This window comes from Haloferax sp. ATCC BAA-644 (assembly GCF_000336975.1).
GTDB lineage: Archaea > Halobacteriota > Halobacteria > Halobacteriales > Haloferacaceae > Haloferax > Haloferax volcanii.
The window spans coordinates 1-113431 of sequence record NZ_AOLF01000001.1; the positions used below are offsets into that span (position 1 = coordinate 1).

A 113431-nucleotide genomic window follows, 5' to 3' on the forward strand; every position below is an offset into this window, starting at 1 on the left:
CTGCGAGCGCGCCCGAGGGCTCGTCGCCGCCTTCCGGCGACATGTTCTGCCAGAACAGGTCGTGCAGAATGTGTCCCGAGCCGTTGTGGGTGACGTTGCGGAGCGCGCCGGCGGACGAGCCGAACTCGCCTGCGTCGCGATTCTCTGCGAGGGTTTCTTCGGCCGCGTTCCAGCCGTTGACGTAGCCCTGGTGGTGGGTGTCGTGATGCCACGTCAGCACCTGCTCGGAGANCTGCGAGGGTTTCTTCGGCCGCGTTCCAGCCGTTGACGTAGCCCTGGTGGTGGGTGTCGTGATGCCACGTCAGCACCTGCTCGGAGATGTGGGGCTCAAGCGCGTCGTACTCGTACGGGAGGGGGTCAAGTTCGTAGTCTGACATTGGTGTTCGCAGTTAGACCGAGGGACTGAACACATATGTACGTTCGCTGAACGCGATTTACGTAGTAGATATGATATGTATGGGTGCAAACACTCTCGGGCGCTCACTCACGCCTCGGCACCAAGTCTGGCGTCGTCGAGTTCGGCCTGCACCGCGCCCCACGACACCGGAGGTTCGAACGCGGCCAGCGTCTCTTCGAACGACTCGATTCGCGCCCCGTACTCGTCGGTCCACGACGGTCGGGCGAGTCCGTCGAGGCGCTTGTGAAGTCGCTCGACGCGGGCGCCGTGTTCGTCGAGGTCGGCGGCGGCCTCGTCGAGACCGTCAGTCGCCGCGTCCGATTCGGGAGCCAACTCCCGCAGGTCCTCGAGTTCGGCCCGTACGTCCTCGACCAACAGGGCGGAGACACGGACGCGGAGCGCGGCGTTGCACCACCCGGTCGCGCGGTCGTCGTCAGCGCCCTCGGCGGCGTCGGCGCTGTCTTCGGAACCCTCCGCGTTGGCGACGGCCTCAACCCGGCCGTCGAGTCCGTCGAGCGACTGTTCGAGGGCCGCCAAATCGCCGTCGAGTCCGCGCACGCGAACGTCGTGGTTCGAGAGCCATCGTTCGAACTCCTCGACATCGAGTTGTATGTCGTCCGCGTGCGCGGTGAGCGCCTGCGCCTCGGACGCGACCTCGCGGAGTCCGAGCACGATGTCGTAGACGGACCGAGGGTCGTCGCGCCAGTCGGAGAGTCCCTGTAACTCCTCGCCGAGCGATTCGACCCGCTCGGTCGCGTTCGTAACCTTCGCCTCGAACACGTCGAGACGAGACCGGACGGCACCGACGGCCGCGTCGTCGCCGGCGGCCTCGCGGGCGTCGTCGAGGTCGATGGACGCGAGTTCGACGCGCGTCTCCGCGGTCGACAGAATCATCGACGTGTCCGTGACCGCCGAATCGACGCCGTCGGCCGTCACCGTGCCGTCTTCGGTCACATGACTGAGTACCGCGCGAACGGTGTCCGGGTCGCGGGCGTCGTCCGCGGCGACGACGCGCTCGACCGCCGCGGGTTTCGACAGACCGACGATACGTTCTGAGCCGGTGGTTCCGTCCTGCTGAGCCATCGTGCGTACGTCTCTCGGGACCCGTTATATTTTCTGTCGTCTCGATTACGTTCCGGTATATAGTTCTCCGTACAGATGTGTGCGCTAATATCGAACTATTTCATCTCTTAGTGTTACGGTGAACTCTGATAGAACTAAACCGGTATTATAAACGCATTTTATTTAAAACCGGGTCTGACCATGTGATGGCGCAAGATTCCAGGAAGTTGGCAGGCAGCGTATCACGTCGGCAGTTCCTCGTCGCTTCGAGCGCGGCGGGCGTCGCGGGGCTCGCCGGTTGTTCGGGGCAGTCGAGTTCCGAGACCGACGCGCCGGCGACCGAAGAAGCGGAGACGGACGCTCCCGAGACCACGACCTCGACCCCCGAGGAGACGAGCGAATCGAGCGAATCGAGCGCACCGCAGATGCTCACCGCCGAGGGTTCGTCGACGGTGTACCCCATCGCGAACAAGGGGAGCTCCTACTGGAACTCCAACGCGCCGCCGAGCGACGGCGAGTACTGGGGTTCGAGCGACGAATCTACCGTCCCCGGCTGGGACGAACTCGGCGCACCGGACATGCGTCTGGCCGACTACTTCGCGTCCCTCTACGGCTTCGAGCCGACCGAGACGCAGGCGAACCCCGCGTTCGCAACGTCCATCGGCCTGAGCCACTCCGGGACGGGTTGTAAGTCCGTCCGCGACGGTCTCGTCGACATCGGTAACTCGTCGGGTCCGATCACGGCCGAACTCGGCATCAGCGAAGAAGAGCGCGACGCGAACTACGTGGACCACGTTCTCGGCCGCGACGGCCAGCCCGTCGTCGTCTCGAAGGATGTCTACGACGCGGGCGTGACGGAACTCACCGGCGAAGAAGTCCGCCAAATCTACCAGGACGAAATCACCAACTGGAGCGAAGTCGGCGGCCACGACCAGGAAATCTACGTGGTCGGCCGCGCGGAAGGCTCCGGGACGGACACCTCCTTCCGCCTCAACATGCTCGGCAGTGCCGACGCCTCGATGGAGGGCGTCGACACCCGGAAGGGCCAGAACCAGCAGGTCGCGACCGTCGTCCAGCAGAACGACGGTGCCATCGCGTACATGGCCCTCGCGTTCACCGGCCCGGAGGTCCAGCCCATCGGCATCGAATTCGAGGGCACGCTCTACGCGCCGGACAAGAGTGCGGAGCACACCATCTTCGACAGCGACTACCCGCTGAACCGCGACCTCCACCAGTACACGACCATCACGGAGGACACCCCGAGCGGGACGGACATGCGCGAAGCCGCGTTCATGAACATGTTCCTGACCACGTTCGGTCAGAAGCTGTTCGTCGAGGACAACAACTACATCCCACTGCCTGACAAGGACCTTCAGGCCGAGAAAGACAAGCTTCCGAGCCAAGCGTAACGCGGCTCGGACGCGGTCGCGGTTCCTGAACCTCGTTCTTTCCATTCATCGACGCTCCAATCATGAACGTACTTCCAAACTCCGACGGTGCCGGCCTCCGAGCGGCGGCTCGGCGAGGGCTCCGGCGCGGTCGCGACTTCGTCGACGAGACGCCGCCGGACGCGCTCGTCACGGTCGCGGTCGCGGCGGTGTCGCTCCTCGCGGCGTTCGCGGGCTTTCTGGCCGTCTCGTCGCTGACGGCCGTCCCGTTCGCGGTGTTCCTCGTCGCGACGGGGTACGGCTGGCTCAGACACCAAGAATTGACAGCGCGCGTGCTCACACTGACGACGACGGTCTCGACCATCCTCGTCCTCGGGCTCATCCTCGTCTTCATCTTCGCGGAGGCGTGGCCGACCGTGCAGTACGCGACCGTGAACGTCCTCGGCGTACCGATTCCGGGCCTGCGACTCTTCATCGAGACGCGCTGGAGCCCGGTGACGCCGCCGATTCGGTACTCGCTCGTCCCGATGATTCACGGGACGGTGCTCGTCACCATCATCGCGACGGTGGTCGCCGCCCCGCTGGGCGTGGCCGCGGCGCTCTTCCTCAGCGAAATCGCGCCGCGGACCGTCCGCGAGGTCGTCAAGCCCGGCGTCGAGATTCTGGCGGGTATCCCCTCCATCGTCTACGGCTTCATCGGCTTCACCATCCTCAGCCCGTGGGCGGCCGACCAGTTCGACATCGTCGGACAGGGAACCTACCTCTTCGTCGGTATCGTCGTCGGACTGATGGCGCTGCCGACGGTCGTCTCGGTGGCCGAAGACGCGCTCAACAGCGTCCCCGAGTCGATGAAAAGCGGGTCGCTCGCCCTCGGCACGACCGACTGGCAGACGATGACCTCCATCACCTTGCCGGCGGCCTTTTCGGGCGTCTCGGCCGCGGTCCTCCTCGGCGTGGGCCGCGCCATCGGCGAGACGATGGCCGCGACCGTGATGCTCCGCGGCAGTCCGGGGCTCACGAAGCCGCTGTACAACGTCTTCTACGGTAACGATACGCTCACGTCGCTCATCGCGGCGAACTACGGCGACGCCGACGGCCTCCAGCTCTCGGCGCTGTTCGTCGCGGGCGTCATCCTGTTCGTCACGGTGCTGTTCCTCAGCATCGGCTCGCAGTACATCGAGGCGCGCATGCGCCGGAAGCTCGGAGGTGCCGACTGATGGCGAGTGCGACCGACACCGCGCTCGTCAGCGAGGACACCTCCGAGACCGAGGCGGTCGCCGCCGGCGCGGTGGGACTGGCGGCGGTGCTGTTCGCCCTCTCGCTCGCGTCGGCGTTCGAACTCGTGACCATCACCGACCCCGTCGCGGGCGTGCCCGTGGTCGCGCTCCTCGGCGGGCTGTTAGTCCTCCTCGGACTCGCCGTCATCGGCTTCGGCGTCGGCTCCCGACTCGGCTACGTCGCCACCGACCCCAGACCGACCGCCGGACTGGTCGCCTCGGCGGCGTTCGCGCTTACCTGGCTCGTCGTCGGCGGGCTCGTCGCCTCGCAGACGCTCGGGCTCGGGACGGCCGGGTGGGTCGTCGCGTCGCTCCTCAGCGGCGGGGTCGCGTTCGCGGCGAGCGCGCTCCCCCGCGAGGACATCGGCTCGACGCTCCCCGCCGGCGCGCTCGCCGTCTTCGCCGGCGTCGTCTTCCTCACCGGCGTCATCGGCCCGTCGTGGGTCTGGGACCTCGGGTGGGAACAGCAGGCGTCGTTCAACGCCGAGTTCACGATTCCGGTCCTGACGGCGTTCTGTTCCCTGCTCGTCGGCTGGGCCGCCGCGAAGGCCTACGGCGGGTTCGGCGCGCGCGGCCGCCACGTCGGCGCGTACGTCCTCGTCTACCTGAACGCCATCTCCATCATCGCGCTGCTGTTCCTCCTCGTCGCGTTCACCGTCCTGGAGGGCCTGCCGGGGCTGTTCAAGGGCCTCGCGTTCGGCGCGGGTGCGGGCCCCGAAGTGACGCTCGTCGGGGTGACGTTCTCGCTGCCCCTCTCGTGGCCGTTCGTGATGAACGGCGTCGCGCTTCTCAACGACGTGAACGGGGTCCTCCCGGCCATCGCGGGCACGATTTGGCTCGTCGTCGGGGCGGTGCTGTTCGCCGTCCCGCTGGGCGTCGGCGCGGCCGTCTTCATCACCGAGTACGCCGACCGCGGGCGATTCACGCAGATCGTCGAAATCGCGACCAACGGGCTGTGGAGCACGCCGAGCATCGTCTTCGGGCTGTTCGGGCTGGCGTTCCTCGTCCCCCGGCTCGGCAACCAGAAATCGCTGCTCGCGGGGATGCTCACGCTCGGCTTCATGCTCCTCCCGCTCGTCGTCATCACGAGTCGGGAGTCGATGCTGGCGGTCCCCGACGAGTACCGCGACGCGAGCGCGGCCCTCGGCGTCACGAAGTGGCAGACGGTTCGGAGCATCGTCCTTCCGGCGGCGCTTCCGGGCATCGTCACGGGTATCATCCTCGGGGTCGGTCGCATCGCCGGCGAGACCGCGCCGATTCTCCTGACGATGTCGGGGAGCGTCGCCCCGCCGGGGAGTCAGACGGTCGACGTGGTCGGCGGCTTCCAGTTCTCGCTTTCGCCGCCGTTCGTGACCAACCCCGAACTGATGCGGGCGACCTCGGCGCTGCCGTATCAGCTCTACTCGCTTATCACCGCGGGCGTCGGGGAGTCGTCGAACATCAGCGCCATCGACGAGTTCCGGTGGGCGACGGCGCTCATCCTGCTCGTGGTCGTCTTAGGCTTCTACGCGATCGGCATCGCGACGCGGTACTACTTCCGGAGTAAACTTCAGCACGAGTAACCATGAGTGAAACCAGACAGACGGCGGACGACGGACAGACGACGACCGACGGACAGACGACGACGGACAGCGAACTCGCCGGCGGCGCGAGCGCGAGCCCCGGCACCGACCAGCCGCTCGAAGTCACGAGCGGCGAGACGCGCGAGCGGACCCGCGAGGAGTGGGTCGAACACGAGTTCGAGGGCGACGCGAAGCTCTCGGTCTCCGACCTCGACGTCTACTACGGCGACGACCACGCGCTGAAGGGCGTCTCCATGGAGATTCCCGAAAACAGCGTCACGGCGCTCATCGGCCCCTCTGGCTGCGGGAAATCGACGTTCCTGCGGTGTCTCAACCGGATGAACGACCGCATCAAGGCCGCGCGCATCGACGGCTCGGTCCGGCTCGAAGGCGAGGAAATCTACCAGGAGGGCGTCAACCTCGTGGAACTGCGCAAGCGCGTCGGCATGGTGTTCCAGTCACCGAACCCGTTCCCGAAGAGCATCGCGGACAACATCTCCTACGGGCCGCGGAAGCACGGCGACCTCGACACCGGTCTGCTCGCCAACCTGCTCGGCCGGAGCGACGACGACGCGGTCGACGAACTCGTCGAACGCTCCCTGCGGCAGGCGGCGCTGTGGGACGAGGTGCAGGACCGCCTCGACGACAACGCGCTCGGGCTCTCCGGCGGCCAGCAACAGCGGCTCTGCATCGCCCGCGCGCTGGCGACCGACCCCGAGGTGCTTCTCATGGACGAGCCCGCGTCGGCGCTCGACCCCATCGCGACCTCGAAAATCGAGGACCTCGTCCACGACCTCGCGGAGGAGTACACGGTCGTCATCGTCACCCACAACATGCAGCAGGCGGCGCGCATCTCGGACCAGACCGCCGTCTTCCTCACCGGCGGCGAACTCGTCGAGTACGGCGACACCGACCAGGTGTTCGAGGACCCACAGAGCCAGCGCGTCGAGGACTACATCAGCGGCAAGTTCGGGTAACGGTCGGATTCGACCCCGACCCGACCCGACCCGACCCGACGCCGACCCATACCGAGCGTCCGCGCTGACGACGCCGACTTCGACTTCCCGACGTGACGGCGGTTCTCGACGACCTGCGGCCGTCGAAGCCGGACAGTCGGCGGCGACGCTCGCGTTTCGTCAGTCGAATCACCCGCCGAGGCGGGGGCGGCGTCACCGCGGAACTGGCACGCAGACAACACGATTTCAGACACGCCAACACAATGGAGACACGCAAGATACAGCAGGTCAGCAACGGGACGTTCACCGTCTCGCTCCCCCGAGAGTGGGCGGACGGCGAGGGCATCACCGCCGGCACCGTCGTCAACCTCCACACGCACCTCGACGGGATGCTCGTCATACAGGCTCCCGAGTGCGAGGACGACGCGTCGATGCAGTTCACGGTGACCGTCGGCGGCGGTGACGGGGACGGTGGGGACGGCGGAGACGATTCCGCCGGTGACGGCCTCGAACAGACGCTCCGGGCGGCCTACGCCGCCGGGTCGAAACAGGTCGTCGTCGAGGCGGACGGGACGTTCGACGCCGCGCAGCGACAGGCCGTCAGACGGGTCGCCCGCAACCTCGTCGGCGTGACCATCACGGAGGAGTCGGACACGTCCGTCACGGTGCGGAACGTCCTCGACGCGAACGAGGTCTCCATCCGCCAGTCGGTCCGACAACTCCAGTTCGTCGCCGTCTCGATGCACCGCGACGCGACCGCCGCGCTCACCGGTGCCGCCCCCCTCGACGGGTTCGCGGAGCGCGACGACCGCGCCGACCGCCTCTTTGCGATGGTCGACCGGCACTTCACCCGCGGGCTCGACCGCCTCGACGAGGTGGACGCCCTCGGCGAGACGCGCCCGGAGCTGTTCCGCCTCCACACCGCGGCCCGCGAGTTAGAGCGCGTGGCCGACCAGGCCGAGCGAATCGCCGCCGTCGCGTCGGCGGTCCCTGACCCGCTGCCCCCCGCGGTCGCCGACGAGGTGTCCGAACTCGCCGGGGTCGTCCCCGAGGCGCTCGACGACGCGGTGCAAGTCGCGCTCGACGGCGACGACCCCGACGCGGCGCGGGAAGCGCTGACCGCCCGGGACCGGGTCCGCGAGGGCGTCGGGAAGGTCGAGCGACGACTGTTCGAGGAGGCGGACCCGGACGTCGACGTTGACTACCGATTCGCCCACGCGCTCCACGCGCTCGAACGGACGGCCGAACACGTCGGCAACGTCGCTGAGGTCGGTCTCCGGACCGCGGTCCGTACGCACAACATGGACGAGCGACCGACCCGCGAGAACGGGAGCGAAAGCGAGTCCGCGGAACACTCCCAGAGCGCCTGACGGTTCAGTTTCCAATCCACGGACGGTTCGGGGCGGCCGCGGGAAAGAGTGCGCCTAATCCTCCCGCCGCGGGACGAGATTCGTCAGGACGCGGTCACCGAACAGGACGACGAGCGCCGCGCCGACGAGGTTACACAGGAGGTCGAGTGCGGTATCGGTTCGGCCGTAGGAGACGAGCACGGGGTCGATGCCGAGCGCGTCGGCTCCGCGGTGGATGGTGTACTCCGCGAGTTCCCAGAGCACGCCGGCGCAGACGACAACCGCGAGCACGCGGGTCGCGGGGTCGCGGCCGCGGCGACGCGACAGCACATGGACGACCCCGCCGAGAATCGTCGCGGAGTGGGTGTGAGTGAGATGGTCCCACCACCACACATCGTCGTAAGGACCGAGCATCCCGACCGAGTGGGTCAGCATGGCCGACTCGACGTAGACGCGCTGCCACGGGCGGAACTCGACGCCGACCAGTCGCTCGAAGGCGTCGGGGAGGTACGTGCCAGCGAGCGCGAACGCGGCGTTCACCATCGCCGCGGGGTTGCGGCGGCGGAGCCCGGTCAGAAACACGACGACGATTGCGTATCTGATTCCGTCGTCCGGTCGCCGCCGTCCCGTCGAATCGCTCGTTTCGGTCACGGTCGTTCTCATCGGGACTGTCGTCGGCATCGGGGAAAAACGTTGACAGCCGGACGGCGGTCGGGCGCAGGCAGGTCGCCGGTCGCTGACGGGTCGCCGGTTTCAGACGACGGACGAGAGCGCGTCCATCACGCGGTCGACTTTCTCAACGTCGGCGTTGTAGCCCATGTGACCGACCCGGAGGATATCGTCTGCGAGGCCGGCGAGCCCGGTCGCGAGGACGATGTCGTGTTCCGATTCGAGTTCGGCTTGGACGCGCTTCGCCTCGCCGGGGAGGTGGAACGCCGTCACCGTCGGAGAACTGCGCTCGGCGTCGGGATAGATATCGAGGCCGAGGTCGGCTCCGCGCTCGCGGCAGTGGGCGGCGGCCTCCTCGTGGCGCTCGTAGACGGCGTCGAGCCCCTCTTCGAGGAGCATCGACAGCGACTCGTCGAGGGCGGCGACGTTCGCGCCGAGGTGGGTGTACGGGAAGCCCTCGCTGGTGTCGCGCCACGGGAGGAGGTTCGTGTAGAGGGAGTCGGGGTCGCGCTCCTCGACGACCTCCCACGCGCGGTCGCTGACGGCGGCCGTCGTCAGCCCCGGCGGCGAACTGAACGCCTTCTGGGACGCGCCGAGGTTGATGTCGATGTGCTCGCTCGGGACGGGCGTCCCGCCGAGCGAGGAGACGGCGTCGACGATGGTTAACACGCCGCGGTCTGAGAGCAGTTCGAGCACCGGCGCGATGTCGTTGAGCGTGCCCGTCGGCGTCTCGCAGTGGACCATCGTGGCGACCTCGAACTCGCCGTCGTCGAGCGCGGCTTCGACGCCAGCGAGGTCGAGCGAGTCGGTGTAGTCGGCACCGACGAGCGTCGGGTCGCCGCCGTAGCTCTCGACGAAGTCAGCGAAGCCGTCGCCGTAGAGGCCGTTCGAAACGCAGAGCGCGTCGTCGCCGGGGGCGACCGTCGAGGCGATGGCGGCTTCGAGGCCGAGGATGCCCTCGCCGCCCATGACGACCACGTCGTCGTCGGTGTCGTAGACGCGCCCGAGCTTCTCGCAGACCTCGTCGTAGGTGTCGAAGAAGGACTGCTCGATGTCGGGGTTCGGCATCGGCTCGCTCAGCCGGTCGCGGACCCGCGGCGGGACGGCCGTGGGACCGGGTGTCATCAGCATGAATCCCCGTTACGGACAGAGCGTCTTAGCAGTACGGCATCCGTGGCGAGCGTCCGACCGCGTCGGCAGCGATAACCGACCGGCGGCCGGCGAACGCGACCGCCCGCGCCGGCGGCGGACGGGAAGGCACAAAAGCGCCCTCGCCGTCACCCTCGTGTATGGGCAAACTCTCACCTGCGGACCTCGACCGCTACGTCTTCTCGCGGACGGGGGCTCCCAACGACGACCTGCTCGTCGGGGCCGGCTACGGCGAGGACGCCGCCGCCGTCGCCACCGACGAGGGGACGATGGTCGTCAGCACCGACCCCATCTCGCTCGCCGCCGAGCGCATCGGCACGCTCGGCGTCGCCATCGCCAGCAACGACGTGGCCGCCTGCGGGGGCGTCCCCGAGTGGCTCGTGAGCACCGTCCTCCTGCCCGAACCGGACGTGGACCTCCTCGACGACATCACGGCCCAACTCGACGCGGAGGCCCGACGACTCGGCATCAGCATCGTCGGCGGCCACACCGAGACGGTTTCCGGCCTCTCGCGGCCGCTCCTCTCGCTCACCTGCATGGGGCCGACCGACCGCTACGTCCCGACGAGCGGCGCGGAGCCCGGCGACGCGGTGATTCTCACCAAGGGGGCCGGAATCGAGGGCACGGCCGTCCTCGCCACCGACTTCCGCGCCGACCTCGATGACGCCGGCGTCGATTCCGAGACGGTCGACCGCGCCGCGGGCTTCTTCAACGATATCAGCGTCCTCCCTGAATCGGCGGTGCTCGCGTCCGCCGCGACCGCGATGCACGACCCGACCGAGGGCGGCGTCCTCAACGGACTGGTCGAACTCGCCTGCGCCTCCGGCGTCCGAATCGAGGTCGAAGCCGACGACGTGCCCGTCCGCCCCGAGACGCGGGCGCTCTGCGACGCGATGGGCGTCGAGCCGATGCGGATTCTCGGCTCCGGCGCGCTCCTCGCGGCGGTCCCCGACGACGAGGCCGACGACGTGCTCGCCGCGCTCGAACGCGAGGGAATCGAGGCGACGGTCGTCGGAACCGTCGAAGCGGCGGGCGACGGCGCGGGTTCGAACGCGGGCGCGGACTCGACCGCGCCGGCCGCGGGGGTCGTCTACGACGGGACCCACTACGCCGACGGCGTCGAAGACGACATGTACGACCTCTGGAACTGAAGCGAACGCGAGCCGGCGACCCGCGCCGTCGGCGGCGACCCGACCCGGTTCGACCCAACACAACTTTGACTACTGAAATTCCAGTTGGAGATATGACTGCCGAACGTCCGTCTCGACTCGCGAGCGACCCGCCGGAAGTTCCGACCGCGCTCGGGCCCGCGGTGACCAGATGAGAGGCGTCGTCGTCGCCGGCACGGCCTCCGGCGTCGGGAAGACCGTCACGACGCTCGCGGTGTGCCGCGCGCTCGAACGCGAGGGCTACGCGGTCCAACCGGCCAAGGCCGGCCCCGACTTCATCGACCCCTCGCACCACGCCGCCGTCGTCGGCAAGCCCTCGCGGAGTCTCGACCCGTGGCTCGAAGGCGAAGCCGGCATGCTCCGGACCTACGCCCGCGGCGAGGGCGACATCTGCGTCGTCGAGGGGATGATGGGCCTGTACGACGGCGACACCTCGACCGCGCGCGTCGCCGCCCTCCTCGACCTCCCGGTCGTCCTCGTCGCGGACGCGAGGGCCGGGATGCAGAGCGTCGCGGCGACCGCCTACGGCTTCCGAACGTACGCGGACCGGATGGGCATCGACGCCGACGTGGCCGGCGTCATCGCCTCCCGCGCCCACGGCGGCCGCCACGCCGAGGGCATCCGCGACGCGCTCCCCGAGGAACTGCCGTATCTCGGTCGCATCCCGCCGAGCGACGACCTCGAAATCCCGGAGCGACACCTCGGCCTCCACCTCGGCGACGAGGCCCCGCTGTCCGACGCGGCGCTCGACGCCGCGGCCGACGGGATTCGCGCCGACGCGCTCGCGGAAGTGGCACGAGAACCCGACTGGGACACCGAGGCGTTCGAATCCGGTCGGGGCGAGGCGGCCCAAGCGACGGATTCCGACAGTCCGACGGTCGCCGTCGCCCGCGACGAGGCGTTCTGCTTCGTCTACCCCTCGACGCTGGAGCGGTTGGAGACGCTCGGCGCAGTCTCGTACTTCTCGCCGGTCGCCGGCGACGACCTCCCCGACTGCGACGGCGTCTACCTCCCCGGCGGCTACCCCGAGCGGTTCGCCGCGGAGCTCGCGTCGTCGCCGACGCTCCCCGCGCTTTCCGACCGCGCCGCCGACGGCCTCCCGGTGTTCGGCGAGTGCGGCGGCCTGATGGCGCTTTCCGAGTCGCTGACGACGACCGACGGCGACACCCACGAGATGGCCGGCATCCTCCCCGCCGACGTGACGATGCAAGACCGGTATCAGGCGCTCGACCACGTGGAACTCCGCGCGACCGACGGGACGCTGACCGCCGACGCGGGCGAGACGCTCCGCGGCCACGAGTTCCATTACTCCTCTGCGGACCCGGCGACGGACGCCCGGTTCGCCTTCGACGTGGAACGCGGGGACGGCATCGACGGCCGCGAGGGGCTCACCGAGTACCGAACCCTCGGCACCTACGCGCACGTCCACCCCGAAAGCGGGGCGTTCGACCGCTTCGTCTCCCGACTGGCGGACTGAGCGCGGCGAGAACGCGACACGCACCGACCGACGACCGACGACAGACTGCGACACCCGACTTCGAACCCATCACAATGACCGACGCACCCGACGGAACCACCGAGACAGACGATGAGACCACTCCCGACTCGGTTCGGGCGAACACCCCCGGCCGCGGCGTCCGCCCGGAATCGGCCGCCATCGAACCCGCCGCGCCCGACGACTTCGGCCTCGTGCAGGTGTGGTGGGGCGACGGCAAGGGCAAGACCACGGCCGCGATGGGCATGGGCTTTCGCGCCGCCGGCCACGGCTACCGCGTCCACATGCTCCAGTTCCTGAAGGGCGGCGCGGACTCCGTCGAGGCCGTTCGCGGGGAGTACAACGCCATCGCGGCGATGCCCGGCTTCTCCTTCGAGAACCTCGGCCACTACGGCTGGGCCGGTATGGCCGACGGGAGCGACGACGCCGACCACGAGGCGCAGGTCGCCGCGGGCCTCGACCGGGCGCGCGAACTCATCGACGCCGCGGCCGACGCCGACCTCTCGAACCCCCTCGACCTCGACGGCCCACCCGAGAACGGCGTCCACTTCCTCATCATCGACGAACTCCTCTATGCCGTGGCTATGGGACTGCTCGACGAGGCCGACGTGCTCGACCTCGTGGAGCGCAAGCCCGAGAACCTCGAACTCGTGTTGACCGGAAGCCACGAGGAGCCAACCTACCTCGAAGACGCCGCGGACCTCGTGACCAACGTCCGAAAGGAGAAACACCCCATCGACGCCGGCCAGCGGGCGAGAAAAGGGACCGAGTACTGAGAGCGTCGGCCACCCCGGCCTCGGGCCGACGACTCAGAGCCGCCGGGCGATGTCCAGCGCCTCGTCGGTCGGCACCGGTTCGTCCAGCGACCGCAGCGTCTCGACGAGCGCCGCGACCCGCGATTCGTCGGGGTCGTCGTCGCCGGCGCGCTCCAAGAGCCGCCGTGCCGCGCCGGTCCCGCTCTGCGGGCCGAAGTAGAGCGTCCGCGACCCGCCGAAGACGACCGGATCGAACGGCTCGAACGTCGCCGGGTCGTCGAGCATCGCCGCCGTGTGGAGGCCGGACTCGTGGGAGAACACGTCCGCGCCGAGCACCGATTTCTCCGCCGGCACCGACTCGTCGAGCGCCGTCAACACGTCGTTCGCCCGGGGAATGAGCGTCGAGGGGTCGAGCGCGGGGCGGTTCACGGCGCGGCTCGTCTCGGCCGCGACGACGAACTCCTCGACGGGGACGTTGCCGGCGCGCTCACCGATGCCGGCGACCGACACGTCCACCTTCTGCACGTCGTGGGCGACCGCGGTGAGCGCGTTGGCCGTGGCGACGCCGAGGTCGTCGTGGAAGTGGACGCCGAGGCGAGTCGGGTCGGCGTCGAGGTCGTGGAGGAACGACGACACCTCGAACGGCGTCTTCGAGCCCACGGTGTCCGCGATAGTGAGGTACGTCGCGTCTATCGAGTTGAACAGGCCGCTGAGGAACGCGGGGTCCGTCCGGAAGCCGTCCATCGCGGTGAAGTGGACCTCCAGCCCGGTCTCGGTCGCGGCGTCAATCGTCTCGCCGACGAGCGAGCGCAGTTCGTCTTCGCTCTTTCCGAGCAGTTCGGTCCGCTGTCGCTCGCTGGTCGGCGCGAACACGTCGATGACGTCGACGCCGGCGTCGACCGCGGCTTCGATGTCTTTCGGGACGGCCCGGGCGATGCCCGTCAGCTTCGTCTCCACGTCGACCGCGTCGCAGACCTCGCCGGTCTGCGCGCCCGCGATGGGGAAGCCGACCTGCACGTAGTCGACGCCGAGGTCGTCGAGGGCGCGCACGGCCGCGGCTTTCTGTCCCGTCGTGTAGGACGCGCCGGGGCGCTGTTCGCCCTCGCGGCAGGTCACGTCGAGGAGGACCGGCTCCGCGGCGGCCATTCAGACCCCTCCCGCGCGCCGGAGCGCGTCGATGTCGGCGTCGTCGTAGCCGAGCGACGAGAGGATGGCCTCGGTGTGCTCGCCGAGCTTCGGCGGGTCGGTCGAGTCGGGGCGGTCGAAGCCGCTTGCGACGACGGGGAACCGCGGGACGCTGACCGACCGCGACGTTCCCTCGGCGGTCTCGACCTCGGTGAAGAAGTCGGTCGCCCGCAGGTGTGGGTCGGCGGCGACCTCGTCCATCGAGTTCACCTTGGCGACGGGGACGCCGACCTCGCGCAGGCCGGCGACGAGGTCGGCGGCGGGGAGCGTCTCGCACTCGGCGCGGAGCAGGTCCATGAGTTCGTCGAGGTTCGCCCGGCGGTCCGGGAGCGTGGCGAACCGCTCGTCCTCGTGGAGGTCGAGGCCGAGCGCCTCGCAGAGCGCGGTCCACTGGCGCTCGCCGGAGGGGCCGATGAACACCCACTCGTCGTCGGCCGTCTCGAACACGTCGTAGGGTGCCCAGTTGGGGTGCGACGCGCCCATCGGCCCCGGCACGTCGTCGTACGCCTCGGTGTACGCGAGCCAGTAGCCCATCATCGAGACGGTGGACTCGAACAGCGGCGCGGTCACCTTCGACCCCTCGCCGGTCCGGTCGCGGCGGTAGAGCGCCCCGAGGACGGCTATCGCGCCGTAGAACGACGCGGCCATGTCTGCGATGCTCGTGCCCGACCGGACCGGGGGCATCCCCTCGTGGCCGGTGACGCTCATCAGCCCCGACAGCGCCTCGGCGATGGGGTCGAGCGCGGGGTACGACTCGTAGGGGCCGGGGTTGAACCCCTTGATGGAGCAGTAGACGAGGCCCGGATGCGTCTCTCGCAACTGCTCGTAGCCGATGCCGAGTCGCTCGGCGGTCCCCGGCGCGTAGTTCTCGACGACCACGTCGGTCTCGTCGAGCAGGTCGAAGAACGCGTCGAGCGCCGCGTCGGACTTGAGGTCGAGCGTGAGGCTCCGCTTGTCCCGGTTGACGTAGTTGAACGAGCTGTTTCCGACCGGTGACGACCCGCGGATGAGGTCGCCGCCCTCCGGGTGCTCGACCTTGATGACGTCCGCGCCGAGGTCGGCGAGGAGCATCGAGCAGAACGGCCCGGCGATGATGTGGCCGAGTTCGAGGACGCGCACGCCGTCGAGCGGGAGGCCGGACGACGCCGATGCGGTCGCAGAGCCGGTCGCGTCCGCGGCAGTTTCGGTGCTTTCGGCGCTATTGGCGCGCTCGGCGCTGTCGCCGCTCATGGAGTGACGCCCCCCGCGCCCGCCGGCGACGACGAGCTCTCACTGGCGCGTTCGGAGCCGAAGAGTACGGTCTCGCCGTCCTCACCGAAGACGAACGCGTCTTCGAGGTCGAACGACACGTCGAGTCGGTCGCCCGCCACCGCGTCGTCGACGGCGTCGCTCACCACGTCGAAGGGGGTGCCGTCTTCGAGGCGGCCGTGGACCACGGACTCGGTCCCGAGCGTCTCGACGACCTCCACGTCGACCGAGAGCCGACACGCCCCGGCGGAGCCCACGTCGAGGTACTGCGGCCTGATGCCGAGCCTGACGCGGCCGACGGTCGGGGCGTCGACGCCGACCGGAAGCGAAAGCTCGAACCCGGGGCCGACGAGCGCGGTTCCGCCGTCTCCCGACTCGACCGCGCAGTCGACGACGTTGGTCGAGGGCATGCCGATGAACTGCGCGACGTACTCCGAGTTCGGGTAGTCGAACAGCCGTTTCGGCGGGTCGACCTGCGCGAGTTCGCCGTCGCGCAGGAGGACCACCTGGTCGCTCATCGTCATCGCCTCGGTCTGGTCGTGAGTGACGTAGACGACGGTCGTGTCGAGCTCCTGGTGGAGTCGCTGAATCTCGACGCGGAGGTCGGATTTGAGCTTCGCGTCGAGGTCGGACATCGGCTCGTCCAGAAGCAGCACGTCGGGGTCCTGCACGAACGCGCCGCCGAGGGCGACGCGCTGTTGTTGGCCGCCGGAGAGTTCGGCGGGCATCTTCTCCAACTGCGCCTCGATTTGGAGGACTTCGGCGGCCTCGTCGATGCGCTCGTCGCGTTCGGCCTTCGGAACGCCGTGAATCTTCAGGCCGTAGCCGATGTTCTCGCGGACGGACATGTGCGGATAGAGCGCGATGGACTGGAACACCATCGAGACGTTGCGCTCCTGCGGCGGGAGGTCGGTCACGTCCTCGTCACCGAACGAGACGGTGCCCGAGGTGGGCGTCTCCAGCCCGGCCAACATGCGCAGGGTCGTCGTCTTCCCGCAGCCCGAGGGGCCGACGAAGGTCGTAAACGAGCCTTCGGGGATGTCGAGGCTGAGGTCGTCGACGGCGACGTGCGTGTTTCCGAGGGTGCGAAACTCCTTTCTGACGGTGTCGAGGTGGATGCTGGTTGCCATTATTCGAGGCCTCCAACGCTGAAGCCCTGGAGGAGGTATCGTTGCAGGAACAGTGCGATGAGGAACGGCGGAATGGAGATGAGAAGCGAGACGGCCATCGTCTCGCCCCAGCCGATGCTGACGCGGTCCAAGAACAGCGACGCGCCGACGGTGATGGTGTACATCTCGTCGCGGCTCATCACGACGCGCGCCATGGTGAAGTCGTTCCACGCGACGGCGAACGCGAAGATGGCCGCGGAGATGTAGCCGGGCCGGGCGACCGGCAGGACCACGTCTCTGACGGTGCGCCAGCGGCTCGCGCCGCGGACCCACGCGGACTCTTCGAGCGCGATGGGGACGGTCTGGAAGTACTGCCACATCAGCCAGATGCAGAACGGCGCGGAGATGGCCGTCAGCGCGAGGGTGAGCGCGAAGTGGCTGTTGAGCAGGCCGAGCGTCGAGAAGACGACGTACAGCGGGATGGCGAGGACGATGGGGCTGAACATGTACGAGAACAGCACCGCCCGCGCCGCCAGCGACTTCCCGGTGAAGTCGAAGCGCGTCAGGCCGTAGCCCGCCGCGACCGCGATGGTCGTCGAGAGGACGGTCGACCCGAGGGTGACCACGAGGCTGTTGACGAAGTACCGGACCGTGTCGGTCGACCCGAGGAGGACGAGGAAGTTCCGGAGCGACGGCTCCGTGGGAAGCAGGTTCACCCGCCCGCCGGCGAACGTCGTCGCCGGCGACTGGATGGCGATGACCACCATCACGTACACCGGGATGACGGTGAACACCGAGATGAGAAGCGCCGTCAGGTAGACGGCGATTCGCTGGAGGCGTTTCTGGGTGTCGTGGGAGACGAGGCCGCGACCGGAGGATGTCGCCATCTCACGCCACCTCCTGTTCGGGGGCGAACGCCCGGAAGTAGACCACTGCGACGCCGGCGAGGAGGAAGAACATGACGCCGGCGAGCGCCGTCGCCATGCCGAAGTTCACCTCGCTGAACGCGAGTTGGTAGACGCGAATCGGGAGCGTCGTCGTCTGCTGGAGCGGGCCACCGCGGGTCGAGAGGTAGATGATGTCGAACTTGTTGAACATCCAGATGCCCCTGACGAGGAGGATGATGAGAATCGCGCCGCGGAGGTGCGGGAAGGTGATGTCGCGGAACGCCTGCCACGTCGTCGCGCCCTCGACCCGCGCCCGCTCGTAGAGGTCGGGGTCGATGGCCTGCAGGCGCGCGAGCAGGATGAAGAAGGCGAAGCTGGCGAACTTCCAGACGCTCGTGACGACGACCGCCGGCATGGCGAACTCCAAGGTCGAAAAGAACGCGATGGGTTTGTCGATGAGCCCGGCGTCGACGAGGAACTGGTTCAGAATCCCGATGTTGGGGTCGAGGATGAACTTCCACATGAAGATGACAACGAGCGTCGGCAGGAGGTACGGGAAAATCATCAGCGTCCGCAGGGCGTCGCCGCCGCGGATGCGCTGATTGATGACGAGCGCGAGCCCCAACCCGATGACGAGGCTCAGCCCCGTCGTCGCCACCGCGTAGACGACGCTGTTCCAGAGGAAGAACGCGCCGTTACCGAGGAGTTCGGCGTAGTTGCCGAGGCCGACGAACTCGGGGCTCCGCACCGGCGACGCGAACAGGCTCATCCCGAGCGCGTAGACGATGGGGATGACCCAGACCACGACGAAGAACGCGAGCATCGGGACGAAACACGCCGCCAACAGGAGCGTCGTGCCGTCCACGTCGCGCTCTCGGAGGGCCGACCCGGCGGCTTCCAACCGCGATTTGAGGGCCGTACTCATTGCAACCCGCGGAGCTGGTCGGCCAGCCAGTCGACCGTCTCGTCGGGCGTGAGCCCGCCGACGAGAAGTTGGTCCGCGGCCTGCCCGAAGAGCTGTTCGCTGTACGCGTCGGCCGCGACGATGTTCGGCGCGCCGTCGTCACCCGTCGCGAGGACGCTCGTGAAGGCGTCCCAGTTGTCGCGGACGAGATTCATCACGTCGGGGTGCTGTTGGATGACCTCGTTTTCGGTCACCTCGGGCGCGTCGAGTTGCTCCCGCGTCGGCGGGAACTGGAACAGCGGCGCGGAGAGCACGAAGTCGAAGAAGCGCGACGAACTCGTGAAGAAGTCCACGAACGCCTGCGCGCCCTCGGTGTTCTGGCCGTCGTTGCGGACGAGGTGACCCTCCATGTACGCCCACCACTTGTCCTGCGCCGCCCCGCTCGGCACGGGGAAGGGCATCGGACTGAGGTTCCCGACGAGGTCGGGCCGGTTGGCCTGAATCGTGAGGATGGGGAGGCCGCCGACGCTGGCGATGGCCGCGGCGTTCTCCTGTTGGAGCGCGCCGATGGCGTCGCCCCACGCCCACCCCGAGCCGTTCGGCGAGTGTTCGGCCATCGACTGGACCCACTCGAACGTCTCGACGGCCGCCTGTCGGTTGTCGCCGTCGTCGAGTCTGACCTCGATGCCGTCGGAGGGACCGCCGTAAATCTCCACGTCGTTCTGCCAGAGGTACTGCGTCATCTGGGTGTCGGCGTTGTTCGTCTGACCCGACTGGATGACGTAGCCCTCCATCGACTCGTTGGCCGACACTTCGCCGGCCGCCTCGACCCACTCGCTCCACGACGCGGGCATCTCGGAGTACACGTCGTTTCGGTACCAGCCCATGAGCGGTTCGACCATCGCGGCCGCGAAGTACGACTCGCCACCGACGGTGACCGGGTCGGGGAGGTCGTTATCTTGGACGGCCCCCGTGACCGGCGCGAGGACGCCGTCGCGCTGGAGTCGATACGCGTCCGTCGAGGTGTCGAAAAGCAGGTCCGGCGGGTTGCCCGCGGCGACCATCTTCTGCATCTCGGCGTCCGAGGAGGTCCCCTTCGCCGTGTAAATCATCTCGACCGTGTGGTCGGTCTCCTCCTCGAACTCGGCGATGATTTCGTCCATCACGTCCTTCGAGTCGCCGCGGTCGGAGAGGTATCGAATCGGCTCGTTGGAACCGCCGCCACCGCCGCCCAGACAGCCCGCCGTCGTCACCGCCGCCGCGCTCCCGACCGCCGCGAGGAACGTCCGGCGCGACGACCCGCGCGTTTTCCGCCCGTCACCACCACGAGAGTGATTCCCATCTATCATGGTAATTGCAAACAATACGTACACCGGAAGAGGGCACGGGAGTAGTGCCTACCCCTGTTGGCTCTTTATATTGGTTTCCGAATATATGGTGACGTGTTTCAGGTGTACTAGGCGCTTAAAACTCGGAGCGCAGCGTGCGCCGGAGGCAGTCGGACTCGGCCGCGGTTAGGTGCTGTCGGGGTTCGCGGGCGTCGTCGCGTCGGCGAGCGCGTCGCTGAGGAGTTTCTTTTCGGCCCGGCGGAGGTGTTCCAACACGGTCGGCCTGCTCACCTCGAACGCCGCCGCGATTTCCTCGACTGTGACGCCCCGCGGCCAGTCGTAGTAGCCGCGTTCGAGCGCGTAGCCGACGACCTCGGCCTGCCGCTTCGAGAGCCGCGTGGAGGGGCCGACGAAGGGTTTCAGCCGGCGGAGCTCGACGGTCCCGAGCGACCGGAGTCCCGAGATGATGGCCTTGAGGTCGGCCCGCCGGAACACGACCACGTCGAAGACGCGCGAGCGACCGTAGAACTGGCTCATCCGCTGGAGCATCCCGTGGTTCTCGCGGATGACGGGGAGCGCGCCGGACGACCGCTTGGTGATGAGCAGTTGGTCGTCACCGACGAGTTCGAGGTCGCTGACGACCTCGCTGGCGGCGAGCCGGTCGGCCATCTCGTCGCGGTACTCCCCGGCGTCGACGACGAAGCGGATGTCCGTCTCGCCGAGCACCTCGCAGTTCGTCACGACGACCGGCCCGTCGACGAGGTCGCTCACGTGCGACAGCACGTAGTCCTCGTTCAGTTCGAGGAGGATGGTGGCGCGAAGCATCGCTATCGAGACCTCCGGCTGTCAGGGCTGGACGGGGGTCCGAGACGGTCCTGTTCGACCACGGCTACTACGCCGATACGTCGCCCGCGGATAATAGCTGTATCCCGAGGCGGACGACCCGGCGTCCGCGACCCGCGCGGGTCACTCCTCGTCGGGCGACACCGTGATGACGGGAACCGGGGCGCTCCGAACCGTCTGCTCGGCGACGCTCCCGAGGAGAATTCGGTCGACGCCGCTCCGCCCGGTCGTCCCCATGACGACGGCGTGGATGTCGTTACCTTCGACGTACTCCCGAATCGCCTCGCTCGGCGAGCCGTGTTCGATGGTTTCCGCGAGCTTCGTGACGCCGTGTTCGTTCGCCTCCTCGACGACCTTCGAGATCGCCTCGTTCGCGCCGCGCTCGCTCTCCTCGCCGGAGAGCATCGACCGCACGTCGAACCCGAGCGCGGAGTCGTCGACCACCGAGAGGACGTGGACCGCCGCGTCGAGTTCGGCGGCGAGCGCGAGACCGTGGCTCGTCGCCCGCTTCGTCGAGCGACTCCCGTCGGTCGGGATGAGGATGCGCTCGTAGGGGAACGTCAGCTCCTCGTCGGGCTTCATGCGGGCGGTGAGCACCGGCCGGTCCGACAGGCGGACGACCTTCTCCGTGACGCTCCCCCGAAGCTGTCGCGAGATACCCTCCCGCCCGTGGGTCGGCATCACGACGAGGTCGTAGTCGTACTCCTCGGCGTACTCGACGATGGTCGGTGCGGGGTTGCCCTGCACCACGTCCGTCGAGTAATCGACGCCGAGGTTCTGGAGCGTCTCCGCCGCCTCCTCGACGACGCTCTCGCCCTCGCGTTCGAGCGCGTCGACCACGTCGTTCTCGACGACGGTGACGCTGTCGCGGGTCGTGTCGGCGACGAAGAGTAACCGTATCTCCGCGTCGTCCCAGTGGGCGAGTTCGCTGGCGTGGTGGAGAACCGCGCTCGACGACGTGCTCTCGTCGACGGGCAGGAGGATGCGCTCGTACATGGCTTGTCATACACCCGGTCGCGGGTAAGTCCTTTCGCCGGACGGCGTTCGCGGACCGCCCGCCGCCGGCGTCTACTACGCCGTCTCGCTCCTCGCGGTCGCAACGTTCCCCGGCATGGCCGGCCTGTTCTCCCTGTCGCCGTCGGTCGCGCTCTGCGTGCTCGCAGTCGCGGTCGCCGCCGCGTTCGACGTGGCGACCGACCGGAAGCGCCGTTGACGGTCTGTCAACTCCGCGGCCGTCGCACCGCCGTCCTCGGTCATCAACTTTTCAACCTCGCGCACCGACTCGTCGGGCATGACACTGATTCCGCGACCGGGATACCCGCCCGAGGTGGCGCAGCGTGACTGACGCCGCGCTCGCCGACGACGCCGTGGCGGCGCTCCGAACGGCGGCCGACACCCTCCGCGGCCGACGCGAGGCGGTCGACGACATCGGCCGCGAGGAGCTTCGGACGCTCGCGTCCGCCGTCCGCGACGTGACGGGGATTCTCGACCGCTACGAGGAGCGGGCGACCGACGACCTCGAAGGCTACGTCGAGTTCCGCGAGGCGCTGTCGGACCGGCTGGAGGAGGTCCCCGCCGACGTGCGCCACAGCGATGCCTTCATCGACGCCAACGAGTCGCTCACGACCGGTATCACCTCGTCGCTGTCGGCGTCCGACTTCGAGCAGGCCAGACGCGAACTGGACCCAGCCCGCGAGGAGGCGGCGCTCCTCGACGAACTGGACGAGGCGAGAGACGACTATCGGAGCGCCCGCCGGCGACTGCGGGAGCGCGCGGACGAACTCGACGCGCGAATCGACCGCCTCGAACGCGTGCGGGAACTCGGTGAGGCCGACATCGACGCGCCGGTCGATGAACTCCGCGACCCCATCGGGCGGTACGACGACGCCGTGACCGAGGCGTTCGACCGATTCCGCGCCGAGTCATCGGCCCGCGAGGTGCTCGCGTGGCTGGCGGCCGCCGAGTCGTACCCGCTGGTCGGGACGCCCAGTCCCCCGGAACGACTGCGCGAGTACCTCGAAACCGCCGCCATCGGGGACGAGCCCATTTCCACGCTCGTCGAGTACGCCGGCTACTCGCGGTCGAAGCTCGACCACTACGTGGACGACCCGAAGCGGTTCGCCGCGGCCGTCGGGACGAACAAGCGGTTTCTGGAGACGCTCGACGCCGACCCGCTGACCGTGTCGTGGCCGCCGGACCCCGCCTCTGAACTCCGCTGGCGGACGAAAGAACTCGTCGCCGTCGTGAGTCGGTTCGCCGCCGACGAGACGGTCGCCCGCGCCCGGGAGGTCCACGAACTGACGTACGAGGAGTCGTACGACCGCCTCCGTGACGCCGCGGTCGCCCGCGCGGAACTCACCGAAGACCAGCGTGAGCGACTCCAGCGGGGCGTCGTCGAAGACGAGTTAGCCGACGCCCGCGAGGAGCGCGAGCGGGTCGCTGACTGCCTCGACGCGAATCCGCCGCTGGACAACTAGGACAGCCAAAGAGAACGACTGACGCCGGCAAAAAGCACTTACCGCACTCGGCGGAACTCCCGACGATGCGTCTCCGGGAACTCGCTCTCCTTCTCGCGGTCGTCGGTCTCGCCTGCCTCCCCGCGCCGGTGTACCTGCCCGCGCTCGCGGACGCGACATCCCCGCCGCCGAAAGTCTCGCAGTCGTACCGGGCCGAGACGGTGTCGCTCGCAAACGAGTCCGACACAGAGACCATTGTTGACCGGCACGGTCGGACCGTCTCGATTTCGGTGCATCAGGTCAGCCACCGGTACTCGGCCGGCGAGTACCGCGCGCCGAACGAGACCCGCGAGACGCTGGAGGCGGCGATGCGGAACGGGACCGCCCGGACGACGGCGGCCGGCGCGCGAGCCGACCTTCGCGCCATCGCGCGGAACAACACGTACGTCCACGACGCCTACGGCGAGCGCGACCAGTACTACCGGTTCAGCGTGCGCAAAAACGGCTCGGTCGTCACCGCGCGGAACGCCACGCTCCGGCGCGTCGCCGACGCCACCGTCGAGCGAGGCGCGTATCGCTACGAGAATCTCTCGCCGGAGGCGAGGGAGACGGTCGATAGAATCCTCCGGAACTCATCGGACGAGGACTTCGGCTACCGACCGCGGGTGAACGACGCCTTCGCGGACCGCCTCCCGGCGCTCGTCGAGAAGGACGGAACGCTCCACAGCATCACCGTCTACGGCCACGTCGACGACTTCGGCTTCGGGTCCGCGTTCGTCGTCGGCCTCGGCGTGGCCGGGGTCGGCGCAGTCCTGATTCTCGTCGGCGGTGTGATGTACGCCGTCGCGTGGTGGCGCGAATAGTGGGAGAAAAACGGGTCGAACCGCGAGACTGCGGCGCGGTTCAGGTCAGCAGTTCAGGTCAGTTCGCGTCGAGGATTTCGATGTCGAAGACGAGCGTCTCGCCCGCGAGTTCGTGGTTGAAGTCGATGCGGACCACGTCGTCGTCGGCGTGGACGATTTCGCCGAGGCCGCCCTGCTGGGTCTGGACGTACAGGCCCTCCTCGGGTTCGTCACCGAGCACTTCGCGGAGCTGTTCGGTCTCGTGCTCGCGGATGAGGTCCTCGTCGTACTCGCCGTAGGCCTTCTCCGGCGGGATTTCGATGCTCTCCTCGTCGCCGACGGACATGCCGACGAGCGCCTCGTCGAGTCCCTCGATGACGGTTCCCGCGCCGACCTCGACCGCGAGCGGCTCGTAGTCGCGGTCGGGCTGGGCCTCCGCGAGACCCTCTGCCTCGGCCACGTCCTGACGCGACGTGTCGAAAACCGTGCCGTCAGGGAGCGTTCCGACGTATTCGAGCGAAACGGAGTCGCCGGTTTCAATCGTCATACCCCGTACTCGCTGCCGGAGACGGATAAGTGACCGCACTGCCGACGAGTGTGTAAGGAAGTTGTCAGTACATCCACGACCCATCCGCCGGGAACGACGCCGTAGCTTGAACACGGCGGTCCGCGTAGCGCCCGTATGGAGTGGGACGAACGCTACCGGACCGGAACGTATCCGACCGACCCGGAGCCGTCGCCGGTGCTCCGGGCGTACCTCGACGAACTGCCCGACGGCCGCGCGCTCGACGTGGCGGCCGGCAGCGGCCGTAACGCGCTGTTTCTCGCCGCAAACGGCTACCGAGTCGACGCGCTCGACCAGTCGGGCGAGGGGCTCAGTATCATCGAAGAGCGCGCCCGGGCCCGCGGATTCACCGACCGCGTGGAGACGATTCGGGCCGACGCGACGACCTACGAGTTCCCCGAGTCGACGTACGACCTCGTCACCATCAGCTACTTCCGGACGCTGGACCGCCTCGCCGACATCAAGGCGGCGCTGAAGCCCGGCGGCGTCCTGTTCTACCAGCACCACCTGCGGGCCGACCCGCCGGCGACGGTGGGGCCGAGCACCGACAGATACCGCTTCGACTCGAACGAACTGCTCCGCGCCTGCCTCGACCTCACGGTACTGTACTACGACGAATCGACCGAACCGCGCGACGACCGACAGTCCTCGACGGCGACGATTATCGCGCGGAACACGCGGGGCGGGGCGCAGTCGTATCCGCGGAGAGGAGGCCACGAGTAACAATTCCGAGAGGAGTTAGTCAGAGCGATTCGCAGGTGAACTCGTTTTGTAATGGGGAGACTGAGAGAAACCCAATATTGTTTCTAAAATGAGTCTGGTATATGTGCCGCTCAATGTCGTCTAGAACCGCATTCGATGCGGCTTAAAAAGATATACTCTGGATAGGATTACAACTTTTGCTAGTTTTGAAATGTTATTGATATGAGTCGTCAAAACGAATCCGGGCTGTGACGCCGACACGATGAACGTCATGTGACGGTAAGCTTATATTAAATTCGTCTTCTCTCGCCGGCCTTGTCGGGACCACGCCGGGCCGGCATCACAGCCGGGTTCCCGCGAGGGGGAGGCTTCTTCGAGTCGGGGCGGGACTGAGCACCGACCCGAACGGGATTGGCCAGTGACTGGTTGGGTTGCGCGTCGAATCGCCACCCGTGGCGGGACATCAACGCCGCCGCGCCATCATTCGGTCGGCTCCGTCCGTTCGATTTTTATCGCTCGGTGACAGTCATACACGAATGACCGTGTTAGATTGGGTCGACGAGCCGCGCATCATCGACACGCACGCCCACCAACCGACCGCGGAGTTCCTCGAAGACGCCGGCGGGGAGATGATGCGGGACGCGGCGAACAGGTTCGGCGCGGAGATGGAGACGTGGAGCTACGAGGAGATGATAGCCGAGTACCGCGAGCACGACATCGGACGAGCGGTGCTTCTCGGGTGGGACGCCGAGACGAACACCGGAAACCCGCCGGTTCCGAACGACTACGTGGCCGAGGTCAGAGACACGCACCCCGATTTCTTCGTCGGGTTCGGGAGCGTGGACCCGCTGAAAGACGACTGCGTCGAGGAGGCGGTCCGATGCGTCGAAGACCTCGACCTCTCGGGGTTCAAGTTCCAGCAAATCGCACAGGGGTTCGACCCGAGCGACGACGAACACAGGGCGCTGTTCGACACCATTGAGGACCTCGGCGTGCCGGTCGTCTTCCACGGCGGGAACTCCACGCTCGGGGCGTGCTCGCCCGGCGGCCGCGGCCTGAAAATCAAGTACGGCGACCCGATGCTCATCGACGACGTGGCCGCCGAGCACCCGGACCTCCAGATTCTCATCGCCCACCCGGCGTACCCGTGGGAAAAAGAGCAACTCGCCATCTGCCAGCAGAAGGGCAACGTCTATATGGACCTCTCGGGGTGGCTCCCGAAGTACATCGACGAGCAGGTGCTTCACTACGCCAAGACCGTCTTGCAGGACAAGGTGATGTTCGGCACCGACTACCCGATGATTCGACCGGGGCGGTGGTTCGAGTCCTTCGAGGAGCACTTCGACGCCTCCGAGGAGGTGAAGCGAAAACTCCTCTGGGAGAACGCGGAACGGTTCCTCGATTTATAGATATATCGGATGCGCTAGTTCAGTAACATTCAATATGTGTTCTGAACGCGTTTTCGTATGGGGATTGGGATAGTTAACGTTCAGATACAGCATAGTTGGGGCGGGCGATGAAGTACGAGGATAGACAGCTTACTGCGAAGCAACAGGCGATTCTCTATAAAAAGAGAGACAACCCGGACTGGTCCAACACGCGCATAGCAACCGCCGTCGGTTGCTCTGATTCACACGTATCAGAGACGTTGCGTAATTACGACCCGGACAAGCTCAACGACGATGGAACAATTGCGGTACCTGTTGAATCAGAAAAAGAGTCTGCAGGAGGCAGATTGAAATGGGTGATTGCGAGTCTATGTGTCCAATTTTGGGGCATATTGTACGCGTTTGGCGGTCCAAATAGCGGCGCAATAAGTGGAGACCAAGCGTTACTCGTGTTCCTCTGCGCCTGGATAGTCACGCCTGCCTTAATATTCGCCGATGCCCAGTTACAGCATGCTGAGCAGGTGTCCACCCGGCCAAACAGAGTCGTGTGGCCGATAGCGTCATTTTTCATACCCATTGTTGCATCACTGTACTACGTTGTGAAGCGCGCCTAAGCTACTCGAACTCCGGCCGCCGTTTCTCCAAGAACGCGGAAACGCCCTCCTCGTGGGCGTCAGTGTCGTAGGCGAGCGTCTGGGCGTGCGCCTCGCGTTCGAGGCCGTCCGTCCACGACCGGCCGAGGTTCGCGTGTATCGCTTCCTTCGCCAGCGCGAGCGTCTCCGTCGGCTGTGCGGCGAGCGTCTCGACCGTCTCGTCCACGACGGCGTCGAGGTCATCGGGGTCGACCGCCTCGTTCACGAGGTCGAGTTCCGCGGCGCGCTCGGCCGAGATGAGTTTCCCGGTGAAGGCGAGTTCCTTCGCGGCGCGGAGGCCGACCAACCGGGGGAGCGTCACCGTCGCGCCCGCGTCGGGGACGAGACCGACGTTGACGAACGACGCGCCGAAGCGGGCGTCGCGGGCGGCGTAGGCGAAGTCGCAGGCCGCGACGACGGAGGCCCCCGCACCCACGGCGTCGCCGTTGACGCGGGCGACGACCGGCACCGGGGCGGTGAGAATCGCCTCGGCGACGCGGCCGAGGGTTCCGCGGACGCGCTCGTAGGCCTCCCGGGCGGTCTCGTCGCGCTCTGCCATCGCCCGAACGTCGCCGCCGGCGCTGAAGGCGTCGCCGTCGCCCGTTATCACCGCGGCGTCGAACGCCTCGGGCGTGAGTGCTTCGAGCGCCGCCGAGAGCTCTCGGGCCACGTCGGCGGTGAACGCGTTTTTCGCCTCGGGTCTGTCGAACGTCACGGTCCGGACGCCGTCGGCGTCGTCGACTCGCATACCCGCGCTACGGGGACGCGGGGTAAATAGCCTCGCCGCGGGGGCGGTACCCGAATCAGCCGGCGGCCCGGTGCCCGAGTCGGCCGCGGTGTCGGCTCACGCGAACAGCGCGCCGAACACCGACTGTTGCGCCCGACGGAGCCGTTCGAGGAACGCCGACTTGCTGATTCCGAGTTCGTCCGCCACGTCCCGAGCCGTGATGCTCCGGGGGAGGTCGAAGTACCCCATCTCGACGGCCGCCCGGAGGGCGGCCTCCTGCGCGGGCGTGAGGTCCCACGCTCGACCGACGGGCGATTCCTCGTCCGCCCGGAGGGGGTAGGCACGCTGGAGCTGGATACCGACGGTGCCGCCGGCCGTCTCCATCACGCCGCGGAGTACGTCGTAGCCGACGACCGCCCCGCGCATCGTCGCGCCGCCGTCGTCGTACCGCATCGACTCGACGAGGAAGCCGGCGTCGACGAGCTCGTGGACGACGCAGGGGTGTTTCGAGAGACAACGGAAGGTGTACGCGTCGTCGCCGCGGGTGACGTGGAGGTAGCGGATGGCGTCGTCGTCGTCGAGGGCCTCGGGGAGTCGGTCGTCCGCGGGAGCCGAAAAATGAAGCAGGACGTTGCCGTCGGCGCGGAGTTGCGGCGCGTTCGCGTCGACCGCGACGGGGACCGCGTCGGTCGCCCGCGCCAGCGGGCAGTCGTCGCCGTCGATTCGGAACTCGGCCACCAAACACTCCGCTATCATCGGCGTGTGTGTACGTGGCACGAATATAAAAAGGCAGGCCATGGACGGGTCAATCCGTAAGTGGTTATAGATGATAATTCCTGATAGACTAATGGACCTCGAAACCGTCAAAGAACGGGCGGGCCCGCGGCAGTTCGCTCCGAAAGACGACATGCCAGAGGAGTACCGCAAGGCCGCGACGCGGATGATTCAGTTCCACGCGAACAGCGAGGTGATGGGCGGGTACCTCGAAAAGCCGTTCATCCGGCAAGCGCCGAGCATCGACCGAAAGCTGGCGTTCTCTGCGAAGGTGCAGGACGAAATCGGCCACGCGCAACTGCTCTACCGCGCGGCCGAGTCCCTCGGCGTCAAGACGCGCGACGAGATGCTGGACGAACTCGCCCGCGGCGACGGCAAGTTCCTCAACTGCTTCCACTACCCGATGGAGTCGTGGCACGAGGTTCCGATGATAGCGTTCTTCGTCGACGGCGCGGCCATGCACCGGCAGGCGACGCTCAAGAACACGTCGTGGACGCCGTACGCCCACGCGATGGACAAGGTGTGCTTCGAGGAGGGTTTCCACGTCAAACACGGCGAGTCCATCCTCTCCGAGTTGATGAACGGGTCGAAGGCGACCCAAGAGAAGACGCAGGCCGCCTTCGAGACGTGGTGGCCGCGAATCATCCAGTTCTTCGGCCCGACCAACGACAAGTCCGTCCACAACGACTTCGCACAGGAGGTCGGCCTGAAGACGAAGTCCAACGACGAACTGCGCGACACCTTCCTCGACACCTACGTCCCGAAAGCGGAGAAGTACGGCCTCGTCGTCCCCGAGTACCCGCGCATCGACTACGACGAGGAGCTCGACACCTACCACGTCAACGAGGACGACCTGAACTGGGACGAGTTCTGGACCATCGCCAAGAACGCCTCCGAGGGGAGCCACGAGCAGATTACCTCCCGCGCGAAGGCGCAGGAGGCGGTCGAGTGGGTGCGCGAATCGATGCACGGCTGGGAGGGCGCGTCGGGGGCCGGAACCCCGCAGGCGGCGGACTGAGAACCATGATTTGGGAAGTGTTCAGACAGGACAAACCGGGAGCGTACCACAAACACTGCGGCAACGTCCACGCGCCGGACCGCGAGTTGGCGCTGCAGTTCGCGGCCGTCCAGCACGGCCGACGAATGAAGACCCACAGCCTGTGGGTCGTTCCGCACGACGAAATCGGTGAAATCGACGCCGACGAGACGAGCTTCGGCGGGACGACCGACAAGACCTACCGCTGGGCCACCTCGTACACGGACATCGAACCGGCCGCGCCGGAAGTCGCCGAAAGCGAGGCCGAGCAGGCCGACGTGGAGAAATCGCTCGAGGCGGACAGCTAACCATGCCCGACGCCCTCACCCCCGAAGACCTCGACGCCGAACAGCGCGCCGCACTCGAAGAGCTGCTGTTCCGCCTCGCGGACGACGAGTACGTCCACGGCGAGCGCCTCATCGAGTGGCAGATTTACGCGCCGACGCTGGAATCCGACCTCGCGTTGGCGAACGTCGCACAGGACGAGTTCGGCCACGCTCGGCTGTGGTACGACCTGCTCGAAGAACTCGGCCACACCGAGGCGGAACTCATCTGGGAGCGCCCCGCCGACGAGTTCAGACACGCCACGCTGGTCGAACTCCCGTTCGCGGAGGGCGACTGGGCCGACGCCGTCCTGCGGAGCTACCTCTACGACGCCGCCGAGCGCCTGCGCCTCGACGCGCTCGTCGGCACCAGCTACGCGCCGCTCTCCGACCGCGTCGGCAAGGTGCTGAGCGAGGAGCGCTACCACCTCGAAAACGCCCAGAGCTGGCTCGACCGCCTCGCCGAGGGCGACAGCCGCGACCGCATACAGGACGCGCTCGACCGGCTGTTCCCCCACGCGCTCTCGCTTTTCGTCGAGCCCGACCACGAGGACGCAATCGTCGACAACGGCTTCCGGACGATGTCCACCACCGACCTCCGCATCGAGTGGCTGGAGACGGTCATTCCGTACCTCGAGTCGCTCGGGCTCGACGTGCCCGAACCCGACGAGGTCGAGCGCCCGAGCGCCCGCGGCCGCGACGGCACCCACACCGACCACTGGGAGGAACTGGCCGCGGAGTTCCGGCGGACGTACGAGGAGCTCGAAGCGCCCGAGCCGGCGCGAATCGGCGGGGAGCGTGTCTGACGTGAGCGCCGACGACGCGCCCGACGCGACCGCCTGCGGCTACACGGAGTACGTCGGCGGCGAGGTGCCCGAGGGCTTCCCGAAGACGGGTGTCGGAGCCACGGGCGTCGAAGCCGACATCTGGGACACCCTCTACGAGATCGAGGACCCCGAGATGCCGGTGAGCATCGTCGACCTCGGCCTCATCTACGGCGTTCGCGTCGTCGAGCGGGAGGGCGAAGACGGCGAGGCGAAGACGCTCGGTATCGTCGAGATGACGCTGACCTACACCGGCTGTCCGGCGCGCGACTACCTCGAAAACGACGTGCGGTGTGCGATTCTGTCGGCCGGCGTCGACGAGGCGTCCGTGCGACTCCGGTTCACGCCGGAGTGGACCGTCGACATGGTGACCGAGGCGGGCCGCGAGGCCCTCCGCGAGTTCGGACTGGGGGTGTGAGCGATGCGCCGCTTCGACCCCAGCACCGAGACGACGGGCGAGACATCGGGCGCGGAGTGCCCGTACTGCGGTGGTACGAACACCGCCCGCGAGCACCCGAAAGGGCCGGGGCTGTGCCGGTCGATGCACTTCTGTAACGACTGTCAAGAGCCGTTCCAGCGGTTCGAATAGCGTCGGCGGAGAGACCGGAGAAGAGCGGTTTTTTGGAACGGCGTCCGCGGAGCGCCGAGGCGGTCGCTCCGGGGACGGCGGGTCGAGGGGCGGAGCGTTCAGCGGGAAGCGAGTTGAGGGCCGAAGCGGTCAGCGGGTTGCGGGCCGAATTCGCGGCCGAGTCAACCGAGGTTGAGGTTCACGTTCTTCGCCTGCGTGAACTCGCGGACGGCCTCCGCGCCCTGCTCGCGGCCGTGACCGCTCTGTTTCGTGCCGCCGAAGGGCGTCTGCGGGAACGTCACCGGGTACTCGTTGACGCTGACCATTCCGTAGTCGAGCGCGTCGGCGACGCCGTGGGCGCGAGAGAGCCCCTCGGTCCAGACGCCGGCGAGAAGCCCGTACGGCGAGTCGTTGGCGAGTTCGATCGCCTCCGTTCGGTCCGAGAACTCGGTGACGACGAGGACCGGGCCGAATATCTCCTCGCGGGCCACGGTCATGTCGTTCGTCACGTCGGTGAGAACCGTCGGCTCCACGAAGTAGCCGGTCTCCTTGTCCTCGGGAACGCCCCCGCCGCAGGCGACGGTCGCGCCCTCCTCGACGCCGAGGGAGATGTACTCCAACACGTCCTCGCGGTGGGACTCGCTGACGACCGGCCCCATCCGACCGTCGTCGTCGATGCCGGAACCGAGCGGGGTCGACTCGGCGCGCGCGACGATTCGCTCGACGAGGTCGTCGGCCACGTCCTCGTGGACGAGCAGGCGCGACCCGGCCCAGCACATCTGGCCGGCGTTCATGAAGATGCCGTAGTGGACGCCCTTGGCGGCGGCGTCGAGGTCGGCGTCGGGGAAGACGACGTTGGGGCCCTTCCCGCCGAGTTCGAGCGTGACGCCGGTCACGGTGGCCGCGGCGTCGGCCATGACGCCCGTACCGACTTCGGTGCTGCCGGTGAAGGTGACGTGCGCCACGTCGGGGTGCGAGGCGAGCGCCGACCCCGCCTCGGACCCGCTCCCGGGAACCACGTTCACCACGCCGTCGGGGAGGCCGGCTTCCTCGGCCGCGAGGCCGTAGTAGAGCGCCGAAAGCGGCGTCTGGCTGGAGGGCTTTACCACCGCCGTGTTGCCGCAGGCGAGCGCCGGCGCGAGGCTGCGCCCCGCGAGTTGGAAGGGGTAGTTCCACGGGACGATGTGTCCGGTGACGCCGAGCGGTTCGCGGGTCGTGTAGTTGACGCGCCGGCCGGGGACGGGGTTGTACTCGCCGGTCACCTTGTCGGTCCACCCGGCGTAGTAGCGGAAGGTGTCGACGACCATCTGGACCTCCATACCGGCCTCGAACGGCGTCTTGCCGTTATCGTGGGACTCGACGAGCGCTATCTCATCTTTCCGCGCCTCGATGAAGTCGGCCATCGCGCGCAGTGTCTCGCCGCGCTCGGCCGCGCTCGTGGTCTCCCACTCGCCGCCGCGAGCGCCCGCCGAGTTCGCCGCCCGCACCGCGGCGTCGACATCCGCCTCGCCCGCGCGGGCGACCTCGGCGTACGGCGCTTCGGTCGCCGGGTCGCGCGTCTCGATGGTCTCGTCCGATGCCGCGGCTACCCAGTCCCCGTCGATGTAGAGACCGGTCGGGCCACTGTATTCCATTACGAAATACCCTTTTCGCGCATAATATTAACTATTGTTGATTACTGACCCTGCGGCGGGCGGGGAACTCAACCGGTCTTGTAGACTCCCCTCGCGGTCGCCACGTGATTCCCGTCCGTCGCGTACACGTCCACGTCCACGGTTCCCACGTCGCCGCCGAGTCGAACCACGTCGGCCTCGGCGCGGAGGTCGCCGGTCCCCGCGTTGAGATAGTCGATTCGCATATCGATGGTCGGGACGGGCTGGTCGACCTCGCTGACGAGCGCCGCGCCGCCGACCGTGTCCGCGAGGGTGAACGTCACGCCGCCGTGGGCCATCACCCGGTCGGCGTTCCACGACAGTTCCTCGCGCATCTCGATGCGACCCTCCGCGTGCCCGTCCGCGACCTCGGTGACTTCGACGCCCAACAGCCGCGCGAACGGCATGCTCTCGAAGAACTCCTCGATGTCCATGCCATCAGTTCGCACAGGTGCGTTAAGTTCGTTTCGTCGGTCGGCCCCGGCCGGGCGGCCGACGAGACGCCGGACGCCGTCAGTCGGCCATCGAGACGCCGAGGTACCGGTCGAGCACCTCGTCGGCGGCGGCGACCTCGTCGGCGGGGCCCTCGTGGACGACCCGGCCCTTGTCGAGGATGTAGACGTAGTCCGCGGCGTCGAGGGCGACCTGCACGTTCTGTTCGACGAGGAGGATGGTCGCGCCGTCGTCGTTCAGTTCCTCGATTTTTCGCTGGACCTGTTTGACGATGGCGGGCGCGAGCCCTTCGGTCGGTTCGTCGAGCAACAGGAGGTCCGGCGCGGAGACGAGCGCGCGGGCGATGGCGAGCATCTGCTGTTCGCCGCCCGAGAGGTTCGCACCCCGGCTGTTCCGGTGGCGCGCGAGGTTCTCGAACTCGTCGACGACGGCGTCGACGCTCGGTTTTTCGGCGTCTCGACGACCGCCGATGCGGCCGATTTCGACGTTCTCGGAGACGGTCAGGCCGGGGAAGATGCGGCGCTCCTCGGGGACGAGCGCGATGCCCTCGCGGGCGGTCTTCTCCGGCGACAGCGTCGTGATATCCGCCCCGTCGAAGGTGATAGTCCCCTCTGACGGCGGGACGTTCCCGAGGATGCTCCGGAGCGTCGTCGTCTTGCCGACGCCGTTGCGCCCGATGAGCGTGACGACCGACCCGCGAGGCACGTCGAGGTCGATGCCCTGCAGGACGCGGGTCGACCCGTAGCCCGAGACGAGCCCGCGGACGGACAAGAGCGGTTCGTCGCTCACGTCTCGACACCCCCGAAGTAGGCCTCGCGGACCTCCGGGTCCTCCGAGACGGTCGCGGGCGTCCCCTCGGCCAGTACCTCGCCGCGGTGGAGGACCGTGATTCGGTCGGACACCCGCATCACGAGGTCGATGTCGTGTTCGATGAGCAGGAGCGTCTGGTCCGACAGCACCTCGTCGATGAGGTCCATCGTGGCCCGCGTCTCCTCGGCGCTCATGCCGGCGGTCGGCTCGTCCAGAAGCACCATGTCGGGGTCGGTGGCGAGCACGATGGCGATTTCGAGCCGGCGCTTGTCGCCGTAGGCGAGCACGTCCGCGGGTTCGTCGCCGCGGCCCGAGAGGCCGGAGCGGTCGAGCACGCGGTCGGTGTGCTCGTTCACGTCGTCGAAGGCGTCGCTTCGCCGGAGGTACGCTTCGACCGGCGTGAAGCCGCCCTCGCGGGCCGCCTGCGCGGCGAGGCGGACGTTCTCGCGGACCGTGAGCCCCGAGAAGACGTTCGTGATTTGGAACGACCGGCCGAGGCCGCGGCGCACGCGCTCGTGCGGCGGGAGCGCGGTCACGTTCTCGCCGTCGAACGTCACGGTGCCGCGGGTCGGCCGGAGCGCGCCGGTCAGGAGGTTGAACGTGGTCGTCTTGCCGGCCCCGTTCGGACCGATGAGGCTCCGGAACTCGCCGCGTTCCACGTCGAGGGTCACGTCGTCGACGGCGACGAGCTTGCCGAACTCTTTCGTCAGGTTCTCGGTCCGCAGTATCGGGTCACTCACGGCGGTCGACCTCCGGGTCGGTGACGCCGGCCTGTTCGCCGACGCGGTCGCGGAACCGGCCGCCGACGGCCGATTCGAAAAGCGGGTGGTCCGCCACCGTCCGCGGGAGCGACACGAGCCCCCGCGGCACGAAGATGACGAACAGGACGAACAGCACGCCGATGACGAGCTGCCACTGGTCGATGTACGACGAGAGCACGTCCTCCGCGGCGACGAAGACGCCCGCGCCGAGCATCGGCCCGTAGAGCGTTCCCATGCCGCCGAGGACGGTCATCACGATGACCTCGCCCGAGTTTATCCAGTGGAGGAACGACGGCGCGACGTAGCCGTTGTTGGCGGCGAACAGTCCGCCGGCGAGCCCCGCGAGACCGCCGGAGACGACGAAGGCGCGGCGCTTGTAGGCGGTTACGTCGTAGCCGATAAAGGAGGCGCGCTCTTCGCTCTCGCGGATGGACTGCAGCACCGAGCCGAACGGCGCGCGGATGAGGCGGCGTGCCAGCAGGTACGACCCGACCACGACGGCGAGGAGGAAGTAGTACTGGACGGCGCCGCCGTCGAGGACGACCGGTCCCAGCGGGACCGCGAACTCGCCGGGGTCGACGCCGAGGCCGGCGAGACCGTAGAACGCGTCGACGCCGAACAGGCCGTCGGAGCCGCCGGTGAAGTCGAACTTGAACACGGCGTTGTAAAACAGCTCCGCGAACCCGAGGGTTATCATGGCGAAGAACACCCCGGACACGCGTATCGAGAGGTAGCCGACGCCCCACGCGATGGCCGCGCAGACGGCGACGGCGACGGCGAGCGCGACGAACACCGACGGCGAGACGTGCATGAGCGTGAGGACCGAGGCGTACGCGCCGACCCCGTAAAACAGCGTGTGACCGAGCGAGACGAGGCCCGCGTAGCCGAGCACGAGGTCGAGGCTGAGCGCGAACAGCGCCCAGATGAGGATGTCTTCGAGGAGCGTCACGGAGTAGGTGACGCCGGTCACTTCCGCGAGAAGCGGGACGACGAGGAGCGCGCCGACGCCGGCGTAGCCGAGTTTCGCGCGGGTCTCCGCGGACAGCACGCCGCCGCCGGAGCCGTGGAGGAGCGCGCCGTCGTGGTGGTCGCCCGCGCCGACGCTCGTGCCGAACAGCCCCGTCGGCTTGACGACGAGCACGGCGATCATGAGCAGGAAGACGATGAGCCCCTCCAGGAACGGCGCGTACGTCCGGGCGAACGTCTGGACGAGGCCGACGAACAGCCCGCCGACCACGGCCCCGCGGAACGACCCGAGGCCGCCGAGAACGACGATGACGAACGCCGGGATGATGACCGAACTCCCCATCGTCGGGCTGACGTTCTGGTACGCGCCGAGGACGATGCCGGCGACGCCGGCGAGCGCCGCGCCGAACCCGAACGTCAGGGTGTAGTAGCGGTCGATGTCGATGCCGAGGGTGCGGACCATCTCGCGGTCCTCGGAGCCGGCGCGGATTATCATCCCGAAGCGGGTGCGGTTCAACAGGAGCCACGTACCGAGCGCCAGCGCCGACCCGAAGACGATGATGCCGTAGTTGTACAGCGAGTAGTTGAACCCGAACAGCGCGACCGGCTGGTCGAGAACCGAGGGAATCGGAAACGGCTGGGCGGACTTGCCCCACACCGACGTGATGAGGTCGTTGATGATGAGGACGAGCCCGAACGTCAGGAGGATGTGGTACAGCGGGTCGCGGCCGTACAGCCGCTTGACGGTGAGCCGCTCGATACCCATCCCGACGACGCCGACGAGGAGGGGCGCGACGACGAGCGCGACCCAGAAGCCCGCGCCGCCGAGGGGGCCGGCGATGGCGAACGCGAAGTACGCGCCGAGGGCGAACAGCTCGCCGTGGGCGAAGTTGATGACGTCCATGACGCCGAAGATGATGGAGAGTCCGGCCGCGAGCAGGACGTACACCATCCCGACGACGAGCCCGTTGAGGACCTGCTCGGCGACGGCACTAGCGACCGACATGCTAGAGCGAGCAGCCGAGTTCGCCGCAGTCGGGGAGCGCGTCCGCCCCGGCTATCATCTCGCCGAGTTCGACGGTCGCGGGACCGCTCCCGCCGTCCGGCGCGACGAGTTCGCCCGGCCACACCGGGTTCGTCGCCTGGTGGTCGCAGTCGCGGAACTGGTTCGGCCCGAGAATCGTGTCCATTTCGAGGCCCGGAAGCACCTCCTTGACCGCCGCGGGGTCGGTCGAGCCGGCCTCCGCGATGCCCCGCGCCGTCATCCGAATGGACATGTACGCGGCCCGCGCGAAGTTGTCCGGCAGGGAGTCGTACTCGCTTCGGTAGGCCTCGACGAACGACTGGTTGTCGCCCGTTTCGAGCGTCGGCAGGTAGCGGACCCCGCCGTAGGTTCCGTAGGCGGCCTCGCCGAGCGCGCCGCGGACGACCGAGAACGTCATCGTCGGCGACATGAGGTTCACGCTCTCTTTGAGCCCCTGACTCGCCGCCTGCTTGACGAAGTTGATGAGGTCGCCGCCGGTCATGCCGAGAACGGCCACCTCGGAGTCGGAGTTGGCGATTTGGCTGACGTAGGAGTTGTAGTTGGTCGAGCCGAGCTGCGAGCGGCTCCGGCCGACGACTTCGATGTCGTGGCCGTCGCGCATGCGGCGCTCGACGCGCTGCATCACCGACTCGCCGTAGGCGTAGTCTGCGATATGGAACCACACCTTAGTGCCGAGGTTCTCGGCGGTGTAGTCGGAGACGGCTTCGGCCATCTGCGCCGTGTTCGTCTCGGCGCGGAACACCCATTCGTTGCAGTTCGACCCCGTGATGGGAACCGCGGCCCCGCCGGGGTTGTAGATGAGCTCCTCTTCGGCCGCGAACTCGTTGAGCGCGAGCGCGACGCTGGACGATATCGCGCCCATGAGATACGACGCCCCGTCCTGTTCGACGACGGACTGCGCCTTCCGCCGGCCGGTCGAGGGGTCCGCCTCGGTGTCCTCGTAGACGCCCGTTATCTCCACGTCGATGTCCGCGTTCTCGTTGACGTGCCGTATCGCCAACTCGGCCCCGTTCCGCTGGCCGACCGCGAGACCGCCGTACGGGCCGGTCATCGGGCTAATCACCCCGTAGGTGATGGCGTTCGACCCGCCGGCCCCACCGCCGCCGAGACAGCCGGCGACGCCCGTCAGCCCGGTCACGCCCGCCAACCCAGCCGCCTGTACGAACCGTCGCCGCGACGGACGCGGCTGTGCGCCGCTGTCCGCTGAACAATCGTCTCTCATGGTGTGTATGTTCACATGTAACATGAAAAACTTCACGTTTAAATGTTTTCGTTATACCGGCGACGAGAACGTCGCGTTCGGCCCTGAGCCGCCGATTCGGCCCCCTCAGGCGAGTCGCGGTCGGACCTCGTCGCCGAGTCGGCGGACGGACTCGACCATCCGGTCGGTGCCGATGCCGGGGTGGTAGGTGCGGAAGATGAAGTGGATGTCGTCGCCGAGCGCGTCGCGGTAGCGGTCGAGCTCCGCGACCACGTCGTCGGGCGTGCCGAAGACGGCCTGTGCTTTGAGCTCCGTCCGGCGTTCGTCGGACAGTTCGGGGACCTCGTCGCCGGAGAATATCTCGGCGTACCGGCGCTGGAGGTAGAGGTAGCCGTCTCTCATCGCGTCCCACGCCTCGGCCTTCGAGTCGCCGACGAAACCGTGTTGGAGGACGTATATCGTGAACTCACCGTCGAGTCCCTCGGCCTCCCGGACGCTCCGAATGTCCTCGACGCGCTTGCGCACGCCGTCGAGGGAGAGCGACGACGGCGCGCACCACGCGTCCGCCGTCCGGGCCGCCCGGCGAACCGCGGGCTTGGCCGCGCCACCGAGCATGAGGGGCACGTCGTGTGCCGGTTTGGGCGTCACGTCGACACCTGTCGCACCCTCGTGAAACGGCGACTCGTGCGCTATCGGACCGTCCGACCACGCGTCGCGGAGGAGGGAGACGGCGTCGGCGAGGCGGTCGACGCGCTCGTCTCGCGGAACGCCGAAGGCGTCGAACTCGCGGGGGTTCGAGCCGATAGCGAGGCCGAGCGTCGTTCGCCCGCCGGAGATGAGGTCGACCGTCGCCGCGTCCTCCGCGAGCCGAATCGGGTCGTACAGCGGCGCGAGCGCGATACACGTCCCGAGTTCGACCGACTCGGTCGCCGCCGCGAGCGCCCCGAGCGCGGGCATCGTCCCCGAGAGGTAGCCGTCCGGCATGAAGTGGTGTTCGGACACCCACGCGCTGTCGAGGCCCGCGTCGTCTATCGCGCGCCCGAGCGTCAGCATCTCGTCGTACAGGTCGGCCATCGGCCGGTCGTCGTCCGGCCGCCGCTGGCAGGTGAACAGCCCCGTCCCGAGTTTCATGACTCTGAGTTCGTACCTTGGCTATTAATAGTTAGGAACACCGAGTTCGTCGGAGATGGTTCCCGACGACTCGGTACCCCCGGATTCGACGACTGCGACCGCGACCGCGACGGAGCCAGCGCCGCCGGCCGCGCGCGTCGACCACGTGGGCATCGCCGTCGAGGACGTCGAGACCGCCGAGCCGACGCTGCTCGCGCTCGGCTGCGAGCGCGTCCACCGCGAGACGGTCGCGGACGGCTCGTTCGAGTGGGCGACCTACGTCCTCGGCGACGCCTCCAGAATCGAACTCGTCGCGCCCGTCGACGGGGAGTCGTTTCTGACGACCTTCCTCGACGAGCACGGCCCCGGCCTCCACCACGTCACGCTGGAGGTGTCGGACGTCGACGCGATGGTCGCCGCCCTCGAAGCCGCGGGCGAGCGCGTCGTGGGGTACGCGGTGGAAGACGGCTGGACCGAGGCGTTCGTCTCGCCGCGAAACCCGACCGGCGCGCTCTTTCAGCTGATGGAGTACCACGACGACTACGGCGAGAAGGGGGCCGACGACGCGTTGTTCGTCCGCGGCGAACGGTTAGATTCGTGAGTCACCGGGTCGGGAAGCCGCCTTACTCCGCGGCCGACTTCGTCTTGATGAGGAACTTCATGTCGCCTTCGAGAACGACCGTGCCGTCCTGCTTCGTCATCTCGATTTCGAGGACGACCAAGCCGGCGTCGTCGCGGCTCCCGAGGTCCTTCCGCTCCGAGACGACCATCGTCTGCGAGAGCGTGTCACCGATGAACACCGGGTTCGGCAGGTCCATGTAGTTCATCCCGAGGAAGGCGATGGCGGTGCGCTCGACGATGCCCGACCGGTACACGAAGCCGGTCGACTGGACGAACGTCATCGGCCCGTGGGCGATTCGCTGGCCGAACTGGGTGTCCTCCGCGTACTCGCTGTTCGTGTGGAGTTCGGTCCAGTCGCCCGAGAGCGCGGAGTGCATCATGAAGTCCGCCTCGGTGACGGTGCGACCGACGCTCTGGAACTCCTTGCCCTCCTCGAAGTCCTCGAAGTAGTGCGGTTCGTAGCTGTATGCCATACCTCACCGTCACCGCCATCAGATAAAGTAGTTTACATACCTATCTTTCCTGACAGTCGGTGCCTACTTGGGGAGCGCAGGACGACGTGTGGTCGCATGTCGGAGCAAGACGACTACGCGGAGATACGGGAACGCGCCTCGAACGACCCCTACTGCGGGCGCGTCGGCATCGACCTCGCCGAGGTCGGTGACGGGTACGCGGAGACGACGCTGACCGTGGCCGAAGACCACCTGAACTTCCACGGGACGCCCCACGGGGGCGCGGTGTACAGCCTCGCGGACGCGGCCTTCGCGGCCGCCTCGAACAGCCACGGCGACGCCGCGTTCGCGCTGGAGACGAACATCTCGTACCTCGCGGCCGCCGAGGTGGGCGAGACGCTCCGCGCGGTCGCCCGGGAGACGCACCTCGGGGGACGGACCGCGGAGTACGAGGTCGTCGTCTCCGGCGGGGACGGCGAGCGAATCGCGACCTTTCGGGGGCGCGTCTACAAGCCCGGCGGTCGCTGACGGCGCGCGTTACTGGCCGCGGTGGTCGTAGACGCGCTGGACCTTTCCGACCTCGGTGCGCGCGATGTCGCCGTACTCGACGAGGTTCAGTTCGTCGGGCGTGAACGAGAGCACGTTCGAGAGCCGCTTTTGAATCCGCCCTTCGAGGTCCGACAGCGACCCGTCGAACTCCTCGACCAGTTCGACCGTGATTTCGACCCGGTCGAGGCTCCCCTCGCGGCGGAGGTCGATGCGGTAGTGCGGCGCGATTCGGTCGAACTCGAGGACGACCGACTCGACCTCGCTCGGGTAGAAGTTCACGCCGCGGACGATTATCAGGTCGTCCGACCGGCCCGTGATGTTGTCCATGCGGACGCAGGTTCGGCCGCACTCGCAGGTGCCGTAGTCCAGCGTGGTCAGGTCGCCCGTCCGATAGCGGAGAACCGGCAGCGCGTCCTTCGCGAGGGTCGTCAACACGAGTTCGCCCTCCTCGCCCTCCTCGACGGGGTCGCCCGTGTTCGGGTCGACCACCTCGGGGTAGAAGTAGTCCTCCCAGATGTGCAGGCCGTCCTGCGCCTCGCACTCGACGGAGACGCCGGGGCCGACGATTTCCGAGAGGCCGTAGATGTCGATGCCGGTCACGCCGAGTCGCGCTTCGATTTCGTTTCGCATCGGTTCGGTGCAGGGCTCCGCGCCGAAGATGACGGTCCGAAGCGGTAGGTCGCGGATGTCGATACCCATGTCGTCTGCGACCTCGGCGAGATAGAGCGCGTACGACGGGGTACACGCGATGACGTCGCTTCCGAGGTCGGAGAGCAGTTCCACCTGTCTTTGGGTGTTGCCGCCGCCGATGGGGATGACCGTCGCGCCGAGTTCCTCGACGCCCTGGTGGAGGCCGAGACCGCCGGTGAACAGGCCGTAGCCGTAGGCGTTCTGAACCACGTCGTCCGACCCGACGCCGGCCGCGACGAGACACCGCGCGACGGCCTTGCTCCACACGTCGAGGTCCTCGCGGGTGTAGCCGACGATTTTGGGCTTGCCGGTCGTGCCCGACGACGCGTGGACGCGAACCACGTCGTCCATGTCGGCCGCGAACATCCCCGTGGGGTAGTGGTCGCGGAAGTCCTCCTTCGTCGTGAACGGCAGTTTCGACAGGTCTTCGACGCTCTCGATGTCCGCGGGCGAGAGTCCGGCCTCGTCGAACGTCTCGCGGTAGAACTCGACGTTCTCGTACGCGTTCCGAACCGTCTCCCGCAGGCGACCGTCCTGCACCTCGCGAAGCTCCTCCCGCGAGGCGGTCTCCGTGCTATCGAATACCATATACGTTTGAAGTCGATGATAGAATATGATAAAAATGATGCGGTCGCCCGACCGCACTGCGGGGCGAACCTATTTCGCGAGGGATACGTAATCGACTCTCATGCGAGACGCATACATCGTCGGAGCGGGCCAATCGAACTACGGCGCGTTTCCGGACGAGAGCTATCGGTCGCTGTTCGCGACCGCGTTCGAGGAGGCGCTGGGGAGCGCCGGCGGCGTCGGGGCGGCCGATATCGACGAGGCCGTCGTCGGGTCGCTCGGCGTCGGCGGGCGGCAACTCGGCTTATCTGGGCCGGCCGTGACGGAGCACGTCGGCCTCCACGGCGTCCCTTGTTCCCGAATCGAAAACGCCTGCGCAGCGAGCGGTTACGCGGTCAGACAGGCGGTGCAGGCGGTCAAAAGCGGGATGGCGGACGTGGCCCTCGCGGGCGGCTACGAGGTCATGACCGACATGAGCGGCGACGTGGCGAAGTACTGGCTCGGCGTCAGCGGCGAGACGGAGTGGGAGCGGCTCACCGGGACGACGTTCGCGGGCGTCTACGCCCAGATGGCCTCGGCGTACCTCGACGCCTACGACGCCTCGCCGGACCACTTCTCGAAGGTCGCGGTGAAGAACCACGCGAACGGCGCGAAGAACCCGAAGGCGCACCTCGGCTTCGAGTGCTCGCTCGACGACGCGCGGAGCGCCCCCGTCGTGGCCGACCCGCTGAACCTCTATCACTGCTGTCCGACCTCCGACGGCGCGGCCGCGGTTCTCGTCGCCAGCGAGGACGTGGCGAGCGCGTGCGACGACGCGGTCCGCGTCGCGGGCGTGGGTGCCGCCTCCGAGCGCGTCGGCCTCTTCCAGCGCGACAGCTACACCGCCGTCGAATCGTCCGAGCGGGCCGCCGGGGCCGCCTACGAGATGGCCGGCCTCGACCCCGACGACGTGGACTTCGCGGAGGTCCACGACTGCTTCGCCATCGCCGAACTGCTGGCGTACGAGGACCTCGGCTTCTGCGAGCGCGGACACGCGCCCGAACTGGTCGACTCGGGGGCGACCGAACTCGGCGGCGACCTGCCCGTCAACCCCTCCGGCGGCCTGAAATCGAAGGGCCACCCCATCGGCGCGACGGGCGCGGGGCAGGTCGTCGAGGCGTTCAAACAGCTCACCGGGCGGGCCGGTGACCGGCAAGTCGCGGGCGCGAGCGTCGGCCTCACCCACAACGTCGGCGGGTCGGGCGGTGCCGCCGTCGTCCACGTCCTCGAAGGAGGGGCGCTATGAGCGCCGACGGCCCGGCCCGAGCGACCCTCGGAATCGCCGGCGTCGGCGCGTACGTCCCCAGATTCTATCTCCCCGCGTCGGCCTACCGCGAGGCGTGGGACAAAGGCGGCGCGCCGGGCGTCGACCGGGTCGCCGTCGCCGATGCGGACGAAGACACACTGACGATGGCGACCGAGGCGGGCCGGCGCGCACTCGCCGCGGCCGGGGTGGACGCCGGCGACATCGACCACCTCGCCCTTGCGACCACGACGCCGCCGAACGACGAGGAGGAAAGCGCGGTCCGGCTGGCCTCGCTCCTCGGCGTCGACCCGTCGGTTCCGACCCGGCAGTTCGGCGGGAGCACCCGCGCCGGCGCGGTGGCGCTGGCGGCGACAGTTGGGGAGACAGCGACAGTCGGCCCGAGGCTCGTCGTCGTCGCCGACGGCCCGCGAGGAGCGCCCGAAAGCGACGAGGCGGCCGGTGCCGGAGCGGGGGCGGCCGCGCTCGTCCTCGCCGAAGACGGACCGCTCGTCGTCGACGCCGTGGGCGAGTTCGGTGACCCCGCACCCGGTACGCGGTTCCGAGGGTTCGGGAGCGCCGAGACGGAGTCCATCGGCGTCACGCAGTACGAGCGCGACGCCTACACGCGGGCGGTCGTCGGGGCGGTCGAGGCCCTCGGCATCGACACGGCCGAACTGGACCCCGACGCCGTGGCGCTCACCGCGCCGGACGGGAAACTCCCGTACCGCGCGGCCGACACGCTCGGCGTCGAACCGGCGCGAATCGCGGCCGGGACCGTCGTCTCGCGAACCGGTGACGCCGGGGCCGCCGGGCCGGTTCTCGGACTCGCGTCGGCGCTCGACTCCGCGGGCGACGCGGGAGCCGACGAGTCGGACGGCCGGTCCCCCGCGACCTCGGTACTCCTCGTCGGCTACGGCGGCGGCGCGGGGGCGACCGCGCTCGCGCTCAGCACAGGGGCGACAGACACCAACGCCGCCGCCAGTTCCGTCGTCCCGGTCGAAGCGGCCCTCGACGGCGACGTGGAACTCTCGTACGCGGAGGCGCTCCGGCGGCGCGGGACCATCACCGGTGGGGAGCCGGCTGGCGGCGGTGCGTACGTCAGCGTGCCGACGTGGAAGCGGACGATTCCGCAGCGACACCGCCTCGTCGCCGGCGAGTGCGCCGAGTGCGGGGCGCTCTCGTTCCCGCCGGAAGGGGCGTGTGCCGACTGCGGGGCGCTCGCGGGCTACGACGACGTGACGCTGCCCGGAACGGGAGTCGTCGAGGCCGCGACCGCCATCGGACAGGGGGGCGCGCCGCCGGAGTTCGTCGAGCAACAGCAGCGGGCCGGGTCGTTCCCGGTCGCCGTCGTCGCCTTCGACGGGCCGGGCGGCGGGACCGACGACCGGACCGTGAGCGCGCCCGCGCAGGTCGTCCACTCGCCCGCCGGAACGCCCGCAATCAGCGACCGCGTCGAGGCCGTCCCGCGCCGCATCTACGAGCAGGAGGGCGTCGTCAGGTACGGCTTCAAGGTCGTCCCGACCGAGGCGCGGCGGGAGTAATCGGCCGGGGCCGCGGGAGCAGAACCGGGTCACCGACACCGAAACGAGGGCAAACGATTATGATGGTTCCCGAACCCCTTTCGGTGATGCAAGTGAGTGTACTCGGCGCGGGAACCATGGGTCACGGGATCGCGCAGGTGGCCGCGATGGCCGGTCACGAGGTGACGATGCGCGACATCGAAGCGGCGTACGTCGACGACGGACTGGTCGCCATCGAGTCGAACCTCCGGGGCGGGGTCGACCGCGGCAAGGTGACGCCCGACGAGATGGCGGCGACGCTCGACCGGCTCTCGGGGACGACCTCGCTGGAGGCGGCCGTCACCGACGCCGACCTCGTCGTCGAGGCGGTTCCCGAGGATATGGAACTCAAGCGCGAGACGGTCGCGGAGGTCGAATCCCTCGTCGACGACGACGCCGTCATCGCGTCGAACACGTCGTCGCTCTCCGTGACCGAGATACTGAGCGCCCTCGAACGTCCGGAGCGCGGCCTCGGACTCCACTTCTTCAACCCGGTCCACATCATGGGGCTCGTCGAGGTCGTCGTCGCGGAACAGACGAGCGAATCGACGCTGGCGTTCGCCACCGAGTTCGTCGAGGGCATCGACAAGACGGCCGTCGAGGTCGGTGACTCGCCCGGCTTCGCCTCCTCGCGGCTCGGCGTCGCCCTCGGCGTCGAAGCCATGCGCATGGTGCAGGAGGGCGTCGCGTCGCCCGCGGACATCGACACCGCGATGGAACTCGGGTACAACCACCCGATGGGCCCGCTCGAACTCGGAGACGCGGTCGGCCTCGACGTTCGCCTCGACATCCTCGAGTACCTGCGCGAGGAACTGGGCGAGCGCTTCCGCCCGCCGCAGATTCTCAAGCGAAAGGTCCGCGCCGGCAAGCTCGGCAAGAAGACCGGAGAGGGCTTCTACGTCTGGGAGGACGGCGAAATTGTCGGCGCGTCCGAGGACGTGATGGACCGATGAGCGGTGACGACCCGAGCGCCGACGACCAAGCGACGGGCGACCCCCGAGCGGACGGCGGAACGCCGACCGTCGAGTCGGCCGCCGCCGAGTGCGAGACGGTCGACGCCGTCGTCGACGACCGCGTCGAAGGCGTCGTCACCGTGACGCTGAACCGCCCCGACGCGCGGAACGCGCTCAACGCGACGCTCCGGGCTGAGCTCAAGCGCGTCCTCGACGCCATCGAAGAGAGCAGCGCCCGCGTCGTCGTCCTCACCGGCTCCGACGAGGCGAAGGCGTTCGTCGCCGGTGCGGACGTGAGAGAGCTCCGCGAGCGCGATATGCTCGAACAGCGCGAGGCGAGCAAGCGACCGCGAGTGTACGAACGCGTCGACGACCTCCGACAGCCGGTCATCGCCCGCGTGAACGGCCACGCCCTCGGCGGCGGTTGCGAACTGATGCAGGCCTGCGACGTTCGCATCGCCCACGAGCGGTCGAAACTCGGTCAACCCGAAATCAATCTCGGCATCATGCCCGGCGGGGGCGGCACCCAGCGACTCGCGCGTCTCGTCGGCGAGGGACACGCCATGCGACTCATCCTGACGGGCGAGCTCATCTCCGCCGAGGAGGCCGCGGACATCGGCCTCGTGGAGGAGGTCCACGGCGACGAAACCTTCGACGAGCGGGTGTACGAACTCGCAGAGCTGATGGCGACGAAGAGCCCCGTGGCCCTGGAGTTCGCCAAGAAAGCAGTCAAGGCCGCGTCGCGGACGGACCTCGAACAGGGCATCGAGTACGAGGCGGAGCTGTTCGCCCAACTGTTCGGGTCGCCAGACAAGGACGAGGGTATCGACGCGTTCTTCGAGGACCGCGAACCTGACTGGCACGAGCGCGAGCGATAGGCGTCCCCGCCCGCACGTTCGAGCTGCTCGAACGGCTTCGAAACCGCCGCGACCGCCCGGCGAGAACTCGCATCACAGCCGCGGGCGCTAGTTTCACGCCGTGAACACGACACCGGGAGCGGCCCGCCTGCGAGCGAGTCCGAAATCGGGGGCGCAGCAGCGAAGGAGCGGCCGTTCCGCCCTTTCGAACGCGAGACCGTAACCGAGTGATGCCGCCGCGTCGGCAGTCGCTATCGAGACCGCCTCGCGCCCGAACCGAACACCGAATCTCGGGTTACGAATAAACGACGGATTCGGGGCGAACGAAGCCCAGAAACGACGTGTCCGGTCCACAGGGCAGCAGACTGACGGTTCGTCTCCCACGCCACAATCCGTGACAGGTGTAATTCTGTAATTGCTCGCGCCCCCGCCGCGTTAATCTACAATAGTATAATAAGAATATAACCACATTATGTTCGAGTAGTTCGAACAGTAATCGTCGCAGCCGAATCGTCGTCTTAACTCCTCGAAAGCGTGAATCTCCGGCTTCAGACGGGAAAGTACTCCTTGAATGAGTTCGAACAGTTCGAACAACCGTTCCGCATCTTCGGCTCGCCGGCGGGACGAGACACCGGATCAGGAGAAGTTGAGGTTGATTTCGACCTCGTTGGCCGCGCCGAGGAGGAGGTCGGCGAGGTCGCCGGTCAGTCGGTCGCCCCGAAGCCGATTCGAGGGACCCGAGATGCTTATCGCTCCGACGGGGTGGCCCTCGTTGTCGGTGACGGCGACGCCGACGGCGTGGAGTTTCGGGACGATTTCCTCGCGGTTGAGCGCGAACCCGCGCTCGCGAATCGTCGCCAGCTCCTCGAAGAGCGCGTCGGGGTCGGTTATCGTCTGCGGCGTCTTCGCCGGGAGGCCGTGTCGGTCGACGACGTCGCGGACGCGCTCGTCCGGGAACGCCGACAGGATGGCCTTGCCGGCGGCGAGTTGGTGGAGGTACGAGCGCGTCCCCTCCCGGGCCGGCGTCCGAACCGAGTGCGCGCCGGCCGCGCCATAGAGGTGGAACCCGCGACCCTGCTCTTCCGTGACGCACCACACTTTCTCGCCGGTCTGCTCGGCGAGTTCGTCCAGTTTCGGCTTGGCCACCTCGTACAGCTGGTGCTGGTCGCGCGCGTAGATGCCGAAGTCGAGGAGCCGGAGGCCGACCCGGTAGCCGTCGTCATCGGGAACGACGAACCCCTCGCGTTCGAGCGTCTTCAGGTGCCGGTGGACCGTGCTCTTGGCCAATCCGAGCTCCGAGGCGAGCCCCGTCGGCCCCATCGGTCCCCCCGATTTGAGCTGTTCGAGGATACCAAGCGACGTGGCGGCCGTCGTCACCGGTCGGCGCTGTTCGTCGTCTGTCATCACCTATCTTTGGTGTTCATTCGTGATAAATCTGTTCGAACAGTTCGAACGTTAGTTCCACCCACTCGAACAGCCTCGACGGCCGCTCGAACCGCGAGTCAGCGATAGAGCAAAGTAACGTCCGATTGGATAGCAGACGTGCATGATTAAATTGGTAAATATGCTCGTCCGTGACGACGACTACACGCACGAGGAGTTCGTCGAGCGGTGGCGGGGGAGCCACGCGGAACTCGCGAGAGAACTTCCGGGGCTCGTGAAGTACGCGACGAGCGTCCCGACCGACCCCGAACGGGCCGAGTACGACGGTATCGTCGAACTCTCCTTCGAGGACATGGCCGCGCTGAAGGCGGCGTTCGACTCCGAGGTCGGTCAGCGCGTGAACGCCGACGCGGCGGCGTTCACCGACATGGAACGGGGACCGACGCTCTACGTCGAGGAGACGGTTCATCTCGACAGGTCCTGAATCTATGAACACGAGCGAACGACTCGTCGAGAGCCTCGAACGGCTCGGCGTCGAGCGAATCTTCGGCTACCCCGGCGGCCGCGTCATCGAACTGTTCGACCTGCTGCCCGAGTCGGACATCGACCTCGTGCGCCCCCGCGACGAGCGCGAGGCGAGCGTCATGGCCGAGATGCACGGCCGGCTGACGGGCGAACCGGGCGTCCTCGCCGGACAGGGACCGTGGATAGGAAGCCTCGGCCTCATCGGACAGATGGAGGCGCGCCTCGCCTCGTCGCCGGTGGTCACCATCACCGAGGCCTCCGAGCGCGGGGCCTACTCGACGCTCGCGCCCTACCAGCAGTCCCGCGGCGACTACGGCGGCCTCGAACTTCAGAAGCTTCTCGACGCCGTGACGAAGGAACACTGGTTCCCGCGGACCCCGACCGAGACGGTTCGGAGCCTCCAACTCGCGTTCAAACACGCCGTCGCGGGTCGCCCCGGCCCGACGGCGGTCATCCTCGACGGCGACGCCGTCACCGAACCGTTCCCGAACGAGTCCGTACCGCCGGTCTGGGACGACGAGACGCAGACCAGAACGTGGACCGCCGCGCCGACGGCGCGCGACATCGCCGCCGCCGCCGAGGCGCTCGACGCGGCCGAGCGACCGGTCATCGTCTCGGGCAACGGCGTCCACGCGTCGGGCGCGTACGACGAACTCGCGGCGGTCGCCGAGGCCTACGAAGCCGCGGTCGTCACCTCCTACCTCGGGAAATCGACGTTCCCCGAGACGCACCGCCTCGCCGGCGGCGTCATCGGCTCGTTCGGTCACGAGGGCGCGAACCGACTCGTCAGCGAGGCCGACGCGCTCCTCGTCGTCGGCTGTCGCATGAACCCGATGGACACCAACTGGCAGGCCCCCGACTTCATCCGCCCCGACGAGCAGACGATTATCCACGCCGACATCGACCCGCGGAACGCCGGGTGGGTCTACCCCGCCGACGTGGGGCTCATCGGCGACGCGGCCGAATCGCTGCGCGAACTCGCAGCCGCCGGCGGCACCGACAACGACTGGGCCGAGGACCGAGCGCGGGAGGCCCGCGAGTCGTTCCACGCGCCCGAGTGCGACTCCGACGCCGCACCAATCCTCCCCCAGCGGGCCGTCAAGGAAATCGAGCGCGTCGTCGACGAGGACACCGTCGTCACCGCCGACTCCGGCAACAACCGCTTTTGGTTGCTCAACTACCTCCAGACGCCGGCGGTTCGGACCTACTTCGGTTCCGGCGGCGTCGGCGGCATGGGGTGGGCGACGCCCGCCGCGGTGTCGGCCGCGCTGGCCACCGACAAGCGCGTCGTCGGCGTCGCGGGCGACGGCGGCTTCGCCATGACGATGACGAGCGTCGAGACGGCGGTCGAACACGGCGTCGCGCCGACGTTCGTCGTCCTCAACGACACCAGCCTCGGGATGGTCAGACAGATGCAGCACGCGCCCGACGACATCGCGGGCGTCGAGTTCCACGACACGGACTTCGCGCGGGTCGCGGAGGCGTTCGGCGCGACGGGCGTCCGCGTCGAGACGCCGGACGAACTCGGTGACGCACTGGCCGACGCGAAGACACACGGCCTCCCGACGGTCATCGACGCCCGCATCGACCGCAGTCAGGACATGGCCGCGACGCTCCAGTCGTCGTTCTACGCGTCGGTCGGGGGGCTCCACGAATAGCGCGCGGTGACGAGTCGACCGTCTCGGCCGCGCTCGGTGGTCCGCGTTCGGGAAACACTTTTCTCGCGCGCAGGGAGAACTACGATAGTATGTCATCATCGACCGTGATGGTTACGGGCGGGACCGGTTTCATCGGCTCGTACGTCGCGTCGGACCTCGTCGCGGCCGGCCACGACGTGGTCGCCTACGACCGCTCGACCGACCCGCGCATCCTCGACAGACTCGGCGTCGCTGACGACGTGACGATACGCCGCGGCGACGTGACCGACCCGACCGACGTGTTCCGGGCGGTCCGAGAGACCGGCGCGACGCGCATCGTCCACCTCGCGGCGCTCCTGACGACGACGGCGCGGGAGAACCCCCGGGCCGCGCTCGACGTGAACGTCCAAGGGACGAACAACGTCTTCGAGGCGGCGCGCGCCCTCCCCGAGCAGGTCGAGCGCGTCGCGTGGGCGTCGTCGGCGGCGGTGTACGCCCCGCCCGCGAACTACGGCGGCGGCTTCGTGACCGAGTCCGACCTCGTCTACCCCGACACGCTCTACGGGGCGACCAAGGAGTACAACGAGCATCAGGCCCGAGTGTATTACGAGGATTTCGGCGTCTCGCACGTCGCGCTCCGACCGACGGTCGCCTACGGCCCGTACCGCGAGACCGGCGGGTCCGCGTTCCTCGCGAACATCGTCGAAAAACCGGCGCTCGGCGAGCCCTTCAGCGTCGACTACGGCGACCAAGTCATCGACTGGCAACACGTCCGCGACATCGCGCAGGCGTTCCGCAAGGCGACGTTCGCGCCCGAAGACGACCTCACCCAACGCGTCTACAACGTCCGCGGGGAGTTGGCGACGATTCGCGAGGCCGCGGAGACGGTCCGGCGACTCCTCCCCGACGCCGACCTCACGGTCTCCGACGAGGGCGAACTCCCGTGGACCCAAGAACTCGACATGACGCAGGCGCAAGCCGACCTCGGCTACGACCCGGAGTACGACCTCGAAGCCGGGTTCCGCGACTACCTCAACGTGCTTCGGAAGGAAAACGGGTTGGAGCCGGTCTGAGCCGAGACCCGACGGACCACGGTCCGACCGGCCGAAACGCCGCCGCGGAGCCGGTCACGGCCGCCGAGCGTCGTCGGCACTCTCGGTCTCGGGGCCGTCCAGCAGGTCGCGGATATCGTCGGGCGACAGCAGGTCGATGAGGCTCTCGCCCGAGTCGTAGCGCTCGCGCTCGGCGGGCGTGAGATAGTCGGCGAGGTCGCGTTCTGTGAGCAGTTCCTCGAGTCTGTCGTCGAGGTCGTCCGGGTCGTAACCGGGAATGACCATATCACCGAATTGTCGCGAGCGCCCTTATAACACGGCACGCGTCGCGTTTCCGACGAGTTCGGAGGGCGAGCCGCCCGCTCACCCCACGACGACGCCGTCGTCCTTCGCGTTCGGCGCGCCGACGACGAACACCTCGCCCGCCTCGACGCAGCGCAGTTGCCGAACCTCGTCGGGCGAGACGACCACGAAGTCGCCCGGTTCGAGGGCGAGGGCGTCGGTCTCCTCGCCGTCGTCGCCGGCGAAGGCGAGTTCGAACGCGCCGGAGAGGACGTGATACAGCTCTTCCTGTTCGCGCTGGTAGTGCATCGGTCCCGACCCGCCCGCGTCGAACGACCAGACCGACGGGCGCATCTTCCGCGGGCGAAGCTCGTAGCCGACGGCCTTGACTCGGGCGTCGGCGCTCTCCACGTCGTGCGGTTCGAGGTCAGCGAGGTTGACGTGTTCGTACATCGGCGCGAGCTACGAGGGGCGGGATAATAGCTGTGGTGACGATTGCCGTGTGAACTGCTGTCGCGCTACTGCGTCTGGGAGTACGCTTCGACCCACTCCTGTAAGCTGATTCCCATCGCGGCCTGCGTGATGGCGTTCGAGGACGCCGAGTTCGCGCTCTTGACGAGTTCGGCTTCGAGCGTCCGGGTCGGAATCTCACCGATGAAATGGGGGATGGCGCGCTGGACCGCGAGCGGGCAGCCGACCTCGTGGGCGAGGGCGTAGCCCGAAAGCGAGTGCGGAATCTCCCCGCTGGCGTACTCCGGGTCGGGGTCGTCGAGCGCGTCGTCGTCCACGAAGTCGACGTACTCGTAGCACTTGCCCACGTCGTGGAGGAGGCAGGCCGCGCGGACCACGTCGAGGTCCGGGTCCGCGCCGTGGAAGTCCCGCTGTTCCTCGGCGGCGCGGACGGCGATGCGGGTCACGCCGCGGACGTGCTCGACGTTCGTCACCTCGTGGATGTTCCACGCGTAGGGGATGTCGTCGATGTCGCGCCAACCGCCGCGGGCGAGACCGAGACACCACGCCTCGACGACTCGCTCGCGGAGGTCGGCGTCCTCGATGTCGTCGAGTTCGGGGAAGACGGCCTCGACCTGCGCGCGGTGGTCGCGCGACATCGCTCAGCGGCCCCCGCTCGTGTCTTTCTGGACCGTCTCGCGGCCGACGAACCGCGGACGGTCACCGATGGAGAGGAAGTTGTCAACGTCTTCGCGGGGCGCGTTCGCCTTCGGGTGGTCGGGGTCGTAGTCGCGCGAGGACTCGTGGCCGAGGCCCGCCCGGAGCGCGTCGAGGCTCTCGAAGTAGAGTTCTGCGACGCCGTCGAACTCGGCGCGTTCGGGGTCGGTCGGGACGACGCGGGCGTACCGGACCACGCCGGGAATCCCGCGGGCGAGGGGGACGTGCGTGTTCGCCCAGTGGTCGAGGAACTCGTCGTGGCTCATCCCGTCTTTGCGGACGAGAAACGCCGAGTGCTTGTAGCACCCCGTCGTGTCGCCGCCGGTCTCGTCTTTCTCGACGACCTCCTCGCCGATGATTCGGGGGCGTCGCTCGACGTCGAGGAAGTTGTCCACGTCGGCTCTCGCTTCTCTCGCCGTCTCCTTCGCCGGGTCGTAGTCGCGCGAGCCCTCGCCGCCGAGCGCGTCGTGGAGCGCGCCGAGGTCGTCGAAGTAGAGTTCCGCGAGACCGTCGAACTCGGAGGCCTCGGGGTCGACGGGGAGGACCGTCTGGTAGCGGACGACGCCCTCGATGTCGCGGGCGATGGGCGTGTGGTTGTCCTGCCAGTACGTGACGAACTCGTCGTGACTCATCCCCGCCTTGCGGACAAGCAGGGCTACGTGCTTGTACATGCGTACACCTGCCGATTCACGTATGAGACAATAAATCATGAGGTGTGTTCGCAACGACCATCTACAACAAATTAATGTGATAGTCACGAGTGGTGGGCGTATGCCTTTCCACGAGCGGGGGTTCATGAGCGGGACCCGCGGGACGATGGCCGTCGACTGGGAACAGCGCATCGACGTAAAACGGATGCGCGAGGAGCGGAAGGACCGCGCCCTCTCGCGGATGCGCGAGGCGGGCCTCGGGAGTATGCTCCTCATCGACGACCCGAACATCCGGTACGTGACCGGGTTGGCGATGACCGGCGGGTCGGGCGCGGACCACTACTCGCTGCTTCTGGAAGACGGCACGGTCGTCCACTGGGACACCGCCGACCACGCGAGCAATCAGCGGTACAACTGCCCGTGGCTGACCGACGTTCGCTACGCCTGTCCCGGACTGGGGAACGTCCCGCGGGCGTCCGGCCGCGACTCGGCCCGGTCGTTCCTCCTCGACAAGATGGCCCAGACCGTCGTCGACGCCCTCGACGAGTACGGCCTCGCGAACGAGGCGATGGGCATCGACGCCGGCCACGCGGGGCTGCTCGACGCCTTCGAATCGAAGGGCATCGACGCCCGACCGGCCGAGTGCGCGGCGGTGATGGAGGACGCCCGAAAGACCAAGACCGAAGACGAAATCGAGTGTCTGCGGCAGGTCGCGGCCATCTGCGAGGCGGGCTTTCAGGCCATCGCGGAGAACGCGAAACCGGGCGCGCGGGAGTCGGAGGTGTGGGGCGACGCCGTCCGCGAACTCTGGCGGCACGGCGCGATGGCGCAGGGCGGCTACCTCACGTCGGGGCCGAATACGTGGCCGAAGCACCAAGCGAACACGACGGACCGGCTGATTCGCCCCGGCGACCTCGTCTACGCCGACTTCTACAACGTCGGCTACCTCGGCTACCGGTCGTGTTACTACCGGACCTTCTCGATGGGCGAACCGACCGACGAGCAGCGCGACGCCTACGAGACGGCCCGCGACAACCTCTACGCCGTCCTCGACGAAATCGAGCCGGGGAAGACCACCGACGAAATCGCGGCGGCGTTCCCGGACATGGCGGGCGAACACGCCGACTGGTACGGCGCGGACGACCACTGGCAGCTGACGACCAACCACTGGGCCCACGGCCTCGGCCTCCAACTGTACGAGGTGCCGCTCGTCTGGCGCGGCCTCTCGCCGGACCACCCCATCGAAATCGAGGCGGGGATGACGATGGCCGTCGAGACCCAGGAACCGGCGGGGAAACAGGGCGTCCGCGTCGAGGAGATGGTCGTCGTCCGCGACGACGGCGTCGAACTCCTCAGCCAGTGGCCCGTCGAGGAGATAACGACTATCGAGTACTGATTTCTGACACCACAGATGAGTTACTCACAAATTTTGAAAATTGTGGAATTTGTTTCACACATTCGTCTGAACACAGTTTCAACAGACTTCAGCTCGTCAGGAGAGATTACGGCTCGGAATATCGAACGAATAGTCAGTAGTGTGAAATACCTATAACGGCTGGTTACGACGGGGCGAGGACTCCCCGTGTCCCCGAACCAGCGCCAGCAGACCGACCGACGCTACTCCGCCTTGCCGTCGTCGCGGTCCCGGCAGCGTGCGTCGGCGTCGCGCTCGGCGGGGTCGCCGTAGCCGCCGCCGCCCGGCGTCCGAACCGTGACGGTCGTGCCGGCGGGCACGTCGCGGGTCGTCTTCGACGGGACCGCCTCGCCGTCGACGAGGTTCTGTCCGGTCGCTCCGTCCTCGCCGCCGGCGATGCCGCGGGGGGCGACCCGCCGGCGCTCGGTGAGAAGCGAGACGGTCGCGTCCGCCTCGACCGTGACCGACCGGACGATACCGAGGCCGCCGCGGAACTCGCCGCGACCGCCGCTTCCCTCGCGGAGGCCGTACGCCTCGACGAAAAGCGGGTACTCGGCTTCCAGCGCCTCGACCGGCGTGTTGAGCGTGTTCGTCATCCCGACCTGCACGCCGTCCATGCCGTCGCCGCCGGCGCGGCCGCCGAAGCCGCCGCCGATGGTCTCGTAGTAGGTGAAGCCGTCCGACCCGCCGGCGCGACTGCCGATGGTCAGGTTGTTCATCGTCCCCTGACCCTGCGCGGGGACGCGTTCGGGGGCCGCGTCGCCGAGCGCCGAGAAGACCACGTCGGTCACGCGCTGGCTCGTCTCGACGTTGCCGCCGACGACCGCCGCGGGGGCGTCGGGGTTGAGAAGCGACCCCTCGGGGACCTCGACCGAGATGGGGTCGTAACAGCCCTGATTCGGCGGTATTTCGGGGTCGGTGACGCAGCGAACGACGAAGTACACCGCGCTCTTGGCGACCGCGAGCGGGGCGTTGACGTTGCCGGCGACCTGGTCGGCCGTCCCTGCGAAGTCGAACGCGACGGCGTCGCCCTCGACCGTCGCGGTCACCTCGATGGGGATGCTCTCGTCGGTTACGCCGTCGCCTTCGAGCACGTCGCGGGCGCGGTACTCGCCGTCGGGCAGGTCGCGCAGTTCCGCGGTGACGCGGTTCCGGGAGTAGTCCATCACGGCGTCGAACGCCGCGAGAACGCGGGACCGGCCGTGTTCCGCGACGAGGTCGGCCAGTCGCTCCTCGGCGCGCTCGTTCGCCGCTATTTGTGCGCGGATGTCGGCGCGCCGCTCGCCGGGGTTGCGGACGTTGGCCAAGAGGAGCGACAGCACGTCGTCGTTGGTCTCGCCGCCGGCGACGAGTCTGACCGGGGGGAGTCTGAGCCCCTCCTGATAGATTTCGCGCGCGCCGGCGGGCATGCTGCCGGGCGTCATTCCGCCCACGTCGGCGTGGTGCGCCCGCGAGACGGCGTAGCCGAGCACCTCGCCGTCGACCGAAAGCGGCGACACCATCGTCACATCGGGGAGGTGCGTCCCGCCCTCGAAGGGGTCGTTGAGGACGAACACGTCGCCCGGTTCCGGGTCGTAGTCGAGGACCGTGTCCACGGCCTCGGGCATCGCGCCGAGGTGAACCGGGATGTGTTCGGCCTGCGCGACGAGGCGGCCGTCGGCGTCGAACAGCGCCGTCGAGCAGTCGCGGCGCTCCTTGATGTTCGGTGAGTACGACGAGGTGATGAGCACCTGTCCCATCTCCTCGGCGACGCTCTCGAACTGGTTGCGCATGATTTCGAGCGTCACGGGGTCGACCTCGCGGTCGCTCATTCGCCGTCACCCCCGCTGGTGAGGACGAGCGTCCCGTCGGCCCCGACCGTCCCGCCCCACGCCGGCGGCACGACGACGGTGCTCTCGTGCTGTTCGAGGATGGCCGGCCCCTCGACGGTCGCCCCCGCGCCGAGGCCGTCGCGGTCGTAGACGGGCGTCTCGCGGAACGCCCCGTCGAAGAAGGCCTCGCGGGTGTCCTTGCGAGCGTCGCCGCCGCCGCGGTAGGTCACGTCGAGGGAGTCGCGTTCGACCACGGCGGTCGCCCGGACGTTGACGAGTTCGACCGGGTCGTCGAGGCGGTAGCCGTAGGCGCTCTCGTGAGCCTCGTGGAACCGCGCTTCGACCGCCGCGGCGTCGAACGTCTCGCCGACGGGGACGGTCAGTTCGAAGCTCTGGCCGACGTACCGGAGGTCGGCGGCGCGCCGGACCGCCGCGTCGTCGGGGTCGGTCACGTCGTCGAGCGTGTCGGCTTCGAGGTCGGCATAAGCGGCGTCGACCGCCTCCGCGTCGAGGCCGGACAGGGGTCGGCGGAGCGTCCGCACCGAGTCGTGTTGCTGGTCGGCCGCGAGCAGGCCGTACGCGGAGAGGACGCCGCAGGCCCGCGGAACCACCACGGTCTCGATGTCGAGGCTCTCGGCGAGCGCGGCGGCGTGCATCGGGCCGGCACCGCCGAAGGCGACGAGGCCGAACTGCCGCGGGTCGCGGCCGCGCTCGACGGTCACGGCGCGAATCGCCCGCGTCATGTTGGCGTTGGCGACGCGGTAGACGCCGCGGGCGGCCGCGAGCGCGTCGTCCAGTCCGGCGTCGGCGGCGAGGCCGGAGAGCGCGTCGCGGGCGGCGTCCACGTCCAAGGAGAGTTCGCCGCCGAGGGCGGAACTGCCGCCGATGTAGCCGAGGACGACGTTTGCGTCCGTCACGGTCGGTTCGGTGCCGCCGCGTCCGTAGCAGGCCGGGCCGGGGTTCGCGCCCGACGAGCGCGGGCCGACCCGAAGCGCGTCGCCCGAGTCGACCCACGCGATAGAGCCGCCGCCCGCGCCGACGGTGTTCACGTCCACCATCGGCGTCTTGATTGGCCGGCCGTTGATTTCGGCGTCGGTGGTCCGCTCGACCTCGCCGTCGCGGACGAGGCTCACGTCGCTGGAGGTGCCGCCCATGTCGAAGGTGACGAGGCCGGCGAGGTCGTCGCCGGCGCCGGTCGCGGTCGCCGCCGCGCCGACGACGCCCGCGGCCGGCCCGGACATCGTGGTCGTCACGGCGTGCTCGCGCACGGTCGACGCCGGGGCGATGCCGCCGTTGGCCTGCATGATTTCCGGGGCTGGAACGCCGAGGTCCGCGGCCCGCGATTCGAGGCGGCCGAGGTAGCTGTCGATGGCCGGCGTCACGTAGGCGTCGACCGCGGTGGTCGAGGTGCGCTCGAACTCGCGGAACTCGGCGAGCACCTCGTGGGACGCCGAGACGGGCGCGTCGAGTTCCTCGCGGAGCACGTCGGCGACGACGCGCTCGTTTTCGGGGTGCTGGTAGGCGTGCAAGAGCGAGACGGCGACGCTCTCAGCGCCGCAGTCGCGGATGTCGTCGGCGAGTTCGCGGACCTCGCGCTCGTCGACTTCGGTCTGGATGCCCTCGACCGTCGCGCGCTCCGCCACCTCGAACCGGCGGCGTCGCGGGACGAGCGGGTCGGACTTGTCGGCGGTCACGTCGTAGAGGTCGGGGCGGGCCTGGCGGCCGATTTCGAGCACGTCGCGGAAGCCCTCGGTGGTGACGAGCGCGGTCGTCGAGCCGTCGTCTTCGAGGAGTGCGTTCACGGAGACGGTCATCGCGTGGGTGAACGCGTCGACCTCGGCCGGGTCCACGCCGGCGTCGTCGCAGGCCTTCTCGATGCCGCGGACGACGCCGACGCTCTGGTCGTCCGTGCTCGGGACTTTCGCGGTGACGAGGCGGCCTTCGGGAGTCAACAGCGCCACGTCGGTGAAGGTGCCGCCGACGTCGACGCCGATGCGGGTTGCTGCGTCCATCAGAACACCCCCATATCGGTCGCGACCGTATAGAGCGTTCGGAGGCCGAGCCAGACGACGACGAGCGTCACCAGCCCGCCGACGACGTTCTGGAGCGTGGAGTTGGCGTACGACCCGAGGATGTCGCGGTCGTTCATCACGTAGATGAGGAAGACGGCGACGATGGGCAGGAGGACGCCGTTGGCGACCTGCGCGAAGACGATGGCCTGCACGGGGCTGTATCCGACCGCGGAGAAGACGATGCCGACGAGCAGAATCGAGCCCCAGACGGCGCGGAACTTCGTGGACTGGAGGTCGGTGTCCCAGCCGAGCGCCCCCGCCGTCGCGTACGCGCCGGCCAGCGGGGCGGTCGTCGCGCTGGTGAAGCCCGCGGCGAACAGCCCGATGCCGAAGAACACCTTCGCCTGCGTGCCGACGAGGGGTTCGAGCTGTTCGGCCATCGTGCTCACGTTCTGGATGTTCGTCCCGACGGGGAACGCCGCCGCGGCGGTGACGAGAATCGAGATGGTGATGAAGCCGCCGAGGACGATAGACAGAATCGTGTCGGCCCGCGACTCGTTCAACTCCTCGGGGCCGGCCCACCGCTCTTGGACGCTCCCGGCGTGGAGAAAGAGGTTGTAGCCGACGACGGTCGTTCCGATGAGGCCGGTGATGAGGAACGCCGAACCCTCCGGGACGCTCGGGACGAACCCGCGGGCGAGCGCGCCGAGGTCGGGGCCGATGAGGATGGCGTCGATGAGGAAGGAGACGGCCATGATGGAGACGAGGCCGACCAGCGCTTTCTCGATGAGTTTGTACTTGCCGGACCACAGGAGGACGCCGGCGACGAGACCCATCGCGGGCCCCCAGAGGTTGGCGCTGATGCCGGTCAGCCCCTCCAGTCCGGCCGCGCCGCCGAGGATGTTTCCGGTCTCGTAGGCGGCCGTGCCGACGCCGATGGCGCTCACGACGAGGGCGATGCTCAGTCCCGACAGCGCGGGGCTGTCGAACTGCCCCCGGAGCGCCTCCCCGAGGCCCTCGCGGGAGACGAGGCCGAGTCGGGCGCTCATCTCCTGCAGCACGATGGTGGCGACTATCGAGAAGGCAATCGTCCAGACGAGCGCGTAGCCGAATCGCGCGCCCGTCACGCTCGCGGTCGTGACCGTTCCGGGACCGATGAACGCGGCGGCGACCATCGCGCCCGGACCGATAGATTTCAGACGTTCGATGAAGTTCATGGTTCTACCTGTGAGGTGGATTGACGTATCAAACTCTGATTGATAAATCCCGGTTGAGAACGCCGAGTACGGCGCGAAGAGCGCGTATGAAGGAGTATGAACGAGTATGAAGCTAGCGGCGGGCGTGGACCGATAACCGAGTCCGGAAACCAGCGTCCGAGTCGGGCCGGGTCCGCGCCGGACGCGCCCCTCACCGGACCTCGGTGAGAAGCACCTTCGAGACGCCCTCTTCGACCTCGATATCGAACGGGGACTGCTCGGTACTGAGCGCGATGAACCGCGACATAAACCACTTGACGGACTCGGTGGGAAAGACGACGTGGAAGGTGTCGCCCTCGGAGGCGCGGACCGTGAGAAAGCCGCAGAACGACAGCCAGTCGAGGAGTTCAGCCAGCGACTCGAATCGGTCGCGATACTCGTGGGCGTGGAACGCCGCGACCCGGTCGACGGCGTCGAGAAACTCGGGGGCCGGCTCGCCGTCGTCGCCCTCCACGTAGTCGAGAAACGTGTGCAGGAAGTCCACGTCGAGAAGGACGTGCTCGCCGCTCGACAGCATCCGGTGGTAGGCTTCGAGGTTCGGCCCGGCGTCGGTCGTCGCCGCCTCGAAGTTGGCCGCGTAGAAGACGAGCGCCTCGCGGACGAGTCCGCTTTGGGCCTTGTCGGTCCGACCGGCGAGTCCGTCGAGCGCCGACTGAGCGTCCTCGTCGAGCGACACCGTGATGCGATTCGTAACCATGAGTGTCTAACTCTCGGAGGCGTTCTTAAGCGATGTGCAGACGGTCGCCGCGAACCCCGAACGGGTTACGAACCGGGAACGGTCGTCCACAAAGTGTGAAATGTGTAGAAATTGTAAGCGGTGCGGGCGTCAGTCGTCGCTTCGCTGTCGCCGGGCGGACGGGCCCGTAGCCGTCGCTCGGCCGACGGTCAGAACTCGCCGGCGACGATGTCGGCGACGCGCTCGCGGTCGAACAGCCGTTCAGCCTCGGGAATCTCGGGGTACGACTCGCCGTCGCCGTAGCCGGGCCACGCGCCGAACCGCTCGGGGAAGAGCTGTTTGGCGGTCATCTCCAACTGGAACAGGTTCATAATCGGGCCCTGCATCCCGTTTCCGGACGGGTAGTACCGGCCGTCGCGGAACGCGGGCACCTCGTCCGCGAGGGGGTTCGAAAGCACCTCTTCGCGGTTCGAGCGGAAGGAGTCTCCGAGCGCGGTCCCCCAGTACCGGAGGACCACGTCGGGCGCGGTCTCGACCATCGCCTCGTAATCGTACGAACCGTCCGACCCGGTCTGGGCGTCCGTCGCCGCAAACGCGTTCTGCATCCCGAACGGGCGGAGGTGCGCCCAGAGGTAGCCGTCCCCCGTGAAGTCGTACGGCCAGAACGTCCCGCCGGTGTCAGCGACGACCGCGAGCGACGGGCGCTCGGACGCCGGTGGGAGGTCGGCCCGTATCCGGGCGACGAGGTCGTCCCGGAGGGACTTGAACGCCCGGTAGCGCTCTTCCGCTCGGAACACCGCCGCGATGTGGCCGAGGTACTCCCAGAGCGTGTAGTGCTCGTAGCGGTCGCGGCAGGGTTCCGGCGGGTCGGCGTTCGTCCGGCTGTAATAGTTGCCGAACCACGGACCCACGTCGGCCGCGATTGACGCCACCTCGTCTTCGGTCCAGTCGAACGAGGGACCCCGGAGCAGACACGGGTCGAGGAAGTGCACGTCGCTGTCCAGTTCGTAAAACAGCTCTCTGTCGAGGGCGTTCGGGTTCGACGCCGGCGTAACGCGGCCGAGTTCCTCCCACTCGAACTCCACGCCGTCGAGCGCGTCGTAGTAGTAGTCGACCGTGTTGCCGAACAGTTCCTTGTCGTAACCGATGCCGGTGATGGCGTCGCCGTGGCCGAAGGCGACCGCCGCGTCGGCCGAGACCGGGTAGTAGGTCAGAGCGCGTTCCGGCACGGCGTCGAACTCGACCTCACCGACCGGGGCCATCGACACCGAGTACGACCCGTCGCTCGTCTCAGTGTCCGGCGTCTCAGTCGCTTCTTCGGTATCCGTCTCAGTCGTCGAGACGGCGTCAGAAGTGGTGGTCGTCGCGTCGGAACCCCCGCCCGCACAACCCGCGAGGAGTCCCCCGCCGAGGACCGTCCCGCCGAATTTCACGTAGTCCCGGCGAGTCGGTCCGGACCGACAGTCATCGTTGTCTGCCATATTTTTAGGCCAGCCTAAAGAGATAAAACTGCTTCGTTTTAGGTGCACCTAAATACTTCGCTTGCGAGCGAGGAGTCGTGGATATTTTAACAATGAGTTGAGACGTATTGAGCGTGTTCCCCGTTACGGATTCCCTCCCCTGCGTCTCGACGAACAGTATCGAGCGGTTCCTCGCGGCCTTCCCCGTCGGACGCGTCGCGAGGCGGTGACAACCGGACGCGTCTGCACACCATGCGAACCTCACACGTCTTCGCCCTCGCTGTCACCGTGTTCGCGCTCGCCACGCTCGGACTCGCTGCCGGGTCGCTCGACGCCGCGCAGCCGGACGAACCGACCGCCTCGGATTCGGCCGACGAGTCGATACCGCTTCGCGAGCAGTCGGGGGCGAGCGAGCAATCCGGCCGTCCGGACCGACCCGCAGTCGGCCGGCTGGTGCTCCCGGAAGACGGCGTACTCGACAGTTTCAGAGCGCAGTCGTCGCCGGACGGCGGACTGCGCTCGCGCCTCGCCGTCGGGGTCGCAGTCGTCGTCGGTGTGGTGATGCTCGTCTTCCGCCGACTCACCGACGACGACTCACGAGCCCCCGAGACGACGAAAGAGCGGGGCGGCGCTGACCGCAAACCGTCGGACCGGCGCGCGCCGGACCCGTCCGGATGGGGCGGCCCGCCGGCGAACGGCGTCTCCCACGCGTGGTTTACGATGGTGTCCGCGCTCGGCTCGGCGGCCACCCCGCGACAGACGCCGGCCGAACTCGCCCGGACAGCGGTCGATGCCGGCCTGCCCGCGGGCACGGTCGAATCGCTCACCGAGCTGTTCCGCGCAGTTCGGTACGGCGGAAAGCGGCCGACCGACGAGCGCGAGCGACGGGCCGAGGACGCGCTCGACGCGCTGCGGCGAGACGAGAACTGGCCGAGCGGGCGCGAGCCGTGAGCCGCACTCGCCGCGGACTGTTGGTCGTCGGTCTCGTGTCGGGCCTCGGCGGTGTACTGTTCGTCGCCTCCCCGGGCATCGTCCGTGGCGTCTCACTCACGGGAGCCGCCCGAACCGCGCCCGTCGCCGTCGTCGGCGTCGCCACCGCCGTCCTCGCCGCCCGCTCGCTGGTGAACGGTCTCGGAGACGACGCCCCGGACGACGGCGAGGGAAGGACAGCCACCGCAGGTGCGTTCCCCTCGCCGGAGCGTCGTCCGCGCTACGACCCGCCGGGGACGGAGTTCGCCCGGCGAGTGGACGCAATCGGGTGGACCGACCGGCGCGACGCGGAGCCGGCGAACCGCCGGGAACTCCGCGACGACCTCCGCGACGTGGCGACGAGCGCGCTCTCGCGGGCTGACGGGGCGAGCCCGAGCGAGGTCGAAACGCGACTAGACGACGGGAGTTGGACGGACGACCCCGTCGCGTCGGCGTTCTTCGCCGGCGACCTCGTCCCGTCGCTGTCGCCCTCGGGATACGTCCGCGCGCTGGTCCGCGGCGAGCCGCCGTTCGCGCGCCGGGCGCGTCGCGCCGTCGCCGCGCTGTCGAAGCGGTCCGGAGCGGACGACGTGACGCCGACCCCGTCGGCCGACCTTCGGACGGCGTTCGAAGACGAACCCGCCGTGCGAACGAGTCGATACCTCCCGAGCCGCGAGGAGAGCCGCGAACGCGAGTCAGCGACTGACCGGGTCCGCGGAGTGACCGCCGCAGCGCTCGCGGTCGGCGGGCTCGGAATCGTCACGTTGCGACCGGGACTGCTCCTCCTCGCACTGTTCGGAATCACCGTCTCGGGATACGCCCGCGCGGTCTCGGCCCCATCGCGGGCGGTAACGGTCGAGAGAGCCGTCAGCGACTCCGGGCCCGCGGTCGGTGACGAGGTCGAGGTGACCCTCTCGGTTCGGAACGTCGGCGACGCGACGCTCGCGGACCTCCGGTTCGTCGACGGGGTTCCGCCGGGCCTCGCCGTCGTCGACGGGTCACCGGCGTTCGCGACCGCACTCCGGCCGGGGAAGCGTGCGAGCGTCACGTACACGGTCGAAGCCGTCCGCGGCGACCACGCGTTCGACCCGGCGCTCGTCGTCACGCGCGACGCCCTCGGGGTACGCAAGCGGGAGACGCTCGTCGACGCCGAGACGACGGTCTCGTGTCGTCCGCCGGCGAAACCGCGTTCCGGTCGTGCCACCGCGAGAACGACGACGCGAGCGGGCCGGTCACGGTCGGACGCCCCGGGGCCGGGCGTCGAGTTCCACTCGGTCAGAGAGTACCGGCCGGGCGACCCCCCGTCCCGAATCGACTGGCGGCGGAAGGCCAAGACGGGGGAGTTCTCGACGGTGGCGTTTCACGAACACCGACGCCAGCGAGTGCTGGTCGTCGTCGACGCGCGGACGGAGGCCTACGTCGCATGGGGTGACGAAGCCGATGGGGGCGGCGGAAGCGATGGGGGTGGCGACGGTGAGCCGGTCGTCCAACGGGGCGTCGCCGCGGCCGACGCCCTCGTCTCTCGCTTCCGCGCTGCGGGCGTTCCGGTGGGTCTCGCGGCGCTCTCACCGCGGTCCTGTCGGCTCCCACCCGGTCGCGGCGGCGACCACCACCGCCGAATTCGCGAGACGCTGGCGAGCCATCCCGCGTTCGGGTGGGAGGCGCCGGACGGCGAGGTGGACGCGTCCGCGGCAGTGCACGAGATTCACCGACGAGTGCGGGCGGACACGCGAGTCATCTTCGTCTCGCCGCTCTCAGACGACGCGAGCGTAGTCGCCGCGCGGCGGTTCGACGCGCACGGGCACCCAGTTTCGGTGCTCAGTCCGGACCCGACGGCCCGGACGCGCAGTCGTGGCTACGAGTCCGGATACGCGTCACTCACGAGGGAACGCCGGCTTCGGCGGCTTCGAGCGGCCGGTATCCCGGCGAGCGATTGGAACCCGTCCGAACCGCTACGGGAGGTGATGCGAGATGGCCGAAGCCGTGCCACAACGTCCGGATAGCGCCCCGCCGCTCCGGAGTAGCTGGGGTGCGCTCGCGGCAGCGACGGGTGCGGCCGTCGTGACCGCGGTCTCGGTGCCCGCGCTCGCGATGGGCGCGCTGGGGCTGCTCTCGCTCGCCGGTGCCCTCACGTTCGGCGTCGAATCGGCCTACACGCCGGGCATCGGGCTCCTCGCGGGGTCAGTCGTGCTCGCGGGCGTTCTGGGTCTGACACCGCCGTTTCTACTCGCGGCCGCGTTCCTCGTACTCCTCGCGTGGGACGTGGGGAAACACGGGTTCGGCATCGCGCGAGAGGTCGGGCGAGAGCCCTCGACGCTCCGAATCGAGGCCGTCCACGGACTGAGCAGCGCGCTCGTGTATGCGGCCGGTGCGACCCTCGGCTACGCGATATACGCCGGCGTCACCGGCGGACGGTCGGTCGTCGCGCTTCTCGCACTCCTCGTCGGGGCCGTGGCGCTCCTGTTCGCGTTACGGACGTGAGAGAAAGGCGGGGTCGAGGGCGGAGCCCAGTCACGCCGTCCGACCGACGGACGCGCGTAACACGGACCGGTCGACAGACCCGGGAAGCGCCCGCAGAGCCGCGAGCGCGTCCTCCCGCCGCCGCGCTGCCCGCTCCCGGAGACGCGATTCGTCGCACTCGGGCGGGGAAATCGCGGTCGCGGCGGGGTCGGACTCGCAGATGCGACGGAGTTGACGCGCGACGCTAGCCTCGCGACCGACGCGGCCGAGCAGTCGGCGCTGAGCCTCGTCTGCGTCGGCGAGCAGTGAGCCGAGAACGGACGCGGTCTCGCCGAGCCGACCGGCCGTGTCCTCGCAGTACGAGACCACCTCCGCCTCGGTCCGAGGCGAGGCCCGCTCCGCAGAGCGGAACGTGCCGACGAGTCCCCGAGCCGACTCGTTGAGCCGTTCGACACACGCGCCGAGGTGCGACGAGGGGACCGAGCTAATCGAGGAGTAGGCGGCCGCGTGGAGATAGTCGCCGGCGAGGAGCGCCGTCGTCGAGTCCATCGTGAGCGAGTGGGCGCGAGCGTCCGAGAGTCGGACGAGCAGCCGGTCCCGAAGACGGTAGTACCCCCACAGGAGCTCGACCGCCGACCCCGCGGCGTGCACGGAGCGAGCGTCGACGGCGTCGTCGGTCTCGGCGACGGCGTCAACCGTGTCGGAGAGGAGGTCGGCGTACCAGCGCGTCTCAGACGCTTCGACGACCTCGCGAGCGGTCGCCGCCGCCGACTCGTCCAAACCGGCGAAGAGCGACCGGAGCCGGGATTCGACGGCGGAATCGAGGTCAGACGAGCGACCCGCCGCGTCGATCGCGTCGGTCGTGTCAGTCACGTTCGAGTCCCCCCTTCGGCGGCGTCAGCGTCGACCTCGGCCTCGGAACCGGGGACCGAACCGAGTTCGGTCGCACACCACTGACAGAACTCAAGCGACGGGTCGGCGGCGCGGCGACAGTTCGGACAGACCCGGCCGTCGCGGCTCTCGGACCGCTTCGACGCGCGGTTCTGGACGCGCGCGACCACGTACGCGTCGAGAGTGGCGAGGAGGGTAACGACGAACAGCGGCGCGGCGCTCCAGAAGTCGCCCGCGCCCTGCAAGTACATCGCAACCGCGTCGGGACCGCTCAGAGAGCCGACGCCGAGGAAGACGGCGGCCCACGCGAACGCGCGCTTCCAACGGCGGAGATACAACTGTCCGAGCCCCGCGACGAGCGACGAGAGGAGCGCGGCGAGAAGCGGGCGTTTGACTGTACGTTGATTCATATATTGAATCTCTGTTCAACTACGTATAGCGGTTCGGGTCACCGAACCGCGGTACCGCTACCGGTAGTTTAAATATTGAATTAATATTCAACAGCATCGTGGGCACACGATGAACGACACAACGACGCGGAGATATCTCGCGATTGGCGGACTGACCGCGGTGCTCTCGCTTTTCGTCCTCCCTATCGCGGGGTTCGTCTCGGTCTACACCGGCTACAAAGTACACGGACACACGAAGAACATCTACAGCTATCTGCTAGCCGGGGTGGGGTCGCTCTCGGTGCTGTTCTGGGTGGCCTACCTGGTTCGGCTCTGACCGCGGTCGGCGGCGAGTCATCCCGCCGTCCGCGACGACCCGAAAGCGACACTTCCGTCGAACGCGAACCGCCGGATATGACGCAGGACGGCCGCGCCGAGGAGTTGGAGCCGGCGAAGCGACGCATCATGGAGGCGACGTACAGGGCGCTACAGAAACACGGCTACGGCAACCTGACGATACAACACATCGCCGACGAGTTCGAGAACAGCAAGACGCTCCTGTACTACCATTACGACGGGAAGGGCGAGCTGCTGGTCGACTTCCTCGACTACGTCCTCGCGCAGTTTCTGAACAGCCTCCCGCGAGGAGACCGCACGCCCAAAGAGGAACTCGAAACGCTCGTCGACACGCTCCTCCCCGAGACGCTCTCAGAGGAGGCCTACCGGCTCCAACTGTCCATGTTCGAACTCCGGGTGAACGCCCCGCACGACGAGGGCTGTCGCGAGGAGTACCGCCACGTCGACGCCGAGCTCACGGAGCTGCTGCGGGACATCCTCGTCCGCGGCGTCGAGGCGGGCGAGTTCGACGTCGACGACCCAGAGGCCGAGGCCGAACTGTTTCTCTCGATTCTAACTGGGACGCGCGCCCGCCGGCTGACGGTGTTCAAACCCGACGAGTCAATCGAGCCGCTCCGAGCGGCCATCCAGTCGCACATCGACCGCATCTCGGCGTAGTCGCCGCCGAGTCGGCCGCCCCGGTCGCGGGCGCGCCGGTTCAGGCCAGTTTACCGCCGTCGACGGGGAGCGCGTGGCCGTTGATGAACGACGCGTCTTCGGAGGCCAACCACGCGACGGCGCTCGCAATCTCCTCCGGTTCCGCCATCCGTCCGAGCGGCTGTTCCGCGGTGATGGCCTCGACCGCGCCGGGGTTCGCTTCGAGCGACCGCTCGACCATCGGGGTTCGGACGACGCCCGGACACACCGCGTTGACGCGGACGCCCTCCTCGGCGTACCGCACGGCCGCAGACTTCGTCAATCCGACCACGCCGTGTTTGCTCGCGACGTAGGGTTCGCTCCCGTCGGCGGCGAGTCCGGCGATTGACGAGGTGTTGATAATCGCGCCGCCGTCGCCCTCCATCAGCGCCGGAAGCTCGTGTTTCATGGCGAGCCAGACGCCGGTGAGATTGATTCCGAGCACTCGGTCCCAGTTCTCCCGCGACTGCTCCGGAAGCGGGTCGTTGTCGCCCTCGATGCCCGCGTTGTTGTGCGCGATATCGAGGCCGCCGTACGTCTCGCGGGCCGTCTCCACCATCGACCGCACGTCGTCGGCGTCGGTGACGTCGACCGCGACGAACGTCGCGTCGCCGCCGTCGGCCTCGATTTCGGAGACGACCTCGCGCCCGCGCTCGGCGTCGATGTCACCGAGCACCACGTTCGCACCCTCGGCGGCGAGTCGCGTAGCGCTCGCCCGCCCGATACCGCTGCTCGCGCCGGTCACGACCGCAGTCTTGCCGTCTAATCGGTCTGCCATACGCTGTTGAATATTTTGTCAATATATAAGCTATGGGGTTCGAGAACGGCGTTCGAGAATCGCTCGTCGCCGTCCGTTCCGCCGAGAGGTGAACCCTTATTCGCCCGGCGTCCGTCGGTCCCGACCATGACACCGCGACCGTCGACCTTCTCAATCGTCGCCCGCGACCCCGAACAGGACGCCGTCGGCGTGGCCGTCCAGTCGAAGTTCGTGAGCGTCGGCTCCGTCGTCCCGTTCGTCAGCGCGGACGCCGGCGCAGTCGCCACCCAGAGCTTCGCGAACGTCGCCTACGGCCCCGACGGATTGGACCTCCTGCGCGAGGGACACTCGGCCGAGGAAGTCGTTTCCGAACTGACCGACGCCGACGACGAGGCCCCGAGCAGGCAGGTCGGCGTCGTCGGAGTCGACGGGAGCATTGCGGCGTTCACCGGCGACGAGTGTTTCGACGTGGCCGGCGACATCCAGGGCGACTACTACACCGTTCAGGGGAACATCCTCGAAAACGAGGCGACGCTCGACGCGATGGCCGAGGCGTTCGAGACGACCGACGGCGGCCTCCCGGAACGCCTGCTCGCGGCGCTTCACGCCGGCAACGACGCCGGCGGCGACAAGCGCGGCGAGCAGTCCGCGGCGATGTATATCGCCAAGCCCGAGGGCGGTTACGACGGCGGCAACGACCGCTGGGTCGACGTGCGCGTCGACGACCACGACCACCCGATAGCCGAACTCGAACGCGCGTTCAAACTGTACGACATCACGCTCTTGGAGCGCGAAGCGCCCGCGGAGACCGTGTCGCTGTCGGGCGAGACTGCCGAGGCGGTCCTCGAAACGCTCTCCGAACTTGGCTTCTACGACGGGACGCCGAGCGGCGAGTTCGACGACGAGGCCGTCGAGGCGCTCGAATCGTTCCGGGGCATGAACAACTTCGAGAACCACTCGCTTTCGGTCCTCGAAGACGCCATCGCCCGCGGCTGGGATGAGGTCGAAACCGAGGACGAGACGGCGGCTGGCGACGGCGCGACACACGAGGACAAACTCGACGGGGAAGCGCGGCTCATCGAGGCGATTTGGCAGGGCCTCAGCAGGCTCGACAGGAAGTAGTCGATTCCGAGACGCGGAGAGAAACCGACGCCTATCGGCCCGTCGCGATACGGAGCGAGTAGGCGATACAGCCCAGTCCGGCGAGCTGCGTCAGTCTGACGAGCAGTCGGAACACCCCTTGGAAGTGGATGGGAACGAGGCGGAACGCGACGAGGCCCTGCCCCGCGACCGCGAGCGTGTAGGCGACGCCGAACAGGAGAATCATGCCGACCGAGAGCCACCGCATCGACCGCTCGTCGTTTCGCCGGAGGCCGCGGTAGGCCTGATAGCCGATGTAGAGGCCGACGAGTGCGGAGAGCGTCGCCGCGCCGCCGGCGAGCAGCCCGAGGGGAGTGCCGAAGCCGGGAAGCGCCATCAGAACTTCCCCCACAGGCGCGTCAGTTGGTCGGCCACGTCGTCGCTCCGGCGGTCGAGTTCCCACGAGAGGTCGCCGTCGCGGACCGTCACCTCGAACCGGCCCAGTTGGGAGACGTACGCCGTCTCGTGATGACCGTCGGCCCGAGGTCGCGTCCGCTCGGCGACGAGGTCCGCGTCGACGAGTCGGTCGAGACGACGGTAGATAGATGAGGTCGAAAGCCCGCAGCGCTCGCTGAGTTCCTTCGCCGACCGCGGCGACTCGCTCGTCGCGACCAGAATCGACCGCACATGCTCGTCGTCGAGGAGTTCGACGACGGTCGCCAGGTCGACATCCGACATCTCGTCTCTACGGGTCATCCGACTCGTCCATAGGTGCTGTGTCTCATCGTCGGTGTGGAAATCGAAGCTAGTCGTACCGCCGCACGGGGAACACGCCGGGCGCGGCGGGAGGCGAGGCCGGTGGGGGGGAACGGAAGGCTGGCACGGGGAGGGGTATGGGCGTCGAAAACGGCCGACCCGGGCGCACGAGACAGCGTCACGCATCGGTCTCACCGCCGAGTTCGCGGCCGAAGAGGACGGTGAAGTGCGTGCCTCCTATCGAGTACACGACGCTCACATGGTCGACACCGGGAGAGTCACCGAGGTCGATGGTCGCCTCCGCACCGGGCGCGACCGTCTCGGCTCCCGGCCAGAGCGGCTTTTTCTCGACGCGCCCGGGGGCTTCGGGAAGAGAGAGGTCGTAGAAGAGTCGGTCAGCGGGGACGGTCTCGCCTGCCTCGTGGCGCACCGTAACGCGGTCGGCCGCCTCGTCGTAGGCCACCCCCCACGTCACCTGCGGAAGCCGGTACCGCGGGTCGATTTCGCCGTCGGGACGGAGCGGCACGCGCGTCTCGACCGTGGCGAGTCGGCCGTCGACGTACACGTCGAAGGTGTCGGCGGCCTCGGCGAAGCGATAGGAATCGTCCCTGAGCGCCGATTCGAGTGCCTCTTTCGTCGGAACGCGGTCGGTCGTGTACCGGTAGTGGACGATTTGATAGGCGTTGTCGCGGTCGAACCGGAAGCCGTCGGCGAGCATCGCCGGGTGGTCCGTGGGGTCGCGGAGGCTCGTGTTGATGCCGACGTGGGACGGCTCGCCGGCCGCCGCGGTCAACTGCTCGAAGTCGGAATCGACCTCGTGGTACCGGGGGCGCTCGCCCGCGCCGGTGTCGACGAGCGCCTCCAGATTCGGTTCGCCGTGGAGGTTCGCGCTCGTGAACACGATGGTGTCGTCGCCGACCGCGACCCGGCGGGGCCCGTCGTCGCGGGCGAACACGTCGTAGCCGCGATACGTGCCGGCCCGCTCGTACCCGCTTTCGGTGAGCGTCCGACCGACGGACGAACGCTGGAAAGACGCCTCGATTACGCTTCCGAAGACCGAGTCCACGAGGTGGTCGTAGCGGTCGAAGCCGATGCCGAAGTAGTCCAGTTCTGCCCTGGAGTACGCCTGTCGGGCAACGAACAGCCGCGGCGCGTCGGACCGAATCCCCGGCTTCCGAGACGAGCTGAAGTAGTACCGGTCTGGCGGTCGCTCGACGCTCGACGGGGCGGGGAGCCAGCGCCGATACGCCGGGGCGGACGTCGGGGGGACCTCAAGGCGGCCGTAGCGCTGAGCACCGCCGAGCGGGGGGAGGTCCGAGAGGCAACCGGCGGTCAGCGCGGAGAGCGACGCGGCCGCGGCGGCGGTTCCCGTGGCGAGGAACCGTCGTCGCGTCGAGCCCGTGGAGGGCCGAGAGTCGTCGGGGGACATGGGGCAATATGACCGGCGGACGACAGGAGCATATAACCGAGCCATCGAGTGCGGACGGGCGCAACTCGACGACAGCTATAAGTGGACGTTCGGGCGTTCGAACGCTCGTTCCGGTACCGTCGTCGGCGCAGAGGAAGTAGTAACACCGCGAAAATCAGTCTCGTCGGTCGGAGTGTATTTCATCCGTCGAAGCGCGCCGGGTGCGGTAGAGTTGGCGGGTCACCGCGGCGCACCGACACGGCCGCGCGGGGGAAGGATGTCCCGCTCAGCCGAGGAGGTACTTGAGTGCGGGGCGCTGGCGGACGAACTCCATCTTCTCGATGATGGCGTCGAGACCGAGGATGCGGCCCGCCGCGAGCGTCCCGACGATGACGAACATCATGAGGCCGAACAGGTCGCCGTTGACCAGGCCGTGTCCCCAATCGGCGTTCCCGAGGTAGAAAAACACCATCAGGACGCCGCCGAAGAAGGCGGCGAGCCGGACGAGTGCACCCACGATGAGTCCGAGACCGATGAGAGCCTCACCCCACGGAATCATGACGTTCGTGAGGTCGAGAAGCCACGGGGTCGCGGCGGCCCACGCGAAGAAGCCCTGGAGCGGCGAGGCTGCGGGGGCGTTCGCGAGGTAGCCCGCGGCGCTGAACGGCTCGCCGACGATTTTCGTCACACCGGCGTGGAGGAACCAGTAGCCGGTGATGAGGCGGGTCAACACGAGCACGTAGCCCGTGACGCCCTGCGAGTAGTCGAAGTCCATCCTGTTCCCCAGCATCTCGATTTGTGAGTTAGCGGCCATTGTCTTTCACCTAACAGATGAACGAACGGCCGTCGAGAGCATATAAAGGGGTCGTGATTTTCGAATCTAAGGAATCGAGAACGACCGAAAGAGAGCGCCTAACACTCAGCGCCGGGCGATGAGGTCGCGCGAGATGTCGGCGCGCTCGTAGACGGCTCCGTCGTGCGCGTCGGCGAACGCCTCGGCGTCGCCGTCGTCGGAAAAGGGGACGAAGTCGGGGCCCATCGACCCGTTGACATCGGTTCCGACGACGTAGACGAGGTCGTCCATCGGCGCGAACGCGTCGGCGTCGAGGTGCGCGGAGATGAGCGTCCGGCCGCCGTCGTCGAACAGGTCGTACTCGACAGCGCTGTAATCCGTGAGGTAGCCGCCGGCGCGATTCCACCCGTCGTCCTCGCGGTCGAGCGCGTAGGAGAACGTCTCCCAGGCGCTGCAAAACCGCGCCGGGTTGTCGTGACCCTCGGGGCTGTGGTCGGCGTAGAACAGTTGCCCGGCGGGGCCGGGGTGTTGGTCGATGACCATCCCGCAGGCGTCGCACTGTTCGCCGCCGGTCAGTGCGACTGCCTCGGGAGCGTCGCCACCGCCGTCGGTTCCGAGACCGCCCAGACACCCTGCGGTGGCGGCGACGCCCGCGACACCGACGGCAGACAACACGGTCCGACGAGCGAGTTCCCGGTCGCAGTGGTTGCACATACGCGACGCTAGCCGATGGGCGCTCAAAGGGCAATTGGTGCGGGAACCGAACCAAGCGCCGGGCGTGTGGTCAGCCCGCCACGTTCCGGCCGAGCCGAGAGCGCCGTGACTCGGCACAGTCGCCACGGGGTCCGCGGTCCGCGCCCCCGGCGACGAGTCGCGCGTACGTCAGTCGGAGCCCGCCGAATCGGTCGTCGTTCGGTCCGCCGACCGCGTCACGAACTCGAACCGCGCGCCGCCCTCGGCCGACTCGGTGAGCGAGACGGACCAGCCGTGGGCGTCGGCGATGTCGCGGACGATTGCGAGACCGTAGCCGGTGCCCTGCGGCATCGTGGTGTAGCCGTGGTCGAAGACCTGCTCGCGGCGCGTCTCGGGGACGCCGACGCCGTTGTCCGCGACGTAGAAGCCGGCGCGGTCGTCGAGCGCGCCGACGCGGACGGCGAGCGGGTCGTCGGGCTGCTCGGGGTGTTCCACGGCGTGGTCGGGAGACTCCCGACTGCCTGTGGAACCGTGTGCCACAGCGTCGTCGGATGAGGACCGACCGCCCGTCGAGCCGTGCTCGACCGAGTTTCGAAACAGGTTCTCGAAGAGCCTGAGCAGGCGGCCGTCGTCGCCCTCGACGACGAACAGTTCCTCGCGGACAAGCGTCGCGTCACCGGTGTCGACGAAGCGCCACGCGTGGTCGACAACGCGCGCGAGGTCGACGGGTTTGGCGTCGACGACGGGCGTCCGCTGGCGGGCGAGGTCGAGCACCTCCTCGACGAGTTCGGACATCCGGTCGACCGCGTTGGCGGCGCGTTCGAGGTGCGCCCGCTCGCCCGACTCCATCCCGAGGTCGAGGTAGCCGGTGGCGACCGCGAGCGGGTTACGGAGGTCGTGGGCGACGATGGAGACGAAGTCGTCGAGCCGCTCGTTGGCCGCCGCGAGGTCGGCCTCGCGGTTCCGAAGCTCCTGTTCGCGGACGGTCCCCGAGAGCGCGGAGGTGACCGTCGAACCGAGGAGTTCGAGCAGGTCCTCGTCGACGGCGAGAAACGGGCCGTCGTCGTCGGTCGAAACGACGAGCAGGCCGTGGCCCCCGAGCGGGACGCGCAGGACCGACTTCCCGTCCGACTCGGGGGGGAGAAGCCGGTCGTCGACGTCGGCCGCGTCGACCCGGCTAACGGCGTCGGACTCGAAGCCGCCGGGGTCGGTCTCGATTGGCGTCTCCGGGTCGAACTGCTCCGCGGTCGAGGCGGCCGGCGACAGGGCACCGCGGTCGTCGGCGAGCCAGACGGCGGCCGCGGCGTCGGGCACGAGTTCGGGGACGATATCGACCGCGAGCGCCGCGACCTCCTCGACGCTCTCGGTGAGGATGAGGTCCTGCGTGACCGCCTGCAGGGTCCGGAGGCCGTCTTCGAGTCGCGCGCGGTTTGTGACGTCGATGGCGACGCCGAGGAGCCTCGACACCTCGCCGTCGTCGTCGAAGACGGGGCGGTACCACGCGTCGTACACCGCGCCGCGGTACTCGATTCGGGTGTCGACCGCCTCGCCCGACAGGCCGCGGGCGATGGCGTCGGTGGCCGCGGGTGTGTCGTCGTAGAGGTCGAACGCGGAGCGACCGACGACCTCGCCGGGTTCGCGGCCGAGCGACTCCAGTCCGGCCCCTTCGGACATGGTGAACACGCCCTCGGCGTCGAACGCCGAGAGGATGACCGGGAGGTTCTGCAACACCGTTTCGAGGCGCTGGTTGGTCGATTCGAGGGCCTGCAAGTAGCGCTTCCGCGTCGTCACGTCGCGGAAGTAGACCGACAGCCCCGACGGCGAGGGGTACGCGCGGACCTCGAACCAGCCGTCGTACGGCTCGGAGTACGTCTCGAACGTCACCGACTCCTGGGTCCGCATCGCCTCGTGGTACTTCTCGTACAGTTCGGCGCTGTCGGGCGACGGAACGAGGTCCCAGATTCGCTCGCCGAGTTCGGGCTCTCTGACCTCGTTGAAGACGTCTCGCGCGCGGTCGTTGAGGTAGACGAAACGCCAGTCGGTGTCGAGCGCGAAGAAGGCGTCAGTCATGCGTTCGAGCAGTTCGCCGCGCTGGGTGGTGGCGACCTCGCGGTCGGTCACGTCCCGCGGGATGCCGACGACGCCGGTCACCGCCTCGCCGTCGCCCGCCGGCGAAAGGGAGAGTTCGAACAGCCGCGAGACGCCGTCGGCGTCGACGAATCGAATGTCGAGGCGTTCGGTGACGCCCTCCGAGAGGACTCGCGAGACGGCGTCGCGGTAGCGCTCGTACTCGTCGGCGGGGAACAGTCCGGCGTCGACGAGCGACTCGAACCGCTCGCCTCGGAGCGTCTCGGACGAGCGCCCCGTGATCGCCTCGATTCGAGGGTTCACGTACTCGACGCGGCAGTCCTCGTCGAGGACGAACGCGCCGTCTTCCATCGCCTCGACGATGACGCGGTAGCTCCGCGTCTCGATGGGGCGGTCGTCGGCGTCCCGGTCTAAGACCCCCCGGACCGACTCGACGAGAGCCGCGTGGGAGTCGTCGGTCTCGTCGCGGACCAGGTAGTCGTCGACACCGAGCGAGACGGCGCGGGCGGCGAGCGCCTCGTCGCCGGCGGCGGCGTAGACGACCACCGGAGGCCCGACGCGAGCGTCGCCGGCGGCGGTGACGAGCGCGTCGAGGTCGAGACCGTCGGGGAGGTCGGCGGCGGCGACGAGACAGGAGACGGTGCGCTCAGCGAGTGCCGAGCGCGCGGCCGCGGCGCTCTCGGCGCGCTCGACCGGGCGCTCGAAGGCGTCCCGGAGCGTCGAGACGACCGGACCGGAGACAACGCCGTCGGCCGCGACGTAGAGAATCGCACCGACGGAGGTGCCCCCGGAACTCGGGGGAAACATGTTAGAGACGAGATATGCAGAGAGCCAATAATCTTGCGGGCGAACGGTCGGACCGCCGGAGGAGACGGCGGTGGGACGAGACGGGCGTCGGGTCGTCGAATCGCAGAGTCGCCGTCAGCAGTTATCCCTGCCCGACCATCCGCTCTTCGTCGTCCCACTCGCGCTTGCGGAGTTCGTACTTCTGAATCTTGCCGGTCGCGGTCTTGGGAATCTCCTCGACGAACTCGAACTCGCGGATGGCCTTGTAGCCCGCGAGGCGGTCGCGGGTGTACTCGGTCAGTTCCTCGGCGGTGACGCCGGGGTTCTCCACGTCGCCGTTCGCGGGGACGACGAACGCCTTGGGCGTCTCGCCCCACTTCTCGGACGGCGCGGGGATGACCGCCACGTCCCCGACGGCGTCGTGGTCGAACAGCGCGTCCTCCAGTTCGACCGAGGAGATGTTCTCGCCGCCGGAGATGATGATGTCCTTCTTGCGGTCCTGAATCGCTATCATGCCGTCCTCGTTGACGACCGCGAGGTCGCCGGTGTGGTACCAGCCTTCGAGGCGGTCGTTGAAGGCGTCGTGGGTCTCGTCGGGCTTGTTCCAGTACTTCTCCATCACCTGATTGCCGCGGACGACCACCTCGCCGATGGTGGCGTCGTCGCGCGGGACCTGTTCGCCGTCGTCGTCGACGACGCGCAGGTCGGTCCCGAGCGGGGCGACGCCCTGCCGCTGTTTGAGCGAGAAGCGCAGGCCGCCCTCGTCGGGGATGAGGCGGTTGGCGTCCGAGGTGGCGATGAGCGGACCGGTCTCGGTCGCGCCGTACAGTTGGGTGAACTCCCAGCCGAACTCGGATTCGGTGTGGCGAATCGTCGCGCTCGGCGCGGCGCTGCCGGCGGCGGTCACGCGAACCGGGTTGTCGCCGGCGTACGCCGGGTCGTGTTCCTCGGCGTACTCGCGCAGAATCGACAGCACGGTCGGCGCGCAGCAGAAAAAGGACACGTCTTCCTCGGTGATGGCGTCGAACACCTGCTCGGCATCGACCCCGCGGGTGCAGACGTGTTTCGCGCCGCGGCCGGTGACGGCGTAGATGTGGCCCCAGCCGTTGACGTGGAACATCGGGAGCGTCCACAGATACACGTCGTCGTCCGCGATGTGGTGGTGAATCGTCACCAGTTGGGCGTGGAGCGACTCGGTGCGGTGAGTGCGGCAGACGCCCTTCGGGTCGCCGGTCGTCCCCGAGGTGTAGTTGATGGTGATGAGTTCGTCCTCGGACATCTCGGGGCGCTCGTAGTCGTCGGCGTCGGCCTCGTCGAGGAACGCCTCGAAGTCGAGCCAGTCGCCGTCGACCGCGGCGGGGTCGTTCGTCACGAACACCTCGGCGGGCACGTCGTCGCGGACGGCCTCGATTTTCCCCGCGTACTGGTAGTCGGCGTAGACCACGGTCGCGCCGGAATCCGACAGCAGGTACTCGTAATCCTCGGTCGTGAGGCGGTAGTTCAGCGGGACGTGGAGCGCGCCGCACTGCATCGCGCCGAAGGCCGCTTCGAGATGGTAGTGCGTATTGGGGTCGAGCACCGCGACCCGGTCGCCTTTCTCGACGCCGCGGGATTGCAGCGCAGCCGAAAATCTGTCCACCCGCTCACCGAACTCCGCGTAGGTAAAGCGCTCGCCGTCGACGCCGACGACCGCCTCGTAATCGCCGTAGTACGTCCGGGCCCGGTCGAGGAAGTCCGTCACGAGTAACTGTTTCTTCATTCATGATAGATCGAGCGGGCGAGCGAACTAAACGCACCACTTCCGGCAACATTTCACAGGGCCGACGTGACCACCACAGTATGACGGGGAACATCGTTGAGGGGGTCGAACACGCCGCCCGGACGCGGTGGGGGCGCGTCCAGCCGACGGCGAAACGAACACCTTTGAACCGCGCGGCCCTGACTCCCGGCAGATGACGACGCCGACCCTCCTCGTCGCGGGGACCGCGAGCCACGTGGGCAAAAGCACCGTCGCCGCCGGGCTCTGTCGCCTGTTCGACGACCGCGGCCTGTCGGTCGCGCCGTTCAAGGCGCAGAACATGAGCAACAACGCCCGAGCGGTGGCGACCGCCGACGGCGACGGTTTCGGGGAAATCGGCGTCTCGCAGTACGTGCAGGCCCGTGCCGCGCGGGTCGCGCCGACGACCGACCACAACCCCGTCTTGCTCAAGCCCCACGGAGACGGGGCGTCGCAACTGGTCGTCCACGGCCGGGCGGCCGGCCTCAACACCGCGAGCGACTACTACGCGACCCACTGGGAGGACGCCCGCAAGGCGGCGGTCGAATCGCACCGCCGACTGGCGAGCGAGGCGGACGTGGTCGTCGCCGAGGGAGCCGGCTCCATCGCCGAGATAAACCTCCACGACCGCGATTTGGCGAACGTCGAGACCGCCCGCTTCGCCGACGCGGACATCCTCCTCGCGGCCGACATCGAGCGCGGCGGCGTCTTCGCCAGCCTGCTGGGGACGCTCGAACTCCTCCCCGAGGACGTGCGCGACCGCGTCGTCGGCGCGGTCATCACGAAGTTCCGCGGCGACCCGAGCCTCCTCGAACCGGGACTCGACGAAATCGAGGAGCGGACCGGCGTGCCCGTCCTCGGCGTCCTCCCCTACGACGACCCCGGCCTCCCGGAGGAAGACAGCCTCGCGCTCCCCGCGGCAGGCGAGCGCGCCACCGTCGGCGACGACGACGGCATCGCGGCCGAGCACGCGGTCACCATCGGCGTGCCGCGACTCCCGCGCATCTCGAACGCGACGGACTTCGGCCCGCTGTCCGAGACGCCGGGCGTCCGGGTCGCGTACCTCCCGCTCGACGCGACGCTCGACGGGGTCGACGGGGTGGTCCTCCCCGGAAGCAAGAACACGGTCGACGACCTGCTCGCGCTCCGCGACGCCGGCTTCGACGACGAACTCGCCGGCTTCGACGGCCCGGTCGTCGGCATCTGCGGCGGCTACCAACTGCTCGGCGAGCGTATCGAAAACGCCGACATCGAGGGGTCGGGAGACGACGAGACGGTCCCGGGACTCGGTCTCCTACCGATAGTCACGCGCTTTTCCCGCGACAAGCGGGTCGAACCCGTCGCCGTCGAGTTCGACGGGGCGGGGCCGTTGGCCGGCGCGACGGGGACCGTCGACGGCTACGAGATACACATGGGCGACAGCCGCATCATCGGCGGCGCGACCCCCGTTTCGGGCGACGGCGCGGCGCTCGGGAGCGTTGCGGGGACGTACATCCACGACCTGTTCGCCAACGACGCGCCGCGGAACGCGTTCGTGGACGCCATCTACGAGTCGGCCGGGCGCGACCGACCGGCGACGAGGACGGGGACGGCGGGAGCCGACGCGGACGCCGACGAACCGGGTTCCGGCGACCCCTACGACCGCGCCGCCGCGCTCGTCGCCGATAACCTCGACGTGGCGGCGCTCTGTGACTCGCTCGGACTAGAAGAGTAGGGGAGCGTCGAGACGACGAGCCAGCCGATTAGTGACCGGCCGCCGACCCGGCGTCGGCGAGCCTGAACTGCCCGAACCGACCCACGAGGACGACCGCTCCGGCGATGACGGTAAGCGCGCCGAGCAGGAACGGCACCGTCGCGCCGTACTGCGGGCCGAGGTAGCCCGCGGTGATGGGCGCGAACGCGCCGCCGACGAATCGGAGGCTGTTGAACGCGCCCGAGGCGACCGACCGCCCGTGCGAGGAGATGCCCATCGCCAGCGTCGTCAGGTTCGCGTTCAGGACGCCGCAGAAGAGTCCGCCGACGACGACGAGCGCGGCGAGCGCTGCGGTGTCGCCGTTCGAGAGCCACATCAGACACAGCGTCGCCGCGAAGGCGACGAGCGCGCCGACGGTGACTTCGGGCGTCCCGAACAGCCCGTTCAGCCGCGAGGAGAGGACGGCGGAGCCGACGACGACAAACAGGCCCCAGCCGAAGAACACGAGGCCGATTTGGAACGCGCCGAGGCCGAGGACGAGCGGCGTGTACGCGAGGAGCGTGAAGAAGCCGAAGGTGTAGAGCAGTCCGACGGCGGCGTTCGTGAGTACGCCCGGGTGTCGGTACGTTCCGAGCACATCGCGGAGTCCCTGTCTATGCTCTGCTTCCGGTTCGTCGACCGTGAGGACGACGAGGGCGAACGCGACGACCATCAGGGCGCTCGCGCCCGCGAAGGGCATCCGCCACGACTGCGCTCCCAGCACGCCGCCGAGGAGCGGGCCGCAGGCGATACCGAAGCCGAGGGCGGCCTCGTAGAGCGTAATCGCGCCTCTGGTGTTCGCGGCCACGCCGACGATGATGGCGAGCGCAGTCGTGGTGAAAAGCGCGTTCCCCAGCCCCCAGAAGCCGCGGAGCACCGCGAGCGATTCGATGGTGGAGACGAGGGCGCACGCCCCCGCGAAGACGGCGACGGTGGCGAGACCCAAGAGGAGCGTCCGCTTGCTCCCGATTCGCGTGGCGAGCGCGCCCGCAATCAGGTTCGCAAGACCCATGACGAGCAGATAGCTCGTGAACAGGAGTTCGACCATGAAGTGCGAGGCCCCCAGTTCGCGGGCGATGCCCGGAAGAATCGGGTCGACGACGCCGATGCCGAGAAAGGAGACGAACGTTGCGAGTGCCGTTGCGAGAACGGCCGGGTGGAAATCACGAAGACCCATGTCGTGTCGGAACGCCAGCCGACGGATTAATCTATCGACTATATTATACGTGTGTGTCTCTCGTACCGTGGTACGCTAGTCACAAACGCTGCGGCAACACTCTCCGGGAGGAGAACCACAGCAGTCGATAGAAACGATTTCTGATACGTATGCGCTCTCGGTCGAATCGAAAAAAAAAGCGACGACCACACCAGCACCGACCGCACCAGCACCGACGCGTCCGGGAGCGGCGCAGGTAATCGTCGTTTCGGACGGTCGCCAAGAGCCACGGGCGAACACCTTCGAAACCGGGACGCCACCGCCGTCAGTCCCAGCCGGTGACACGCGCGTAACCACCTGACATCGCCGTCAGCGAGCGTTTAACATCCGATAGGCGCTACACGTTGTCGTCGGAGCACCCATCGACTCCACCACCACACTCACACATGTCTCAACAGAAATCCGACTACGTAGACGACGCCGACATCGACGCCGACCTCGACCAGCTTCCCGACGACGAGACCGTCGAAGCGACCGTCGAGAACCTCGAAGCGAGCGGGTTCGACGTCGTCGTCGTCGACACGGCCGACGAGGCGCTCGAAGCCGTGCAGTCGCACATCCCCGCCGGCGTCTCCGTGATGAACGGCCACTCGACCACCCTCGAAGAAATCGGGTTCGACGACTACCTCAGCGAGGGCGACCACGAGTGGGAGAGCCTGCCGGACCAGATTTGGGGCATCGACGACGACGCGGAGCGACAGGCCGCCCGCCGCGACTCCCAGACCGCCGACTACTTCCTCGGCGGCATCAACGCCATCGCCCAAACCGGCGAACTCGTCGCCGCGGACCTCTCGGGGAGCCGCATCGGTGCGTACCCCTTCGCCGCCAGCAACGTCGTCATCGTCAGCGGTATCAACAAAATCGTCCCGACGCTCGACGACGCGCTCGACCGCCTCGAATCCGTCGCGTACCCGCTCGAAAACGAGCGCGCGAAGGAAGCCTACGGCGTCGAATCGATGATTGCGAAACAGCTCATCTTCCGGCAGGAAGTCGAGGAGGGCCGCACCACCGTCGTCCTCATCCGCGAGCAACTGGGCTACTAACGTCGGACGCCCCCGTCCCCCTCGACGCGTCCCCGCGCTCCTCCGGGGCGGCTTCGCCGCCGCCTCCGGACGACCCATCACCACCGCTTCACCGGGTCCCCCACCACCGCTTCCCCGGTTCCACCGTTTTGCGCGTTCTGCGTCCCACACACGAGTGGCGACTGTCGTCAACGAGAGTCGACCAGAGGCGACGAAAGGCATCTAGAGACGACGAGAGACGACGGAACAACCCGAGCCGCGGAGGTCTCGGGAGTGTCACGGACCGCGATATATCGAACCGTAGAAATGTTCTTGGGACTGGAGCCGCATCGTCGTGTATGGCCGAATCCGCACACCTGCTCGGTACGTTCGACGAAGAGGACTGCACCTACTGCGACGGCGACCTCGTGACGGGAAGCTACAAAGACAACGAGGCCATCGTCTGCGACGACTGCGGGACGCCCGCCGTCCAGCTCTGGTAAGGGGCCGCCGAAACGCCGGTCGCCTCACTCACCGGTGACGATGTCGGCGACGCGCTGCCTATCGAATAGCCGCTCTTCTTCGGGAATCTCGGGATACGCACCACCGGTGTACTCCGGCCACGCGCCGAACTGGTCGGGGTAGAGCTGTTTCGCGGTCATCTCCAACTGGAACAGGTTCATAATCGGCCCCTGCACCGGGGTTCCCGAGGGGTAGACGCGGTCGTTCTGGACCGCGCTGAGTTCGCTCCCGATGGGGTGGTCTTCGAGGGTCTCGCGAATCGACGCCACGTCGTAGTACGAGTCGATACCGTAGCTGTGGAGCAGCACGTCGGGGTCGATTTCCAGCATCGCCTCGAAGTCGTAGGAAGTCTCGAACGTCACGTCGCCGGCCGCGAACGCGTCGGTGACGCCGAGCGGGCGGATGTGCGAGGTCGCGAAGCCGGGTGCGTCGATTTTCGTCGGGTAGAACGTCTCGTCCATGTAGATGACGACGCCGACGGTCGGGCGCTCCGATTCGGGCGGGAGGTCCGACCGAATCGTGTCGAGGAGGTCGCTGTGGACCGATTCGAGCGCCGCGTAGCGGTCTTCCTCCCGGAACACCTGCCCGACGTTCTCGACGATTTCCCAGAGCGTGTAGTACTCGTAGTTGTCGGCGTACGGCTCGGGCGGTTGGGCGTGCGTGCGACTGTAAGCGTTACCGAACCACGGCGCGACCTGCTCGCGAATCTCCTCGACGTCCGACTGGTCCCAGCCGTCGAAGCTGGCCACGAGCGCCGGGTCGACGAGGTGCAGGTCGGAGTCGAGTTCGTAGACGAGTTCCTTGTCGATGTTGACGCTCCCCGACCCCGAGTTGAGCTGCGCGAGGTCGCTCCGGTCGAACGAGACGCCGTCGAGGCGCTCGTAGTAGGCGTCGAGGGTCCGGCCGCCGGCGTCGCTGTCGAAGCCGAGGGAGTTCACCGCGTCGCCGTGGCCGAAGGCGACCGCCGCGTCGGCGTAGACGAGGTTGTACACCATCACGCTCTCGGGAACCGACTCGAACGTCACGTCGCCGGCCGGCGACATCGACACCGTGTATTCGGTCGATTCGCTCCCAGACACGGTCTCCGACGCGGGGGACGCGTCGGTCGTGGTCGTCGCCGCGGCCGTCTCGGTCGCGTCCGTCGACGACTCCGCGTCGTTCTGTCCGGCACAGCCGGCCAGCAAGCCGCCCGTGAGAAGCGCGCCGCCGCCCTTGAGGCACGCGCGACGCGTGGGCGTCGCCCGGTCGGTGAGGTCTTCGTCCATGGTTTTAGGCACCCCTAAACAGATAAATTCGTTTCGGAATTTCGGCGTGCCTAAATCGGTACGTCTATATGTATTAGGTCGCCCTAAAAGCACGATGACAGACAGCGACGGACCAACGCGCAGGAAGTTCTTGACCTACGGCGGTTCGGTCGCCGCCGGCGGACTGCTCGCCGGCTGTACCGGTTCGTCCGAGTCGGACGCGACGGCGACGGGCGCGGCCGCGACGGACACAACCGCGACCGCCGACGCGACGGCGACGAGCGAATCGACCGCGGAGTCGACGGCCGACGGCAGTTCGTACACGGTGTCGATGGCACCGATGGGCGACGTGACGTTCGAGGGCGTCCCCGAGAGCATCTTCACGCGGCTGACCCACCACGCGGGAATGGCGTTCGCACTCGGCCACGGCGACGCCGTCAACGCGATGCACGCACCCGACTACTACGACGCGCTGTGGAACCAGTTCACGCCGCGTCTCCCCGGCGTCGAACTCGACTGGACCGGCCTGTACTCGTCGTGGGAGCCGTCGAAAGAGCGGCTCTACGAACTCGACAGCGACGTGCATCTGGCCGACCCCGCCAGCGTCTCCGCGCTCGGCAGTTGGAGTCAGGCCGACCTCGACGAAATCGAGGAGAACATCAGTCCGTGGTTCGGCAACAGCTTCAGCGCGCGGCATCAAGCGCCGCCGACCGAGTGGGCCGACGCCTACGAATACTACGGCCTCTGGGAGATATTCGCCAAGGTCGCACAGGTGCTCCAAGCGGAGGCGAAGTACGAGGCGCTCGCGGCGGTCCGCGAGGAGTTGCTCGCGACGATTGCGGCGGACCTCCCCGCGGAAGAAGACCGGCCGACCGCCGTGCTTCTCGGCCCGAGCGACCTGGAATCCATCTACGCCTACAACCTGAGCACGCCCGGATTCCTGACCGCCCACACCCGCCCGCTGAAGCCGGTCAGCGCGTTCGACGACGACGTCGAGTCCGGGTCGACCGTTGACTTCGAAACGCTCCTCGAAGCCGACCCCGACGTGATTCTCACGCTCGGCGGGATGCACCCGGACACGAGTATGCCCGACATCCGCTCGGGCCTCCGCGACGACCCCATCGGAGCCGAGATTTCCGCCGTGAAGAACGAGCGCGTCTACGCGCAGGCCGGCCGGTATCAAGGGCCGATTCTCAATCTGTTCCAGTTGGAGATGACCGCCAAGCAGCTCTATCCCGACCGCTTCGGCGCGTGGCCCCAGTACAGCGAGGGACCGTACCCCGAAATTCCCGAAGACGAGCGGTTGTTCGACCGACAGCGCGTCGCCGACGTCATCAACGGTGACCTCTGAGGCGGCGAAAGCGAGAGGGGAAGGGAAGGGAAAGCAGCCGGCAGCGGGGGAACTGCCGGCGCGCTCGCTCAGCCGGCGAGGTCGGCGTCCGCGAGAGCCGCGCGAATCGCGCCGAACCGGACGAGGTCGGCCGCGGTCTCCAGTTCGCCGTCGAGGCGGCGGTCCTCGTCGAGCGGCGGAACCACGGACCGAATCGCGTCGCGGACGGCCCCCGTACCGGTCCCGAGTTCGAGGCCCTCGTCGAGGAACTCCGCGGCTTGCGACCCACAGAGGAGTTCGACGCCGACGATGGTCGCGGCGTTCTCAGCCACCGTGCGGGCGTTAAGGGCGCTCTGCCCGCTCATGCTCACGTGGTCTTCCTGCCCGCCGCTGACGGGCGTCGAGTCGATGGAGGGGCGACCGAGCGACCGACACTCGTTGAGGAGCGCCGCGGCGGTGTACTGCGCAATCATGTAGCCCGAGCGGAGCCCGCTGTGTTCGGTCAGGAACGGCGGGAGGTACGACTCCTGTACGTCCGGGCTGAGCATCCGGTCGGTCCGGCGCTCGGAGATGGCCGCGAGCTCGGTCAGCGCGCCGGCGGCGTAGTCGAGACGGAGCGCCAGCGGTTCGCCGTGGAAGTTGCCGGCGGAGACGACGGCGGCCGCGTCGGTGCCGGGCGCGCGCTCGTCAACCGCGCCCGCCGGGAAGACGAGCGGGTTGTCGGTGACGCTGTTGAGTTCGACCTCGACGGCCTCGCGGAGGTGCGAGACGGCGTCCCTGACCGCGCCGTGGACCTGCGGGAGACAGCGAATCGAGTAGGCGTCCTGCACGCGCTCGCAGTCCTTGTGCGATTCGAGGACGGTCGAGCCGGCGGTGAGGCGGCGAATCGTGGCCGCACTCTCTTGCTGGCCGGGGTGGGGACGAACCTCGTGGATGGCGGGGTCGCAGTTCGCCGTGGTGCCCATCGTCACCTCGGTCGTGAGCGCGCCCGCGGCGTCGGCGGCCTCGACGGTTCGCTCGGCGTCGACGACGAACAGCGCGGCGAGACCGACCGTCAGCTGCGTCCCGTTGATGAGCGCGAGGCCCTCCTTGGAGGCGAGCGTCACCGGCTCCAAGCCGGCGGCGCGCAGGGCTTCGTCGCCCGGGAGTCGGTCGCCGTCGACGCGGGCCTCGCCCTCGCCGATGAGGACGAGCGCCATGTGCGCGAGGGGCGCGAGGTCGCCGCTCGCGCCGAGGCTCCCGCGGGAGCGGACGACCGGCTGGACGCCCTCGTTGAGCATCGAGACGAGCAGGTCCACCACCGACGGTCGGATGCCCGAAAAGCCCTTGGCGAGCGTGTTGGCCCGGCTGACCATCATCGACCGGACCTCCTCGCGGGTGAGTTCGCGGCCCGCGCCGGCGGCGTGGCTTCGGACGAGGTTCGTCTGGAGGCGCTCGATGTCCTCGCGGTCGATGTGGGTCTCGACGAGGTGACCGAAGCCGGTGTTGACGCCGTACACCGGTTCGCCGGAGTCGAGGACGGATTCGACGCGCTCGCGCGACTCGCGCATCCGCTCGCGCGACTCGGCGGCGAGTTCGACCGGGGCGTCGTGGCGGGAAACGGCCGCCACGTCTTCCGGCGTCAGCGACGCGCCGTCAAGCGTGACCGAATCGGGGAGTCGTGGGCGGTCACTCACGGGCGACCACCCCCGATTTCAGCACGGTCGAAACGGGGTTCGTGTCGAACCGATACGAGAGGTGCGTCGCGGTCGGCACGTCGAGCACGACGGCGTCGGCGGGAGCGCCGGCGCGGAGCGTGCCCGTGCCGTCGTCGAGGTCGAGCGCGCCCGCGGCGGCGCTCGTGATTCCGCGAATCGCTTCGTGCGGCGTCATTCGCATTCCGACGCTGGCGAGCGTGGCGACGAAACTCATGCTTCGAGCGAAGCAGTTCGGGTTGAAATCGGTGGCGAGCGCGACCTCGTGGCCCGCGTCGAGGAAGGCGCGGGCGTCGGCGTAGTCGGCTCCGAGACCGAACGCCGTGCCCGGGAGCAGCACGGGCGTGACGCCGGCGTCGACGAGCGCGTCTCGGCCCTCGTCGTCGGTGTGGAGCAGGTGGTCCGCGCTGGCCGCGCCGACCGCGGCCGCAACGTCGGTGCCGCCGATGGCGGCGAACTCGTCGGCGTGAATCTTCGGCGTGAGGCCGTGGTCGCGGCCCGCCTCCAGAATCCGCCGGGACTGCTCGGCGGTGAACACGCCGCGCTCGCAGAACACGTCGCAGAACTCGGCGGTACCCTGCGCTGCGACCGCCGGGAGTTGGTCGGAGACGACCGACTCGGTGTACTCCTCGGCGTCCGCGCCGCGCGGGACGGCGTGCGCGCCCATAAACGTCGGAATCACGTCCACCGGGTGGTCCGAGCCTGTCTCTTATACACATCTNTGCCAGCCCGCTCAGAGATGTGTATAAGAGACAGTCGTCGTCCCGTGGGCGAGCATCGCGTCGAGGTGCTCGGTGAGGTTCGCCGCCAACTCCTCGTCGGAGGCTTCTCGGACCGCGTCAACGGTGTGGAGGATGCCGCCGCCGTCGGCGAGAATCTCCTCGTAGGTCGCACCCTGCAACTTCGCCACGAACTCGTCGGAGCGGTCGCCCGCAAAGAGCGCGTGGGTGTGCGGGTCGACGAAGCCCGGGAGAACCGTCTTGCCGGTCGCGTCGATGGCCGTCTCGGCGTCCGCGACGGGGTAGTCCGCGAGCACTTCGGCCGTGGGTCCGACGGCGACGACCTCGCCGTCGAGCGCGGCGAACGCGGCGTCTTCGAGGACGACGACGCCGGTCTCCTCGTCGGGGCCGACGACCAGTTCGGCCGCGCCGTGGACGACCGTGAGGCCGGCCGCGGAACCCGCGTCAGTCACGGGACACCACCCCCGCGAGGAAGTGGGCGACCGCGCGGGCGGCCGCGCTGACGGTTCGGCCGTCCTCGTCGTCCAGCGTCGGCGCGCACTCCACGACCTCGAAGCCGACGACGCGGGGGTCGGCCGCGACGCGGCGGAGCATGGAGAACAGTTCGCGGGTGGTGACGCCGCCGGGGGTCGGCGCGCTCGCGCCCGGCGCGGCCGTCTGGTCCAGCACGTCCACGTCGAGGCTGACGAAGACGCGGTCGCAGGCGGCCAGCGCATCGAGGGCGAAGTCGGCCGTCTCGACGGGGCCGCGGCCGACCTCGTCGGCGGTGAGGATGGTCCCGCCCGAGTCGCGCAGGAAGTCGGCGTAGGCGGTCGAGGTCTCGAAGTGGCGCGCGCCGACCACGGCGAGGCGGCCGAGGCCGGCGTCGAACAGCTGTCGGTAGGGCGTCCCGCTCGTCGGGCCGTCGGCGGGGTCTCGGCAGTCGAGGTGGGCGTCGAAGCTCACGACCCCGACCGAGTCGTCGCCGCCGAGAAGCGGCGTAACGTTGCCGACCGTCAGGGAGTTGTCGCCGCCGAGGAACACCGGGAGCGCGCCGCGCTCGTAGACGGCCGCGGCCTCGTCGGCGACGACGGCCTGTACGTCCGCGACGCGGTTCTCGGGGTCGTCCGCGTCGCTCGTGCCGACCGCGTTGTACGCCTCGACCGGGAGGTCGCCGAGGTCGCCGACGCCGGCGACCGGTCCCTCGTCGAAGTGGTGGGTCTTGACGCCGGCGAGGGCGCGCCGAATCGCGGCGGGGCCCTCGCGGGCACCGCGCCGACCGATGACGGCTCCGTCGTACGGTTCGCCCACGAGGACGGCGCGGAAGTCGCCCGCGTCCTCGATGTCGGTCGGGGAGACGACGTGGCCGAACTGCTCGTCGTTCGGGTCCGACGAGGGGCCCTCCCACGCGGGTGCGTCAGTGAGAGTCATTCGTCACCTCGGCCGGCGGATTCGACAGCTTCAGCTGCGCGGTCGGCGCGCTCGGAACGCTCGGCACGTTCGGCGGCGTCGTGGTCGCGCATCGGAATTCGGACGTTCGACCGGGTCGCCTCGTCGAGCGCGTCCTCGTAGCCGGCGTCGGCGTGGCGGACGACGCCCATACCGGGGTCAGTCGTGAAGACGGCGCGGGCCTTCTTCGCCGCGAGGTCGGAGCCGTCGAGGACGACGTGGTTGTTCGTGTGCAGCGAGTTGCCGATGCCGACGCCGCCGCCGTCGTGGACGCTCACGATGTCCGCGCCCGCGGCGGTGTTGAGAAGCGCGTTCAGGATGGGCCAGTCGGCGACCGCGTCGGTGCCGTCGCGCATCGCCTCGGTCTCGCGGTACGGACTGGCGACCGACCCGGCGTCGAGGTGGTCGCGGGTGACGACGACCGGCGCGGAGACCTCGCCCGACGCGACGAGGTCGTTGATTTTCAACGCGAAGCGGGCGCGCTCCGTGAGCCCCTCGTCGTCGGTGGCGTAGCCGAGCCAACACACCCGCGAGGGGAGCCCCTGGAACGACACCTGCTCCTGTGCGAGGTCTATCCAGCGCATGAGCGACTCGTGGTCGGGGAACAGTTCCCGAATCGCCTCGTCGGTGCGGTGGATGTCGGCGGGGTCGCCGGAGAGCGCGGCCCACCGGAACGGCCCGCGCCCGCGGCAGAACATCGGACGGATGTACGCCGGGACGAAGCCGGGGAAGTCGAAGGCGGTCGTCATCCCGCGGTGGTCTTGGACCTGCCCGCGGATGTTGTTGCCGTACTCGAAGGCGATTGCGCCCGCGTCCTGCAAGTCGAGGATGGCCTGCACATGGCGCTCCATCGTGTCGAGGCTGGCGTCGACGTAGGCTTCGGGGTCGTCCTCGCGGAGCCGGTCGGCTTCCTCGACGGTGTAGCCGCTCGGATAGTAGCCTTCGAGTTCGTCGTGGGCGCTGGTCTGGTCGGTGACCACATCGGGAATCTCGTCGCGCGCGAGCAGTGCTTCGAGCATGTCGGCGGCGTTCATCTGGACGCCCACGCTGTAAGGTTCACCTGCGTCGATGGCCGCCTTCGCGTTTTCGAGCGCCTCATCCAGCGAGTCAGCGAACTCCATCAGGTAGTCCGTCTCGACCCGGCGCTCGATGCGGTCGGCCTGCACCTCGGCGGCGATGCAGACCCCGCGGTTCATCGTCACCGCGAGGGGCTGTGCGCCGCTCATGCCGCCGAGACCGCCGGTGACGACGAGCTTCCCCCGGAGGTCGGCGTCGTAGTGCTGGCGGGCGAGTTCGGCCAGCGTCTCGTAGGTGCCTTGGATGATGCCCTGCGTGCCGATGTACGCCCACGACCCGGCGGTCATCTGGCCGTACATGATTTTCCCCTCGGCCTCCAGTTCGTGGAAGTGCTCCCAGTCGTCCCAGCGGCCGACGAGGTTGGAGTTGGCGATGAGGACGCGCGGGGCGCGCTCGTGGGTGGGGAACGTCCCGACCGGCTTGCCCGACTGGACGAGGAGCGTCTCGTCGTCGTCGAGGTCGCGGAGTTCGGTGAGAATCGCGTCGTAGGCGTCCCACGAGCGGGCGGCGCGGCCGGTCCCGCCGTAAACGACGAGGTCTTCGGGGCGCTCGGCCACCTCGGGGTCGAGGTTGTTGTTGAGCATCCGGAGCGCCGCCTCCTGTCGCCACCCCTTGCACTCGATGTCCGTCCCGGTGGGCGCGCCCTGATACGCGCGCCACTCGTCGCTCGGGTCACCGAGTCGGTCCCGGGTTGCCGACGATTGCTGGTCGTGCATACCACAGAGTTCGGGCGCGACACGGGTAGCAATTCACCCACCGTGCGGTGTGGTATTTATATATTATCGCCGGACCAACGGTCCGCGTATGTACGAGGCGAGCCTCCGAATCAGGGACGACAGCGCCTACGCGGCGGCGACGGCGGGCAACGCCGCGAGCGTCGAACTGTGGTGCAACGAGCACTGCGATATGCTCCACGTCAGCGGCGAGGTCGGAAGCGACGTGCTCGACCGCGTCCGCGACACCGTCGGCGTGGCGGCGTCGGTCGAGCGCGGCGACGAGTTGGTCGTCGTCACCGCCGACTGCCTCCGGCACCACGAGATAGACCACATCGAGGGCTACGTGCGGAACCACGGCCTGCTGCTCGTGCCGCCGCTTCGCTACCGCGGCGGCGCGAAGGTCTGTCGCCTGCTCGCCGTCTCGGCCGACGACCTGACGGCGTGCTTCCGCGACCTCGTGGACAGCGGCTTCGACGTGAGCGTCGAGTCCAAGCGCGCGGTGTCGTTCGCCAGCGGGAGCGGCCCGCTTTTGGCCCCCGCCGACGCGATGCCCGAACTCACCGGCCGCCAGCGCGAGGCGCTCCGATTGGCCCACGCCGGGGGCTACTACGACCTCCCGCGCGGCATCAAGACCGCGACCATCGCCGACGAGATGGGCGTCTCGCGGCGCACCGCCGAGGAACACCTGCGCCGGGCGGAGCGGAAAGTGATGGACTCGGTCGCGCAGTACGTGCTGTAGAGTCGGCGGTCCTCGGGCGTCGGCGGCTCAGTCGTCGTCGGCCGCGGCTTTCAACTCCAGCGTGTAGCCGAACGGGTCGGTGACGTACACCGCTGGCGCGACGCCCGTCGCCCCGAGGGGTTCGAGCTGGCGGTCGATTTCGACGCCCGCGGCATCGAGCCGGTCGCGGAGTTCGTCGATGTCGTGGGCGAATTCGATGGCGACGTGGTCGAAGGCGGTTTCGGCCGGCGGTTCGAAGTTCTCGGCCGGCCGGAGGTGGATGACGCTCGCAGGGGTGAGTCGCACGGAGAAGAAGGGCTTGTCGCCCGATTCGTACAGGTCGCGGTTCTCGACGTCGAAGCCGAGCGCGTCGCGGTAGAACCCGACAGCGGCGTCGAGGCCGTCGGCGGGGATGCGGAGATTCACGTGGTCGATTGCCGTCGCGTCCATGCCCGCACCGTCGCGGCCGCGGGTGGTAAAAATTTGTGCGGCGGCCATCGGGGACGGAGAGCCAGAACCGAGAGAATAAATCTAGTTGAGTTTAAAACTGTAAAGTTTTTAGAAATTGTAGAATTTGTAGAAATTGTGCCGTTTAGAGCGGTTTAGAGAGATATCCACGAACCAATTACCCGATGACGGGTTTTTGAATAAACCGTATATTGTTTATAAGACAATCAGTCTCTCGGGGGAACCGCGACGCCGACAACCGGAACCGGCGTTCCGCAATCGTAACCCATTGGTAGCAGGTCGGTGTACCGTGGGTGTGAACCAACAGCCGACATCCGACGAGCGCTTGCTTGCGGGCTACCCGGGTCGGATGTTAGTCACCGTGTCGCTGTCGTGGGCGGTCCTCCAGACGGGTCGGTTTCTCTTGTCGCCGCTGCTGCCGACGATTATCGAGGAGTTACAGATAACGGAGGCGACCGCCGGCATCGCGCTGGCGCTGTTTCAGGGCGTCTACGCCGTCACCCAGTATCCCGGCGGCGAGTACTCCGACCGGTGGACGCGGGCGACGCTCATCGTCCCCGGACTGGGTATCCTCATCCTCGGCTTCCTCACGTTCGGTCTCGCCGGCGGCCTCGCGGGCTTCGTCGCCGCCGCGGTCGTCACGGGACTCGGGAAGGGGCTGTTCGCCATCCCCTCGCGGGCGCTCCTCTCTGACCTGTTCGTCGAACGGCGCGGCCGGGCGCTCGGTCTCTACGCCGCCGGCACCGACCTCGGCGGCCTCGTCTCGTCGGGGCTCGCCATCCTCGCGCTGACCTACGCGACGTGGCGGACGCCGTTCCTGCCGGTCGCCGTCGTCCTCGCGGGACTCACCGTCCTCTACGCGCTCTGGTCGAGAGACGGCTACGCCGTGGGCTCGCCCGAGCTCCACGTCTCGGGCACGCTCCGACGCCTCTTCGCCAGCGCGGAACAGCGCCGGACGCTCCTCGCGTTCGGGCTGTTTTACTTCATGGTCGGCGGCTTCATCAACTTCTTTCCGACCTACCTCATCGAGGCGAAGGGGTTCGACCAGCAGTTGGCGAGCGCGACGTTCGCCATCGTCTTCGCCGTCGGCATCACCATCAAACCCGTCGCCGGCGGCCTGAGCGACCGGTTCCGACGCGAGTCAATCGCCGTCGTCGGGATGCTCGCGGCCGCGGGGGCGCTCACCGTCCTCTCGGCCGTGGCGGCGCGCCCCCTCATCTACGTCTCCGTCGTCGCGCTGGCAGCCGGCTACAAGACGGAGTTCCCGCTCGCGGACGCCATCATCATGGACAACGCGCCCGACGCCGACCGCGGGGCCGACCTCGGGGCCGCGCGGGCGCTGTTCCTCGGCGCGAACGCGGTCGGCCCGGCCTACGTCGGCATCGTCGCCACCTACGCGAGCTACGTCGCCGCGTTCGCGGGACTCGCGGTCTGTCTCGTCGTCGCCGCCGGGCTGCTCTACTGGGACGCGCGGAAGCGATAACCGATCTCGGAGCGTGAAATCGGGGAAAACAGCCGTCGGAACGGCGTTCGCGGGTGCCGCTGTGCGGTCGTCGTTCGGTGCGTCGAGTGCTTCGGGTGCGCCGGAAGCCGTACAACGTGAGCCGAGTGCCCGCTCAGCCGTCGAGTTTCGCCTTCGTGTAGGGTTTCAATCCCCCTCGTTCGACGAGCGACTGGAGGAACTCGGGGAGCGCCTCCGCCTCGTAGGTCTCGTCTCGCGTGTGGTTCGTCACGGCGCCCGCGTCGAGGTCGACGTGAATCTCGTCGCCGTCCTCGATGGCGTCCGCGCCGGGGCAGATGAGCACCGGCAGGCCGAGGTTGATGGCGTTGCGGAAGAAGATGCGCGCGAAGGACTGCGCGACCACGGCCGAAACGCCCGCGCCGACGAGCGACAGCGGCGAGTGCTCCCGCGACGACCCGCTTCCGAAGTTCTCGCCGGCGACGACGAAATCGCCGGTCTCGACCGACTCCGAGAACTCGGGTCTGAGGTCCTCGAAGGCGTGGGTGGCGAGTTCGTCGGGGTCCGACGAGACGATGAAACGCGACGGGGTTATCTGGTCGGTGTCGATGTTGTCGCCGAAGACCCACGCGCGGCCGGGTTCGGCCGGGTCGGGACGGCCGCCGTCCGCGCCGTCGTCGGCTCCCGTCATGAGAGCACCTCCGCGAACACCGTGTCGTCGTAGCGGTTCGTCTCGACCTCGCGAGGGTCGGTGATTTCGCCGTACAGCGCGCTCGCGCCGACGGTCGCCGGACTCGACAGGTAGACCGACGACTCCATCGACCCCTCGCGGCCGGGGAAGTTCCGGTTCGCCGTGGCGAGACAGACGTCGCCGTCGCCGAGGACGCCCTGATGGTAGCCCGCACAGGGGCCGCAGCCGGCGCTCTGGATGACCGCGCCGGCGTCGGTGAGCGTCTGGAAGACGCCCGTCCCCAGCATGTGCTGGTAGACGGACTTCGAGGCGGGGACGACGACCATCCGAACGTTCGGGGCGATGGTCTCGCCCGCGAGGATGTCCGCGACGATTTTGATGTCCTCGTACCGGCCGTTCGTACAGGTTCCGACGAACAGCTGGTCGAGTTCGGTGCCCGCGACCTCGGTCACGTCAACCGCGTTCTCGGGGTTCGACGGCTTCGAGACCTGCGGGGCGAGGTCGGCCGCGTCGTACGTGTGGACCGCCTCGTAGTCGGCGTCGTCGTCGGAGACGAACGCGTCGCCGAGGTCGATTTCGTTCCCGGTCTGGCGTTCGAGGTACGACTCGGTCCGCTCGTCGGGCGCGACGAGGCCGGCCTTGCCGCCCATCTCGATGGCCATGTTCGAGAGGACGAGGCGCTCGTGAATCGGGAGCGACTCGATAGTGCTGCCGGCGTATTCGGCGGCCATGTAGGTACAGCCGTCGAAGCCCACGTCACCGATGAACCGAAGGATGAGGTCCTTCGCGTAGACGCCGTCTCCGAGGTCGCCGTCGACCTCGAAGCGGAGCGTCTTCGGGACGCGGAACCAGAGTTCGCCCGTCGCGAGCGCGGTCCCGAGGTCGGTCGAGCCGACGCCGGTCCCGAACGCGCCGATGCCGCCGTAGGTCGTCGAGTGGGAGTCCGCGCCGATGACGAGGTCGCCGGGACCGACGAAGCCCTCCTCGACGAGGACGGCGTGGCAGATGCCGTCGCCCACGTCGAACTGGTGTGCGCCGTGCTCCGCCGCGAACTCGCGGACCGCGTTGTGGTTGTTCGCGGCCTGCACCCCGTCGGCGGGGGCGTGGTGGTCGATGGTGAAGACGGTCCGGTCGGGCGCGAACAGCTCGCCGTCGTCGCCCGTCACCTCGTCGAACGTCCGGAACGCGAGCGGCCCGGTGATGTCGTGGGCCATCGCCACGTCAACGTCGGCTTCGACGTAGTCGCCGGCGCGGGCGTCGGTGCCCGATTTTTCTGACAGCAGCTTCTCCGCGAGGGTCTTGCCGGACATCTCAGTCCTCCTCCCCGCCGGCCGCGACGGTGTCGAGGACGCCCTCGACGGTGCCGCCCGCGAGGACGTGACTCGTCAGGCCGAGGCCCAGTCGGTCGGACACATCGTGGGCGGCCGCCTCGATGCGGCCGAAGTCGACGCCGTGGCCGACGCCCATGCGGTCGAGCATCTGGACGAGGTCCTCGGTCGGCGTGTTGCCGACGCCGGACATGTCGCCGGGGAGGACGACGCCGCCGCCGAGGCCGCAGACAGAGGCGTCGAAGCGGTCGACGCCGACGGCCATCGCGGCCAGCGTGTTGGCGAGGCTCATCCCGTTCGTGTCGTGGAGGTGCAGGCCCATGTTGAGGCCGGGGTGCGCCTCGAACGCGGCGGTGAAGCGCTCCGTGATTTCGACCGGGTTGGCGAGGCCCATCGTCGTCGCCAGCGTCACCTCGTCGACGCCGGAATCGACGACGCTGTCGACGACCGCGAGCGTCTCCGCCGGGTCGATTGCGCCCTCGTAGGGGCAGTAGAAACTCGTTCCCATCCCGGCTTCGACCTCGATGCCGTGGTCGTGAGCGAGGTCGACGATGTCGTCCATCTCCGCGAGTACCTCCTCGCGGGTGCGGTTCTGGTTCTTTTTCGTGTACGTCTCGCTCACCGTGACGAGCGCGTTCACCTTGTCCACCTCGGCCTCGACGGCGCGCTCCATGCCCCGGAGGTTGGGGACGAGCGCCCGGTAGGTCACGCCGTCGCGGCGGGTGATTCGCGTCGCCACCTCGTCGGCGTCCCGCAGGGTCGGGACGGCCTTCGGGTGGGTGAACGACGAAATCTCGATTTCGTCCACCCCGGTGTCCGAGAGGGTGTCGATTATCTCGACTTTCTCGTCGGTCGGGACGAACTCGTCGAGGCGCTGGAACCCGTCGCGGGGCAGCATCTCGACGACGTGGACGCGCTCGGGAAGCGAGTCGAGGAGGCTCATATCACGTCCTCCGCTTCGAGGTCCGAAAGCACCGACTCGTCGTAGCCGAGTCGGTCGCGGTAGACCGCGTCGTTGTGTTCACCGAGCGACGGCCCGAGGTGGTCGACCCGCCCCGGCGTCTCCGAGAACTTCGGGAAGGCGTTCTGGACGACCGCCTCGCCGAGGTCCGGGTCGTCGACCGTCAGGAACGCCTCGCGCGCCGCGTAGTGTTCGTCGTTGAGGATGTCTTCGACGTTGTAGACGGGCGCGAGCGTCGCGTCGGCCTCCTCGAACGCCGAAAGCACCTCCTCGCGGCTGTGGTCGTCCATCCAGTCTTGGATGATGGCGTCGAGTTCGTCGACGTGTTCCAGTCGGTCCTCGTTGGTCTCGAACCGCGGGTCGTCCTTCAGGTCGGGGCGGCCGATGGCGTCGAAGGTCCGCTCCGCGAGGGGTTGCGCGCTCGCGGAGATGGCGACCCAGCGGTCGTCGCCCGTCCGGTAGACGTTCCGCGGAGCCGACGAGGTCGAGCGGTTGCCCGACCGCGACTCGATTTCACCGAGTTGGTCGTAGCGGAGCGGTTGCGGGCCGAGCAGGCCGAAGATGGGTTCGATGAGGCTCGTGTCGATGTACTGGCCGCCGCCGCCGTGAACGTCGCGGTGGTAGAGCGCGAACATCACCGCGAACGTCGAAAACAGCGCCGCGATGTTGTCCGCGAGGCCGGTCGGCGGGAGCAACGGGGGCGAGTCGGGGAAGCCGTTGAGGTAAGCGAAGCCGGACATGGCCTCCGCGAGCGTCCCGAATCCGGGGCGCTCGGAGTACGGGCCGGTCTGACCGAAGCCGGACATCCGAAGCATCACGAGGTCGTCGTTGACCTCGGAGAGTCGCTCCCAGCCGACGTTCCAGCGTTCGAGCGTGCCGGGCCGGAAGTTCTCGATGAGGAGGTCGGCCTCGCCCACGAGGTCCTCGAACACCGCCGCGCCCTCGTTGGTGGAGATGTTCAGGGTGATAGACTGCTTGTTCCGCGAGAGGTACTTGTGCCAGAGGCCGACGCCGTCTTTCTGTGGACCGAAGCGGCGGATGTGGTCACCGAACGCCGGATGTTCGATTTTGATGACCGTCGCCCCGAAGTCGGCCAGGAAGCGGCCGACGGTCGGGCCGGATATCATCGACCCGGCTTCGAGGACGACGAGGCCGTCGAGTGGTCCGTTCGTGTCGTTCGTCATGTCGTGTGTGTCTTCTCGTTCTGTGTCGCGTGTGGTGGTCGTCTGGTGGTGCGTGTGGGTGGCCGTGTGCCCGGTCGGCTGTGGCCGGTCAGTCCGCGTCGTCGGTGGGGCGGATCGGTCGAGTCGGTCGGGTGGTGGCTCCGGCCGTCCGACGGGGTCACACCGGCCGGTCGATGTGGGTTCCGTGCCCTTTCGTGCCGACGATGTCGCCGTCGTCGTAGGCGAGTTCGCCCTTCACGACGGTCTGAGTCGGCCAGCCAGTGACCTCCCGGCCCTCGTAGGGGGAGTAGCCGCTGACGCTGTGTAACAGTTCCGGCGTGACCGTCTTCGTCTCGTCGAGGTCGACGACGGCGAGGTCGGCGTCGCTGCCGACTCTGACCGTCCCCTTCTTGGGGTAGAGATTGAACGCCCTCGCCGCGTTGGTGCTCGTCACCTCGACGGCGCGTTCGAGCGAGATGCGACCCTCGTTGACGCCCTCCGAGAGGACGAGCGGGAGCATCACCGGCGTCGAGGGGAACCCGAGCAGGCTGTCGCGGATGCCCTCACCGAACTTGTTCTCCGCGAGGTTGGCGCAGTGGTCGGTCCCGATAGTGGAGATGGTGCCGTCGGCGAGGCGCTCCCAGAGCGTCTCCTGGTCCGCTTTCGACCGAACCGGGGGGTTGACTTTCATGCGCTCGTCGCACTCCTCGGTGGTGAGCGCGAGGTAGTGAATACACGTCTCGCCCCACGCCCGGTAGCCCGCGTCGTGGAGCGCGGCGAGTTCGTCGGCCGTCCCCCCAGCCGAGATGTGGACCGCGTAGAAGCGGTCGTCGTAGCCGTGGACCTTGGCGAGCGCGGCCCCGGCGACCATGCTCTGGGTCTCGGCGTAGCCGGGGAACTCCTCGACCATCACCTCGTAGCCCTCGCCTTCGTCGGCGTCGGTGTCGTCGGACTCGGAGGTGACGTAGACGTTGCCGCCGGCGAGCGCGTTCGTGATTTCGACGTTCTCGGAGTGGTAGCCGAGCGTCGTCGGCACGTCCTGTTCGGCGAGTTTCCGGATGAACGCGTCGCCGAAGTCGTCGTGCATGTCGCAGTCGACGCCGAACTTCTCGCGGGCGGCATCCTTGTAGTTCATGTACCACTTGAACGTCGTGATGCCGAACTCCTCGATGATGGTCGGAATCTCCGCTACGTGCTCCATCGAGAGCAGGCCGAGCGAGAAGAAGTAATCGTGGTAGTAGTTCGGTTCGGCCTCCTCGAAGTAGCCCGGCATGATGTCCTCGTAGGCCCCGGCCCGGCGGAAGTAGTTCCCGATGGTGGTCACGCCGCCGACGAGGTCGGACTTGGACTCGGACTCGGCGTCCGCCTCCAGCCCGCGGTAGATGCCGTGGTGGGTGTGCGGGTCGATTGCGCCCGGGAGGACGTGCTTACCCGTCGCGTCGATTTCCGTCTCGCCCGAGAGCGTGCCGGGCGCGGCGATGGCCGAGATGGTCTCGCCGTCGGCCGCCACGTCGGCCTCGAAGGTGCCGTGTTCGGGGGTGACGACGGTGCCGTTCGAGATGACGAGGTCGTGTTCGTGGGTCATAGCGTCTCGACCCACTCCTCGACCGCCTCGGTCTCCAGTACCTCGGCGTACTTCATCCACAGGTCGAGGAGGCCGATTTTGTGCGACGCCTCGATGCGGTCGAAGATGCACTCCTGCGGCAGAATGACGCTGAAGCCGTTCTGCTTTGCGTCCACCGCGGTGGCCCGGACGCACCCGCTCGTGGAGTTGCCGACGATGATGACCGAGTCGTGGTCGCCGCGGACGAGCCGCGAGAGCAGGTCGGTCCCGTAGAACGCCGACGCGTAGGACTTGTCGACGACGGCGTCGCCCGCCTCGGGCGCGACCGGGTCGACGATGTCGAGGTCGGGGGGTTCGGGGTCGTCGTAGCTCGACGGGACGACCCGCGTGTACGTCACCGGAAGCCCCTGCTCCCGCGCGAAGTCGAGGAACGGGTCGATGTGCTCGATGGCGTCCCACGCGATGTCGCCCATCGCGGTGCGGTACTCCTCGATAGCGTCGAGGATGGGGACGTTCTCGCCGACGATGAGTCGCTGCATGTCGATGACGAGAACCATCGGGTTCTCGCCCATGCCGCGGGACTCCCACGACGAGGCGCCCTCCTTGTCGTAACCAGCCTTCGTGATGACCTGTTTATCCTGTTCGGATAGCAGGTCCTCCCAGATACGGTCTGTCATGACTCGCTTCGCTTGAGATGCGGTGGCATCCGGCATAAAAGTACGGCACGGTCCGGCGAGGTCATGTTACGGGGCGAACACCTCCAGCGTTCGGGCGACCCACTCGCGGTCGACGCCGGCGGGCGCGCGGACGACCGGGAGGTCGACGCCCATCTCGCGGAGTTCGACGAGTCGCCCGCGCACGTCGTCGGGCGTACCGACCAGCGCCACGAGGTCGAGGAACTCCGCCGAGAGTTCGCGCGCCCCCGCCTCGGTCGTCGGCGCGGCGCGGACCGCCTCGACCTCGTCGGCGAAGCCGGCCTGCTCGGCCGCGCGGTCGTAGTAGCCCGGCACGTCCCGCAGGTAGTACGCGACGTGTTCGGCCGCCGCCCGCCGCGCCTCGTCGGGGTCGTCGTGGACGGCCGTGAGGACGTACATCGCCACGTCCACGTCGCTCGCGTCGCGCCCGGCGCGGGACGCCCCGGTGTCGAGCCACGCCAGCGCCTCCTCGAACTGCGGGCGGGGGTAGAGGTTCGGGAGCCAGCCGTCGGCCACCTGCCCGGTGAGTCGGACGTTCGCGGGGCCGAGCGCGCCGTTGTAGATTGGTATCTCCTCGCGGACGGGGTCGAAGGCGTCCCAGAAGCTCGTGCGCTCGGGCGAGAAGAACTCCCCGTCGAAGGAGTCGGCGTCGCCGCGGAGGTAGCGCCGGACGAGGTCGACGTACTCGTGGAGCCGCGAGAGCGGGCGGTCGAACTCGACGCCGTGGAACGTCTCGACGACGCCGGGGTGGGCCACGCCGAGGCCGAGAATCGCGCGCCCGTCGGAGTGGTCGTCGAGGGTCGCCGCGGCCGCCGCGAGCGCCGCCGGCGTCCGCGAAAAGACGTTGACGATGCCGGTCGCGAGGCCGATTTCCCCGGTGTGGACGGCCCAGCGCTCGAGCTTTCCGAAGGCGGTCTTGCCCTGTCCCTCGGCGGCCCACGCCGACTCGTAGCCGAGTTCCTCGGCGCGGACGACGAGCGATGGGTCGTCGCGGAGCGCGAACAGGACCGCGGTTCGGTCGCTCATTCCTCCGCCGGGGTCGCGGGCGCGTCCTCGACCGGAACGACGCCGTCGACCGCGAGGTCGTTCCAGATGTCGAGGCGCTCGATGAGCCCCCGGCGGACGACGTAGATATCGACGTAGCGAACGTCAGAGAACTCCGCGCCGTCGTTGTCGACGCCGTAGAGCGACCCGGTGCTCACGACGGTGTCGCCCGCCTCTATCCAGCGGTCGAACTCCTTTGCCGCCCACTCATACCGCGGTTCGAGATGGGCGAGGAAGTCGTAGGCCGCGGTCGGTCCCTCGAAGGTCGCACCCGGCAGGGAGATGACGGCGTCCTCGGCGAACAGGTCACCGACGGTGTTCCGGCGGTCGTCTTCCATGCGGTCGAAGAACTCCTCGACGATGTCTCGTGGCGAGTCCATGCGGTATGGGTGTTCTCGACACACATAGTTTTTCACTCCGAATTTCACGACTGTCTGGTATTCCTGAACGTTCGAATCGAAGACCGGAGGTGTTTCTCACGCGCGCCCCGAAAACCGCAGGCGAAACCAATGGACGTGACGGTGACGCGAGGAGTCGGGGGCGACGACACCGCCGCCGAAGGCGGTAGTTTTACGATAGAGTCTGCCTAGCAGAGTGCATGGACGAACTAGCCCGGCGGACGCCGAGCGACGGCGTCGCCGAAGTCGTCTCGGTCGACGACATCGAGTGGGACATCGACACGGACGTGCTCGTCGCGGGGGGCGGTGGCACCGGCCTCGTCGCCGCGCTCGCGGCCAGCGAGAACCCCGACGTTCGCGTGACGGTGCTGGAGAAAGCGCCCGAGTGCGGCGGCAACACCTCGCTTTCGACGGGGATGGTCCCCGCGGCGGGGACGCGCCTCCAGCGCGAGGCCGGCATCGAGGAGACGCCCGCGGACATGGCCCGCGACATCTTGGAGAAAAACGACTACGAGGCCGACGAGGAGCGCGTCCGGTACCTCTGCGAGGAGAGCGCGAACCTCATCCACTGGCTCGTCGACGACTGGGACATCACGCTCCACATCGTGGACGACTTCAAGTACCCCAAACACTCCGAGTACCGGATGCACGCCCCGAAGGGCCGAAACGGCGAGAACCTCGTCGCCGAACTGGTCGACCGCGTCGAATCGACGCCGAACATCGAACTCCTGACGAACGCGCCCGTGAAGCGACTGGTCGCGGAGGACGGCGCGGTTCGGGGCGTCGTCGCCGGCCTCGGCCACGACGAGGCCATCGAGGCCGAGCGGGTCATCCTCGCGACCGACGGCTTCGCCGGCAACCGCGAGATGGTCACCGACTACTGCGAGGCGGATGTCGAGCGGGCGCTGTACTTCGGTGCTGACGGCAACACCGGCGACGGCGTCCGCTTCGGCGCGGAACTCGGCGGCGAACTCGCCTGCATGGACGCCTATCAGGGCCACGCGACGGTAGCGAGCCAGACGGGCGTGCTGTCGACCTACGCGGTCACGATGAACGGGGGCATCCTCGTGAACCGAGACGGCGAGCGCTTCGGCGACGAGTCCGCGGGGTACAGCGAGTTCGCCATCTCGGTGCTCAAACAGCCCGGCGAGCAGGCGATTCAGCTGTTCGACGAACGCATCTTCGAGAAGCTCCGCGGGCAGTTCGAGGACTTCGACGACGCCATCGAGCAGGGAACCTACCACACCGCCGACTCGGTCGCGGCCCTCGCGGAGCGACTCGGTGCCGACGGCGAGACCGCCGCGGAGACGGTCGCCGCCTACAACGAGGCGGCCGCGGCGGGTGAGTCGGACGAAGTCGGTCGCGTCGACGGCGCGAACCCGCTGGAAGCGCCCTTCTACGGGGCCAAAGTTACCGGCGCGCTCTTCCACACGCAGGGCGGCCTCGTCGTCGACGAACACGGACGCGTCCTCCGAACCGACGGGAGCACGGTGGAGAACCTCTACGCCGGGGGCGGCACCGCCTGCGGCATCAGCGGTCACGGCGCGGGCGGCTATCTCTCCGGCAACGGGCTGACGACCGCGCTCGGCTACGGCCGCCTCGCCGGCATCCACGCCCGCGAATCGCTCGACTGACGCGGGGGCGCGGCTGGCGCGGCTGGCGCGGCTGAGACAGCAGGGAGACCGAACGAAACGCACGGCAGAAACGACTCGTTTTCGACTCAATTTCCCGACCCGTACTCGATTCGTTGCAGGAATATCCGCAGAACGTGACAACACGAGTACGGGAGGATTTATTACAGTAGGCACTAACCTCGATACCGATTGCCATGGGTAAGACTCTCAAGTCTTCGACGAGCAACAGGCGACGCTTCCTCAAAGCAACGGGCGCGAGCGTCGCGGCACTGACACTGGCCGGCTGTGCGAGCGACGACGCCGGAAACGGCGGCGACTCGGGTGGGTCGGGCGACTCCGGCGGTGACTCGGGCGGGTCCGGCGGCGACACGGGCACCACGACGGGAACGCCCGAGCAGTCCGTCGACGAGGTCGTCATCGGGTCGAACCACCCGCTTTCGGGCAGTCTCGCCGCGACGGGCGTCGGGATGAGCAACGCCATCAAACTCGCCGCGATGCGGAAGAACGAGGAGGGCGGCATCGAATCGCTCGACGGCGCGGAAGTGACCGTCATCGAGGGCGACAACCAGGGCGCACAGGAGCTCGGCGGACAGGTCAGCGAGGAACTGCTCAGCGAGGGCGCGGACGTCCTCACCGGCTGTTACTCCTCACCGGTGACGACGGCGGCGACGCAGGTCGCGGAGCGACAGGGCGTCCCGTTCGTCATCTCAATCGCGGCGGCGGACAACATCCTGCAAGGCCGCGACTTCAACTACGTCTACCGACCCCAGCCCCCGGCGCGCCGGCTGGCGAGCGACTACGCGGACCTCGTGCCCTCGGTCATCCGCGACGGCGGCGGCACCATCGACACGGCGGGGCTGTTCTACATCAACAACAGCTACGGGCAGGCGATTCGCGACAGCCTCCGCGAGTTCCTCCCCGAGCAGAACGTCGAAATCATCGAGGAGACGGCCATCGAGTTCGGCGCGTCGAACGCCAACACGCAGGTGTCGCGGCTCCGGAGCGCCGACCCCGACACCATCATCGCCACGACCTACGTCGCCGGCGGCGTCCTGCTCGCCCAGGCGTTGCAGGACCAGGACTACCGGCCGCCGTACCTGACCGCCTCGGCGTCCGCGACGTTCACCGACGACGACGCCGTCAGCGACATCGGCGAGTTCGCGAACGGCGTGCTGGACAACAACTACGCGCTGAACCCGACGGTCGACAAGACCGCCGAGGTCCGCTCGCAGTTCCTCGACAACTACGACCAGGAGTTCTCGGCGTCGGTCGGGATGGCCTACACCGCGGCCGAGGTCATCATCCAGGCGGTCGAGGAGGCCGGCAGCGTCGACCCCGACGACATCAACGAGGCGCTCAAGGGCCTCAGCTACGAGGACCACATCTCCGCGATGGGCGCAATCGAATTCGACGACCAAGGCGAGAACGTCAACGCGCTCGGGCCGGTGAACCAGGTCCAGGACCTCTCGGTCAAGGTCGTCTACCCCGAGGAGTACGCGGAGGCCGACCCGCAGGTCTAACCGCTACCCGCGACCGCCGTCACGTCAACGAACCGTCTCGAAAGATAGCCACCTTTTATGGGGGTTGCCAACAATTCCCGAGCGTAGAAACCGCATGGGACACCTAGTCACATCGGTCGCGCCCCTGCCGCTCCAGGGCGGTGGCCTCGGCCGATTCATCGACCCGTTCGCACAGTTCCTGACCGACATCACCAATCTGGAGCCCGTCCTCCTGCAGCTGCTCGCGTTCGGCCTCCTGCTCGGGGGCGTCTACGCGCTGACGGCGCTGGGGCTGACGATGATATTCGGCGTGATGGACGTCATCAACTTCGCCCACGGCATCTTCCTCGTCGTCGGGATGTACTCGGTGTGGTTGGTCTCCGAGACGGCCGGCATCAGCCCGTTTCTCGGGATACCTATCGCCGCCGCGGTGCTGTTCGCCCTCGGGGTGGTCGTCCACGTACTCACGGTCGAACCCATCATCGAGGCCCCCCAGCAGAACCAGCTCATCGCCACGCTGGGCGTCCTCTTCATCATCCAGTCGGCCATCGAAATCGTGTTCACGCCCGACCCCCAGCAGGTCGAACTGTCGCTCGGGTCGGTGCAGGTCGGCGACGTGTTCATCCCGCTCGGACAGTTCTACGCGCTCGTCATCGCGCTCGGGACGATGCTCGCCGTGCGGGCGTTCTTGAACCGGACCGACCTCGGCCGGAAAATCCGCGGCACGGCCGACAACCGCGACGGCGCGCGCTACGTCGGCATCAACGTCCGCCGCATCAACTACCTCACCTTCGGTATCGGCGCGGCGCTGGCCGGCGTCGCCGGCGGCTCCATCGCGCTGTTCCAGCGGTTCGACCCCTTCACGGGCGAGACGTACCTCATCAACGCCTTCGTCATCGTCATCCTCGGCGGCCTCGGCTCGTTCCCCGGCGCGTTCGTCGGCGGCCTCATCGTCGGGCTGATTCAGGTGTTCGGCGGCTACTACCTCCCCGGGACCACCGCGCAGGTGCTCATCTTCCTGCTTTTCATCGGGACGCTCCTCGTCAAGCCCGAGGGACTCTTCGGAGGTGCTGAGGCGTGAGCGCAATCGAGTCCGTCCGCGACCGCTACCGGACGTTCGACGACCAACGGTACGCCCCGCTCGTGAAGGGCGTCGCGCTGTTCGGCCTGCTCGCGGCGCTCCCGACGCTCATCGAAATCGACGTCGCCGGGATGGAAATCGCGGCGCTGTTGAGCCTGAAAGTGCTCATCCTCACGGTCATCTACGCCTACACGGCGCAGGCGTGGAACATCATGTCCGGCTACACCGGGCAGTTCTCGTTCGGGCACGCGGCGTTCTTCGGCGTCGGCGCGTACGCCACGCAGGCGCTCGTCGTCGATTTCGCGGTGAACCCGTGGGTCGGCATGCTCGTCGGCGGCGTGCTCGCGGCGGGGTACGGCCTCGTCATCGGCGCGCTGTCGTTCCGCTTCAACCTCCAGGGCCACTACTTCGCGCTGGCGACGCTGGCGTTCGCGGAACTGCTCCGCTTCGTCGTCACCAACATGTCGGAGCTCCGCGGGGCCAACGGCTACTTCAAGCCGTTCCCGCGCGACTACGGCGCGGAGTACGGCCTCGTCGCCTTCCAGTTCCAGAACGACCTGCCGTACTACTACCTCATCGTCGGCTTCCTGCTCGTCGTGACGCTCGTCTCGTGGCTCATCAAGAACTCGTGGGTCGGGCTGTACTTCTTCGCCATCCGCGAGGACGAGCGGGCCGCCGCCAGCGTCGGCGTGCCGAGCTTCCGGTACAAGCTCATCGGCGTCGCCGTCAGCGCCTTCTTCACCGCCCTCGGCGGTGCCTACTGGTCGATGTACTTCAACACCATCCGCCCCGACACCGTGTTCGCGCTGTTCAAGAACGTCGAACTGCTCCTGCCCGCCGTCGTCGGCGGGCCGGGGACGCTTCTGGGGCCCATCGTCGGCTCGTTCATCGTCACGCCGGTCAGCGAAATCGCGCGGACGACGTTCTCCGACATCAACGGCCTCGACCGCATCATCTACGGCGCGTTCCTCGTGGCTATCGTCATCTACTCGCCGCGCGGCGTCGTGAGCTGGCCGAGTCAGGCGCGCGCCCTCTGGAACCGCGTCCGCGGCGACGAGGAGGTGAGCGAGTGATGTCGGCGGACGAGACGAACGCGCAGAGCGTCGACGACCCGGACGCCGACATCGACCGCGACGGCGAGCGGATTCTGTCGGTCGAAGGCGTCGGCAAGCGCTTTTCGGGCTTGCAGGCGCTCGACGACGTGGACATGACCGTCAACCGCGGCGAGATTATCGGCCTCATCGGGCCGAACGGCGCGGGCAAGACAACGCTGTTCAACTGCATCAGCGGGGCGTTCCCGCCGACGAGCGGGACCGTCCGACTCGACGGCGAGGTCATCTCCGGACTCCCGGCGCACAAAGTCGCGCGGGCGGGGCTGGCGCGGACGTTCCAAATCACGCGCCCGCTGGAGGAGCTGACCGTCGTCGAGAACGCGATGGTCGGCGCGCACATCCACACGCGCCGCCGGAGCGAGGCGCGCGAAATCGCCATGGAGAACCTCGAATTCGTCGGGCTCGCGGACAAGGCCGACGAGGAGGCGGGCGAACTCACCGTGGGCGCACAGAAGCGCCTCGAACTCGCCCGCGCGGTCTCGACGCGGCCGGAGATTCTGCTCCTCGACGAGATTATGGCGGGGCTCACCCCGTCGGAGTCGAACCAGATGCTCGACCTGTTCCGCCAACTCCGCGAGCGCGGGACGAGCCTGCTCGTCATCGAACACGACATGAAAGCCATCATGAACATCTCGGACTACGTGAAAGTGCTGGACCAGGGGAAGGGCATCGCCTTCGGCGCGCCGGAGACGGTGGTCGAAGACGACCGCGTCATCGAGGCCTACATCGGGGGGTTCGACGTCGATGCTTGAACTGAACGGCGTCCGCGCCGGCTACGACGACATCGAGGTGCTCCACGGCGTCGATATGCGCGTCGACGAGGGCGAAATCGTCGCGCTCATCGGCTCGAACGGCGCGGGCAAGACCACGACGATGCGCACCATCTGCGGCATCCTCTCGCCGAGCCGCGGCGAGATAACCTACCGCGACGAGCCGATTCACTCGAAAGCGTCCCACGAAATCGTCGAGCGCGGCATCGTGCAGGTCCCGGAGAACCGCGACCTGTTCACCAACATGACCGTCATCGACAACCTGCTTCTCGGCGCGCAGACCGGGGAGGCGAAGGCGAACCGCGAGGAGAACCTCGACGAGATGCTGGAGCTGTTCCCCCGGCTCGCGGAGCGCAAAAACCAGCGCGCCGGCACGATGTCCGGCGGAGAACAGCAGATGCTGACCCTCGCTCGCGCGCTCATGGGCGAGCCGGACCTGCTCATCCTCGACGAGCCCTCCATCGGCCTCGCGCCGCACCTCGTCCAAGAGGTGTTCGACGTCATCGAGGACATCCACGCGCAGGGCATGACCGTCCTCATGGTCGAACAGAACGTCCAGCAGACGCTCAAGCTGGCCGACCGGGGCTACGTCATGGAGAACGGCCGCATCAGCATGACCGCCGACGGCGACGAACTCCTCGAAGACGAGGGCGTCGTCGAGGCGTACCTCGGGGTCTGAGATGACCGACGAAGCGCTCGCGTCGTTCGTCTCCGACCTCGACCGGACCGACCTCCCCGCGTCGGTCGTCGAGCGCGCGTCCCTCGTCGTCGCTGACACCATCGGCGCGGTGCTGGGCGGCGCGTCGGACCCCGCGGTCGCCGCGTTGGCGCGCCGCTGGGGCGACGAGAACGGCGGCGAATCGACCATCATGGGGACCGCGGGCGAGCGGACCACCGCGTACCGCGCCGCGTTCGTCAACGCGGCCGCCGGGAGCGTTCTCGAACTCGACGAGGGCCACCGCTTCGCGGCCGGCCACCCGGCGATTCACGTCCTGCCCGCGCTCCTCGCGGACGGCGAGTCGGCCTACCGGAGCGGCGACGAGTTCCTGACGGCGTTCGTCGCCGGCTACGAGGCGGCGGTCCGCGCCGCCGGGGCGGTCGTCCCGCTCGCCGACGGCCTCCACCCCCACGGCGTGTGGGGCGGCGTCGGGACCGCCGCGGCCGTCTCCCGACTCCGCGGCCTCGACGCAGAGACGACGCTCGACGCGATGCGCATCGCGGCGAACTACGCCCAGCACACCCGGTTCGAGGCGGCGACCGAGGGCGCGACCGTCAGGAACGGCTACGTCGGGATGAGCAACCTCTCGGGGCTGCTCGCGGTCGACCAATCCGAATCGGGGTTCACCGGCCTCGACGACGGCGTGGTCCGCCACCTCGAACCCGTCGCCGCGGACGGCCCCGACCGGAGCGCCCTCGCCGACGAACTCGGCGAGCGCTGGGAGATCGAGCGCGGCTACTTCAAGGTCCACGCGGCCTGCCGCTACACCCACGCCGCCCTCGACGCCGTGGCGCTCCTCGTCGAGGAGACGGGCGTCGGCGCGGCCGACATCGACGCCGTCACCGTCGAGACGTACCCCGCCGCGGCCGCGTTATCGGAGCCGGCACCCCAGAACGCCCTGCAAGCGAAGTTCTCGGTTCCCTTCGCCGTCGCCTCGGCGCTGACGGCCGGCGAGACCGGCAAGGAGGCGTTCACCGACGAGGCGCTGACGAAGACCGCCCTCGGATTCGCCCGGCGCGTGGACGTGGTCGCCACCGAGGAGTTCGCGGCCCGCGCACCAGACGAGCGCGGCGCGCGCGTCACCGTCGAGACGACCGACGGCGAGCGGTACGCCCGCGAGGTGCGCGCGGCCCGCGGCGGCGAACGCGACCCGTTCACCGAATCGGAACTCCGAGCGAAGTTCGACCGACTCGTCGCGCCCGTCATCGGTGACGGCGGCGTCGACGGCCTCTGGACCGCGGCGACCGAGCCCGCCGCACCCCGCGTGCTCTGCGCCCTCACTCGGGCCTGAGCACCCCGACACTCACTGAGACCACTGAGACCATGATTTCACACGAGCCAGTCAGAGACTGGGAACGACAGCTGTACGGCTTTCTGACCGACGAACTCCCCGACGACGTGCGCGCAGACGGCGAGCGAATCGTCGCGGACGTACTCGCGGCGACCGTCGCGGGAGCGGCCGCGCCCCAACACGCGGGCGTCTTCCGCGACGCGAAACTGGCCGACGGCCCGGCGTCCGTCCTCGGGACCGACCGCCGCGTCGATCCGTCGCAGGCGGCGCTGTTGAACGCGACGGCGGCGATAACACAGGAGATAGAGGAGGGCCACAACCGCGGCGGCCACGTGGGCGCGAGCGTCGTCGCGGGCGCGGTCGGCGTCGCCGAAGCCAACGACGTCGACGGCGAGGCGTTCGTGGAGGCCTGCGTCCGCTCGTACGAACTGTGCGCGCGCTTCGAGTACGCCATCTTCGCGATGAAGGCCCGGATGAACGAGGCGATACCGTGGCTCGTCCGCGACCCGCACTCGACGTGGACGACGCTCGGGCCGGCGCTGACCGCCGCCGTCTGCGCGGGGCAGTCGCCCGACGAGGTGCGCGAGACGGTCCGCACCGCGCTGAATCTCGCGGTCGTCTCCATGCACGACCCCTTCGCGGAGGGCGCGCCGTCGCGGAACGTCACCGCCGGGTTCTCCGCGCAGGCCGGCGTGAGCGCCGCGACGCTGACCGCCGCCGGCCTCCGCGGGTCGCCCGCGGCGATGGAGGCCGTCTACGACCCGTTCGCAACGCTCCTCGCGGACGGCGAGTTCGCCGCGCTGTTCGACTCGCTCGGCTGCGACTGGTGGCTCACCGAGGCCTACCAGAAGCCGTACCCGTCGTGTCGCTACACCCACGCCCCGCTCGACGCGCTTCGGGACGCCGGCGCGGCCGACCTCGCACCCGACGACGTGGACCGAATCGACGTGTTCACCTACCGCAACGGCGTCGATATGAGTCACGCGCGACCTGAGACGCTCACCGCGGCGAAGTTCTCGACGCCGTACGTCCTCGCCCGCTGGGTCGCGGACGGGGCCGTCGAACTCGACGACTTCCTCGACGACGCGCTCGACGACGAGGCCGTGCAGGCGCTCTCGGAGCGCGTCCACCTCCACGCCGACGAGGCGTTCGAGCGGGCCTTCCCCGACGACTGGGGTGCGCGCGTCGAAGTGACCGCCCGCGACGGGAGCCGCTACGTCGGCGAGCGCGAGTACCCCCGCGGCGACTCCCGCGACCCGCTGTCGGAAGCCGACCTCGGCGCGCGCAACCGCGCTTTGCTCGCGTTCGGCCTCGGCGAGGACGCCGCGGACGCGGCGCTCGACGCGCTCTCGTCGGTCGGGGCGAACCCGGTCCGCGAGACCGTCGCCGCGCTGACGCGGCGATAAACCGAACACTCGTTCGTCCAGTCCGAACGAGACGGTAACAATTATTACCGCACTCGATTAGTGATAACTATGAACACGGACGGAAACGACGCGGCGGGAACAATCGGCGCTACGAAAACCTCGTTCGGCATCGTCGAACACATCAGAGACCACGACGCGAGCGGGGTGTCGGAGATTGCGAACGGCCTCGGCATCTCGAAGAGCACGGCTCACAACCACCTCAAGACGCTCGCGGAACTCGGCTACGTCGTCAGGCAGGGCGACGAGTACGCGCTGGGCCTGAAGTTCCTCGACCTCGGCGACCACGCCCGGACGCGACACGCGCTGTACCACGCCTCTATCGGCGAGATGGACGACCTCGTCGAGGCCGTCGGCGAGCGCGGACAGGTGATGGTCGAGGAGAACGGCCGCGGCGTCTACATCTACCAGGTGAAGTCCGAACAGGGCCTCCAGACCGACTCGCACATCGGCACGACCGTCGACCTCCACACCACGTCGGTCGGCAAGTCCTACCTCGCGTTCTGCGACGAGGAGCGTCGAAACGAGATACTCGACGGCGAACTGACGCGCCTGACGACGAAGACGATAGACGACCGCGACGCCCTCGAAGCCGAGTTGGCGACGATTCGCGAGCGCGGCTACGCCTTCAACGACGAAGAGCGCATCACCGGCATGCGGGCGGTCGGCGCGCCGATTCTCTCCGACGACGAAACCATCCTCGGCGCGATTAGCGTCTCCGGCCCGACCACCCGGATGAAAGGCGAGTGGTACCACACGGAGGTCCCGGAGATGGTGACGCAGGCCGCCCGCGTCATCGGCATCCGCGCGACGTACTCGTAGCGTCTTGTTGTGAGGAACAGTTGTTCGGCAGTGCCGTATTCCGAGCGATAGTTGACGACGGACGCGTCGGTCTCAGCGTCGCTCGGACGAACCGACGAAGTCCGATTAAATTACAAAGTTAGCTCTGTAATGGTAATCGAATCGACTCGGCACGGCCCGTGACACGGATACGGGCGTCACGCGCCACGGCCGGCGTCGAGCGAGCACGTCGGCGGACATATCACTAAGGTTGGAACACATGTGAGTATGATATGTTTTCGTCACCGACTCTCACGAGGAGAGGACACTCGATTTGGGGTCAGCGTTTCGACGGCCGGGGGCGAGTTCCACTCGGGGCGACGCAAACAGGACGAACGATGTGTTTTGATGCTACACGCGGTGTATTCGAGCGAAAAGTCGGTTGTCGTCGTGACGAGTGATTCGGTGGGGGCGGCCCGTTTTCGGTTCGGGTGTCGAGCGTTTCGAGTCGGTTCGGGAGTATATATCGACTCGACGTACGTGGCAGTTTTCAAAAATGAATGTAGGAACAGCGGTTAATCTGACAATCGGGCGAGCGCGACGTTACCGACGTGTCGAGGCGAGCGCCGTCGCTCTGCGAGGGCGCGGTCGCCGGCGTGGCGGTTTCACCCTCGCTCTATCGCGTCGTATCGCGTCGTATCGCGTCGCGGGTCGGCCGCGACGACGCCGGAGTCAGTCGGCCATCGGGGCCTGCAACTCGCGTTCGGCCTCCTCGTCGACCTCGACGGGACCCTCGGCGAAGACGACGCCGTGTGCGCCCTCGCGCTCCTTCGCGCTCGCCGCGACGCGGACGAAGGAGGCCTTCTCGCGGGCGTCCGCGAGCGTGTGGCCGCCGCAGTAGCTCACGCCGGAGCGAATCCCGCCGAGGAACTCCTCGACGAGCGGTTCGACCGGTCCCTTGTAGGGCGTGAGCGCCTCGACGCCCTCGCCGGCGTCCACGTCGCTCTGTTTGTCCTCGCGGTCGTCGGCGGCCTCCGTGGAGGCCATCCCGCGGGAACGCTTGTACGTCTCGCCGTCGACCTCGACGACCCGGCCCGGTGCCTCGTCGGTCCCGGCGAAGAAGCTACCCATCATGACGGTGTCCGCGCCGGCCATGAGCGCCTTCGCGGCGTCGCCGGAGGTCCGAATCCCCCCGTCTGCCATGACGTGGATACCGAGGTCGTGCGCCCGCTCGGCGCACTCCGAGACGGCCGTGAGCTGCGGATAGCCCGCGCCCGCGACCTCGCGGGTCGTGCAGTGCGACCCCGGCCCGACGCCGACTTTCACGCAGCCCGCGCCGGCCTCCCAGAGGTCCTCGACGGCCGCCGGCGTGACGACGTTGCCCGCGACGATTTCGGGGTCGAACTCGTCGCGAATCCGCTCGACGGCGTCGAGACACCGCTCCATGTGGCCGTGAGCGATGTCCATCACAATCGCGTCCGCGCCGGCGTCGAGGAGCGCCTCGGTCCGGTCGAGGTAGTCCTCGTTGATGCCGACCGCGCCCGCGACGGTCCCGCCCGCCGCGGCGACGCGGCGGACCTGTTCGGCCTGCTCGTCCACGTCGAGGAAGCGGTGGACGACGCCGAGGCC

At 68.3% G+C, this 113431-nt stretch carries 108 protein-coding genes and 2 pseudogenes (1 of these 110 cut by a window edge); 49 read left to right on the forward strand and 61 right to left on the reverse strand.

Annotated features, from left to right (window positions below; translation table 11 throughout):
* A pseudogene (locus tag C458_RS17600) lies at positions 1 to 377 on the reverse strand (superoxide dismutase); the annotation flags it as partial.
* A 107-nt stretch (positions 378 to 484) separates the two neighbouring features.
* On the reverse strand, positions 485 to 1480 hold the full coding sequence (locus C458_RS00010; protein ID WP_049897189.1) for a hypothetical protein: 996 nt from the start codon (positions 1478 to 1480) through the stop codon (positions 485 to 487).
* A 185-nt stretch (positions 1481 to 1665) separates the two neighbouring features.
* On the opposite strand from C458_RS00010, the gene C458_RS00015 reads away from it, so the two are divergent.
* The 5 genes from C458_RS00015 to C458_RS00035 all read left to right on the forward strand — a co-directional run bounded on the left by C458_RS00015 (position 1666) and on the right by C458_RS00035 (position 8012).
* A complete protein-coding gene (locus tag C458_RS00015) occupies positions 1666 to 2868 on the forward strand; it encodes a substrate-binding domain-containing protein (protein ID WP_008572093.1) in 1203 nt (400 codons plus the stop codon).
* A 62-nt stretch (positions 2869 to 2930) separates the two neighbouring features.
* Positions 2931 to 4064: a phosphate ABC transporter permease subunit PstC gene (gene pstC, locus C458_RS00020; RefSeq protein ID WP_008572094.1), complete on the forward strand. Its 1134-nt coding sequence runs from the start codon at positions 2931 to 2933 to the stop codon at positions 4062 to 4064.
* Entirely contained in the window at positions 4064 to 5686 is a 1623-nt protein-coding gene (gene pstA / locus C458_RS00025; protein ID WP_008572095.1) for a phosphate ABC transporter permease PstA, read from the forward strand. Before pstC ends, pstA begins: the two co-directional genes overlap by 1 nt.
* Before the next feature lie 2 nt (positions 5687 to 5688).
* Complete coding sequence (pstB, locus tag C458_RS00030) at positions 5689 to 6663, forward strand: phosphate ABC transporter ATP-binding protein PstB (RefSeq protein WP_008572096.1); 975 nt, start codon at positions 5689 to 5691, stop codon at positions 6661 to 6663.
* Between the two features lie 242 nt (positions 6664 to 6905).
* Positions 6906 to 8012, forward strand: coding sequence for a phosphate uptake regulator PhoU (locus C458_RS00035; RefSeq protein ID WP_008572097.1), 1107 nt, complete (start codon positions 6906 to 6908; stop codon positions 8010 to 8012).
* Positions 8013 to 8066: 54 nt separating this feature from the next.
* Here C458_RS00035 and C458_RS00040 read toward each other — a convergent pair whose 3' ends face one another.
* Together C458_RS00040 and C458_RS00045 are read right to left on the reverse strand one after the other, a co-directional pair.
* On the reverse strand, positions 8067 to 8654 hold the full coding sequence (locus C458_RS00040; protein WP_008572098.1) for a hypothetical protein: 588 nt from the start codon (positions 8652 to 8654) through the stop codon (positions 8067 to 8069).
* A 90-nt stretch (positions 8655 to 8744) separates the two neighbouring features.
* Positions 8745 to 9791, reverse strand: a complete 1047-nt coding sequence (locus tag C458_RS00045; protein WP_008572099.1) for an alanine--glyoxylate aminotransferase family protein — start codon at positions 9789 to 9791, stop codon at positions 8745 to 8747.
* Between the two features lie 158 nt (positions 9792 to 9949).
* Between C458_RS00045 and C458_RS00050 the strand changes: the two genes are divergently transcribed.
* The 3 genes from C458_RS00050 to C458_RS00060 all read left to right on the forward strand — a co-directional run bounded on the left by C458_RS00050 (position 9950) and on the right by C458_RS00060 (position 13249).
* Entirely contained in the window at positions 9950 to 10960 is a 1011-nt protein-coding gene (locus C458_RS00050; protein ID WP_008572100.1) for an AIR synthase family protein, read from the forward strand.
* A 169-nt stretch (positions 10961 to 11129) separates the two neighbouring features.
* Positions 11130 to 12455 carry a cobyrinic acid a,c-diamide synthase gene (locus C458_RS00055; RefSeq protein WP_008572101.1) on the forward strand — a complete coding sequence of 442 codons (1326 nt, stop codon included), beginning with the start codon at positions 11130 to 11132 and terminating at the stop codon, positions 12453 to 12455.
* Between the two features lie 74 nt (positions 12456 to 12529).
* Positions 12530 to 13249 carry a cob(I)yrinic acid a,c-diamide adenosyltransferase gene (locus C458_RS00060; protein ID WP_008572102.1) on the forward strand — a complete coding sequence of 240 codons (720 nt, stop codon included), beginning with the start codon at positions 12530 to 12532 and terminating at the stop codon, positions 13247 to 13249.
* Positions 13250 to 13282: 33 nt separating this feature from the next.
* Here C458_RS00060 and C458_RS00065 read toward each other — a convergent pair whose 3' ends face one another.
* From C458_RS00065 to C458_RS18290, 9 genes are all read right to left on the reverse strand, one after another.
* The gene (locus C458_RS00065) at positions 13283 to 14374 is read right to left on the reverse strand and encodes a LeuA family protein (protein WP_008572105.1); all 1092 of its coding nucleotides are present in this window, start codon (positions 14372 to 14374) and stop codon (positions 13283 to 13285) included.
* The gene (locus C458_RS00070; RefSeq protein WP_008572107.1) at positions 14375 to 15643 is read right to left on the reverse strand and encodes a CaiB/BaiF CoA-transferase family protein; all 1269 of its coding nucleotides are present in this window, start codon (positions 15641 to 15643) and stop codon (positions 14375 to 14377) included.
* Positions 15640 to 16791 (reverse strand): ABC transporter ATP-binding protein, encoded by a 1152-nt coding sequence (locus tag C458_RS00075; protein ID WP_008572109.1) that lies wholly within the window; start codon positions 16789 to 16791, stop codon positions 15640 to 15642. Before C458_RS00075 ends, C458_RS00070 begins: the two co-directional genes overlap by 4 nt.
* Complete coding sequence (locus tag C458_RS00080; protein WP_004064455.1) at positions 16791 to 17657, reverse strand: carbohydrate ABC transporter permease; 867 nt, start codon at positions 17655 to 17657, stop codon at positions 16791 to 16793. The genes C458_RS00075 and C458_RS00080 overlap by 1 nt, the downstream gene beginning before the upstream one ends.
* A gap of 1 nt (position 17658) precedes the next feature.
* A complete protein-coding gene (locus C458_RS00085; protein ID WP_008572113.1) occupies positions 17659 to 18582 on the reverse strand; it encodes a carbohydrate ABC transporter permease in 924 nt (307 codons plus the stop codon).
* Positions 18579 to 19814 carry an ABC transporter substrate-binding protein gene (locus C458_RS00090; RefSeq protein WP_008572115.1) on the reverse strand — a complete coding sequence of 412 codons (1236 nt, stop codon included), beginning with the start codon at positions 19812 to 19814 and terminating at the stop codon, positions 18579 to 18581. The genes C458_RS00085 and C458_RS00090 overlap by 4 nt, the downstream gene beginning before the upstream one ends.
* Before the next feature lie 261 nt (positions 19815 to 20075).
* Complete coding sequence (locus C458_RS00095) at positions 20076 to 20714, reverse strand: helix-turn-helix domain-containing protein (RefSeq protein ID WP_008572117.1); 639 nt, start codon at positions 20712 to 20714, stop codon at positions 20076 to 20078.
* A 141-nt stretch (positions 20715 to 20855) separates the two neighbouring features.
* On the reverse strand, positions 20856 to 21728 hold the full coding sequence (locus C458_RS00100) for a universal stress protein (RefSeq protein ID WP_008572119.1): 873 nt from the start codon (positions 21726 to 21728) through the stop codon (positions 20856 to 20858).
* Positions 21729 to 21803: 75 nt separating this feature from the next.
* Positions 21804 to 22025: a hypothetical protein gene (locus C458_RS18290; protein ID WP_008578829.1), complete on the reverse strand. Its 222-nt coding sequence runs from the start codon at positions 22023 to 22025 to the stop codon at positions 21804 to 21806.
* Positions 22026 to 22069: 44 nt separating this feature from the next.
* On the opposite strand from C458_RS18290, the gene C458_RS00110 reads away from it, so the two are divergent.
* On the forward strand, positions 22070 to 23209 hold the full coding sequence (locus tag C458_RS00110; protein ID WP_008572121.1) for a hypothetical protein: 1140 nt from the start codon (positions 22070 to 22072) through the stop codon (positions 23207 to 23209).
* A 65-nt stretch (positions 23210 to 23274) separates the two neighbouring features.
* Complete coding sequence (locus C458_RS00115; protein WP_008572123.1) at positions 23275 to 24051, forward strand: hypothetical protein; 777 nt, start codon at positions 23275 to 23277, stop codon at positions 24049 to 24051.
* A gap of 58 nt (positions 24052 to 24109) precedes the next feature.
* Here the strand turns inward: C458_RS00115 and C458_RS00120 are convergent, their stop codons facing one another.
* Entirely contained in the window at positions 24110 to 24577 is a 468-nt protein-coding gene (locus tag C458_RS00120) for a peptidylprolyl isomerase (protein ID WP_008572124.1), read from the reverse strand.
* Positions 24578 to 24712: 135 nt separating this feature from the next.
* Between C458_RS00120 and C458_RS00125 the strand changes: the two genes are divergently transcribed.
* The 3 genes from C458_RS00125 to C458_RS17990 all read left to right on the forward strand — a co-directional run bounded on the left by C458_RS00125 (position 24713) and on the right by C458_RS17990 (position 27299).
* Entirely contained in the window at positions 24713 to 25318 is a 606-nt protein-coding gene (locus C458_RS00125; protein WP_008572127.1) for a bifunctional 2-polyprenyl-6-hydroxyphenol methylase/3-demethylubiquinol 3-O-methyltransferase UbiG, read from the forward strand.
* Positions 25319 to 25833: 515 nt separating this feature from the next.
* Positions 25834 to 26706 carry an amidohydrolase family protein gene (locus C458_RS00130; protein ID WP_008572128.1) on the forward strand — a complete coding sequence of 291 codons (873 nt, stop codon included), beginning with the start codon at positions 25834 to 25836 and terminating at the stop codon, positions 26704 to 26706.
* 107 nt (positions 26707 to 26813) lie between these two features.
* Positions 26814 to 27299 carry a hypothetical protein gene (locus C458_RS17990; RefSeq protein WP_152418111.1) on the forward strand — a complete coding sequence of 162 codons (486 nt, stop codon included), beginning with the start codon at positions 26814 to 26816 and terminating at the stop codon, positions 27297 to 27299.
* Position 27300: 1 nt separating this feature from the next.
* Here the strand turns inward: C458_RS17990 and C458_RS00135 are convergent, their stop codons facing one another.
* Both C458_RS00135 and C458_RS00140 read right to left on the reverse strand, forming a co-directional pair.
* A complete protein-coding gene (locus C458_RS00135; RefSeq protein ID WP_008572130.1) occupies positions 27301 to 28065 on the reverse strand; it encodes an enoyl-CoA hydratase/isomerase family protein in 765 nt (254 codons plus the stop codon).
* 96 nt (positions 28066 to 28161) lie between these two features.
* Positions 28162 to 28800, reverse strand: coding sequence for a helix-turn-helix domain-containing protein (locus C458_RS00140; RefSeq protein ID WP_008579353.1), 639 nt, complete (start codon positions 28798 to 28800; stop codon positions 28162 to 28164).
* A gap of 91 nt (positions 28801 to 28891) precedes the next feature.
* Between C458_RS00140 and paaA the strand changes: the two genes are divergently transcribed.
* From paaA to paaE, 5 genes are read left to right on the forward strand one after another with little or no spacing between them, the layout of a single operon-like run.
* Entirely contained in the window at positions 28892 to 29836 is a 945-nt protein-coding gene (gene paaA, locus C458_RS00145) for a 1,2-phenylacetyl-CoA epoxidase subunit PaaA (RefSeq protein ID WP_008572135.1), read from the forward strand.
* 5 nt (positions 29837 to 29841) lie between these two features.
* Positions 29842 to 30162 carry a 1,2-phenylacetyl-CoA epoxidase subunit PaaB gene (gene paaB, locus C458_RS00150; protein WP_004040859.1) on the forward strand — a complete coding sequence of 107 codons (321 nt, stop codon included), beginning with the start codon at positions 29842 to 29844 and terminating at the stop codon, positions 30160 to 30162.
* A gap of 2 nt (positions 30163 to 30164) precedes the next feature.
* Complete coding sequence (gene paaC / locus C458_RS00155) at positions 30165 to 30983, forward strand: 1,2-phenylacetyl-CoA epoxidase subunit PaaC (RefSeq protein WP_008572140.1); 819 nt, start codon at positions 30165 to 30167, stop codon at positions 30981 to 30983.
* Positions 30976 to 31419 carry a 1,2-phenylacetyl-CoA epoxidase subunit PaaD gene (gene paaD / locus C458_RS00160; RefSeq protein WP_008572141.1) on the forward strand — a complete coding sequence of 148 codons (444 nt, stop codon included), beginning with the start codon at positions 30976 to 30978 and terminating at the stop codon, positions 31417 to 31419. The genes paaC and paaD overlap by 8 nt, the downstream gene beginning before the upstream one ends.
* A 3-nt stretch (positions 31420 to 31422) precedes the next feature.
* A complete protein-coding gene (gene paaE, locus C458_RS18295; protein ID WP_008572142.1) occupies positions 31423 to 31590 on the forward strand; it encodes a 1,2-phenylacetyl-CoA epoxidase subunit PaaE in 168 nt (55 codons plus the stop codon).
* Positions 31591 to 31751: 161 nt separating this feature from the next.
* On the opposite strand, the gene C458_RS00165 is transcribed toward paaE, so the two are convergent.
* The 7 genes from C458_RS00165 to C458_RS00195 form a co-directional block, all read right to left on the reverse strand.
* Positions 31752 to 33203, reverse strand: a complete 1452-nt coding sequence (locus C458_RS00165; protein WP_008572143.1) for an aldehyde dehydrogenase — start codon at positions 33201 to 33203, stop codon at positions 31752 to 31754.
* A gap of 68 nt (positions 33204 to 33271) precedes the next feature.
* The gene (locus C458_RS00170; RefSeq protein ID WP_008572147.1) at positions 33272 to 33655 is read right to left on the reverse strand and encodes a PaaI family thioesterase; all 384 of its coding nucleotides are present in this window, start codon (positions 33653 to 33655) and stop codon (positions 33272 to 33274) included.
* Positions 33656 to 33734: 79 nt separating this feature from the next.
* Positions 33735 to 34463 carry an ABC transporter ATP-binding protein gene (locus C458_RS00175; RefSeq protein ID WP_008572148.1) on the reverse strand — a complete coding sequence of 243 codons (729 nt, stop codon included), beginning with the start codon at positions 34461 to 34463 and terminating at the stop codon, positions 33735 to 33737.
* Positions 34460 to 35224, reverse strand: a complete 765-nt coding sequence (locus C458_RS00180; RefSeq protein WP_008572149.1) for an ABC transporter ATP-binding protein — start codon at positions 35222 to 35224, stop codon at positions 34460 to 34462. The genes C458_RS00175 and C458_RS00180 overlap by 4 nt, the downstream gene beginning before the upstream one ends.
* Positions 35217 to 37217 (reverse strand): ABC transporter permease, encoded by a 2001-nt coding sequence (locus tag C458_RS00185; protein ID WP_008572150.1) that lies wholly within the window; start codon positions 37215 to 37217, stop codon positions 35217 to 35219. Before C458_RS00185 ends, C458_RS00180 begins: the two co-directional genes overlap by 8 nt.
* Before the next feature lies 1 nt (position 37218).
* Entirely contained in the window at positions 37219 to 38403 is a 1185-nt protein-coding gene (locus tag C458_RS00190; RefSeq protein ID WP_008578828.1) for an ABC transporter substrate-binding protein, read from the reverse strand.
* A gap of 180 nt (positions 38404 to 38583) precedes the next feature.
* Positions 38584 to 39588 carry an LLM class flavin-dependent oxidoreductase gene (locus C458_RS00195; protein WP_008572152.1) on the reverse strand — a complete coding sequence of 335 codons (1005 nt, stop codon included), beginning with the start codon at positions 39586 to 39588 and terminating at the stop codon, positions 38584 to 38586.
* Between the two features lie 55 nt (positions 39589 to 39643).
* Between C458_RS00195 and C458_RS00200 the strand changes: the two genes are divergently transcribed.
* On the forward strand, positions 39644 to 40168 hold the full coding sequence (locus tag C458_RS00200) for a VOC family protein (RefSeq protein WP_008572153.1): 525 nt from the start codon (positions 39644 to 39646) through the stop codon (positions 40166 to 40168).
* 22 nt (positions 40169 to 40190) lie between these two features.
* Here C458_RS00200 and C458_RS00205 read toward each other — a convergent pair whose 3' ends face one another.
* Complete coding sequence (locus C458_RS00205) at positions 40191 to 40661, reverse strand: MaoC/PaaZ C-terminal domain-containing protein (protein ID WP_004040870.1); 471 nt, start codon at positions 40659 to 40661, stop codon at positions 40191 to 40193.
* 96 nt (positions 40662 to 40757) lie between these two features.
* Here C458_RS00205 and C458_RS00210 point away from each other — a divergent pair, with 96 nt between their 5' ends.
* Positions 40758 to 41168: a PaaI family thioesterase gene (locus C458_RS00210; protein ID WP_004064410.1), complete on the forward strand. Its 411-nt coding sequence runs from the start codon at positions 40758 to 40760 to the stop codon at positions 41166 to 41168.
* A 9-nt stretch (positions 41169 to 41177) separates the two neighbouring features.
* On the opposite strand, the gene paaK is transcribed toward C458_RS00210, so the two are convergent.
* Positions 41178 to 42467: a phenylacetate--CoA ligase PaaK gene (gene paaK / locus C458_RS00215; RefSeq protein WP_008572156.1), complete on the reverse strand. Its 1290-nt coding sequence runs from the start codon at positions 42465 to 42467 to the stop codon at positions 41178 to 41180.
* A gap of 100 nt (positions 42468 to 42567) precedes the next feature.
* Here paaK and C458_RS00220 point away from each other — a divergent pair, with 100 nt between their 5' ends.
* The 4 genes from C458_RS00220 to C458_RS00235 all read left to right on the forward strand — a co-directional run bounded on the left by C458_RS00220 (position 42568) and on the right by C458_RS00235 (position 47121).
* Positions 42568 to 43731 carry a beta-ketoacyl synthase N-terminal-like domain-containing protein gene (locus C458_RS00220; protein ID WP_008572167.1) on the forward strand — a complete coding sequence of 388 codons (1164 nt, stop codon included), beginning with the start codon at positions 42568 to 42570 and terminating at the stop codon, positions 43729 to 43731.
* On the forward strand, positions 43728 to 45272 hold the full coding sequence (locus tag C458_RS00225; protein WP_008572168.1) for a zinc ribbon domain-containing protein: 1545 nt from the start codon (positions 43728 to 43730) through the stop codon (positions 45270 to 45272). Before C458_RS00220 ends, C458_RS00225 begins: the two co-directional genes overlap by 4 nt.
* Positions 45273 to 45358: 86 nt before the next feature.
* The gene (locus C458_RS00230) at positions 45359 to 46243 is read left to right on the forward strand and encodes a 3-hydroxyacyl-CoA dehydrogenase family protein (protein WP_008572169.1); all 885 of its coding nucleotides are present in this window, start codon (positions 45359 to 45361) and stop codon (positions 46241 to 46243) included.
* On the forward strand, positions 46240 to 47121 hold the full coding sequence (locus C458_RS00235; RefSeq protein ID WP_008572170.1) for an enoyl-CoA hydratase/isomerase family protein: 882 nt from the start codon (positions 46240 to 46242) through the stop codon (positions 47119 to 47121). Before C458_RS00230 ends, C458_RS00235 begins: the two co-directional genes overlap by 4 nt.
* Before the next feature lie 615 nt (positions 47122 to 47736).
* On the opposite strand, the gene C458_RS00240 is transcribed toward C458_RS00235, so the two are convergent.
* Complete coding sequence (locus C458_RS00240; protein ID WP_008572171.1) at positions 47737 to 48504, reverse strand: IclR family transcriptional regulator; 768 nt, start codon at positions 48502 to 48504, stop codon at positions 47737 to 47739.
* A gap of 160 nt (positions 48505 to 48664) precedes the next feature.
* On the opposite strand from C458_RS00240, the gene C458_RS00245 reads away from it, so the two are divergent.
* The 3 genes from C458_RS00245 to C458_RS00255 all read left to right on the forward strand — a co-directional run bounded on the left by C458_RS00245 (position 48665) and on the right by C458_RS00255 (position 51718).
* The gene (locus C458_RS00245) at positions 48665 to 48967 is read left to right on the forward strand and encodes an EthD family reductase (RefSeq protein ID WP_008572172.1); all 303 of its coding nucleotides are present in this window, start codon (positions 48665 to 48667) and stop codon (positions 48965 to 48967) included.
* Between the two features lie 4 nt (positions 48968 to 48971).
* Positions 48972 to 50666, forward strand: coding sequence for a thiamine pyrophosphate-binding protein (locus tag C458_RS00250; RefSeq protein WP_008572173.1), 1695 nt, complete (start codon positions 48972 to 48974; stop codon positions 50664 to 50666).
* Between the two features lie 107 nt (positions 50667 to 50773).
* Positions 50774 to 51718, forward strand: a complete 945-nt coding sequence (locus tag C458_RS00255) for an NAD(P)-dependent oxidoreductase (RefSeq protein ID WP_008572174.1) — start codon at positions 50774 to 50776, stop codon at positions 51716 to 51718.
* 54 nt (positions 51719 to 51772) lie between these two features.
* On the opposite strand, the gene C458_RS00260 is transcribed toward C458_RS00255, so the two are convergent.
* The 4 genes from C458_RS00260 to C458_RS00275 all read right to left on the reverse strand — a co-directional run bounded on the left by C458_RS00260 (position 51773) and on the right by C458_RS00275 (position 53817).
* Positions 51773 to 51982, reverse strand: a complete 210-nt coding sequence (locus tag C458_RS00260; RefSeq protein WP_008572175.1) for a hypothetical protein — start codon at positions 51980 to 51982, stop codon at positions 51773 to 51775.
* 78 nt (positions 51983 to 52060) lie between these two features.
* On the reverse strand, positions 52061 to 52432 hold the full coding sequence (locus C458_RS00265) for a cupin domain-containing protein (protein WP_008572176.1): 372 nt from the start codon (positions 52430 to 52432) through the stop codon (positions 52061 to 52063).
* A gap of 65 nt (positions 52433 to 52497) precedes the next feature.
* Positions 52498 to 53088 (reverse strand): HD domain-containing protein, encoded by a 591-nt coding sequence (locus C458_RS00270; RefSeq protein ID WP_008572182.1) that lies wholly within the window; start codon positions 53086 to 53088, stop codon positions 52498 to 52500.
* 3 nt (positions 53089 to 53091) lie between these two features.
* Positions 53092 to 53817 (reverse strand): EthD domain-containing protein, encoded by a 726-nt coding sequence (locus C458_RS00275; RefSeq protein ID WP_049897179.1) that lies wholly within the window; start codon positions 53815 to 53817, stop codon positions 53092 to 53094.
* A gap of 124 nt (positions 53818 to 53941) precedes the next feature.
* On the opposite strand from C458_RS00275, the gene C458_RS00280 reads away from it, so the two are divergent.
* Positions 53942 to 55192 (forward strand): Xaa-Pro peptidase family protein, encoded by a 1251-nt coding sequence (locus tag C458_RS00280; protein WP_008578827.1) that lies wholly within the window; start codon positions 53942 to 53944, stop codon positions 55190 to 55192.
* Positions 55193 to 55413: 221 nt separating this feature from the next.
* Here C458_RS00280 and C458_RS00285 read toward each other — a convergent pair whose 3' ends face one another.
* From C458_RS00285 to C458_RS00305, 5 genes are all read right to left on the reverse strand, one after another.
* On the reverse strand, positions 55414 to 57021 hold the full coding sequence (locus C458_RS00285; protein ID WP_008572186.1) for a hydantoinase B/oxoprolinase family protein: 1608 nt from the start codon (positions 57019 to 57021) through the stop codon (positions 55414 to 55416).
* Positions 57018 to 59033, reverse strand: a complete 2016-nt coding sequence (locus C458_RS00290) for a hydantoinase/oxoprolinase family protein (protein ID WP_008572187.1) — start codon at positions 59031 to 59033, stop codon at positions 57018 to 57020. The genes C458_RS00285 and C458_RS00290 overlap by 4 nt, the downstream gene beginning before the upstream one ends.
* On the reverse strand, positions 59033 to 60250 hold the full coding sequence (locus C458_RS00295) for an Nramp family divalent metal transporter (protein ID WP_004064384.1): 1218 nt from the start codon (positions 60248 to 60250) through the stop codon (positions 59033 to 59035). Before C458_RS00295 ends, C458_RS00290 begins: the two co-directional genes overlap by 1 nt.
* A 190-nt stretch (positions 60251 to 60440) precedes the next feature.
* Positions 60441 to 60986, reverse strand: a complete 546-nt coding sequence (locus tag C458_RS00300; protein WP_008572194.1) for a CopG family transcriptional regulator — start codon at positions 60984 to 60986, stop codon at positions 60441 to 60443.
* Positions 60987 to 61174: 188 nt separating this feature from the next.
* Positions 61175 to 62446, reverse strand: a complete 1272-nt coding sequence (locus C458_RS00305; protein ID WP_049897177.1) for an ABC transporter substrate-binding protein — start codon at positions 62444 to 62446, stop codon at positions 61175 to 61177.
* 231 nt (positions 62447 to 62677) lie between these two features.
* Here C458_RS00305 and C458_RS00310 point away from each other — a divergent pair, with 231 nt between their 5' ends.
* From C458_RS00310 to C458_RS00320, 3 genes are read left to right on the forward strand one after another with little or no spacing between them, the layout of a single operon-like run.
* Positions 62678 to 63376, forward strand: a complete 699-nt coding sequence (locus C458_RS00310; RefSeq protein WP_008572202.1) for a DUF4129 domain-containing protein — start codon at positions 62678 to 62680, stop codon at positions 63374 to 63376.
* Between the two features lie 20 nt (positions 63377 to 63396).
* On the forward strand, positions 63397 to 65397 hold the full coding sequence (locus tag C458_RS00315) for a DUF58 domain-containing protein (protein ID WP_008572203.1): 2001 nt from the start codon (positions 63397 to 63399) through the stop codon (positions 65395 to 65397).
* Between the two features lie 58 nt (positions 65398 to 65455).
* A complete protein-coding gene (locus C458_RS00320; protein ID WP_008572204.1) occupies positions 65456 to 65875 on the forward strand; it encodes a hypothetical protein in 420 nt (139 codons plus the stop codon).
* A 30-nt stretch (positions 65876 to 65905) separates the two neighbouring features.
* Here the strand turns inward: C458_RS00320 and C458_RS00325 are convergent, their stop codons facing one another.
* Entirely contained in the window at positions 65906 to 66727 is an 822-nt protein-coding gene (locus C458_RS00325) for a hypothetical protein (protein WP_008572205.1), read from the reverse strand.
* Positions 66724 to 67155: a zinc ribbon domain-containing protein gene (locus C458_RS00330; RefSeq protein ID WP_008572206.1), complete on the reverse strand. Its 432-nt coding sequence runs from the start codon at positions 67153 to 67155 to the stop codon at positions 66724 to 66726. Before C458_RS00330 ends, C458_RS00325 begins: the two co-directional genes overlap by 4 nt.
* A 109-nt stretch (positions 67156 to 67264) precedes the next feature.
* Here C458_RS00330 and C458_RS00335 point away from each other — a divergent pair, with 109 nt between their 5' ends.
* On the forward strand, positions 67265 to 67471 hold the full coding sequence (locus C458_RS00335) for a hypothetical protein (protein ID WP_008572207.1): 207 nt from the start codon (positions 67265 to 67267) through the stop codon (positions 67469 to 67471).
* A 77-nt stretch (positions 67472 to 67548) separates the two neighbouring features.
* Positions 67549 to 68148 (forward strand): TetR/AcrR family transcriptional regulator, encoded by a 600-nt coding sequence (locus C458_RS00340; protein WP_008572208.1) that lies wholly within the window; start codon positions 67549 to 67551, stop codon positions 68146 to 68148.
* Positions 68149 to 68188: 40 nt separating this feature from the next.
* Here C458_RS00340 and C458_RS00345 read toward each other — a convergent pair whose 3' ends face one another.
* Entirely contained in the window at positions 68189 to 68944 is a 756-nt protein-coding gene (locus C458_RS00345; RefSeq protein WP_008572209.1) for an SDR family NAD(P)-dependent oxidoreductase, read from the reverse strand.
* Positions 68945 to 69070: 126 nt separating this feature from the next.
* On the opposite strand from C458_RS00345, the gene C458_RS00350 reads away from it, so the two are divergent.
* Entirely contained in the window at positions 69071 to 70045 is a 975-nt protein-coding gene (locus tag C458_RS00350; protein WP_008572210.1) for a DUF1028 domain-containing protein, read from the forward strand.
* Positions 70046 to 70076: 31 nt separating this feature from the next.
* On the opposite strand, the gene C458_RS00355 is transcribed toward C458_RS00350, so the two are convergent.
* From C458_RS00355 to C458_RS00385, 7 genes are all read right to left on the reverse strand, one after another.
* The gene (locus tag C458_RS00355) at positions 70077 to 70400 is read right to left on the reverse strand and encodes a hypothetical protein (RefSeq protein WP_008572211.1); all 324 of its coding nucleotides are present in this window, start codon (positions 70398 to 70400) and stop codon (positions 70077 to 70079) included.
* Positions 70400 to 70741 (reverse strand): winged helix-turn-helix domain-containing protein, encoded by a 342-nt coding sequence (locus tag C458_RS00360; RefSeq protein WP_008572212.1) that lies wholly within the window; start codon positions 70739 to 70741, stop codon positions 70400 to 70402. The genes C458_RS00355 and C458_RS00360 overlap by 1 nt, the downstream gene beginning before the upstream one ends.
* A gap of 196 nt (positions 70742 to 70937) precedes the next feature.
* On the reverse strand, positions 70938 to 72188 hold the full coding sequence (locus tag C458_RS00365) for a hypothetical protein (protein WP_008572213.1): 1251 nt from the start codon (positions 72186 to 72188) through the stop codon (positions 70938 to 70940).
* 265 nt (positions 72189 to 72453) lie between these two features.
* Positions 72454 to 72942 (reverse strand): DoxX family protein, encoded by a 489-nt coding sequence (locus C458_RS00370; RefSeq protein WP_008572214.1) that lies wholly within the window; start codon positions 72940 to 72942, stop codon positions 72454 to 72456.
* 144 nt (positions 72943 to 73086) lie between these two features.
* Positions 73087 to 73674: a nitrous oxide reductase accessory protein NosL gene (locus C458_RS00375; RefSeq protein WP_008572215.1), complete on the reverse strand. Its 588-nt coding sequence runs from the start codon at positions 73672 to 73674 to the stop codon at positions 73087 to 73089.
* A gap of 168 nt (positions 73675 to 73842) precedes the next feature.
* On the reverse strand, positions 73843 to 76548 hold the full coding sequence (locus tag C458_RS00380) for a PAS domain-containing protein (protein ID WP_008572216.1): 2706 nt from the start codon (positions 76546 to 76548) through the stop codon (positions 73843 to 73845).
* Between the two features lie 121 nt (positions 76549 to 76669).
* On the reverse strand, positions 76670 to 78286 hold the full coding sequence (locus tag C458_RS00385) for a long-chain-fatty-acid--CoA ligase (RefSeq protein WP_008572217.1): 1617 nt from the start codon (positions 78284 to 78286) through the stop codon (positions 76670 to 76672).
* 193 nt (positions 78287 to 78479) lie between these two features.
* Between C458_RS00385 and C458_RS00390 the strand changes: the two genes are divergently transcribed.
* Positions 78480 to 80018, forward strand: a complete 1539-nt coding sequence (locus tag C458_RS00390; RefSeq protein WP_008572218.1) for a cobyric acid synthase — start codon at positions 78480 to 78482, stop codon at positions 80016 to 80018.
* A 28-nt stretch (positions 80019 to 80046) separates the two neighbouring features.
* On the opposite strand, the gene C458_RS00395 is transcribed toward C458_RS00390, so the two are convergent.
* Positions 80047 to 81213, reverse strand: a complete 1167-nt coding sequence (locus C458_RS00395; protein ID WP_004040912.1) for an MFS transporter — start codon at positions 81211 to 81213, stop codon at positions 80047 to 80049.
* A 425-nt stretch (positions 81214 to 81638) separates the two neighbouring features.
* Here C458_RS00395 and C458_RS00400 point away from each other — a divergent pair, with 425 nt between their 5' ends.
* Together C458_RS00400 and C458_RS18300 are read left to right on the forward strand one after the other, a co-directional pair.
* The gene (locus C458_RS00400; RefSeq protein WP_008572221.1) at positions 81639 to 82295 is read left to right on the forward strand and encodes a lactate utilization protein; all 657 of its coding nucleotides are present in this window, start codon (positions 81639 to 81641) and stop codon (positions 82293 to 82295) included.
* A gap of 317 nt (positions 82296 to 82612) precedes the next feature.
* Positions 82613 to 82756 carry an HVO_A0556 family zinc finger protein gene (locus C458_RS18300; RefSeq protein WP_008572224.1) on the forward strand — a complete coding sequence of 48 codons (144 nt, stop codon included), beginning with the start codon at positions 82613 to 82615 and terminating at the stop codon, positions 82754 to 82756.
* 24 nt (positions 82757 to 82780) lie between these two features.
* Here the strand turns inward: C458_RS18300 and C458_RS00405 are convergent, their stop codons facing one another.
* The gene (locus tag C458_RS00405; protein ID WP_008572226.1) at positions 82781 to 84040 is read right to left on the reverse strand and encodes an ABC transporter substrate-binding protein; all 1260 of its coding nucleotides are present in this window, start codon (positions 84038 to 84040) and stop codon (positions 82781 to 82783) included.
* 94 nt (positions 84041 to 84134) lie between these two features.
* Here C458_RS00405 and C458_RS00410 point away from each other — a divergent pair, with 94 nt between their 5' ends.
* Positions 84135 to 85370, forward strand: coding sequence for an ABC transporter substrate-binding protein (locus C458_RS00410; protein WP_049897172.1), 1236 nt, complete (start codon positions 84135 to 84137; stop codon positions 85368 to 85370).
* A 68-nt stretch (positions 85371 to 85438) separates the two neighbouring features.
* On the opposite strand, the gene hutH is transcribed toward C458_RS00410, so the two are convergent.
* The 4 genes and pseudogenes from hutH to hutU all read right to left on the reverse strand — a co-directional run bounded on the left by hutH (position 85439) and on the right by hutU (position 91004).
* Positions 85439 to 87025, reverse strand: a complete 1587-nt coding sequence (gene hutH / locus C458_RS00415; protein WP_008572232.1) for a histidine ammonia-lyase — start codon at positions 87023 to 87025, stop codon at positions 85439 to 85441.
* A pseudogene (gene hutI, locus C458_RS00420) lies at positions 87018 to 88235 on the reverse strand (imidazolonepropionase). The gene hutH and the pseudogene hutI overlap by 8 nt, the downstream one beginning before the upstream one ends.
* Positions 88228 to 89193 (reverse strand): formimidoylglutamase, encoded by a 966-nt coding sequence (gene hutG, locus C458_RS00425; protein ID WP_008572235.1) that lies wholly within the window; start codon positions 89191 to 89193, stop codon positions 88228 to 88230. Before hutG ends, hutI begins: the two are co-directional and overlap by 8 nt.
* Entirely contained in the window at positions 89190 to 91004 is a 1815-nt protein-coding gene (gene hutU / locus C458_RS00430) for a urocanate hydratase (RefSeq protein ID WP_008572237.1), read from the reverse strand. The genes hutG and hutU overlap by 4 nt, the downstream gene beginning before the upstream one ends.
* Before the next feature lie 88 nt (positions 91005 to 91092).
* Between hutU and C458_RS00435 the strand changes: the two genes are divergently transcribed.
* Complete coding sequence (locus C458_RS00435; RefSeq protein ID WP_008572239.1) at positions 91093 to 91743, forward strand: helix-turn-helix domain-containing protein; 651 nt, start codon at positions 91093 to 91095, stop codon at positions 91741 to 91743.
* A 27-nt stretch (positions 91744 to 91770) separates the two neighbouring features.
* Here the strand turns inward: C458_RS00435 and C458_RS00440 are convergent, their stop codons facing one another.
* On the reverse strand, positions 91771 to 92172 hold the full coding sequence (locus C458_RS00440; protein ID WP_008578813.1) for a VOC family protein: 402 nt from the start codon (positions 92170 to 92172) through the stop codon (positions 91771 to 91773).
* A gap of 367 nt (positions 92173 to 92539) precedes the next feature.
* Between C458_RS00440 and C458_RS00445 the strand changes: the two genes are divergently transcribed.
* On the forward strand, positions 92540 to 93673 hold the full coding sequence (locus tag C458_RS00445; protein WP_008572242.1) for an MFS transporter: 1134 nt from the start codon (positions 92540 to 92542) through the stop codon (positions 93671 to 93673).
* A gap of 133 nt (positions 93674 to 93806) precedes the next feature.
* Here the strand turns inward: C458_RS00445 and C458_RS00450 are convergent, their stop codons facing one another.
* From C458_RS00450 to C458_RS00485, 8 genes are all read right to left on the reverse strand, one after another.
* Complete coding sequence (locus C458_RS00450; protein WP_008572244.1) at positions 93807 to 94340, reverse strand: 3-isopropylmalate dehydratase small subunit; 534 nt, start codon at positions 94338 to 94340, stop codon at positions 93807 to 93809.
* Positions 94337 to 95650, reverse strand: coding sequence for a 3-isopropylmalate dehydratase large subunit (locus tag C458_RS00455; RefSeq protein ID WP_008572252.1), 1314 nt, complete (start codon positions 95648 to 95650; stop codon positions 94337 to 94339). Before C458_RS00455 ends, C458_RS00450 begins: the two co-directional genes overlap by 4 nt.
* 1 nt (position 95651) lies before the next feature.
* Positions 95652 to 96611, reverse strand: coding sequence for a hydroxymethylglutaryl-CoA lyase (locus C458_RS00460; RefSeq protein WP_008572253.1), 960 nt, complete (start codon positions 96609 to 96611; stop codon positions 95652 to 95654).
* Entirely contained in the window at positions 96608 to 97813 is a 1206-nt protein-coding gene (locus tag C458_RS00465; protein WP_008572254.1) for a CaiB/BaiF CoA-transferase family protein, read from the reverse strand. Before C458_RS00465 ends, C458_RS00460 begins: the two co-directional genes overlap by 4 nt.
* A 157-nt stretch (positions 97814 to 97970) precedes the next feature.
* Positions 97971 to 99377, reverse strand: a complete 1407-nt coding sequence (locus tag C458_RS00470; RefSeq protein WP_008572255.1) for a dihydroorotase family protein — start codon at positions 99375 to 99377, stop codon at positions 97971 to 97973.
* Positions 99374 to 100033 (reverse strand): isochorismatase family protein, encoded by a 660-nt coding sequence (locus tag C458_RS00475; RefSeq protein WP_008572256.1) that lies wholly within the window; start codon positions 100031 to 100033, stop codon positions 99374 to 99376. The genes C458_RS00470 and C458_RS00475 overlap by 4 nt, the downstream gene beginning before the upstream one ends.
* 66 nt (positions 100034 to 100099) lie before the next feature.
* The gene (locus C458_RS00480) at positions 100100 to 101077 is read right to left on the reverse strand and encodes an LLM class flavin-dependent oxidoreductase (protein WP_008572259.1); all 978 of its coding nucleotides are present in this window, start codon (positions 101075 to 101077) and stop codon (positions 100100 to 100102) included.
* Positions 101074 to 101475: a nuclear transport factor 2 family protein gene (locus C458_RS00485; RefSeq protein WP_008572261.1), complete on the reverse strand. Its 402-nt coding sequence runs from the start codon at positions 101473 to 101475 to the stop codon at positions 101074 to 101076. The genes C458_RS00480 and C458_RS00485 overlap by 4 nt, the downstream gene beginning before the upstream one ends.
* 218 nt (positions 101476 to 101693) lie before the next feature.
* Here C458_RS00485 and C458_RS00490 point away from each other — a divergent pair, with 218 nt between their 5' ends.
* From C458_RS00490 to C458_RS00530, 9 genes are all read left to right on the forward strand, one after another.
* Positions 101694 to 103127, forward strand: coding sequence for an FAD-dependent oxidoreductase (locus C458_RS00490; RefSeq protein ID WP_008572263.1), 1434 nt, complete (start codon positions 101694 to 101696; stop codon positions 103125 to 103127).
* A 194-nt stretch (positions 103128 to 103321) separates the two neighbouring features.
* Positions 103322 to 104647, forward strand: a complete 1326-nt coding sequence (locus tag C458_RS00495; RefSeq protein ID WP_008572266.1) for an ABC transporter substrate-binding protein — start codon at positions 103322 to 103324, stop codon at positions 104645 to 104647.
* Positions 104648 to 104741: 94 nt separating this feature from the next.
* Positions 104742 to 105707 (forward strand): branched-chain amino acid ABC transporter permease, encoded by a 966-nt coding sequence (locus C458_RS00500; RefSeq protein ID WP_008572269.1) that lies wholly within the window; start codon positions 104742 to 104744, stop codon positions 105705 to 105707.
* On the forward strand, positions 105704 to 106780 hold the full coding sequence (locus C458_RS00505; RefSeq protein ID WP_008572271.1) for a branched-chain amino acid ABC transporter permease: 1077 nt from the start codon (positions 105704 to 105706) through the stop codon (positions 106778 to 106780). The genes C458_RS00500 and C458_RS00505 overlap by 4 nt, the downstream gene beginning before the upstream one ends.
* Positions 106780 to 107571: an ABC transporter ATP-binding protein gene (locus C458_RS00510; protein ID WP_008572274.1), complete on the forward strand. Its 792-nt coding sequence runs from the start codon at positions 106780 to 106782 to the stop codon at positions 107569 to 107571. Before C458_RS00505 ends, C458_RS00510 begins: the two co-directional genes overlap by 1 nt.
* Positions 107564 to 108268, forward strand: a complete 705-nt coding sequence (locus C458_RS00515; protein WP_008572275.1) for an ABC transporter ATP-binding protein — start codon at positions 107564 to 107566, stop codon at positions 108266 to 108268. Before C458_RS00510 ends, C458_RS00515 begins: the two co-directional genes overlap by 8 nt.
* Before the next feature lies 1 nt (position 108269).
* A complete protein-coding gene (locus C458_RS00520) occupies positions 108270 to 109598 on the forward strand; it encodes an MmgE/PrpD family protein (RefSeq protein ID WP_008572276.1) in 1329 nt (442 codons plus the stop codon).
* 32 nt (positions 109599 to 109630) lie between these two features.
* Positions 109631 to 111004 (forward strand): MmgE/PrpD family protein, encoded by a 1374-nt coding sequence (locus tag C458_RS00525; RefSeq protein ID WP_008572277.1) that lies wholly within the window; start codon positions 109631 to 109633, stop codon positions 111002 to 111004.
* A gap of 69 nt (positions 111005 to 111073) precedes the next feature.
* A complete protein-coding gene (locus C458_RS00530; RefSeq protein WP_004040941.1) occupies positions 111074 to 111844 on the forward strand; it encodes an IclR family transcriptional regulator in 771 nt (256 codons plus the stop codon).
* A gap of 690 nt (positions 111845 to 112534) precedes the next feature.
* On the opposite strand, the gene C458_RS00535 is transcribed toward C458_RS00530, so the two are convergent.
* Positions 112535 to 113431 carry the 3' portion of a guanosine monophosphate reductase gene (locus C458_RS00535; protein WP_049897166.1) on the reverse strand. 192 nt of this gene lie beyond the right edge of the window, so only the last 897 of its 1089 coding nucleotides appear in the window; its start codon lies beyond the right edge, outside the window; the stop codon is at positions 112535 to 112537.

Coding starts and splice junctions, on each gene's coding strand:
- C458_RS00010 (WP_049897189.1), bottom strand. CDS start 1,480: ATGGCTCAGCAGGACGGAACCACCGGCTCAGAACGTATCGTCGGTCTG.
- C458_RS00015 (WP_008572093.1), top strand. CDS start 1,666: ATGGCGCAAGATTCCAGGAAGTTGGCAGGCAGCGTATCACGTCGGCAG.
- pstC (WP_008572094.1), top strand. CDS start 2,931: ATGAACGTACTTCCAAACTCCGACGGTGCCGGCCTCCGAGCGGCGGCT.
- pstA (WP_008572095.1), top strand. CDS start 4,064: ATGGCGAGTGCGACCGACACCGCGCTCGTCAGCGAGGACACCTCCGAG.
- pstB (WP_008572096.1), top strand. CDS start 5,689: ATGAGTGAAACCAGACAGACGGCGGACGACGGACAGACGACGACCGAC.
- C458_RS00035 (WP_008572097.1), top strand. CDS start 6,906: ATGGAGACACGCAAGATACAGCAGGTCAGCAACGGGACGTTCACCGTC.
- C458_RS00040 (WP_008572098.1), bottom strand. CDS start 8,654: ATGAGAACGACCGTGACCGAAACGAGCGATTCGACGGGACGGCGGCGA.
- C458_RS00045 (WP_008572099.1), bottom strand. CDS start 9,791: ATGCTGATGACACCCGGTCCCACGGCCGTCCCGCCGCGGGTCCGCGAC.
- C458_RS00050 (WP_008572100.1), top strand. CDS start 9,950: ATGGGCAAACTCTCACCTGCGGACCTCGACCGCTACGTCTTCTCGCGG.
- C458_RS00055 (WP_008572101.1), top strand. CDS start 11,130: ATGAGAGGCGTCGTCGTCGCCGGCACGGCCTCCGGCGTCGGGAAGACC.
- C458_RS00060 (WP_008572102.1), top strand. CDS start 12,530: ATGACCGACGCACCCGACGGAACCACCGAGACAGACGATGAGACCACT.
- C458_RS00065 (WP_008572105.1), bottom strand. CDS start 14,374: ATGGCCGCCGCGGAGCCGGTCCTCCTCGACGTGACCTGCCGCGAGGGC.
- C458_RS00070 (WP_008572107.1), bottom strand. CDS start 15,643: ATGAGCGGCGACAGCGCCGAGCGCGCCAATAGCGCCGAAAGCACCGAA.
- C458_RS00075 (WP_008572109.1), bottom strand. CDS start 16,791: ATGGCAACCAGCATCCACCTCGACACCGTCAGAAAGGAGTTTCGCACC.
- C458_RS00080 (WP_004064455.1), bottom strand. CDS start 17,657: ATGGCGACATCCTCCGGTCGCGGCCTCGTCTCCCACGACACCCAGAAA.
- C458_RS00085 (WP_008572113.1), bottom strand. CDS start 18,582: ATGAGTACGGCCCTCAAATCGCGGTTGGAAGCCGCCGGGTCGGCCCTC.
- C458_RS00095 (WP_008572117.1), bottom strand. CDS start 20,714: ATGCTTCGCGCCACCATCCTCCTCGAACTGAACGAGGACTACGTGCTG.
- C458_RS00100 (WP_008572119.1), bottom strand. CDS start 21,728: ATGTACGAGCGCATCCTCCTGCCCGTCGACGAGAGCACGTCGTCGAGC.
- C458_RS18290 (WP_008578829.1), bottom strand. CDS start 22,025: ATGCCCGACGAGTCGGTGCGCGAGGTTGAAAAGTTGATGACCGAGGAC.
- C458_RS00115 (WP_008572123.1), top strand. CDS start 23,275: ATGCGTCTCCGGGAACTCGCTCTCCTTCTCGCGGTCGTCGGTCTCGCC.
- C458_RS00120 (WP_008572124.1), bottom strand. CDS start 24,577: ATGACGATTGAAACCGGCGACTCCGTTTCGCTCGAATACGTCGGAACG.
- C458_RS00125 (WP_008572127.1), top strand. CDS start 24,713: ATGGAGTGGGACGAACGCTACCGGACCGGAACGTATCCGACCGACCCG.
- C458_RS00130 (WP_008572128.1), top strand. CDS start 25,834: ATGACCGTGTTAGATTGGGTCGACGAGCCGCGCATCATCGACACGCAC.
- C458_RS17990 (WP_152418111.1), top strand. CDS start 26,814: ATGAAGTACGAGGATAGACAGCTTACTGCGAAGCAACAGGCGATTCTC.
- C458_RS00135 (WP_008572130.1), bottom strand. CDS start 28,065: ATGCGAGTCGACGACGCCGACGGCGTCCGGACCGTGACGTTCGACAGA.
- C458_RS00140 (WP_008579353.1), bottom strand. CDS start 28,800: ATGATAGCGGAGTGTTTGGTGGCCGAGTTCCGAATCGACGGCGACGAC.
- paaA (WP_008572135.1), top strand. CDS start 28,892: ATGGACCTCGAAACCGTCAAAGAACGGGCGGGCCCGCGGCAGTTCGCT.
- paaB (WP_004040859.1), top strand. CDS start 29,842: ATGATTTGGGAAGTGTTCAGACAGGACAAACCGGGAGCGTACCACAAA.
- paaC (WP_008572140.1), top strand. CDS start 30,165: ATGCCCGACGCCCTCACCCCCGAAGACCTCGACGCCGAACAGCGCGCC.
- paaE (WP_008572142.1), top strand. CDS start 31,423: ATGCGCCGCTTCGACCCCAGCACCGAGACGACGGGCGAGACATCGGGC.
- C458_RS00165 (WP_008572143.1), bottom strand. CDS start 33,203: ATGGAATACAGTGGCCCGACCGGTCTCTACATCGACGGGGACTGGGTA.
- C458_RS00170 (WP_008572147.1), bottom strand. CDS start 33,655: ATGGACATCGAGGAGTTCTTCGAGAGCATGCCGTTCGCGCGGCTGTTG.
- C458_RS00185 (WP_008572150.1), bottom strand. CDS start 37,217: ATGTCGGTCGCTAGTGCCGTCGCCGAGCAGGTCCTCAACGGGCTCGTC.
- C458_RS00195 (WP_008572152.1), bottom strand. CDS start 39,588: ATGAAACTCGGGACGGGGCTGTTCACCTGCCAGCGGCGGCCGGACGAC.
- C458_RS00200 (WP_008572153.1), top strand. CDS start 39,644: ATGGTTCCCGACGACTCGGTACCCCCGGATTCGACGACTGCGACCGCG.
- C458_RS00205 (WP_004040870.1), bottom strand. CDS start 40,661: ATGGCATACAGCTACGAACCGCACTACTTCGAGGACTTCGAGGAGGGC.
- C458_RS00210 (WP_004064410.1), top strand. CDS start 40,758: ATGTCGGAGCAAGACGACTACGCGGAGATACGGGAACGCGCCTCGAAC.
- paaK (WP_008572156.1), bottom strand. CDS start 42,467: ATGGTATTCGATAGCACGGAGACCGCCTCGCGGGAGGAGCTTCGCGAG.
- C458_RS00220 (WP_008572167.1), top strand. CDS start 42,568: ATGCGAGACGCATACATCGTCGGAGCGGGCCAATCGAACTACGGCGCG.
- C458_RS00225 (WP_008572168.1), top strand. CDS start 43,728: ATGAGCGCCGACGGCCCGGCCCGAGCGACCCTCGGAATCGCCGGCGTC.
- C458_RS00230 (WP_008572169.1), top strand. CDS start 45,359: ATGCAAGTGAGTGTACTCGGCGCGGGAACCATGGGTCACGGGATCGCG.
- C458_RS00235 (WP_008572170.1), top strand. CDS start 46,240: ATGAGCGGTGACGACCCGAGCGCCGACGACCAAGCGACGGGCGACCCC.
- C458_RS00240 (WP_008572171.1), bottom strand. CDS start 48,504: ATGACAGACGACGAACAGCGCCGACCGGTGACGACGGCCGCCACGTCG.
- C458_RS00245 (WP_008572172.1), top strand. CDS start 48,665: ATGCTCGTCCGTGACGACGACTACACGCACGAGGAGTTCGTCGAGCGG.
- C458_RS00250 (WP_008572173.1), top strand. CDS start 48,972: ATGAACACGAGCGAACGACTCGTCGAGAGCCTCGAACGGCTCGGCGTC.
- C458_RS00255 (WP_008572174.1), top strand. CDS start 50,774: ATGGTTACGGGCGGGACCGGTTTCATCGGCTCGTACGTCGCGTCGGAC.
- C458_RS00260 (WP_008572175.1), bottom strand. CDS start 51,982: ATGGTCATTCCCGGTTACGACCCGGACGACCTCGACGACAGACTCGAG.
- C458_RS00265 (WP_008572176.1), bottom strand. CDS start 52,432: ATGTACGAACACGTCAACCTCGCTGACCTCGAACCGCACGACGTGGAG.
- C458_RS00270 (WP_008572182.1), bottom strand. CDS start 53,088: ATGTCGCGCGACCACCGCGCGCAGGTCGAGGCCGTCTTCCCCGAACTC.
- C458_RS00275 (WP_049897179.1), bottom strand. CDS start 53,817: ATGTACAAGCACGTAGCCCTGCTTGTCCGCAAGGCGGGGATGAGTCAC.
- C458_RS00280 (WP_008578827.1), top strand. CDS start 53,942: ATGAGCGGGACCCGCGGGACGATGGCCGTCGACTGGGAACAGCGCATC.
- C458_RS00285 (WP_008572186.1), bottom strand. CDS start 57,021: ATGAGCGACCGCGAGGTCGACCCCGTGACGCTCGAAATCATGCGCAAC.
- C458_RS00290 (WP_008572187.1), bottom strand. CDS start 59,033: ATGGACGCAGCAACCCGCATCGGCGTCGACGTCGGCGGCACCTTCACC.
- C458_RS00295 (WP_004064384.1), bottom strand. CDS start 60,250: ATGAACTTCATCGAACGTCTGAAATCTATCGGTCCGGGCGCGATGGTC.
- C458_RS00300 (WP_008572194.1), bottom strand. CDS start 60,986: ATGGTTACGAATCGCATCACGGTGTCGCTCGACGAGGACGCTCAGTCG.
- C458_RS00305 (WP_049897177.1), bottom strand. CDS start 62,446: ATGGCAGACAACGATGACTGTCGGTCCGGACCGACTCGCCGGGACTAC.
- C458_RS00310 (WP_008572202.1), top strand. CDS start 62,678: ATGCGAACCTCACACGTCTTCGCCCTCGCTGTCACCGTGTTCGCGCTC.
- C458_RS00330 (WP_008572206.1), bottom strand. CDS start 67,155: ATGAATCAACGTACAGTCAAACGCCCGCTTCTCGCCGCGCTCCTCTCG.
- C458_RS00335 (WP_008572207.1), top strand. CDS start 67,265: ATGAACGACACAACGACGCGGAGATATCTCGCGATTGGCGGACTGACC.
- C458_RS00340 (WP_008572208.1), top strand. CDS start 67,549: ATGACGCAGGACGGCCGCGCCGAGGAGTTGGAGCCGGCGAAGCGACGC.
- C458_RS00345 (WP_008572209.1), bottom strand. CDS start 68,944: ATGGCAGACCGATTAGACGGCAAGACTGCGGTCGTGACCGGCGCGAGC.
- C458_RS00350 (WP_008572210.1), top strand. CDS start 69,071: ATGACACCGCGACCGTCGACCTTCTCAATCGTCGCCCGCGACCCCGAA.
- C458_RS00355 (WP_008572211.1), bottom strand. CDS start 70,400: ATGGCGCTTCCCGGCTTCGGCACTCCCCTCGGGCTGCTCGCCGGCGGC.
- C458_RS00360 (WP_008572212.1), bottom strand. CDS start 70,741: ATGTCGGATGTCGACCTGGCGACCGTCGTCGAACTCCTCGACGACGAG.
- C458_RS00365 (WP_008572213.1), bottom strand. CDS start 72,188: ATGTCCCCCGACGACTCTCGGCCCTCCACGGGCTCGACGCGACGACGG.
- C458_RS00370 (WP_008572214.1), bottom strand. CDS start 72,942: ATGGACTTCGACTACTCGCAGGGCGTCACGGGCTACGTGCTCGTGTTG.
- C458_RS00375 (WP_008572215.1), bottom strand. CDS start 73,674: ATGTGCAACCACTGCGACCGGGAACTCGCTCGTCGGACCGTGTTGTCT.
- C458_RS00380 (WP_008572216.1), bottom strand. CDS start 76,548: ATGTTTCCCCCGAGTTCCGGGGGCACCTCCGTCGGTGCGATTCTCTAC.
- C458_RS00385 (WP_008572217.1), bottom strand. CDS start 78,286: ATGAAGAAACAGTTACTCGTGACGGACTTCCTCGACCGGGCCCGGACG.
- C458_RS00390 (WP_008572218.1), top strand. CDS start 78,480: ATGACGACGCCGACCCTCCTCGTCGCGGGGACCGCGAGCCACGTGGGC.
- C458_RS00395 (WP_004040912.1), bottom strand. CDS start 81,213: ATGGGTCTTCGTGATTTCCACCCGGCCGTTCTCGCAACGGCACTCGCA.
- C458_RS00400 (WP_008572221.1), top strand. CDS start 81,639: ATGTCTCAACAGAAATCCGACTACGTAGACGACGCCGACATCGACGCC.
- C458_RS18300 (WP_008572224.1), top strand. CDS start 82,613: ATGGCCGAATCCGCACACCTGCTCGGTACGTTCGACGAAGAGGACTGC.
- C458_RS00405 (WP_008572226.1), bottom strand. CDS start 84,040: ATGGACGAAGACCTCACCGACCGGGCGACGCCCACGCGTCGCGCGTGC.
- C458_RS00410 (WP_049897172.1), top strand. CDS start 84,135: ATGACAGACAGCGACGGACCAACGCGCAGGAAGTTCTTGACCTACGGC.
- hutG (WP_008572235.1), bottom strand. CDS start 89,193: ATGACTCTCACTGACGCACCCGCGTGGGAGGGCCCCTCGTCGGACCCG.
- hutU (WP_008572237.1), bottom strand. CDS start 91,004: ATGCACGACCAGCAATCGTCGGCAACCCGGGACCGACTCGGTGACCCG.
- C458_RS00435 (WP_008572239.1), top strand. CDS start 91,093: ATGTACGAGGCGAGCCTCCGAATCAGGGACGACAGCGCCTACGCGGCG.
- C458_RS00440 (WP_008578813.1), bottom strand. CDS start 92,172: ATGGACGCGACGGCAATCGACCACGTGAATCTCCGCATCCCCGCCGAC.
- C458_RS00445 (WP_008572242.1), top strand. CDS start 92,540: ATGTTAGTCACCGTGTCGCTGTCGTGGGCGGTCCTCCAGACGGGTCGG.
- C458_RS00450 (WP_008572244.1), bottom strand. CDS start 94,340: ATGACGGGAGCCGACGACGGCGCGGACGGCGGCCGTCCCGACCCGGCC.
- C458_RS00455 (WP_008572252.1), bottom strand. CDS start 95,650: ATGTCCGGCAAGACCCTCGCGGAGAAGCTGCTGTCAGAAAAATCGGGC.
- C458_RS00460 (WP_008572253.1), bottom strand. CDS start 96,611: ATGAGCCTCCTCGACTCGCTTCCCGAGCGCGTCCACGTCGTCGAGATG.
- C458_RS00465 (WP_008572254.1), bottom strand. CDS start 97,813: ATGACGAACGACACGAACGGACCACTCGACGGCCTCGTCGTCCTCGAA.
- C458_RS00470 (WP_008572255.1), bottom strand. CDS start 99,377: ATGACCCACGAACACGACCTCGTCATCTCGAACGGCACCGTCGTCACC.
- C458_RS00475 (WP_008572256.1), bottom strand. CDS start 100,033: ATGACAGACCGTATCTGGGAGGACCTGCTATCCGAACAGGATAAACAG.
- C458_RS00480 (WP_008572259.1), bottom strand. CDS start 101,077: ATGAGCGACCGAACCGCGGTCCTGTTCGCGCTCCGCGACGACCCATCG.
- C458_RS00485 (WP_008572261.1), bottom strand. CDS start 101,475: ATGGACTCGCCACGAGACATCGTCGAGGAGTTCTTCGACCGCATGGAA.
- C458_RS00490 (WP_008572263.1), top strand. CDS start 101,694: ATGGACGAACTAGCCCGGCGGACGCCGAGCGACGGCGTCGCCGAAGTC.
- C458_RS00495 (WP_008572266.1), top strand. CDS start 103,322: ATGGGTAAGACTCTCAAGTCTTCGACGAGCAACAGGCGACGCTTCCTC.
- C458_RS00500 (WP_008572269.1), top strand. CDS start 104,742: ATGGGACACCTAGTCACATCGGTCGCGCCCCTGCCGCTCCAGGGCGGT.
- C458_RS00510 (WP_008572274.1), top strand. CDS start 106,780: ATGTCGGCGGACGAGACGAACGCGCAGAGCGTCGACGACCCGGACGCC.
- C458_RS00515 (WP_008572275.1), top strand. CDS start 107,564: ATGCTTGAACTGAACGGCGTCCGCGCCGGCTACGACGACATCGAGGTG.
- C458_RS00520 (WP_008572276.1), top strand. CDS start 108,270: ATGACCGACGAAGCGCTCGCGTCGTTCGTCTCCGACCTCGACCGGACC.
- C458_RS00525 (WP_008572277.1), top strand. CDS start 109,631: ATGATTTCACACGAGCCAGTCAGAGACTGGGAACGACAGCTGTACGGC.
- C458_RS00530 (WP_004040941.1), top strand. CDS start 111,074: ATGAACACGGACGGAAACGACGCGGCGGGAACAATCGGCGCTACGAAA.